Source organism: Roseivirga echinicomitans (assembly GCF_001592935.1).
Taxonomy (GTDB): domain Bacteria; phylum Bacteroidota; class Bacteroidia; order Cytophagales; family Cyclobacteriaceae; genus Roseivirga; species Roseivirga echinicomitans.
Window position 1 is genome coordinate 576,714 of record NZ_LRDB01000050.1, and the last position, 115,343, is coordinate 692,056.

114 protein-coding genes and 1 tRNA gene (2 of these 115 cut by a window edge) are annotated in these 115,343 nt (G+C 40.6%); 71 read left to right on the forward strand and 44 right to left on the reverse strand.

The genetic code is table 11. The features are described 5' to 3' along the window. Both AWN68_RS16635 and AWN68_RS16640 read right to left on the reverse strand, forming a co-directional pair. Positions 1-797: the 5' end (the start) of an ABC transporter permease gene (locus AWN68_RS16635; RefSeq protein WP_068418204.1), read on the reverse strand. It extends 1,825 nt beyond the left edge of the window; only the first 797 of its 2,622 coding nucleotides appear in the window; it begins with the start codon at positions 795-797; its stop codon lies beyond the left edge, outside the window. Further along, positions 797-1,138, reverse strand: a complete 342-nt coding sequence (locus tag AWN68_RS16640) for a PadR family transcriptional regulator (RefSeq protein WP_068418207.1) — start codon at positions 1,136-1,138, stop codon at positions 797-799. The genes AWN68_RS16635 and AWN68_RS16640 overlap by 1 nt, the downstream gene beginning before the upstream one ends. A 347-nt stretch (positions 1,139-1,485) precedes the next feature. Here AWN68_RS16640 and AWN68_RS16645 point away from each other — a divergent pair, with 347 nt between their 5' ends. The 8 genes from AWN68_RS16645 (at position 1,486) to AWN68_RS16685 (ending at position 11,729) form a co-directional block, all read left to right on the forward strand. After that, complete coding sequence (locus tag AWN68_RS16645) at positions 1,486-1,830, forward strand: PadR family transcriptional regulator (RefSeq protein ID WP_068418210.1); 345 nt, start codon at positions 1,486-1,488, stop codon at positions 1,828-1,830. 158 nt (positions 1,831-1,988) lie between these two features. Continuing rightward, the gene (locus AWN68_RS16650; RefSeq protein ID WP_068418214.1) at positions 1,989-4,601 is read left to right on the forward strand and encodes an FtsX-like permease family protein; all 2,613 of its coding nucleotides are present in this window, start codon (positions 1,989-1,991) and stop codon (positions 4,599-4,601) included. Beyond that, entirely contained in the window at positions 4,598-7,231 is a 2,634-nt protein-coding gene (locus AWN68_RS16655; protein WP_068418218.1) for an ABC transporter permease, read from the forward strand. The genes AWN68_RS16650 and AWN68_RS16655 overlap by 4 nt, the downstream gene beginning before the upstream one ends. A 170-nt stretch (positions 7,232-7,401) precedes the next feature. Next, entirely contained in the window at positions 7,402-7,848 is a 447-nt protein-coding gene (locus tag AWN68_RS16660; RefSeq protein WP_068418220.1) for a hypothetical protein, read from the forward strand. A 168-nt stretch (positions 7,849-8,016) separates the two neighbouring features. After that, positions 8,017-9,384 (forward strand): TlpA family protein disulfide reductase, encoded by a 1,368-nt coding sequence (locus tag AWN68_RS16670; RefSeq protein ID WP_084362907.1) that lies wholly within the window; start codon positions 8,017-8,019, stop codon positions 9,382-9,384. 101 nt (positions 9,385-9,485) lie between these two features. Beyond that, positions 9,486-10,085: a short chain dehydrogenase gene (locus AWN68_RS16675; RefSeq protein ID WP_068418227.1), complete on the forward strand. Its 600-nt coding sequence runs from the start codon at positions 9,486-9,488 to the stop codon at positions 10,083-10,085. 110 nt (positions 10,086-10,195) lie between these two features. Then, on the forward strand, positions 10,196-11,362 hold the full coding sequence (locus AWN68_RS16680; protein WP_068418229.1) for a TlpA disulfide reductase family protein: 1,167 nt from the start codon (positions 10,196-10,198) through the stop codon (positions 11,360-11,362). Between the two features lie 10 nt (positions 11,363-11,372). After that, positions 11,373-11,729, forward strand: coding sequence for a bleomycin resistance protein (locus AWN68_RS16685; protein WP_068418232.1), 357 nt, complete (start codon positions 11,373-11,375; stop codon positions 11,727-11,729). Between the two features lie 104 nt (positions 11,730-11,833). Here AWN68_RS16685 and AWN68_RS16690 read toward each other — a convergent pair whose 3' ends face one another. The 3 genes from AWN68_RS16690 to AWN68_RS16700 form a co-directional block, all read right to left on the reverse strand. Further along, the gene (locus AWN68_RS16690; protein WP_068418235.1) at positions 11,834-12,328 is read right to left on the reverse strand and encodes a hypothetical protein; all 495 of its coding nucleotides are present in this window, start codon (positions 12,326-12,328) and stop codon (positions 11,834-11,836) included. Positions 12,329-12,579: 251 nt separating this feature from the next. Further along, positions 12,580-13,632: an acyltransferase family protein gene (locus AWN68_RS16695; protein WP_068418238.1), complete on the reverse strand. Its 1,053-nt coding sequence runs from the start codon at positions 13,630-13,632 to the stop codon at positions 12,580-12,582. A gap of 27 nt (positions 13,633-13,659) precedes the next feature. Then, entirely contained in the window at positions 13,660-14,250 is a 591-nt protein-coding gene (locus AWN68_RS16700; protein WP_068418241.1) for an ankyrin repeat domain-containing protein, read from the reverse strand. 663 nt (positions 14,251-14,913) lie between these two features. On the opposite strand from AWN68_RS16700, the gene AWN68_RS16705 reads away from it, so the two are divergent. From AWN68_RS16705 to AWN68_RS16730, 5 genes are all read left to right on the forward strand, one after another. After that, complete coding sequence (locus AWN68_RS16705) at positions 14,914-15,255, forward strand: type II toxin-antitoxin system RelE/ParE family toxin (protein WP_068418242.1); 342 nt, start codon at positions 14,914-14,916, stop codon at positions 15,253-15,255. Then, complete coding sequence (locus AWN68_RS16710; protein ID WP_068418243.1) at positions 15,236-15,541, forward strand: helix-turn-helix domain-containing protein; 306 nt, start codon at positions 15,236-15,238, stop codon at positions 15,539-15,541. The genes AWN68_RS16705 and AWN68_RS16710 overlap by 20 nt, the downstream gene beginning before the upstream one ends. A gap of 975 nt (positions 15,542-16,516) precedes the next feature. Further along, positions 16,517-16,846 carry a PadR family transcriptional regulator gene (locus AWN68_RS16720; RefSeq protein ID WP_068418245.1) on the forward strand — a complete coding sequence of 110 codons (330 nt, stop codon included), beginning with the start codon at positions 16,517-16,519 and terminating at the stop codon, positions 16,844-16,846. A gap of 5 nt (positions 16,847-16,851) precedes the next feature. Continuing rightward, positions 16,852-19,458, forward strand: coding sequence for an ABC transporter permease (locus AWN68_RS16725; RefSeq protein ID WP_221405737.1), 2,607 nt, complete (start codon positions 16,852-16,854; stop codon positions 19,456-19,458). A 261-nt stretch (positions 19,459-19,719) separates the two neighbouring features. Continuing rightward, positions 19,720-21,267: an SDR family NAD(P)-dependent oxidoreductase gene (locus AWN68_RS16730; protein WP_068418246.1), complete on the forward strand. Its 1,548-nt coding sequence runs from the start codon at positions 19,720-19,722 to the stop codon at positions 21,265-21,267. Positions 21,268-21,272: 5 nt separating this feature from the next. On the opposite strand, the gene AWN68_RS16735 is transcribed toward AWN68_RS16730, so the two are convergent. Continuing rightward, on the reverse strand, positions 21,273-21,707 hold the full coding sequence (locus AWN68_RS16735; RefSeq protein WP_084362908.1) for a DUF2147 domain-containing protein: 435 nt from the start codon (positions 21,705-21,707) through the stop codon (positions 21,273-21,275). A 287-nt stretch (positions 21,708-21,994) separates the two neighbouring features. Here AWN68_RS16735 and AWN68_RS16740 point away from each other — a divergent pair, with 287 nt between their 5' ends. The 15 genes from AWN68_RS16740 to AWN68_RS16810 all read left to right on the forward strand — a co-directional run bounded on the left by AWN68_RS16740 (position 21,995) and on the right by AWN68_RS16810 (position 32,074). Further along, a complete protein-coding gene (locus AWN68_RS16740; protein WP_068418249.1) occupies positions 21,995-22,894 on the forward strand; it encodes a cell division protein FtsX in 900 nt (299 codons plus the stop codon). Position 22,895: 1 nt separating this feature from the next. After that, positions 22,896-23,111, forward strand: a complete 216-nt coding sequence (locus tag AWN68_RS16745) for a DUF3098 domain-containing protein (protein WP_068418251.1) — start codon at positions 22,896-22,898, stop codon at positions 23,109-23,111. Further along, positions 23,111-23,902, forward strand: a complete 792-nt coding sequence (locus AWN68_RS16750) for an undecaprenyl-diphosphate phosphatase (RefSeq protein ID WP_068418253.1) — start codon at positions 23,111-23,113, stop codon at positions 23,900-23,902. The genes AWN68_RS16745 and AWN68_RS16750 overlap by 1 nt, the downstream gene beginning before the upstream one ends. Beyond that, positions 23,902-24,612, forward strand: a complete 711-nt coding sequence (gene truB, locus AWN68_RS16755; RefSeq protein ID WP_068418256.1) for a tRNA pseudouridine(55) synthase TruB — start codon at positions 23,902-23,904, stop codon at positions 24,610-24,612. The genes AWN68_RS16750 and truB overlap by 1 nt, the downstream gene beginning before the upstream one ends. Next, positions 24,609-25,562 carry a bifunctional riboflavin kinase/FAD synthetase gene (locus tag AWN68_RS16760; protein ID WP_068418259.1) on the forward strand — a complete coding sequence of 318 codons (954 nt, stop codon included), beginning with the start codon at positions 24,609-24,611 and terminating at the stop codon, positions 25,560-25,562. Before truB ends, AWN68_RS16760 begins: the two co-directional genes overlap by 4 nt. Then, positions 25,552-26,250 carry a CoA transferase subunit A gene (locus AWN68_RS16765; RefSeq protein ID WP_068418261.1) on the forward strand — a complete coding sequence of 233 codons (699 nt, stop codon included), beginning with the start codon at positions 25,552-25,554 and terminating at the stop codon, positions 26,248-26,250. The genes AWN68_RS16760 and AWN68_RS16765 overlap by 11 nt, the downstream gene beginning before the upstream one ends. A 47-nt stretch (positions 26,251-26,297) precedes the next feature. Next, positions 26,298-26,648, forward strand: a complete 351-nt coding sequence (locus AWN68_RS16770; protein WP_068418262.1) for a four helix bundle protein — start codon at positions 26,298-26,300, stop codon at positions 26,646-26,648. Positions 26,649-26,828: 180 nt separating this feature from the next. After that, the gene (locus AWN68_RS16775) at positions 26,829-27,488 is read left to right on the forward strand and encodes a 3-oxoacid CoA-transferase subunit B (protein ID WP_068418264.1); all 660 of its coding nucleotides are present in this window, start codon (positions 26,829-26,831) and stop codon (positions 27,486-27,488) included. A gap of 315 nt (positions 27,489-27,803) precedes the next feature. After that, positions 27,804-28,142, forward strand: a complete 339-nt coding sequence (locus tag AWN68_RS16780) for a PadR family transcriptional regulator (protein ID WP_068418265.1) — start codon at positions 27,804-27,806, stop codon at positions 28,140-28,142. Next, positions 28,139-28,825, forward strand: coding sequence for a hypothetical protein (locus tag AWN68_RS16785; protein ID WP_068418266.1), 687 nt, complete (start codon positions 28,139-28,141; stop codon positions 28,823-28,825). The genes AWN68_RS16780 and AWN68_RS16785 overlap by 4 nt, the downstream gene beginning before the upstream one ends. Next, entirely contained in the window at positions 28,822-29,535 is a 714-nt protein-coding gene (locus tag AWN68_RS16790) for a hypothetical protein (RefSeq protein ID WP_068418269.1), read from the forward strand. The genes AWN68_RS16785 and AWN68_RS16790 overlap by 4 nt, the downstream gene beginning before the upstream one ends. A gap of 12 nt (positions 29,536-29,547) precedes the next feature. Then, on the forward strand, positions 29,548-30,192 hold the full coding sequence (locus tag AWN68_RS16795) for a hypothetical protein (RefSeq protein ID WP_068418272.1): 645 nt from the start codon (positions 29,548-29,550) through the stop codon (positions 30,190-30,192). Further along, positions 30,176-30,871: a hypothetical protein gene (locus tag AWN68_RS16800; protein ID WP_068418281.1), complete on the forward strand. Its 696-nt coding sequence runs from the start codon at positions 30,176-30,178 to the stop codon at positions 30,869-30,871. The genes AWN68_RS16795 and AWN68_RS16800 overlap by 17 nt, the downstream gene beginning before the upstream one ends. Positions 30,872-30,990: 119 nt before the next feature. Continuing rightward, positions 30,991-31,572, forward strand: coding sequence for a hypothetical protein (locus AWN68_RS16805; protein WP_068418283.1), 582 nt, complete (start codon positions 30,991-30,993; stop codon positions 31,570-31,572). Between the two features lie 154 nt (positions 31,573-31,726). After that, on the forward strand, positions 31,727-32,074 hold the full coding sequence (locus AWN68_RS16810; RefSeq protein ID WP_068418286.1) for a hypothetical protein: 348 nt from the start codon (positions 31,727-31,729) through the stop codon (positions 32,072-32,074). Between the two features lie 148 nt (positions 32,075-32,222). Here AWN68_RS16810 and AWN68_RS16815 read toward each other — a convergent pair whose 3' ends face one another. After that, positions 32,223-33,686: a DEAD/DEAH box helicase gene (locus tag AWN68_RS16815; RefSeq protein ID WP_084362909.1), complete on the reverse strand. Its 1,464-nt coding sequence runs from the start codon at positions 33,684-33,686 to the stop codon at positions 32,223-32,225. A 476-nt stretch (positions 33,687-34,162) separates the two neighbouring features. On the opposite strand from AWN68_RS16815, the gene AWN68_RS16820 reads away from it, so the two are divergent. Beyond that, positions 34,163-34,588, forward strand: a complete 426-nt coding sequence (locus tag AWN68_RS16820) for a response regulator (protein ID WP_068418289.1) — start codon at positions 34,163-34,165, stop codon at positions 34,586-34,588. Positions 34,589-34,675: 87 nt separating this feature from the next. On the opposite strand, the gene aroF is transcribed toward AWN68_RS16820, so the two are convergent. The 9 genes from aroF to AWN68_RS16865 form a co-directional block, all read right to left on the reverse strand. Then, the gene (aroF, locus tag AWN68_RS16825) at positions 34,676-35,686 is read right to left on the reverse strand and encodes a 3-deoxy-7-phosphoheptulonate synthase (RefSeq protein ID WP_062302305.1); all 1,011 of its coding nucleotides are present in this window, start codon (positions 35,684-35,686) and stop codon (positions 34,676-34,678) included. A gap of 109 nt (positions 35,687-35,795) precedes the next feature. Next, positions 35,796-36,569, reverse strand: a complete 774-nt coding sequence (gene trpA, locus AWN68_RS16830; RefSeq protein WP_068418292.1) for a tryptophan synthase subunit alpha — start codon at positions 36,567-36,569, stop codon at positions 35,796-35,798. 80 nt (positions 36,570-36,649) lie between these two features. Beyond that, complete coding sequence (trpB, locus tag AWN68_RS16835; RefSeq protein ID WP_068418294.1) at positions 36,650-37,831, reverse strand: tryptophan synthase subunit beta; 1,182 nt, start codon at positions 37,829-37,831, stop codon at positions 36,650-36,652. Positions 37,832-37,906: 75 nt separating this feature from the next. Beyond that, positions 37,907-38,536, reverse strand: coding sequence for a phosphoribosylanthranilate isomerase (locus tag AWN68_RS16840; protein ID WP_068418296.1), 630 nt, complete (start codon positions 38,534-38,536; stop codon positions 37,907-37,909). 106 nt (positions 38,537-38,642) lie between these two features. Then, complete coding sequence (gene trpC, locus AWN68_RS16845) at positions 38,643-39,443, reverse strand: indole-3-glycerol phosphate synthase TrpC (protein WP_068418299.1); 801 nt, start codon at positions 39,441-39,443, stop codon at positions 38,643-38,645. A 129-nt stretch (positions 39,444-39,572) separates the two neighbouring features. Then, positions 39,573-40,559 (reverse strand): anthranilate phosphoribosyltransferase, encoded by a 987-nt coding sequence (gene trpD, locus AWN68_RS16850; protein ID WP_068418302.1) that lies wholly within the window; start codon positions 40,557-40,559, stop codon positions 39,573-39,575. Between the two features lie 39 nt (positions 40,560-40,598). Then, positions 40,599-41,228, reverse strand: coding sequence for an anthranilate synthase component II (locus AWN68_RS16855; protein ID WP_068418304.1), 630 nt, complete (start codon positions 41,226-41,228; stop codon positions 40,599-40,601). Between the two features lie 34 nt (positions 41,229-41,262). Further along, positions 41,263-41,640 (reverse strand): four helix bundle protein, encoded by a 378-nt coding sequence (locus tag AWN68_RS16860; RefSeq protein WP_068418307.1) that lies wholly within the window; start codon positions 41,638-41,640, stop codon positions 41,263-41,265. Between the two features lie 64 nt (positions 41,641-41,704). Then, entirely contained in the window at positions 41,705-43,114 is a 1,410-nt protein-coding gene (locus AWN68_RS16865) for an anthranilate synthase component I family protein (RefSeq protein WP_068418310.1), read from the reverse strand. Between the two features lie 315 nt (positions 43,115-43,429). Between AWN68_RS16865 and AWN68_RS16870 the strand changes: the two genes are divergently transcribed. Next, positions 43,430-44,287: a M28 family metallopeptidase gene (locus AWN68_RS16870; RefSeq protein ID WP_068418313.1), complete on the forward strand. Its 858-nt coding sequence runs from the start codon at positions 43,430-43,432 to the stop codon at positions 44,285-44,287. 100 nt (positions 44,288-44,387) lie between these two features. Next, positions 44,388-44,969 carry a tRNA-(ms[2]io[6]A)-hydroxylase gene (miaE, locus tag AWN68_RS16875; protein WP_068418316.1) on the forward strand — a complete coding sequence of 194 codons (582 nt, stop codon included), beginning with the start codon at positions 44,388-44,390 and terminating at the stop codon, positions 44,967-44,969. A 100-nt stretch (positions 44,970-45,069) separates the two neighbouring features. Here the strand turns inward: miaE and AWN68_RS16880 are convergent, their stop codons facing one another. The 3 genes from AWN68_RS16880 to AWN68_RS16890 form a co-directional block, all read right to left on the reverse strand. Then, positions 45,070-46,002, reverse strand: a complete 933-nt coding sequence (locus AWN68_RS16880; RefSeq protein WP_068418320.1) for an endonuclease/exonuclease/phosphatase family protein — start codon at positions 46,000-46,002, stop codon at positions 45,070-45,072. Between the two features lie 71 nt (positions 46,003-46,073). After that, on the reverse strand, positions 46,074-46,580 hold the full coding sequence (locus tag AWN68_RS16885) for a hypothetical protein (RefSeq protein ID WP_068418324.1): 507 nt from the start codon (positions 46,578-46,580) through the stop codon (positions 46,074-46,076). A gap of 30 nt (positions 46,581-46,610) precedes the next feature. After that, a complete protein-coding gene (locus AWN68_RS16890) occupies positions 46,611-47,894 on the reverse strand; it encodes an NRAMP family divalent metal transporter (RefSeq protein ID WP_068418327.1) in 1,284 nt (427 codons plus the stop codon). Positions 47,895-47,987: 93 nt separating this feature from the next. Here AWN68_RS16890 and AWN68_RS16895 point away from each other — a divergent pair, with 93 nt between their 5' ends. The 8 genes from AWN68_RS16895 to AWN68_RS16930 all read left to right on the forward strand — a co-directional run bounded on the left by AWN68_RS16895 (position 47,988) and on the right by AWN68_RS16930 (position 54,160). Further along, positions 47,988-48,656, forward strand: coding sequence for an SRPBCC family protein (locus AWN68_RS16895; RefSeq protein ID WP_068418330.1), 669 nt, complete (start codon positions 47,988-47,990; stop codon positions 48,654-48,656). An 86-nt stretch (positions 48,657-48,742) separates the two neighbouring features. Then, entirely contained in the window at positions 48,743-49,810 is a 1,068-nt protein-coding gene (locus AWN68_RS16900) for a D-alanine--D-alanine ligase family protein (RefSeq protein ID WP_068418334.1), read from the forward strand. A 109-nt stretch (positions 49,811-49,919) separates the two neighbouring features. Continuing rightward, the gene (locus tag AWN68_RS16905; RefSeq protein WP_068418337.1) at positions 49,920-50,291 is read left to right on the forward strand and encodes a hypothetical protein; all 372 of its coding nucleotides are present in this window, start codon (positions 49,920-49,922) and stop codon (positions 50,289-50,291) included. A 53-nt stretch (positions 50,292-50,344) separates the two neighbouring features. After that, the gene (locus tag AWN68_RS16910; protein ID WP_068418340.1) at positions 50,345-51,334 is read left to right on the forward strand and encodes an NAD-dependent epimerase/dehydratase family protein; all 990 of its coding nucleotides are present in this window, start codon (positions 50,345-50,347) and stop codon (positions 51,332-51,334) included. Between the two features lie 19 nt (positions 51,335-51,353). Next, positions 51,354-51,827, forward strand: coding sequence for a nuclear transport factor 2 family protein (locus AWN68_RS16915; protein WP_068418342.1), 474 nt, complete (start codon positions 51,354-51,356; stop codon positions 51,825-51,827). Beyond that, positions 51,824-52,588, forward strand: coding sequence for a 5-oxoprolinase subunit PxpA (locus tag AWN68_RS16920; RefSeq protein WP_068418344.1), 765 nt, complete (start codon positions 51,824-51,826; stop codon positions 52,586-52,588). Before AWN68_RS16915 ends, AWN68_RS16920 begins: the two co-directional genes overlap by 4 nt. After that, positions 52,585-53,292: a 5-oxoprolinase subunit PxpB gene (gene pxpB / locus AWN68_RS16925; RefSeq protein ID WP_068418346.1), complete on the forward strand. Its 708-nt coding sequence runs from the start codon at positions 52,585-52,587 to the stop codon at positions 53,290-53,292. The genes AWN68_RS16920 and pxpB overlap by 4 nt, the downstream gene beginning before the upstream one ends. Next, positions 53,285-54,160 (forward strand): 5-oxoprolinase subunit C family protein, encoded by an 876-nt coding sequence (locus AWN68_RS16930; RefSeq protein ID WP_068418349.1) that lies wholly within the window; start codon positions 53,285-53,287, stop codon positions 54,158-54,160. Before pxpB ends, AWN68_RS16930 begins: the two co-directional genes overlap by 8 nt. Positions 54,161-54,237: 77 nt before the next feature. On the opposite strand, the gene AWN68_RS16935 is transcribed toward AWN68_RS16930, so the two are convergent. After that, a complete protein-coding gene (locus tag AWN68_RS16935; RefSeq protein ID WP_068418352.1) occupies positions 54,238-54,675 on the reverse strand; it encodes a hypothetical protein in 438 nt (145 codons plus the stop codon). 174 nt (positions 54,676-54,849) lie between these two features. Further along, the gene (locus AWN68_RS18880; RefSeq protein WP_084362910.1) at positions 54,850-54,966 is read right to left on the reverse strand and encodes a 30S ribosomal protein THX; all 117 of its coding nucleotides are present in this window, start codon (positions 54,964-54,966) and stop codon (positions 54,850-54,852) included. Positions 54,967-55,073: 107 nt separating this feature from the next. Between AWN68_RS18880 and AWN68_RS16940 the strand changes: the two genes are divergently transcribed. The 4 genes from AWN68_RS16940 (at position 55,074) to AWN68_RS16955 (ending at position 60,363) form a co-directional block, all read left to right on the forward strand. Beyond that, positions 55,074-56,282 carry an S-adenosylmethionine:tRNA ribosyltransferase-isomerase gene (locus tag AWN68_RS16940; RefSeq protein WP_394330280.1) on the forward strand — a complete coding sequence of 403 codons (1,209 nt, stop codon included), beginning with the start codon at positions 55,074-55,076 and terminating at the stop codon, positions 56,280-56,282. Between the two features lie 27 nt (positions 56,283-56,309). Next, positions 56,310-57,464 carry a mechanosensitive ion channel family protein gene (locus tag AWN68_RS16945; RefSeq protein WP_317038927.1) on the forward strand — a complete coding sequence of 385 codons (1,155 nt, stop codon included), beginning with the start codon at positions 56,310-56,312 and terminating at the stop codon, positions 57,462-57,464. Between the two features lie 85 nt (positions 57,465-57,549). Then, positions 57,550-58,890: a Trk system potassium transporter TrkA gene (gene trkA / locus AWN68_RS16950; protein ID WP_068418358.1), complete on the forward strand. Its 1,341-nt coding sequence runs from the start codon at positions 57,550-57,552 to the stop codon at positions 58,888-58,890. 15 nt (positions 58,891-58,905) lie between these two features. Then, positions 58,906-60,363 (forward strand): TrkH family potassium uptake protein, encoded by a 1,458-nt coding sequence (locus AWN68_RS16955; protein ID WP_068418361.1) that lies wholly within the window; start codon positions 58,906-58,908, stop codon positions 60,361-60,363. Here AWN68_RS16955 and AWN68_RS16960 read toward each other — a convergent pair. Further along, positions 60,360-60,593 carry a heavy-metal-associated domain-containing protein gene (locus AWN68_RS16960; protein WP_068418364.1) on the reverse strand — a complete coding sequence of 78 codons (234 nt, stop codon included), beginning with the start codon at positions 60,591-60,593 and terminating at the stop codon, positions 60,360-60,362. The genes AWN68_RS16955 and AWN68_RS16960 overlap by 4 nt on opposite strands. A gap of 66 nt (positions 60,594-60,659) precedes the next feature. Here AWN68_RS16960 and AWN68_RS16965 point away from each other — a divergent pair, with 66 nt between their 5' ends. Next, positions 60,660-61,874, forward strand: coding sequence for a DEAD/DEAH box helicase (locus tag AWN68_RS16965; protein WP_172796078.1), 1,215 nt, complete (start codon positions 60,660-60,662; stop codon positions 61,872-61,874). A gap of 23 nt (positions 61,875-61,897) precedes the next feature. Here the strand turns inward: AWN68_RS16965 and AWN68_RS16970 are convergent, their stop codons facing one another. Then, positions 61,898-64,324, reverse strand: coding sequence for an ABC transporter permease (locus AWN68_RS16970; protein ID WP_172796079.1), 2,427 nt, complete (start codon positions 64,322-64,324; stop codon positions 61,898-61,900). 275 nt (positions 64,325-64,599) lie between these two features. Here AWN68_RS16970 and AWN68_RS16975 point away from each other — a divergent pair, with 275 nt between their 5' ends. Further along, positions 64,600-67,062 carry an ABC transporter permease gene (locus AWN68_RS16975; protein ID WP_068418370.1) on the forward strand — a complete coding sequence of 821 codons (2,463 nt, stop codon included), beginning with the start codon at positions 64,600-64,602 and terminating at the stop codon, positions 67,060-67,062. Between the two features lie 137 nt (positions 67,063-67,199). On the opposite strand, the gene AWN68_RS16980 is transcribed toward AWN68_RS16975, so the two are convergent. The 3 genes from AWN68_RS16980 to AWN68_RS16985 all read right to left on the reverse strand — a co-directional run bounded on the left by AWN68_RS16980 (position 67,200) and on the right by AWN68_RS16985 (position 71,478). Continuing rightward, entirely contained in the window at positions 67,200-67,556 is a 357-nt protein-coding gene (locus tag AWN68_RS16980; protein ID WP_157716302.1) for a S41 family peptidase, read from the reverse strand. A 125-nt stretch (positions 67,557-67,681) separates the two neighbouring features. Further along, entirely contained in the window at positions 67,682-67,864 is a 183-nt protein-coding gene (locus AWN68_RS19045) for a hypothetical protein (RefSeq protein WP_262501387.1), read from the reverse strand. A gap of 335 nt (positions 67,865-68,199) precedes the next feature. After that, positions 68,200-71,478: a WD40/YVTN/BNR-like repeat-containing protein gene (locus AWN68_RS16985; protein ID WP_084362920.1), complete on the reverse strand. Its 3,279-nt coding sequence runs from the start codon at positions 71,476-71,478 to the stop codon at positions 68,200-68,202. Positions 71,479-71,691: 213 nt separating this feature from the next. On the opposite strand from AWN68_RS16985, the gene AWN68_RS16990 reads away from it, so the two are divergent. Both AWN68_RS16990 and AWN68_RS16995 read left to right on the forward strand, forming a co-directional pair. Continuing rightward, positions 71,692-71,778: transfer RNA gene (locus AWN68_RS16990), tRNA-Ser, on the forward strand. 244 nt (positions 71,779-72,022) lie between these two features. After that, positions 72,023-72,568 carry an inorganic diphosphatase gene (locus AWN68_RS16995; RefSeq protein WP_068418377.1) on the forward strand — a complete coding sequence of 182 codons (546 nt, stop codon included), beginning with the start codon at positions 72,023-72,025 and terminating at the stop codon, positions 72,566-72,568. 43 nt (positions 72,569-72,611) lie between these two features. On the opposite strand, the gene AWN68_RS17000 is transcribed toward AWN68_RS16995, so the two are convergent. The 5 genes from AWN68_RS17000 to AWN68_RS17020 all read right to left on the reverse strand — a co-directional run bounded on the left by AWN68_RS17000 (position 72,612) and on the right by AWN68_RS17020 (position 80,633). Beyond that, positions 72,612-73,859 (reverse strand): metallophosphoesterase, encoded by a 1,248-nt coding sequence (locus AWN68_RS17000; RefSeq protein ID WP_068418380.1) that lies wholly within the window; start codon positions 73,857-73,859, stop codon positions 72,612-72,614. A 175-nt stretch (positions 73,860-74,034) separates the two neighbouring features. Beyond that, on the reverse strand, positions 74,035-77,478 hold the full coding sequence (locus AWN68_RS17005) for an efflux RND transporter permease subunit (RefSeq protein WP_068418383.1): 3,444 nt from the start codon (positions 77,476-77,478) through the stop codon (positions 74,035-74,037). Between the two features lie 24 nt (positions 77,479-77,502). After that, positions 77,503-78,645 carry an efflux RND transporter periplasmic adaptor subunit gene (locus tag AWN68_RS17010; protein ID WP_068418586.1) on the reverse strand — a complete coding sequence of 381 codons (1,143 nt, stop codon included), beginning with the start codon at positions 78,643-78,645 and terminating at the stop codon, positions 77,503-77,505. A gap of 22 nt (positions 78,646-78,667) precedes the next feature. Further along, positions 78,668-80,023 (reverse strand): TolC family protein, encoded by a 1,356-nt coding sequence (locus tag AWN68_RS17015; RefSeq protein WP_068418385.1) that lies wholly within the window; start codon positions 80,021-80,023, stop codon positions 78,668-78,670. Further along, positions 80,007-80,633: a TetR/AcrR family transcriptional regulator gene (locus AWN68_RS17020; protein ID WP_068418388.1), complete on the reverse strand. Its 627-nt coding sequence runs from the start codon at positions 80,631-80,633 to the stop codon at positions 80,007-80,009. Before AWN68_RS17020 ends, AWN68_RS17015 begins: the two co-directional genes overlap by 17 nt. A gap of 208 nt (positions 80,634-80,841) precedes the next feature. Here AWN68_RS17020 and AWN68_RS17025 point away from each other — a divergent pair, with 208 nt between their 5' ends. The 7 genes from AWN68_RS17025 to AWN68_RS17055 all read left to right on the forward strand — a co-directional run bounded on the left by AWN68_RS17025 (position 80,842) and on the right by AWN68_RS17055 (position 87,544). After that, entirely contained in the window at positions 80,842-81,660 is an 819-nt protein-coding gene (locus tag AWN68_RS17025; protein WP_068418391.1) for an alpha/beta fold hydrolase, read from the forward strand. A 13-nt stretch (positions 81,661-81,673) separates the two neighbouring features. Continuing rightward, the gene (locus tag AWN68_RS17030) at positions 81,674-82,129 is read left to right on the forward strand and encodes a RidA family protein (protein ID WP_084362912.1); all 456 of its coding nucleotides are present in this window, start codon (positions 81,674-81,676) and stop codon (positions 82,127-82,129) included. 184 nt (positions 82,130-82,313) lie between these two features. After that, positions 82,314-84,176: a DUF4139 domain-containing protein gene (locus AWN68_RS17035; RefSeq protein WP_157716306.1), complete on the forward strand. Its 1,863-nt coding sequence runs from the start codon at positions 82,314-82,316 to the stop codon at positions 84,174-84,176. A gap of 82 nt (positions 84,177-84,258) precedes the next feature. Then, the gene (locus AWN68_RS17040) at positions 84,259-85,860 is read left to right on the forward strand and encodes an amidohydrolase (protein ID WP_068418395.1); all 1,602 of its coding nucleotides are present in this window, start codon (positions 84,259-84,261) and stop codon (positions 85,858-85,860) included. Positions 85,861-85,925: 65 nt separating this feature from the next. Further along, a complete protein-coding gene (locus AWN68_RS17045; RefSeq protein ID WP_172796080.1) occupies positions 85,926-86,489 on the forward strand; it encodes a hypothetical protein in 564 nt (187 codons plus the stop codon). Next, the gene (locus AWN68_RS17050; RefSeq protein ID WP_068418400.1) at positions 86,486-86,971 is read left to right on the forward strand and encodes a DinB family protein; all 486 of its coding nucleotides are present in this window, start codon (positions 86,486-86,488) and stop codon (positions 86,969-86,971) included. Before AWN68_RS17045 ends, AWN68_RS17050 begins: the two co-directional genes overlap by 4 nt. Positions 86,972-87,037: 66 nt before the next feature. Then, entirely contained in the window at positions 87,038-87,544 is a 507-nt protein-coding gene (locus AWN68_RS17055; RefSeq protein WP_068418403.1) for a hypothetical protein, read from the forward strand. Here AWN68_RS17055 and AWN68_RS17060 read toward each other — a convergent pair. Continuing rightward, positions 87,541-88,062 (reverse strand): DUF6155 family protein, encoded by a 522-nt coding sequence (locus AWN68_RS17060; RefSeq protein ID WP_068418405.1) that lies wholly within the window; start codon positions 88,060-88,062, stop codon positions 87,541-87,543. The genes AWN68_RS17055 and AWN68_RS17060 overlap by 4 nt on opposite strands. A 195-nt stretch (positions 88,063-88,257) precedes the next feature. Here AWN68_RS17060 and AWN68_RS17065 point away from each other — a divergent pair, with 195 nt between their 5' ends. The 11 genes from AWN68_RS17065 to AWN68_RS17115 all read left to right on the forward strand — a co-directional run bounded on the left by AWN68_RS17065 (position 88,258) and on the right by AWN68_RS17115 (position 98,250). Continuing rightward, positions 88,258-88,659: a hypothetical protein gene (locus tag AWN68_RS17065; protein WP_068418408.1), complete on the forward strand. Its 402-nt coding sequence runs from the start codon at positions 88,258-88,260 to the stop codon at positions 88,657-88,659. Between the two features lie 60 nt (positions 88,660-88,719). After that, entirely contained in the window at positions 88,720-89,739 is a 1,020-nt protein-coding gene (locus AWN68_RS17070) for a sensor histidine kinase (RefSeq protein WP_068418409.1), read from the forward strand. Next, complete coding sequence (locus AWN68_RS17075; protein WP_068418412.1) at positions 89,736-90,503, forward strand: LytR/AlgR family response regulator transcription factor; 768 nt, start codon at positions 89,736-89,738, stop codon at positions 90,501-90,503. Before AWN68_RS17070 ends, AWN68_RS17075 begins: the two co-directional genes overlap by 4 nt. A 69-nt stretch (positions 90,504-90,572) precedes the next feature. Continuing rightward, on the forward strand, positions 90,573-91,214 hold the full coding sequence (locus tag AWN68_RS17080; protein WP_068418415.1) for a carbonic anhydrase: 642 nt from the start codon (positions 90,573-90,575) through the stop codon (positions 91,212-91,214). Between the two features lie 849 nt (positions 91,215-92,063). After that, positions 92,064-93,731: a glutamine--tRNA ligase/YqeY domain fusion protein gene (locus AWN68_RS17085; RefSeq protein ID WP_068418417.1), complete on the forward strand. Its 1,668-nt coding sequence runs from the start codon at positions 92,064-92,066 to the stop codon at positions 93,729-93,731. A gap of 211 nt (positions 93,732-93,942) precedes the next feature. Next, a complete protein-coding gene (gene speB / locus AWN68_RS17090; protein ID WP_068418420.1) occupies positions 93,943-94,770 on the forward strand; it encodes an agmatinase in 828 nt (275 codons plus the stop codon). A gap of 40 nt (positions 94,771-94,810) precedes the next feature. Further along, positions 94,811-95,188 (forward strand): DUF3703 domain-containing protein, encoded by a 378-nt coding sequence (locus AWN68_RS17095; RefSeq protein ID WP_068418422.1) that lies wholly within the window; start codon positions 94,811-94,813, stop codon positions 95,186-95,188. A gap of 6 nt (positions 95,189-95,194) precedes the next feature. Beyond that, on the forward strand, positions 95,195-96,016 hold the full coding sequence (locus AWN68_RS17100) for an AraC family transcriptional regulator (protein ID WP_068418427.1): 822 nt from the start codon (positions 95,195-95,197) through the stop codon (positions 96,014-96,016). Positions 96,017-96,236: 220 nt separating this feature from the next. Beyond that, entirely contained in the window at positions 96,237-97,346 is a 1,110-nt protein-coding gene (gene chrA, locus AWN68_RS17105) for a chromate efflux transporter (protein WP_068418430.1), read from the forward strand. A 129-nt stretch (positions 97,347-97,475) separates the two neighbouring features. Further along, positions 97,476-97,709 (forward strand): hypothetical protein, encoded by a 234-nt coding sequence (locus tag AWN68_RS17110; protein ID WP_068418433.1) that lies wholly within the window; start codon positions 97,476-97,478, stop codon positions 97,707-97,709. Between the two features lie 28 nt (positions 97,710-97,737). Continuing rightward, complete coding sequence (locus AWN68_RS17115) at positions 97,738-98,250, forward strand: flavodoxin family protein (protein WP_068418435.1); 513 nt, start codon at positions 97,738-97,740, stop codon at positions 98,248-98,250. Between the two features lie 14 nt (positions 98,251-98,264). Here the strand turns inward: AWN68_RS17115 and AWN68_RS17120 are convergent, their stop codons facing one another. From AWN68_RS17120 to AWN68_RS17150, 7 genes are all read right to left on the reverse strand, one after another. Continuing rightward, positions 98,265-99,449: an aminotransferase class V-fold PLP-dependent enzyme gene (locus tag AWN68_RS17120; RefSeq protein ID WP_068418438.1), complete on the reverse strand. Its 1,185-nt coding sequence runs from the start codon at positions 99,447-99,449 to the stop codon at positions 98,265-98,267. Positions 99,450-99,573: 124 nt separating this feature from the next. Continuing rightward, positions 99,574-99,852 carry a hypothetical protein gene (locus AWN68_RS17125; protein WP_068418441.1) on the reverse strand — a complete coding sequence of 93 codons (279 nt, stop codon included), beginning with the start codon at positions 99,850-99,852 and terminating at the stop codon, positions 99,574-99,576. Between the two features lie 189 nt (positions 99,853-100,041). After that, positions 100,042-100,740 (reverse strand): DUF4097 family beta strand repeat-containing protein, encoded by a 699-nt coding sequence (locus AWN68_RS17130; RefSeq protein WP_068418444.1) that lies wholly within the window; start codon positions 100,738-100,740, stop codon positions 100,042-100,044. Positions 100,741-100,751: 11 nt separating this feature from the next. Next, complete coding sequence (locus AWN68_RS17135) at positions 100,752-101,492, reverse strand: hypothetical protein (RefSeq protein WP_157716308.1); 741 nt, start codon at positions 101,490-101,492, stop codon at positions 100,752-100,754. Positions 101,493-101,745: 253 nt separating this feature from the next. Then, positions 101,746-102,519, reverse strand: a complete 774-nt coding sequence (locus AWN68_RS17140; RefSeq protein ID WP_068418450.1) for a DUF4097 family beta strand repeat-containing protein — start codon at positions 102,517-102,519, stop codon at positions 101,746-101,748. An 81-nt stretch (positions 102,520-102,600) separates the two neighbouring features. Then, positions 102,601-103,377, reverse strand: coding sequence for a HEAT repeat domain-containing protein (locus AWN68_RS17145; RefSeq protein WP_068418453.1), 777 nt, complete (start codon positions 103,375-103,377; stop codon positions 102,601-102,603). Next, positions 103,364-103,876 (reverse strand): RNA polymerase sigma factor, encoded by a 513-nt coding sequence (locus tag AWN68_RS17150; RefSeq protein ID WP_068418456.1) that lies wholly within the window; start codon positions 103,874-103,876, stop codon positions 103,364-103,366. The genes AWN68_RS17145 and AWN68_RS17150 overlap by 14 nt, the downstream gene beginning before the upstream one ends. Before the next feature lie 144 nt (positions 103,877-104,020). Between AWN68_RS17150 and AWN68_RS17155 the strand changes: the two genes are divergently transcribed. From AWN68_RS17155 to AWN68_RS17165, 3 genes are all read left to right on the forward strand, one after another. Then, positions 104,021-104,785 (forward strand): YdcF family protein, encoded by a 765-nt coding sequence (locus tag AWN68_RS17155; protein WP_157716310.1) that lies wholly within the window; start codon positions 104,021-104,023, stop codon positions 104,783-104,785. 176 nt (positions 104,786-104,961) lie between these two features. Continuing rightward, complete coding sequence (locus AWN68_RS17160) at positions 104,962-106,029, forward strand: endonuclease/exonuclease/phosphatase family protein (protein WP_068418462.1); 1,068 nt, start codon at positions 104,962-104,964, stop codon at positions 106,027-106,029. 220 nt (positions 106,030-106,249) lie between these two features. Beyond that, positions 106,250-106,666 carry a VOC family protein gene (locus tag AWN68_RS17165; RefSeq protein WP_068418592.1) on the forward strand — a complete coding sequence of 139 codons (417 nt, stop codon included), beginning with the start codon at positions 106,250-106,252 and terminating at the stop codon, positions 106,664-106,666. A gap of 47 nt (positions 106,667-106,713) precedes the next feature. Here the strand turns inward: AWN68_RS17165 and AWN68_RS17170 are convergent, their stop codons facing one another. The 3 genes from AWN68_RS17170 to AWN68_RS17180 all read right to left on the reverse strand — a co-directional run bounded on the left by AWN68_RS17170 (position 106,714) and on the right by AWN68_RS17180 (position 110,053). Beyond that, positions 106,714-108,078, reverse strand: a complete 1,365-nt coding sequence (locus AWN68_RS17170; protein ID WP_068418465.1) for an NAD-dependent succinate-semialdehyde dehydrogenase — start codon at positions 108,076-108,078, stop codon at positions 106,714-106,716. A 51-nt stretch (positions 108,079-108,129) separates the two neighbouring features. Next, positions 108,130-108,432: an ArsR/SmtB family transcription factor gene (locus AWN68_RS17175; RefSeq protein ID WP_068418467.1), complete on the reverse strand. Its 303-nt coding sequence runs from the start codon at positions 108,430-108,432 to the stop codon at positions 108,130-108,132. A 211-nt stretch (positions 108,433-108,643) separates the two neighbouring features. Next, positions 108,644-110,053: an OmpA family protein gene (locus tag AWN68_RS17180; RefSeq protein ID WP_068418470.1), complete on the reverse strand. Its 1,410-nt coding sequence runs from the start codon at positions 110,051-110,053 to the stop codon at positions 108,644-108,646. Positions 110,054-110,252: 199 nt separating this feature from the next. On the opposite strand from AWN68_RS17180, the gene AWN68_RS17185 reads away from it, so the two are divergent. Next, positions 110,253-110,753 carry a metallophosphoesterase family protein gene (locus AWN68_RS17185; RefSeq protein WP_068418474.1) on the forward strand — a complete coding sequence of 167 codons (501 nt, stop codon included), beginning with the start codon at positions 110,253-110,255 and terminating at the stop codon, positions 110,751-110,753. 64 nt (positions 110,754-110,817) lie between these two features. Here the strand turns inward: AWN68_RS17185 and AWN68_RS17190 are convergent, their stop codons facing one another. Both AWN68_RS17190 and AWN68_RS17195 read right to left on the reverse strand, forming a co-directional pair. Beyond that, complete coding sequence (locus AWN68_RS17190) at positions 110,818-111,507, reverse strand: tetratricopeptide repeat protein (RefSeq protein ID WP_068418477.1); 690 nt, start codon at positions 111,505-111,507, stop codon at positions 110,818-110,820. 21 nt (positions 111,508-111,528) lie between these two features. Then, complete coding sequence (locus tag AWN68_RS17195) at positions 111,529-112,947, reverse strand: CCA tRNA nucleotidyltransferase (RefSeq protein WP_068418480.1); 1,419 nt, start codon at positions 112,945-112,947, stop codon at positions 111,529-111,531. Between the two features lie 278 nt (positions 112,948-113,225). Between AWN68_RS17195 and AWN68_RS17200 the strand changes: the two genes are divergently transcribed. Together AWN68_RS17200 and yidC are read left to right on the forward strand one after the other, a co-directional pair. After that, positions 113,226-114,839, forward strand: a complete 1,614-nt coding sequence (locus tag AWN68_RS17200) for a CTP synthase (protein ID WP_068418483.1) — start codon at positions 113,226-113,228, stop codon at positions 114,837-114,839. A gap of 19 nt (positions 114,840-114,858) precedes the next feature. Continuing rightward, positions 114,859-115,343, forward strand: partial view of a membrane protein insertase YidC gene (yidC, locus tag AWN68_RS17205; protein ID WP_068418486.1) — the start only. The gene runs 1,345 nt beyond the window's last position; 485 of the gene's 1,830 nt are visible here — the first part of the coding sequence; the start codon lies at positions 114,859-114,861; its stop codon lies beyond the right edge, outside the window.

The following is a 115,343-nucleotide window of genomic DNA, read 5'->3' on the forward strand; positions in this document are numbered from 1 at the left end:
AAGTCGAGCATGGAGTTATTCGGTAAATCGGCCAGAATACCTGTAATACTACACGTACGGCCTGCAAGAATTACAGATTCACCCATAACATCTTCCTTACCAAAGTACTTCAGTGCTGCTTTTCGAGTTACCACTATGCTGTTTTTAGCAGCCAATGCGGTTTCAGCATTCCCTTCCAAAAAAGGCAAAGTGAAAATCTGAAAAAAGCCCTGATCGGCAAAAAACACATTGGCCGTAAATGGCTCGGCATTGTAGTTGAAAATCTGGCTTCCCATTATAATGGTACGGCTAGTTTCGTCAATTTCATCAGGGAATGAGCGTTCCATCAAAGGAGCTACAATGTTGGGTGTTATGGCATTTTCGCCATCCGTAACACGGTAAATTCGGCTAATATTTTCATGAAAATTATCGAAGCTCAATTGATGCTGCACATAAGCAATGATAAGGATGAAGCTAGTAAGCCCAACCACTAGACCAGAAAGGTTAATGGCGGTATACGCCTTGTGTTTCAAGGCATTTCTGAATGCGATTTTGAAGTAATTTTTAAACATAGCGATGTTGTTCTGAACCCCGTTATAGCGAGGTGATGACCTTTTTCTTTTTAATGTATGCCAGTTGAAAAACTTGAATACATTAATCCAATATTTCCGCTTGGCAACTGACAGTCCATAGACTTCTTCATGTTCGTAAAACCTTTCTAGCAGATCTCCCTCAATTTCTTCATGCAAATCCTCATTGCAGTAGAATTTGAAGAATCTCTCGGCCAGTTTTGGTGGTTTAGGTAAAAACGGCTCCATCAAGCACCTCCGATTTCAAATAAGTGACCGGGGATTTGGCCCCACAGGTACTGACGGGTTTGTTTGGCTTCTAAAAGCGCTGCTTTGCCCGTAGCGGTAATAAGGAAAATACGCTTGCGCCTCCCTCCCCTTTTTCCAGTAGCTCCACCCATTTCAGACTTTACATAGCCCTTTTCCTCCAAGCGATATAAAGCAGTATGTACAGAACTCATGCTGACACTTCGTTTCAGCTCATCTTCAATCACATTGGTAATTGATAATCCATAAGCTTCCCCATGTTGCACCACGACCACCAGTAGCACCATTTCCTCAAACTCTCCTAAATAGTATCTTCTTTCCATTGATTTTATTTCTTACCCATTAGTAAAACTAATAAGTAAATCCATATTTAAAAATATAGTTCCTCTACAAAAACACTTTTGACTACTGAATCGGGATATTAGGAAGACGAATTGGAAAGAATTTCATTACAATGCTGGTGGTTCCAGCTGACTGCTAATGATTTGCCTACACTCCTTGCAGCCCTAACACTACAATTTATGCTTAATAAATAACATCAGAAATGCTCTCAATTTAAGCCTTTAGGCCTCATTTAATTTTCATAAATTCAGAAATTAAGTATTACCTACTAGAAAGTAGAACATATTAAAAAAATCTTCTATATATTTGTTCTACAATCTAGTAGGTTATGAAAGAAACAAAAATTGGAGACTTTGAAGAGACACTTCTGCTCTTGGTTGGCATTTTAGATAAAGAAGCCTATGCTTTTAAAATTGCCGAAGAGTTTGAATCGCAAACCAGCAGGGCCGTTTCAATTGGTGCAGTCCATTCTACCCTCAACCGTTTGACGGAGAAAGGTTTTTTGGAATCGGAAATGGGTGAGTCGACTGCTGAACGCGGTGGACGGAGAAAAAGAATTTACACCATAACGGCTTCTGGTCAGAGAACGCTGCAAGATTCAAGAGACTTTAAAATCGCTTTATGGAATCAATTCCCGGCATTTGCTGGCGGTAAACTAAATTTTAATTTTTGAGCTCCATACACTCCAGACCGTCATTGCGAGGAATAAGCGTTGTGCAAACAAAAGCTTATGACGAAGCAATCTCTAGTACTACAAGTCAACATTGAGATTGCTTCACGTAAACCTCATCACTTTGAAGATCTGTAGCAGGTTCGCAATGACGAAACAAAATGAACAATACTAAAAACCATATCACCCCTCCCCGATTGGCTGAAAAGCTACTGACCTGGTTCATTAAAGATGAACTGGCCGAAGAAGTATTGGGTGATTTGGATGAGAAATTCTACGCTACATTAAATCAACACTCTATACGCAAAGCAAAGCGCAACTATTGGTTTCAGGTCATTAACTATATGCGCCCTTTTGCTTTTAAAAAACACAGGTCTACTCACTTTAACAACACTACTATGTTCAAACACAATATTCTTATTTCATTCCGAAGTTTTAGGAGATACAAAAGCACTTTCCTTATCAACCTTTTTGGACTAGCCACTGGTTTGGCCAGTGCACTACTCATCTACCTTTGGGTGAATGATGAAATAAACATGAATAAATTCTATGAAAAGGATAGTGATCGACACGTTCAGGTAATACACACCTACCCTACCTCAGGAACATATTTTACTGAAATAGATGGGGGAACTCCAAATCCTCTGTTTGAACGGTTGCCAAAAGACTTACCTGAAATTGAATATGCCTTTCCTGTGTATGCACATAAAAGTTTTAAAGGGGTGCTTTCGTTTGGCGACAACAACGCTAGAGCTAAGTATCAGTTCATCGGAAAGGGCTATTTCAACGCATTCCCAGGAGACTTAATTCATGGTAACAAGTATGAGATCTTATCGGACAGGGGTGAGGTTGCCATTTCAGAAAATCTAGCCATCAGTTTGTTTCAATCTACAGAGAAAGCAGTGGGCGAACTGGTGGACTTCAAGGATGAAGGTTATGGTGGCACCTATCTCGTTACTGGTGTTTTTAAGCCCACTAAAAACAATTCCAATGACTTCGATATGCTTTTTAGCTATGAGCTGTGCCAAACTGAGGATCATATGCAATGGTACAATAGTGGGACCCAGGCCCATTTGATTCTAAAAGAGGGAGCTGACCTAGACCAATTAAACACCAAACTGGAAGGATATCTATCTACTATTGCAGAAAACTGGAAAGACATTTTATACGCCCAACCTTATTCCGAACAATACTTATATGGAAAATACGAAATAGGTGTACCGGTATCTGGAAGAATCATTTATGTAAGGCTCTTCTCACTAATTGCTATCACCCTATTAGTTATTGCCTGTATCAATTACATGAATTTTTCTACCGCGCAGGCATCGAGAAGGATCAAGGAAATTGGCGTGAAAAAGACGATTGGTTCTAGTAGAAAAGCACTTGTTTATCAGTACTTCGGAGAGTCAATTTTTATGGCATTTTTATCCTTACTTGTGGCCATAGGCATCGCGTTCATGCTACTCCCACAATTCAACGAAATAACAGGCAAAGCATTAACATTCTCGTTCTCTAGCGAGATCATCCTTGCTGTTTTGGCAATTACACTCTTTACTGGGCTTATTTCAGGAATGTATCCTGCTCTCCTACTTTCAAAATTCAATCCTGTTGTCGCCTTGAAAGGGAAGGTTCAGCCTGGCGGAAGTAGCATCTGGCTGCGCAAAGGCTTGGTGATTTTTCAGTTTGCCGTATCCGTCATTCTGATTGCCTCGGTAATGGTGATCTACAAACAGGTGGAATTCATCCAAACCACAAACCTTGGCTATGATAAGGAGCATGTTCTCACTTTTGCAAATGAAGGAAAACTCAAAAAGGATTCTGAACCATTTCTTTCAGAATTAAGAAAGATTCCGAGTGTGGTAATGGCATCACAAATGAATGGTGAACTCCCAGGAGACATAGGTTACTCACAAGGGTATAAATGGGAGGGCATGAATGAGGAGGATAAGAGTTTGAGGTTCTACAATATTTCTGGTGGTTATGACCTCATTAACCTACTTGGTGTAAAGTTCAAGGAAGGTCGTACTTTCTCCAAAGACTTCCCTACAGACAAGGATGCCTATATCTTGAATGAAATTGCAGTTGAGATGATGCAGTTAAAAAATCCAATTGGTCAAAAGATTGGTAACTATAACCCTAGAGTAAGCACAAAAGAGGTTATTGGCGTTGTAGAAAATTTCCATTTTCAGTCTATGCAAGAAGAAGTGAAACCCTTCTTTTTTCGTCTGACTGATCAAGGAAATAAATTCATTGTTAAAATACAGGCAGGGACTGAAAGAGAAACAATAACCCGAATTGGAGACCTATATGAAAGTTTAAACGAAGGCTATCCCTTTGAATACAGGTTTCTGGATGATGATTACCAGACTTTATATGCTGCGGAAGAGCGCATTACAGTGCTTTCCAAATATTTTGCGGGAATAGCCATTGGTATTTCTTGCTTAGGTCTTTTGGCCTTAACTACCTTCAGCACGCAAAGAAGATTTAAGGAAATCGCTATCAGAAAAGTCCTGGGCTCAACTAGCACAGGTATAGCCAGACTGCTTTCAAAGGAGTTTATCATTCTAGTTCTGCTTGCCACCGTTATTGCTCTGCCTATCAGTTATTTTCTTATGAGAAATTGGCTTGATCGTTTTGCCTACAGGATAGAACTAGAACCTCTATACTTCATTGTGGCTGGAATCCTGATGATGATGGTGGCCTGGCTTACTATTATGTCGCAGACGACAAAGTCTGCAACAGTAAATATAACTGAAAGCCTACGTAGCGAGTGAGTCCAAACAAAAACCATATCGCCCCTCCCCGCTTGGCTGAAAAGCTACTGACCTGGTTCATCAAAGATGAACTGGCAGAGGAAGTATTGGGTGATCTGGATGAGAAATTCTATTCAACATTAAATCAACACTCTATACGCAAAGCCAAACGCAACTATTGGTATCAGGTCATTAACTATTTGCGCCCTTTTGCTTTTAAATTTTTCAAAAGTAAAAACTTAAACAACAACGCCATGATTAAGCATAATTTCAAAGTCAGTATCAGACATTTACTAAAAGACAAAGGTTATTCCATTATCAATATTGGAGGGCTCGCTATGGGAATGGTGGTCGCCATGCTTATTGCCTTATGGGTGAATGACGAACTCAGTTTCAATAAAAATCACAGTAATTATGAGTGTATCGTGCAGTTAATGCGTCATGATACTAGGGCCGGAGAAACCAATACCAATTCTTTTCTACCCACAGGTGCGGTCACTTTGGTTCAAGAAAAATTTGGGGATCAAATTGAACAGATCACTATGATGCGGGCCAGAACCCAAAGCAGAGTACTTTCCAATCAAGATAAAAAATTCACAGAGAATGGATTTTTCACACAAGCAGCAGCCCCTAAATTACTCGGCTTAGAAATGCTTTATGGAAATCAAGACGCCCTTTCAGAACTAAAGTCTATCATTCTATCTGAAAGGCTTGCTAAGAAACTGTTTGGAGATGAAAACCCCATAGATCAGTTCGTAAAGCTTGATGGTGGAGTAGATTTATTGGTCAAAGGAGTTTACAAGGATTTGCCCAGTAACTCTACATTTGCCGAAGCCACTTACATGACTCGCCTTTTACTCCTTTTCGGTGGAGATGAAGCCTCGCTTAATGTTTGGAACAATTACAATGTGTATGCTTTTGCTAAAGTAAATCCCAAAAGCGATTTAAAGGCACTATCAGCTTTAGTCAATGAATCGATTCAGCCCAGCCTTCCAAAAAATGCCAACGACAGAAGTATGACCTTCTTCCTTCACCCCATGAAAGATTGGCACCTTAGGTCTGAATTCAAAAATGAGCAACCCATCATTAGCCAACAATTGAAATTTGTTTGGCTCTATGGAATCATTGGTGCCTTTGTGCTTTTATTGGCCTGTATCAATTTTATGAACTTAAGTACAGCACGCTCTGAAAAAAGGTCGAAAGAGGTTGGAATCAGAAAGGTATTGGGCTCGGTTCGAAAACAATTGATCTTTCAGTTTTACACTGAATCACTCCTCTACAGCCTAAGTGCTTTTGTTCTTTCGTTAGTTTTGCTTTGGGCACTTTTACCATGGTTTAACAGCACTGCGGGAAAAAACATGCTGGCACCCTGGCAAAACGAAACCTTCTGGCTACTTTCTATAGGCTTCGTCTGCCTTACCACGCTTCTTGCTGGCTCTTACCCTGCCGCCTACCTATCTTCTTTCAAACCTATAAAAGCATTAAAGGGTGTGTTTGCAGGCAATCAAAATGCAGCCATCCCACGAAAAATACTTGTCGTACTTCAGTTCACTATTTCCATTGCACTTATTGTCGGTACGATTACCGTCAATAAGCAAATACAAACCGCTAAGGATCGCCCGATCGGATACACCCCTAAAGGTATGATCTCCTTAAGGCCAGCCTCCCCTAACTTCTACAGTAAAAAGGAACTTTTGAAAGCTGAATTAAGAAAATTGAATGCTGTAGAAGCTGTTGGAACCTCCAATTACCCTGTAATTAACAACTTAGGCTGGAATGGCGGTTTTAGCTGGGAAGGCATGGCCAATGGTTTCGATGAAGCCTTCAATACCATTAGTATTTCTACGGGCTATGGTGATGCAGTAGGCCTAGAGTTTATTTCTGGAAGAGACTTTTCTGATGACTTGGCTACCGATAAAAACGCCATCATTATTAATGAGTCAGCCTTAGAAGCAATGGATTTGAGTGACCCGATTGGGAAAATCATCACTTATGACCCCGGCTGGGCAGAGGCCAAAAACTACACTATTATTGGTGTAGTCAAAGACATGATCAAAAGTTCACCCTTTCAGAAAACAGATCAATCCGTTATGTTTCAAGAGCAAGGATGGACCGAATGGCTATATATTCGGCTAAACCCAAATGAAAGTGCAAACACGGCTTTAGCAAGCATAGAGAAGGTGTTTAGCGAAATATTACCCGAAGCTCCTTTCGATTTCAAATTTGCAGACGATGATTACAATGAAAAGTTCAATGCTGAAATTCGAGTGGCAAGCTTGGCAAGCTTCTTTAGCCTACTGGCCATTTTCATCAGTTGCTTAGGTTTGTTTGGTTTGGCTTCATACGTAGCCGAAAAAAGAACCAAAGAAATAGGAATTAGGAAAGTAATGGGTGCCAGTATTCTAAGTATCTGGGGCATGATTTCTAAGGAATTTATGCTTCTCGTACTAATCGCCTGTGTTTTGGCCATTCCATTGGCCTATTATGTTTTAGACGGCTGGTTAGCAGGTTACGAAGTAAAAACCACCCTGCATTGGTGGTTCTTTTTGGTGGCCAGCGTAATGGCAGGTACAGTAACCTTAGTCACAGTGAGCTTTCAGGCCATTAAAGCTGGCATAGCAAATCCCGTAAAGAGTTTAAGGTCAGAGTAGTCTTTATTCCTATTGGTCAGACCACTCAGAGTGGCCTGACCAGTAATTTCTCTTCTGATGGCTGGCTTTATATTTTGCAACCTTTTGCCCTTAGCGCTGTTTAACCATAAGACTAAATATGACCTAAGCATTAATCCACTCATGGCCTAATAATTGCCCCGAAAACATATATGTTCAGATTTAAGAAGCGTACATTCCTATTTTTACTGACAGTGGTGTCTTGCTTCTTTCTTACCTCTTGTCGATACGAAGAGCCCCCAATAACACATATTACAAACCCAGATTTTTTCACTACTTGGGTCTTTTCAGAAGAAAATGCAGTATGCAATCAGGGCAGTGCATACATAGGCAATAGTCAAGGGCAGAGTATTGAGTTAAAGACATTGAGTAACTTCACCTATGAATACACTATAAATGGTGAACTCGTGCAAAGCGGTAGTTTCATTGCGCTAAGCGAAAAGATCACATTCACCCCTCCCATTTTTTCTAATAGTATTGATATCAACTCAACTTATGTCCTAACAGGCCCTAACTTGGTCATTACAACTACTGAACTACTCAACTCAGGAAGTGCAGAAACCTGTACAGTAAAGCGAGCTTATAACAGAAAACGCTGAGGGTGGTTTGCCTCTGAAATTCACTTACTGGCCTCAACAGTGGACTCTGAAACATAAACAGAGTCAAGTCGCAAACCCTCCACCTGCAATAAATTGAACTTGATAAACAGAAGCAAACAATTAACTTGAGGTTCATTCTGAGGTATCAATTGCTTATAATAACCTTCTATGCGAAATATTAAATCTCTCTTACTGTCCCTATTAGCCTTTATCATCTTCACTGGTTGTTCTCCTGAAAAAGAAGAAACTCCAAAAACGGTGGTCATCCAAGGTGAGCTTATCAATTTCAATAACGCCACCAAAACCCTAAGCGCCAGAAGCAGTCTAGCAAGTTTAACAGGCGATCAAAACGTTGAGCTTTCCGTAGATGCCAACAATCATTTCTCTACTTCATTTTGGTTAGAAGAAGAAGGATATTATAGCGTTGGAAGAAACCAACTGTACTTAAGCCCCGGTGACAGCCTAGTGGTGAGCCTTGATTATATGGATCCGAACAAGGCCACTTTCGAAGGCATAGGCGCAGAAGTGAACCGCTATTTAATGGATGTTCCTTTCCCCAAAAGTGGCTCCTACCTTTCTGGCGGAAGAGAAGTTAAATCTCCTGATGTGCAAGACATCGTTAAACTGGCCGAAACAGAAAACGCAGCCAGATTAACTAAATTGGAAGGCGTAAAAAATGCTTCTGCACAGTTCAAAGAATTTGAGAAACTAAGACTCGATTTAGACTTCATCAATACCCTTGAAAGCTTCCCGATTTACGCCAGCTTTAAAGATTACTTCGAGTTTAGTGATGAAAATTGGATAAAGGCCATGACGCCAGTTCAGGAGCTCCTGAATGAGAAAACGACCAATTTAGACCAAAATAAATACATGGAACATCCCAATTTCAGAGATATGCTCGGGGTATTCGGTAACGAGAAATTCAGAAGCAGTGGTTTTTTCACAGGCTTCACCTTAACTCCTGAAATGAAGGAATTTCAGAAGACAGAGTCGTTTTTGTATACGCTCAAAAATGCTGGTCTAGTGGATAGCATTGTTGTTCAATCGAAAACCGTAATGGCTGACTTGAGCAACCCAGATTATCAGGACGCCATTGAATACACCCTTTCTTCCTACAATACACTTGATCCGGGACATGCCGCTTACGATTTTGTAATGAACACCCAAAGCGGTGAAAAGCATCCCCTTTCTCAATACAAAGGTAAAGTCATTTATGTCGATTTTTGGGCAACATGGTGCGGCCCTTGTATTGCCGAAGAACCAGCTTATGAACAGCTAAAAGAAGACTACAAAGGAAAAGACATCGAGTTCCTTTCTGTTTCTATCGACACGAATGTCAGGGCCTGGGAAAACTACATTCAGAAGAAAGGCTGGACAGAAAAGACCTATTTGATCAGCCAGGCAGAATTGGCCGATTATAAAATCAATGGCATTCCACGCTATCTTTTAATTGACGAGAACTTCAACATTGTTACTGCCTTTGCTCCTCGCCCTTCAGAAGAGAAAGTACGCAGCATGATAGACGAACTGCTCTAAAAGATATTCATCATCACAACCAAAAGGGAACTGCTTAGGCGGCTCCCTTTTTTTGATTTGGCCAAAAACTTATAAACCTTGCTAAACTAAAATACAGAGAGATGAAAATTTTAATTATCGGGGGCAATGGTACCATCGGAAAGAAAGTATCGGCCCATTTTAGAGAAAAGAACGAAGTATTAATTGGAGCAAGAACAAATGGAGATGTTCAAATTGACATCGCAGATGCAGCATCCATTACATCTGCTTTGGAAGATATCGGAAAGCTAGACGCCATTATTTGTATTGCGGGGGAAGCCAAATGGGCCAACTTCAATGAGCTTTCAGAAGATGATTATTACATCGGACTCAGAAGCAAATTGATGGGACAAGTGAACCTGGTTAGAATTGGTCAGAAATACCTAAACGCGGGAGGTTCGATTACACTTTCAACTGGTATTTTGGCCGATGACCCTGTGATCAAAACTACGAGTGCGGCCATGGTCAATGGTGGAATCCACAGCTTTGTACAGGCTGTTGATTTAGAAATAGAAAACGGCATTAGGGTAAATGTAGTGTCTCTCGGCATGGTAGAAGATGCTTATGACAAGTACAAAGACTATTTCCCTGGGCATAATCCCATTACAATGGACAAAGCCATCAACGCCTATGTAAGAAGTGTGGATGGTAGAGGCTGTGGCGAAGTAATCAGAGTATACTAATTTGGATTTTATTGCCATCTAAAAAACTCCATTAGCAATTCTCTGTATTCTTCTCTTCATTTAAGATAGCTTAGCACTTACATATTCGACCGTATATATCGAAAATCACTATGAAAAACCTTTTACAAAAGACCACCTTCTTGCTTTTACTCACCACAGTACTTTTTGCCTGTCAGCCAGAAGTAAAAGTAGCACCCGATAGCTTTACAGTAACCGGAACTATCAAAGGACTGGACACTAAATACATGTCGAGAAGCTACAAGGATGCGGAAGGAAATAGAGTTTCCGACTCTATTTTCGTGAAGAATGGAAAGTTTACTTACACCGCAAAAATCAGTGAACCTGAGTTTATGGTGTTTTGGCCGAATGTGGAAAGCACAATCAAGAGAACAGAAAATGGTTACTACCCAGCCAAGTCTTCACAGTTTGCCTTTTTAGCCAGCCCTGGAGATTACATTGAGTTTAAAGGAGTAGTTACCGATTTCATAGACGCCTACCCTACTGGAACCCAAGCCAATGACGATTTGGCGAGCATCAACAGTAAAATTTTTCCATTGCTAAATCAAGCCGTGAACATGCAATTGGAGCAAAATAAGCTAGAAGATACCGACCCACGTTTTGATGTGCTTACCGATTCGATGAACCTTTTGAACGGGAAAGTCGATGAAATGAAAAAAGAGTTTGTGGCGTCAAACCCAAAGTCAAAAGCTGCTGCTTGGTATTTGTCCGATATGATGGTACGAAGTCAAGTATCACAAGACGAGGCCATTAAAACATTTAAGTCTTTTGACAAAAGCTTAGCTGGCTATACTTACTATGAGGCCGTGGCCCAAAGAGTAGAAGGAATTGAGTCTACTATGGAAGGAAAGATTATCCCGAATTTCACTAGCAATGCTACCCCTAATGGTGAAACTTTCGAGCTTTACAGCTTAAAAGGAAAATACGTTTTGGTTGATTTCTGGGGCGTTTGGTGTGGCCCTTGTGTTGCCGAAATGCCAACGGTGAAAGAATACCAAGAGAAATACAAAGATCAATTGACTATTCTGGGCATCAACAGCGGAGACAGCATGGAGAAAATGATGGCCTTTCTTGATGAAAATGGCTACGATTGGCAGCAGGTATTGGCCCAAAACGAAACCGAAGACCTTGTGCTAAAACTCAACGTGGCAGGCTTTCCTACCAAGTTCATTTTAGACCCAGAAGGTAAAATCATTAATCGCTTTGTAGGTAGTACCGAAGCAGCTTTTGGTGTGTTAGACGAGTTATTGAAACAGTAAAAATCCGAGCATGATTAAGTCCATAGTACCCAAACTCCCATTTATTGACAAGCAAAAAACGCTTGACTTTTATGTGAACCATCTGGAATTCACCCTGAGGTCAGATTATGGTGACTATTTGATCATGGATTTAGGAGATGTAGAACTTCAATTCTTTTCCTTTCCAACGCTTATCCCGACCAAATCTGACTTTATGATTTACTTGAGGATGGATGAAGGCATTGAGGCATTATATAATAAATTGTCAAAAAGTAGCCCTTCCATCAAGGTGAGTGTAAAACTGGAATCTAAACCTTGGGGGCAGAAGGAATTCTCGATTATCGACCCCAACGGAACTTGCCTGACTATTGGGCAATCATACCCTTAATTCTTCTCACATTTGAACATAAGAAAAGGCCATTCTAACAATTAGAATGGCCTTTTCAGCTTCATGAGCCCCTACGGCTTCATTTGTCAATTAAAAGCATAAGCTTACTTTAAGGGCACTAAGTGCGCTTTCCAATTAGCAGGGATATCATCAATTCCATAAACATTCAACCCAGCTTGAGAAGCACTCGCAGATGACCGAAGAAGTGTTTCGTTAATGAATTCATTTTCGAGTTTATACATGGCCCCAGTGGCAGGATCTACTATCAGCATACCTACTACTCCACCTAATAGTAAATTTCCCCAATACCAACCATCTACCTTAAAGGTTATAGGTACAATTTTTTCATCGTAGCCTGCTTTTGTAAACTTCACTTGGTAAGCCGCTCGTTTGAAGAATCCATCACCCGACTTCAGTACTACAGTCGCGGGTGTATTACCTTTGTAAATTTCCGTGCCCTTTGTATCCATTACTGATATAGTAGAGGCTGGGTTACTGTTAATGCTGACTGGATAAGTACTCCTACTTAAAATACTGGCACAGCTCGATAAAACCACGGTCATTACCATGATTGAGAGTAGAGATAATTGTTTTTTCATTGTTTTGTGTTGTTGTGTTAAAAAATTATTGAGTTTTCAGTTTCGAACCAGAAGAATCCTTTAGAAGGAATCATCCAGTCGACCGATACAAATATAAAAAATAACCAATTGGCTAATTTCATATATGGTTTTTAAAACAAATAATATACCAAAAGCAACTCGCGCCATAATAAAAAACACAACCCATTTATTATAAGCACTTTACATAGAGAGTCATCCCCAGAAGTATTACCCACACTATACGGTCGATCTTATTTTACTTTGAGCCCAAACAATGGCCGCATGATTTTCATCCTTCTGATGATGAATTCATAGACAGCGAAAGCACCCAAAACAGTAAATAATAGCACCAAAACAAACTTTAAAGGCACAGCGATCTCTAGCGGAAATACGATTAATGAACCTAGATAAATGAAGACCATGTGCAGAATGTAAACGGGATAAGCCGCCTGACTCAAATAGTTTAAGACCTTGCTTGGTCTGTTTAAATATTTGTAGCTAAACGCGAAAACTGAAAAGATCCATAGGTTAGATTCAATGGCCATCAAATAACCAGGAGCAACCGATTCAAATTCGATAAAGCGAACCACATAAAGCAGAATGGCTACAAAAACAAACAGCCACCTCCATTTCAAAAGCATCTTCCAGAAGGAAGCCCCGCTCAGTACAAAGCAAAAACCGAAGAAGAATGCCAGCAGACCCAAAACGAAACCATGCCATGTCATAGCATACAGTTCGAATGGAATCGGATCAATAATGAGTGCTTCGGCAACAAAGGCAAGAATCACAGGCACCAGGCCCAATGGGCTACTCAATACTTTCTTGATGCCCTTTACTATTCTTCCTTCTTGGTGCTTCTTGAGGTAAAAGAAAACAGGCGCTAGAAGCACTACATAGGCAGAAATATTACCCAAAAACCAGAGGTGGCTGGGGTTTGCATTATAACTCAAATCCCAGTGATAATAGCTTTGCCAGAGGTACACATGAATGGGGACAATAACGAAAACGCCAAAGATGAAGGGCACAAGGATTCTACCTGCTCGCTCTTTCAAAAGCTGCTTCCAGTTTCTCTTTTGAATGGCGAAATAAACGCCCATTCCGGATACAAAAAACAGCAGCGGTATTCTCCAAATATTGAGCATGGTCATGGGTGTCCATAATGCTCCCCAAGGCTCGCTATTGGTAATAAACCCAATCATCCCACCCCAGATTTGGAAACCTATGGCAACATGATAGATCAAAAGCAAACCAATGGCAATGACCCTCACCCAATCAATATCGTATCTTCTGCTTATTGCTGACATCTTTCTTGACTTAAGAACTGACTGAGGTTATTTCAACATTTCAGCAATCACAGGCCTCGTCTTTTCGAGATAGTCATAGTCTACTTTGAGCCCCATAGGCGTAAGCATTTGCTCCATCATTTGGTAAGTACTCTTGATGTCCTTGAAAGGCACAATCACAGACTCGTAGGCGGTGCTTTTGTAATTGTTTCTCACCGTTTTGTCGGCTCCTTTGTCTAATAGCATTTGTACAATCTCTGTTCGGCAAAAGAATGCTGCGGTATGGAGTGCTGTAGAACCTTCATTATTGGTGAAGTTAATGTCAGCACCAGCATCGATCAGTGCTTTAGCCATTTCCGTTTTGCCAAATAAAGCAGCACTGATCAATGGACTTGAACCTCCCATTGGGTCTTTTTTGTTGATGTCCGAACCTGCAGCAATGTGTTGTTTGAGTGCCTCCTTGTCGCCAGTCACCACCGCAGCATGAATATCTATTTTAGGCGCTGAAACCTTATTCTCAGCAGTAGATGCTTCTTGCGTAGCCGACTTTTTGTCACCACAGCTTACCGTGGTGAAGAAGACTGCAAAAAATACAATTGTGGTAATTGTTTTAAGTGATTGATTGATTTGAGTTTTCATGATTTTCAGTATTTGAATGGTTTTTATTATTCTGGCTTTCAGACTTTAGTGCAAAGCGATATTGCCTCGCAGCTCGCTTTATTATTCGCGAGAGCAGGTAAAACATCACAGTTATTAATAATAATATTTTCCTAGGGAGGGAAAAGGATTCACCACAAAGGACACAGAGAGCCGCAAAGAGGAATACATAATCCGTAGAAATCAGGCTGACTCATGGCAAGCAAAGAGGCTGTTATTTGCACCCCACTAATCCTCGTTTGCAACGAGGATTTTCTCCACTGTCAGTATTCTTCACCAGCATATCTACTTCACTCGTCCGTTATTCTCACTCTCCTTTTCACCCTGACCCCGATCGCTTCGTGGGAAGGAATTAAAGCTATCTCGCCCTTACAGGGCTTATTTAATTTTGTGCTAAACTAGGGACGGGCTGCACCCGTCCCTACAATATCTAGCCCTTACAGGGCTTTCAGTTCAAAATATCTAGCTTCTTAAAAGACATAAAGAGCAAAGGAATACTACCTTTCCCAGCCCTGAAAGGGCGTTACATCTAAACGAAGGGTGCAACCCTTCGTAAAAAGCACCTCTCCTACTTAAGCCCTGAAGGTGCGTAATAAATCAGTCAAAAGTTTCACTTTAGTGAAACTTTCTTTCTATCTTTGATAGGTGACCAAGATACGTACAGTAGTTTTCTACAAGAATTACTTCGAAACCTTCTTTATCAAACAAACTGATAAAGTCAAAAAGAAGATAGTTTGGACTTTAAACCTAATTGAGGAAGTACAAACCGTTCCAGAAACCTATTTAAAGCACTTAAAGGGAACGCAAGGTTTGTATGAAGTGAGGGTACAAACTGGAAGTAACATTTACCGTATTTTTTGCTTTTTTGATGAAGGCAAAATCGTAGTGATTATGAATGGCTTTCAGAAGAAAAACCAAAAGACCCCAAAGGGCGAAATTGAAAAGGCCTTAAAAATCAAGAAGGAATATGAGCAAGAGCAAAAATAATATTACTAGTCTAGACCAATTCAAAGACAAGCATTTTGGAGAGGTAGACACACCCAGCCGCACCGAGTTAGATGATGGTTATGAGAACTTTAAGATTGGTGCTTTAATTCATGAAGCCCGCCTAGAAAAAGGGCTTACCCAGGCGCAGTTGGCAGAAAAAGTAGGCACTACTAAATCTTACATTTCTAAAATCGAAAATAACATTAAAGAGGTGCGCCTTTCTACTCTCAAAAAGATTGTGGAACTGGGTTTAGGTGGAAAAATTGAGTTGTCGATAAAGCTTTAATTTTAACCGTATAGGACATTGGTTGCAAAGGTATTGTTTAGAAAAACCATTTAAAGCAAGTAATCTGGAAAATACTTTCATGATTTAAGAAATTGAGAGTCAGAATAATTTAGATATTATACCTACAAGAGAAACTCTTGTTTTAGTCGATAATGACCCTAGAAGTATTTTGTCGGTTATCATTATTGCGTGGAAAAAACTTTCTGAAAAGTAAAATGAATAAAATTTTAATATTTTTCGACCTTAGTAAACCGATTGAATTAATACCTGATTCGGTTAAGCATGAACAAGATAAAATTTTCAGAACCCTTCTTAAGATTCTAGAATTAAGCGTTACTTATTTTGTAGTCTATTTGATAATCAAGTTTGGTCATTTCATTCTATCATTATTATCTGATGTAGATATGGCTGATATCAATCTCATATATTTTGTTTTACCATTGCTTTTTTTTATTGAATATGGATTAAGTAAAGCTGAGCCAAAGAACGTAAAATACATTCTTTTATTCCTGATTCGTGCTAGTGTTAAATATCTGTTATTCTATAGTATTGAGCTTCTATTCAAGCAGTAATGACACCTCTCTGTTACTCCCTTCTCCATAGCGGGGATTGGTGCTTACCTATCTCCTCTCACAGGCTCTCCTATTTACCCGCCTTTTAGCCGGAGCAGTGACAGTTATAAATAAGGACACCCTGCCACAAGCTCTCCGAACCTGTGACGATTATAATTCAGGACTCTGCCCGATGCCCACTCCATAAAACAGACAGACTGTCGCGTCACAAACTTGAGCTATCGCTCGGTTTATTCCTCACAGTGACGGTTCTGGGCGATCGGTTTCTAAGCTAATTCATCCATATCTCTAATATTCCCGATAAACCCAAAGAACATATAAACTACAATACAGGTAAAAATAATTCACAGCTTCTCTTGCTTGCGTTTTTATATTAACTACATTTAAGGTAAATAATAAAGCAATGGGTAAACATAACCTTGGTGAATTCGAAGAAATCGTGCTCTTAACCGTAGCCATTTTACATGGTGAGGCCTACGGAGTGGCGATTATCGATGAAATGGAATCGCGCTTGGAGCGCTCGGTAAGCATTGGTGCTTTGCAAACGGTATTAAGAAGATTGGAGGACAAAGGCTTTCTCACTTCTGAATTTGGCGAAGCCACAAAAATGCGAGGCGGAAAAAGAAAACGTTTTTTCACGGTCACCAGTTTGGGTAAAACCACCCTTCGCGAAGCAAAAGAACAGCGCGTAGGCTTGTGGAATGCCATTCCAGAAATAGCACTTAACAATTAATCGTCATGCGGTCACATGACAATATTCAGCCTTCAAAGTTTTGGCTCAGGTTCTTCAGGTGGTTCTGTAGAGCGGAGTACAAAGAAGACATTGAAGGTGATTTATTAGAACGGTTTGAGGCGAATGCCGAAAATCACGGAGTACAAAAGGCAAAAAAGGTATTCAAAAAAGACGTGCTGAAGCTGTTCAGGCCCAGCATGATCCGAAAATTAGAAGGAAATCAAAAACTCAATTATTACGGTATGTTCAAACACAACTTATTAGTCAGCTACAGAAATTTTCTGCGCTACAAAAGCGCATTTCTGATCAATTTAATCGGTCTTTCCAGCGGATTGGCCTGCACCCTACTCATCTATCTTTGGGTAACCGATGAACACAGCGTAGACAAATTCCACAAGCTCGATGACCAGCTTTATCAAGTCATGCTTCACCATGAAGAGTCAGGCACGCTCAATACGCAAGAAGACACACAATCCCTACTGGCCGAAGCCTTGGAGCAAGAAGTGCCAGAAATAGAAATTGGCTTACAGGCCACCCCCTCCTTTTGGTTCGGGAAAATGCCACTTACGACTTCTGAGAAAACGATTAAAGCTTCGGGCAGATTTGCCGGGAAACGTTATTTCGAGCTTTTTACTTTTCCGCTGATTTATGGCTCAGCCAGCAGCGCACTAGAAAATAAAGAGTCCATTGCTATTTCTGAAAGTCTGGCCACAAGCCTATTTGGTGACCCAGAAAAAGCCATGGGGCAAAACGTAAAATGGCAAGTGCTCGAATTCAGTAGAGAGCTTCAAGTTTCGGGAGTTTTCGAAGATGTACCCGCCAATTCAACAGAAGAATTCGACTTTGTTTTACCCTTCGATATCTTTGCTGATATACTGGGGGATGGTAAACAATGGGGCAATTATAATGCGCTTACCTATGTAAAGTTAACCGAGGGTACAGATATTAGACAACTTAATGAAAAAATAGCGCCTTTTGTAAAGGAAAAATCTTCTAACTCGAATGTCACCCCTTTCGTGCGTAAATATTCAGACAAGTACCTCTACTCAAAATACGAAAACTGGGTTCAGGCGGGCGGCAGAATAGAATACATCAGGCTTTTCTCAATCGTGTCAGTCTTTATACTGCTCATTGCCTGCATCAACTTTATGAACTTGTCAACTGCAAAAGCCTCACGAAGAACCAAAGAAATTGGCGTTAAAAAGGCCATCGGTGCCAGACGTGAAGCCCTAATTTGGCAGTACTTGGAAGAGGCATTTCTAATGACCTTTATTTCTATTCTAGTGGCCTTGATTTTGGTCGTGCTTATCCTTCCTCAATTCAATGTAATTACGGGCAAGCAGATCGTTTTTCAACTCAGTTCTAATTTGCTCATTTTGCTTTTCGCCATTCTAGTAATCACTGGATTAATAGCAGGAAGTTATCCTGCGCTTTACTTGTCGGGATTCAAAGTAACTACCATTCTAAAAGGGAAAATCAAGAATTCATTGGGTGAACTTTGGGTCAGAAAAGGCTTGGTTGTGTTTCAATTTACTTTATCCGTAGTACTTATTGCTGCCGTACTGGTGGTTTCAAAACAGATTGAATTCGTTCAGAATAAGAACATAGGATACAATAAGGAAAATCTGATTCTCTTTGCCAACGAAGGTAAAGTGACAGAAAACTTAGACACATTTATCGATCAAATTAAAAACACGCCTGGAGTAATCAATGCGGGCGGCACGCAACACACCATTATTAGTGGAGGAAGTTACACTACGGATGTCCACTGGCCAGAAAAAAACGAGGAGGTGCAAACCCGATTCGGTAATATGACGGTTACCAATGATTTTATAGAAACCCTTGGGGTAGACATAGTAGAAGGGAGAAGTTTTTCTAGAGACTTCACCACAGACATTTCTAAACTCATCATAAACCAAGAAGCAGTTAAGGTAATGGGGTTGACCAATCCAATAGGCCAGACCGTAAGACTTTGGGGCAAAGACATGCAGATTATTGGGGTGGTGAAAGACTTTAATTTCAGTTCTTTACATGAGCCAATTACCCCGATGTTCTTCAAGTTAGAAGATAAGATGATGATCAATCTCTTGGTTCGAATTGAGCCCGGACAAGAACGAAGCACCATTGATAGAATCTCCGAGCTATACAAACAATACAACACTGACTTCGATTTCAATTACACCTTTTTGGACCAAGATTACGCGATTCAATACGCTTCGGAAGGACGTGTTGCTACGCTCTCAAAATACTTCGGTAGCATTGCCATTATTATTTCCTGCTTAGGCATTTTTGGATTGGCTGCCTTTACGGCAGAAAGACGCTCTAAAGAAATTGGCGTAAGAAAAGCGATGGGCGCCAGTAGTTCTAGCATCGTTAGATTACTCTCTGTCGACTTCAACCAAATGATTGGGTTGGCCATTCTGATTGCGCTTCCTTTAAGCTATTTCTTACTGAAATCATGGTTGGATGAATTCGCCTATCATATCGATCTTGAAATCTGGTATTTCTTATTGGCTGGCCTTGCTGCGCTAATCATTGCATGGCTTACCGTAGGCTTACAAACCTTTAAGGCCGCCAGAGCAAACCCTGTCAAGAGCTTAAGAAGCGAATAAAAATAGAAAGCCTCTATAAAAGCCCTCCAGAGTTGATCTTTCAAATTCGGAGGGCTTTTTATTTTTCTCACAAAAATTCATTACCTCTCTTAGAGATATCTCCTAACAGATAACGCACCTCAAGGTTATGCAGCATAAATGATACTACGAACACTCCTCCTTGGAGAAGGAGGTTGGGAGGATTGGTATATGGCAAAACTCTCTATCCTATGGATGGAAATCAACGCTTATAACCTTACTTTTGCGGGCTAAGTAATAAACATGTCGAAAGAAGAGTCCTCCAAATTAAGTCCAGAACAGATTCGCCAGTGTATTGCGGTATTGGAGACTTTGAATAATAATACCAACCAAATCTTCGATATTCCAAAAGAAGAACGACTGGCGTTGATTATAGCGGCAGGCACTTTTTCTCGTCCGAGCAAAGAAGAACTTTTGAAGCGCAAAAGAGGGGCTAAAAAAGTAATCAAGAAGAAAATAGCAGCTAAAGACAAGGACGCGAGAAACGCCACAGGCATTAGAAGTGCACGGGAAGCCTCCATCTTCATTGCTCCCACCATGATTGACCTTACGGGCAAGGAACATGAAAAGGAAGTCGAGCTGGAATCTCCACGAGAGTGCTACGTGTGTAAAACCACTTTCAATAAACTTCACCATTTCTACGACACCATGTGCAAGGAATGTGGTGACTTCAATTATGCCAAACGTTTTCAAACCGCAGACCTCACCGGCCAAGTAGCCTTGGTCACAGGTTCTAGGTTGAAGATCGGTTATCACATTACTTTAATGATGCTGAGGGCTGGCGCTACCGTAATTGCCACTACCCGCTTCCCTATCGATTCGGCTTTGCGCTTTTCTAAAGAAGCCGATTTCAAAGAATGGGGACATCGCTTGAACATTCACGGCTTAGATTTAAGGCATATTCCGAGCGTAGAAATCTTCTGCAATTTCATAGAACAGCAATACGACAGGCTCGATATATTGATCAACAATGCGGCACAAACCGTAAGGCGACCTTCTGGTTTTTACTCGCATTTAATGCCCAATGAAAGACTCAAGTTTGAAGAATTAACACCCTTCGCCCAAGACCTTTTGGCAGATCACAATGACTGCATTCAGGAATTAAGAACTTTAAGTGCTGGCTTTGCCGAAGGCGAAAACAAGAATTTACCTGTAAGCTGGCATGGAAAGCAATTGGGTATCGGACTAAGCGCTTCGGCTCAGCTCTCTCAAATCCCATACAGCATCGACAATTCACTTACCGCCAAAGAGGTCTTCCCTGAAGGGAAACTAGATGCAGATTTACAGCAGGTGGATTTAAGAAAAACGAACAGTTGGCGATTGAAACTAGGTGAAGTACACACCAACGAAATGTTGGAAGTGCAATTGGTCAATTCTGTTGCCCCTTTTGTATTGTGCAACCGTCTGGTGAATCTGATGAAAAAGGAGAACACTGGCATTAAGCACATTATTAATGTGTCGGCCATGGAAGGTAAATTCCACCAATTCCATAAAGAACCGCGCCATCCGCACACGAACATGGCCAAAGCCGCCTTGAACATGATGACGCTTACTTCGGCATCGGACTTGGCTAAATTTGGGATTTACACCAATGCGGTAGATACGGGTTGGGTGACAGACGAAGACCCTGCGGAATTGGCCAGAAGAAAAGAAGAACTGCATGATTTTCAGCCGCCTTTAGACATTGTAGATGGCGCTGCTAGAGTGATGGATCCTTTGTTTGACGGGATTAATACGGGGAAACATTGGTGTGGAAAATTCTTGAAAGACTATAAACCAACTTCTTGGTAAGTTGATTATTCGGCCTCGTTTACCCTTTTCCAAAATACCGATTTACCAAACATGGGCATATTTATATAACCCCTCACCTCCAGTTGGTCACCATCGAGTTTGAGAATACAATCGTATGATTTTCCCTTTTCAGGGTCATACACTTTTCCTTCCACCCACTTTGAATCTTTGAAGGTAAAACCTTCGATCAAATCAATACCAATGAGGGGCCTTTCCTTCAACCTTTCTATCTCATTCTTTGAATCTCGGATAATGCGATCATCGTCCGCACTTGCTTTCAGCCAAATAATTTCACCAGCATAGCGGCCTGCTTCCTTGTAAATTTTCACTTTCGCCTTCTTCCCTTCCGTCCACCAAACACCCAAAATGGTATCTGCAGTATCGGATGGTGCTTTAAAAACAGACATCGTTAAAAAAAATACGGTGACAATTAATTTCATAGGTAATAACTCTGTTTCAACCTCATCAAGTGATCTATTGTTCTAAAAGACGAAGGCTTTGATCAAAGATTGTGTGTATTCAAAAAATCTGCCAAGGCTTTCAATCATTCGCGAAATAATCGCTTATCTATAGAGCGCAAAATTATCGGATACATTTTTCATATGACCGCATTATAAATTCAACTGTACCTCCGCTCGTCAATTCTATCTCACATTAAATAATATTAACTGGAATAGACAGTTCTCTGAATGAATAAATTACTATTTTTGAACGAGTTTAAGCGATCGTGAATAAACAAGAAAAGAAAGTCAGAAGGAAGAAAAAGGTTGGTTCATACCAATACGGGAGTGTCATTTTCAGTGTGGCCCTGGCCTTATTTGTGGTGGGCCTTTTCGGAATGCTCCTATTGCATACCAACCGTCTCACTTCGGTGATTCAGGAGAACATCGAGATTCAGGTGTACCTCAACAAAAACACTTCAGAAAACCAGCGTAATCGCATTCAGCGTGAGATTTCCACAAGTCCTTACGTACTCAAAAAAGAAGAAAAGCCTCAAATCGTTTTCATTTCGAAAGAGGAAGCTGCCAAGCAATTCGTGAAAGATACAGGCGAAGATTTTTCAGAATTCTTAGGTGATAACCCACTGCGCGATGCCTTGGTGGTGAACATTGCTCCTGAGTTTCAAACCAATGCTAAACTAGACAGCATCGGCAATAAAATTGAAGCCATTAGTGGCGTGTTTGAAGTCACTTTTGTAGAAAGCCTCGTAGATTCCATCAATAAAAACCTTAGAAACATCGGATTGATTCTGATGGGCTTTGCCACTATTCTTCTGATTGTAGTGGTCATGCTGATCAACAATACCATTAAGCTGGCACTTTTCTCTCAGCGATTTTTAATTCGCAGTATGCAGTTGGTGGGTGCCACCAGTGGTTTTATTAAAAAACCATTTCTGAAAAGGGCCCTTTTCCACGGAGCCATAGCGGGAGTCATTTCTGCTCTATTGCTTTATGGGCTTCTTCAATTTGCCAACACCAAAATTGAAAGGTTAGTAGAACTTCAGCAAGAGGTTTTCATTATGGCGCTTTACGGCTTGCTCATTATTCTGGGAAGCTTTATTGCCTTTATCAGCACTTATAGGGCCATGAACAAATATTTAAAAATGTCACTAGACGAACTATACTGATATGTCTGAAAACAAAAATAATTTCGCCTTCGGGAAAGAAAACTATAAGTGGATGCTCATTGGATTAGGCGTTTTGCTCTTAGGCTTTATCGTCATGTCTTTGGAAAGCAACCCTCAAGGCCAAGGTTTTCTTGGGCTTACTTTAGGACCGATCATCATCCTTGCTGGCTTTATCATTGAGTTTTTTGCTATTTTTAAGAAAGCTAAGAACGATTAATGACCATTTTTGAAGCCATTATTCTTGGCATCGTTCAAGGATTAACAGAGTTTTTACCAGTAAGCAGCAGTGGTCATTTAGAAATCGTTAAAGCTATTCTAGGTGACACTAGTGTTCCCGAGGAAAGTTTATTGATGACAGTAGTGCTCCACGCAGCCACTGCCCTAAGTACCATCGTTATTTTTAGAAAAGAAATCACCGAATTGGTTACTGGCCTTTTCCTGTTCAAGAATAACGACCAGTTCAAGTACTCCCTAAAAATAGTAGTCTCCATGATTCCCGCAGCCGTTATTGGCGTGCTGTTCGATGAAGAAATCGAATCGCTATTTGGCGGACAACTACTACTAGTCGGCTGTATGTTAATATTAACCGCTGGTCTTCTATTCTTGGCCGACAAAGCCAAAAGAACCGACAAAGCGGTTTCTATGCCCAACGCAATCACCATTGGTATTGCTCAAGCCATTGCTATTCTACCAGGCATTTCACGCTCTGGCGCTACCATTTCTACTGCAGTGCTTTTGGGTATTGACAGAGAAAAAGCCGCTCGTTTCTCCTTCTTAATGGTTGTACCGTTAATCTTAGGGAAAGTAGCTAAAGACATCCTTAGTGGCGACATCGCCTCAAGTCAAATTGAAAGTTCTTCGCTTATCGTTGGCTTTTTAGCCGCTTTTGTTGCCGGCCTTTTTGCCTGTAAATGGATGATCGCCTTGGTGAAGAAAAGTCAATTGAAATATTTCTCATACTATTGTTTTGCCGTAGGTTTAGGTGCAATAATCTACACCTTTATATAATGTCGAAATCCTTAGAAATAGATCCATCCCTCAGCAAAGAAGAAAATTTCAAAAACGGTCAGGTCATTCTAATCGACAAGCCTTTAGAATGGACATCTTTTGGGGTTGTTAAGAAAATCAGATACAACATCGGAATTAAGAAAATAGGCCATGCAGGCACTTTAGACCCTTTAGCTACTGGACTTTTGATTCTTTGCACGGGGAAAAAGACAAAGACGATTGAAAGCTATATGGCCGATGTGAAAGAATACACAGGCAGCTTTACTTTGGGAAGTACCACCGCAAGTTATGACTTGGAATCCGAACCGACACCCGCTGTTGATATTTCACATTTAACAGCAGAAGAAATTCACCAAAACACCAAAAATTTCATTGGTGAAATTGCCCAAACCCCTCCCATTTTCTCGGCCATTAAAGTAGATGGAAAACGTGCTTATGATTTAGCACGAGCTGGTAAAGACGTTGAATTGAAGTCAAGACTAATAACAATTTCGGAATTTGAAATAGTAAGTTTAGATTTACCTAAAGTCAACTTTAGGGTAGTTTGCTCAAAAGGCACTTATATTCGTACGCTGGCCAATGACTTTGGAGAAAAATTGGGGGTTGGTGCACATTTAAGTGCTTTAAGGCGAACTAAAATTGGTGAACATTCGGTTGATGAAGCCTGGCAACTTGAAGACTTTATAAACTACGTGAAAACGATAGAATGAAAATTCATCTCGGAACAAACGACATTACAGAACTACGCAATGCAGTAGTCACCAGCGGTACTTTTGATGGCGTACACGTAGGCCACCAGAAAATACTCGCCCGCTTGCGCGAAGAAGCCGATAAAATTGGTGGAGAAACAGTGTTAATCACCTACTGGCCACATCCCCGCCAAGTACTTAAACCTTGGGATAATTCCTTGAGACTGCTGACCACTTTTCCAGAAAAGGCCACAGTTTTAGAAAAGTACGGCATCGACCATTTGGTCAAAATCCCTTTCACCCAAGAGTTTGCCCAAATGAACAGCGAAGAATACATTCGCATCATTTTGAGTGAGCGTGTCCACACCAAAAAGCTAATCATAGGCTACGATCACCGCTTTGGAAAAAACAGGGATGGTGGATTGAAAGAACTTCAAGAATTCGCACCAAAATACGGTTACGAAGTGGAAGAGATTCCTAGACAAGACATTGAAGAAATTGGGGTATCTTCTACCAAGATCAGAAGATCTTTAGAGACTGGAGATGTAAAAACTGCCAACGAATACCTTGGCCGTCCGTACTCAGTAGCAGGAATGGTGGTGCACGGACAGAAAATTGGAAGAACCATTGGTTATCCTACTGCCAATATTCACGTGAAGGAAAGTTATAAGCTTATTCCAGCGGATGGCATTTATGCCGTTCAAGTATGCAATAAGTACGAGAAAAGAGACGGGATGCTCAACATAGGCAACCGCCCGACCATTGGTGGCGATGATAAAACCATCGAAGTACATATTTTTGATTTCGATGAAGACATCTACGATTCTGAAATTAGCGTAGAGTTTATAGATTTGATTCGGAGAGAAGAAAAATTCAGTTCCGTGGAAGCGCTTAAAGAACAACTGAAGAAAGATGAAATCGCTGTAAAGGCTTGTTTGTCAAATTATAAAGCAAAAAATCATGATCAATAAGGTAGTTGCTAATGCTGATGAAGCTGTAAAAGACATTCCTAATAATGCAGTATTGATGTTAGGTGGTTTTGGGCTTTGTGGTATTCCTGAAAACTGTATTTCTGCCCTGCTCAAAACGGGTGTAAATGGTTTGACCTGCATTTCAAACAACGCAGGTGTGGATGATTTCGGGATTGGCTTAATGCTTCAAACCCGTCAGGTAAAGAAAATGATTTCCTCTTATGTAGGAGAGAATGCTGAATTCGAAAGGCAATTACTTTCTGGTGAACTGGAAGTAGACCTTATTCCACAAGGTACTTTAGCAGAACGTATTAGGGCCGGTGGAGCTGGAATTCCTGCTTTTTACACACCAGCAGGTTACGGTACCGAAGTGGCCGAAGGCAAAGAAACCAGAGAATACGATGGCAAAATGTATTTGCTCGAAAATTGGCTTAAGGCTGATTTCGCTTTAGTAAAAGCTTGGAAAGGCGATACTTCAGGCAACTTGATCTTTAAAGGAACCGCCAGAAACTTTAACCCAATGATGGCTATGGCAGGTAAAATTACCATAGTCGAGGTAGAAGAACTGGTAGAGCCGGGCGAGTTAGATCCTAATCACATTCATACTCCCGGAATTTATGTGCAGCGCATTTTTCAAGGGAAGGGTTATGAAAAACGGATCGAACAAAGAACCACTAGGTTAAAATGATTTGAAAATTAGCCGATTTGATGATTTGAAAATTAAAGGTAACGAAAATGAGGAGTGATAAACCAAACTTGATTGTGGATTTGACCTTAGCATTTTCAGTTAAAATCATCGAATTCACTGAGCTTCTAGAAAGCAAAGGGAAAAGAGTAATCGCCAATCAGCTACTAAAGTCAGGCACCAGTATTGGAGCAAATACTTACGAAGCACAGAACAGCGAAAGCAAAAGAGACTTTATTCATAAATTCAAAATTGCCGCAAAAGAAGCGGACGAAACAATGTACTGGTTAAAACTTTGTGAAATGGCTCCTAGTTACCCTTTTGATGAAACAATCAAAACAGACCTAGTTTCTATCTCGAAGATCATCTCAAAAATAATATCCAGCAGTAAAGATCCGTGATTTGATGATTGGGTAATTTGATGATTTCAAAATAATGCATAAAACTGATTCAGTGAATAATTATCAAATTAACACATCATCAAATTTTCAAATTATCTTATCTTCAAATCAACACATCCTCAAATTTTCAAATTATCTTATCTTCAAATCAACACATCCTCAAATTTTCAAATTAACACCATGGCACTCGATAAAATAGGCATTGCGAAAAGAATAGCACAGGAAGTTCAAGATGGTACTTATATCAATTTGGGAATTGGCATTCCTACCCTTGTGGCCAATTTTATTCCTGAAAACATTAGTGTGGTGCTTCAGTCTGAGAATGGATTATTGGGCATTGGCCCTTTTCCAGAAGAAGATGAGGTAGATGCAGATTTAATCAATGCAGGGAAGCAGACGGTAACCACTACCAAAGGCTCTGCACTTTTCAGCTCTTCTCAGAGCTTCGAGATGATTAGAGGCGGCCATGTTGACCTTACCATTTTGGGAGCCATGGAAGTGTCTGAAAATGGAGACATCGCCAACTGGAAAATCCCAGGCAAAATGGTGAAAGGCATGGGTGGTGCCATGGACCTTGTAGCTTCTGCTGACAATATTATCGTGGCTATGCAGCATTGTAGCCGCAGTGGAGACTCCAAACTTTTGAGCAAATGTAGTTTACCCATCACGGGTTTGCGTTGCGTTAAGAAAGTCGTAACCGATTTAGCTGTTTTGGATGTCCTTCCCGAAGGTGGTTTTAGACTTTTAGAAAGGGCACCTGGCGTAACTGTAGAAGAAATCAAAGCCGCCACTGCAGGCAAGCTAATCATCGAAGGTGATATTCCTGAGATGAAGATTTGATTTTTAGTTCTTTGGGTTAAAATATTGAATTGTAAGTCATTCCGTAGGTTCCGAGACTTCGGAATTTCACGTACCACAAGTCAACCACCTGTCGCAGGTTCTCCGAACCTGTGACGTCATATTAATCAGGAACTCCAGTCCCTTTCTCTCTTACCCTTTTTGTGACTTATTTGCACACACCTTTTCATCCTGAGTGGTACCGCGTTCGCAGAAGCTTTAGCGGATGAGAAGCGAAGGAACTATATAAACGAAGCCATCGACAAAAAATAACATACCCAAGTTTCTTATGCATAAGAAAATTATGTATACTTGTGTATGTCATCGAGTAAACTATTAAAAGGAAGTCTAGCCACCATTATTCTCAAGCTGCTGAAAGAGAACGAAAAAATGTACGGTTACGAAATCACACAACGTGTAAAGGAAATTACCGCAGGTGAATTCAAAATCACGGAAGGTGCCTTATACCCTACCCTTCATAAATTAGAGGCCGAGGGAATGCTCTCTACCGAAACACAAAAGGTAGATAATCGCATCCGAAAATACTACTCCCTTACCAAAGAAGGTAATGCAGAAGCCCAAACCAAAGTGGCCGAACTCGAAGAGTTTCTGTTGAATTTACAAAAGTTATTGAACCCTAAATTAGGCATGGGATGAGTCTAACCACCACACAGCACAACATATTGGTGAAGTACCTCAAGGATGTGGGCATTGGACATCAAGAGCCTTTCGAGGAGTTTTACGATCATATTGCTACGGCAATTGAAAAGGACAAACCAGAAGATGTAAAAAAATACTTCAGAGAAGTTATTCAACCCTCTTTTGGTGGAGTTCAAGGCATGCTAGATGTTGTGAATGAACAGAGTAAAATCAGGAGAATTGCAATTTTGAAACGGGCAAAAGAGATTTTCCTTAGCCTGTTTGGCTGGCCAGCCATAGGCTTTGTTATGGTATCTTTTATCTTACTACAAACCTTATCAAATCGATTTGACGAAAAATATGTGCTCATATACGCAGCAATTTTAGGTCTTTTTATTCCAGCCTCAGTCATGATGTATGGTGTATTTTCATTTTATAAGGATTGTAAAAAGCAGCAACTACCTTATAGAGCTAATGACCTGAATTATTCAATTCTTTTACTTATGGTGATCCCATTTAATGCCTTGAGCATTGTAGGAAACCTCCTGATTCCAATATTTATAGGCAGAGATAACTTCGGTCAGTTTCTAACAGCTTACCCAGCAATAACCGTATGTTTTTCTACACTAGTCTTGTTGTTTGGCTTTACCTGTCTTAAGCTTTTTAAAGAGAATTTCACCTTTAAACTAGAGATGATATGACAGCACTAGAAGCAAAAGCCATACAGCTGTACCTTGCAGACTTGGATGTTGATGAGGTAGAGTTCTACAACGAACTGTATGACCACATTACAACAGCCTATATTGAAAGAACAGATCGATCATTATGCATTAAGGAGTTCTTAAAAGATGTTATAATCCCAAGTTTCGGAGGGGAGAAAGCATTACGTGCTGAAATAGATAAACAAAAGAAAATTGTCAGAAAAGGGATCTACAAAGAGGCGCTCCTACTTTACCTTTCCTTTTTTTCAACTCCAAAAGGTTTATTCAAGAGTACTCTAGTGTTGTGTATGATTCTAGTATTCAACGAGGTGTCGACAACAAGAACATTATTCTCTGCACTTGTAATTCTAGCCATTTGCTTGCCCTTTTGGCTAATCAACATCATTCAATGGCGCTTTAAGTCGAAATGCAGAAAACGAAAGCTCCCGTTTTACACGAGTCACACCAATCGAATTGTGCTATTGATCGCAACACTCCTTGTTGCAGTTCTACAGGGTTTACCTGATATCACAAGTCGAATTTTATATGGCGAGCGTTTTAGTTTATTAAGAGTTTTAGAGGCTAATGCGACAATCCATTCCATAAGTGCTTTTTTGTTTATTATTTATGGTTGGGTTTGCCTTGAAATGATTTGGCGAAAAACCACCATTAATAAAAAGATCACTTCTAAATTTCTTGCCCAACCTTAAACTAGAACTGATATGAAACTAGCGCACTATCAAATTGAGCATATTACAGCCTATGTAAAGGACCAAAATATTTGGTATTATGATGTTCAACATGAACTGGTAGATCACATTGCATCGTCTGTAGAAGACGGTATGAGCAAAGAAAACTTGACCTTCACGAAAGCATTTACCCAAAGCATCGAAGCTATTAATTGCAAAACTATACAGCGCAAGAGAATGCGAGCTTCTACTTCTGCCGTACACCGTGAACTGCTAAAAGAATTGGTGGCCACAGCAACAAGCATTCGAATACTGGCGCTAGGCGCTATCTTTCTAGCTTGCTATCTCATGTTCTACAGTGCATTACCAACAGAAAGCTTGGTGAAATCCTTAAAGACCTTAAGCATTAGTGCTGTTATAATTCCATTGTTACTTTCACTCTTCGATCGGAAAAATAGGCCTTACAACTACACAACGTTTATCAGCATCTTCAACGGTTTATTCTTTTATGTCATCATACTCAATGGCATAGAAATGCATGGCGCCATTGACAGCATCAAACCTCAATCCCTATTCTACCCAGTTTTCTTTACTATTCTTTTCACCTGTATTTACCTGAGCTATTCGATTGCTTTTAAACAGTACCAAAAAATAAAGAAACATGTCGCTTACCGTTGAGCAAATAACAGCAATCAAGGCGTTTATCAATAAGCGAGGCTTCAATACTATTGAAGTGGAAATGGAAGCGCTTGACCACATGGCGAGTAAAGTAGAGGAATTGCTCGAAGAAAAACCCAACATGAACTTTGACTTGGCCATAACGAAAGCACATTCCTCCTTCGGGATTTACGGCTTATCTACTTTGGCAGAATCAATTGAAGATGGTTTGCTTCAGCGATTTAAAACACAATTCTTCAAGGAGCTCCTATCCTATTTCAACAGTTCCAAAATACTTATACCCATTGGATTGGCTATAATAGGCTACTTTCTTCTAAGCCAATACCCACAAAACGATAAAGGAATGTTTCTCCACTCGGGCTTCCTGATCTACGGATTCCTTTTAGCAGTAATTCCTTATTCCATATTTAGAAAGCAAATGAAGCGATGGGAAAAACGATCGAGCATTGTTAAAATGAGTACCCTCGGCATTTACCTTACTCAAGGTGTATTTGGCCAAGGCTTTGGCTTAACTACGAAGATGCTCTATGAACAAGGGGCTGATGCTTTTCCTTATGTATTTATAGCTGGCTTTGTGCTAACCTCGCTTACCGTTTTCATTAATTATGATTTAATGAAATGGGGCATTGCCACGGTCAACGAAAAATGGGCGAAGTATATGCCTGAGGTGGCAGTGTAGTTTTTAGACCCTTCGTAACCTCAGGGAAAGAAAAGAAGCGGTTCTACTTCCTTAAACTTCAGCAGGTAAGTTATTTTCTACTATCATTAAGCTTCTCGTTAAAAATCATCAACAGTTAAATGCTTTACATCAAATTCAATATTCAGGACAGTTCAAAGTATCAAGATTTTGAAACACTGTATGAACACATGGTTAAGGTAAGACAACCAGGTTTTAAGTTTGAAGATGAGGAAGGCCCTGAGTTTGATTGGGATGGCATGACGCAAGCCGAAGTAGATAAGGCGGTAGCAAAACTATCTGATTTTTTAGATCAAGCGCCAGAAGAGCGCAGGTACATAGCGCTTATACCAGCCTACGTAAATGAGTTTCTACAAAGCTATCTACAAAAGGATAATGAGAAATTGGGTGCGCTTGGCATTCAAGAAGTGCTGTCCATCTTCAATTATCTAGAATTCGACTTTGAGGTGGATATGGATAAGCTTGAAAGAATCAATGAACATTCCGGCATCGTTGAATGCTCTACAGGCAACTACCCTTTTGGTGGACTAGAGCGCTTTCTAATTACATTAAGAGCTTATAGTCTCACTCCCACCGAATGCTTCGATGGCTTTAACATCTGTGAAATTGAATGGACCTCAAATTTTGAATACAACACCACTGAATTGCCTGAAAGAACAAAAACATATTTAAATAGAGGTTGAAATAGGGCCTTTGTACTGTATGCCATAGAGTACTTCTAGATATGAACGTCATGTACCGGAACATATTCACTCTTGGACGCAAGCCTTTAGCATAAAAAAACTCCAACCAAATTAAATGTTAAAGTGTCTAATCTAGTTGTATAACCATTGACCGATGAGAAAACTTGCCTTACTAATATTGACAGCTTTATGCATTTCGTGCGACAAGAATGAAGAAGATATTGCTTCTGACACTTATGAAGTCACCACCGCTGGAACTAGTGTTGACTGTAAACTTATACTCATTGATTTTAAAGAAAGCGACTTACACAGAATTGAGAAAATAACTAATTCAAATGGATTAAGGTATAAGGCATACAATTTGAATAATCAGAATTTCAGTGCAGAGGGACAAGTTTTAACTGTTAGGCTGAGAAAAACACTTGACTCTGAGGTTTTTGCCTGCACAACATTAGGGGTCGGTTACCCATGGGTGACGGTATTAGAAGCAAAGTTAAAATAAAGGAAGTCTGATCAACAATAAAGATTTGACACTTGTCCCTATTCTTCATTAATAAACTTCAGATAACCCTCTCAGCTTATATCTCACAAAAAAAGTCTGCTGAAATAAATCAGCAGACCTTATATTTTACTTGATCAAGGGTTTAGCCTTAATCTCTATTTCCTTTATTCGGTCTTGAATTTCCGCTGCGTTGACCACCAGAATTACCTCTTGGAGCCCCACCGCCTGAACGCGGACTGCTAGAGTTTCCTCTTGATCCTTCGCCACCTGAGTTGCCTCTTGGGCTACCGCCTCCGCCAGAACGTTGTCCGCCAGTACCACCAGATTTACGCTGGCCTCCGTCTCGTCCATCAGTTCTTCTTTGGCCGCCTTGACCGCCACTACGTTGGCCCTGACCTCCACCTGAACCTCCTTTACGGAAGTCTGGCTTTCTGCCTCCACCCGATCTTCTTGGCTCATCTTTCGGTGCGGGAGGCGCAGCGCTTGGCTCGTAACCTTCCATAATTTCGATCTGAAGCTTTTGCCTCAAAAGCTTCTCAATGCCATGCACTAAATCATGCTCATCGTGGCTCACCAAAGAAATGGCTTCACCACTTGCTCCTGCCCTACCCGTACGGCCAATTCTATGCACGTAATCTTCGGACACGTTCGGCAACTCAAAGTTGATTACATGAGGAAGTAAAGGAATATCCAACCCCCTAGCTGCAATATCAGTTGCAACCAAAACGCGTGTAGTTCCATTCTTAAAACCTTCCAAAGCCTTGGTTCTAGCACCTTGACTTTTGTTACCATGAATCGCTAAAGAAGCAATTCCGTTTTTAGTCAGTTTTTCGCTTAGCTTGTTAGCCGCGTGTTTCGTTCTTGTGAAAATCAACACCTGACTCCAGTTGCCTTGAGAAATCAACTTGGTGACCAAAGAGGTTTTCTTGACCTTATCTACATGATATACCTTTTGAATTACCAATTCAGCTGCGGTGTTCTTTGGTGTAGCTTCCACCAAAATGGGGTCAGTCATAAAGCTGCCTGCCAAATGCTTAATTTCTGTAGAAAAAGTAGCAGAGAACAATAAGTTCTGTCGCTTTGCTGGCATTAAGGCCAATATTTTCTTGATGTCGCGTAAAAAGCCCATATCGAGCATTCTATCGGCTTCATCCAATACTAAAATTTCTACCTGACTTAAAGACAGCATCCTTTGGTTGTACAAATCGAGTAAACGACCTGGTGTGGCAACCAAAATATCCACTCCGTTACGCAAAGCACGTACCTGAGGGTTTTGGTTTACTCCACCAAAAATCACAGTAGACTCGATACTTAGGAATTCACTGTATTCTTTTACGTTTTCATATATCTGAGCAGCAAGTTCACGTGTTGGCGTTAAGATCAAAGCCCTCACTGGTCTTCTCTTTGCTTGTTTGGATTCAGATAGAATCTGAAGCATAGGCAGAACAAAGCCTGCCGTTTTTCCTGTTCCTGTTTGAGCTGACGCTAAAATGTCTTTTCGCTCTAAAATGGGTGGAATTGCTTTTGTTTGGATGGGAGATGGCTCAGTATAACCCTTTTTTGTGATCGCATGTAAAAGCGAATCAGAAAGCCCTAATGACTTAAATGACATATAAATTAATTACGAAACAAGTGAACGAGAGCGCCCACAAAACGGTGAGGCTTGTCACTTGGTGATTTGACTATGTTAAAATATTAAGCAGAAGAAATGTCTGGTCAATTTCACAAGCCATTTCGAAGTGCGAGGCAAAGGTACACCGAATTTTTACCATTGTTGGCTTTTCTCGACAGTTTCGGAAAAACATCTGGTTATCAAAGATTATATCTATTAAAATAAAAAGTAACTTTCGCCCTTCGAAAAAAGTGGATATTATGTATATTATAATTCAGAAGATCAAACTCCATTTTTTATAATCAGTTTAAAGAATTTGAAAGACTTCACAATAGACGTAAAAATGAATGGACAGACATAATAAACCTATTCAATTACAAAAAGATTGTAGAATTATACGTTGGGAACATTTGAGTTGATTCTGTGTTAGGTGAAGGAAGTACTTTTAATTTTACCATTGCCAAAACTTAAAATTTGTGAATAAGAAGTTAAACTGCATACTGCTGATCGATGATGATGATGCTACCAACTTCATTCACCAATTGATTATAAAAAAGGCCGAGTTGGCGGAGGAGGTAATCACTACATTAGATGGAAAACAAGCCCTTGAATATTTAACCAACAGTGGTCAATACGCCAATACAGAAAACGCGCTTCCCTCTTTAATCTTCCTTGATATCAATATGCCTGTAATGGGGGGATGGGGGTTTATAGAAGCCTATCAGGAACTAGACGAGAGCATAAAAAAGCAGATCGTCATTGTGATGCTCACGACATCGTACGACCCTGACGACAAAGACAAGGCACAGCAAATCCCTGAAATTGCAGAGTTTGACAAAAAACCGCTCACCTTTGAAATGCTAGATAAAATTGCTGAAAAGTATTTTTCTGAAAATATCTAGTCAACTAAGAGTTTCATAATTGACTTTTAAATAAAAACCTGTCAGTCTAGATGACCAACAGGTTTAAAATTATAGGCCTCTCTCAACTCAAAAACTCTCTCTCAGCTCAAAGGTCTTGCGCATTCGGTTGATCATTTTTGTCGATTCTTCGAAGTTTAGCGTTTGCTGGCCATCAGAATAAGCTTCTTCTGGTTTTTCATGCGTTTCGAAGATTACGCCATCGGCACCTGCCATAATACTGGCCAAAGCGATAGGTTCTACAAAATCACGAATACCTATTCCATGCGAAGGATCTGAAATCACTGGCAAATGCGTTTTCTCCTTTAGTACAGCAATCGCATTCAAGTCCATTGTGTTTCTTGTGGCGCTTTCATAAGTACGGATACCTCTTTCGCAAAGCAAAAGCCTTTCATTTCCTCCACTGAAAACATATTCCGCAGAAGAAAGCAGTTCGTCAATGGTGCCAGAGATACCACGCTTGATCATTACTGGCTTATCCACTTTACCCAATTCATCCAGAAGATTGAAATTTTGGGTGTTTCTTGCGCCTACCTGATAAATATCGGTGTATGGGTACATTTCGGCTATTTGAGAAACCTGCATTACCTCAGTAATGATTTTAATACCCGCTTCTTTGGCCAATTGATACCACAGTTGTAGGCCTTCAATACCCAAGCCACGGAAGGAATAAGGCGAGCTTCGAGGCTTGTATACGCCTCCACGCATAATAGAAATGCCGTTTTCTTTCAAATGCCCAATCACCTTTCTGATCTGGTCTTCACTTTCGATAGAGCACGGCCCAGCCATAATCTGGAAACCGCCTTCTTCAATGACAACGCCATCGCCAAGATCGATAATGGTAGGTTTTACTTTCCACTTTTTCGATACCAGTTTATAGTCGTCCGATACGATATGAATATCGCTGATGCCTTCCATATGGCCGATTTCACGGATATCGAAATCCTTCTTACCGGTACCAATCAGGTATTCTCCCTTTTGGGTAATCACGGTGGTCGGCTTATATTTCAAGCCCTTTACTCTATTGACAATGGCCTCTTTTTGGGCCGAATTAATGTCTTTTTCGAATTGTATAATCATGATTTAGTCATTGGTCAATAGTCATTGGTCGATGGTGAACAGTAACTACGAATTCTAATTTCTTTAAATATTTTTGGTGTCTCTAATCACTGTTTTCTGATTCACTGATCTACTGCTTCACAGATTTAACAAAACCAGAGATCTTCTCTTCCAAATTCCCTTCTTCCGAAATGGCTTTAATAAAAGCACTACCGATGATGGCTCCGTTGGCATTTTCGCAGGCTTTGTCAAAGGTTTCAGCATTGGAGATTCCAAATCCAATGAGGGTTGGGTTTTTCAAGTTCATATTTTTTACGCGAGCGAAATAGTCGGATTGATCTAGAGAAATGCTGGTCTTTGCCCCAGTGGTACTCGCTGACGATACCATGTAGATAAAGCCGTTTGAGTTCTCGTCAACCTGCTTGATTCTGGCGTCAGAAGTCTGCGGAGTGATTAAGAAGATATTGTACAGCCCATGTTTTTCGAACATTGGTTTATACATCTCTAAATACTCAAACATCGGTAAGTCAGGTAGAATTACTGCGTCCACCCCTACTTCCTCGCACTTGGCGCAAAAGTTCTCCATGCCAAATTGCACAATTGGGTTTACATAACCCATCAGCACAATCGGCACCGAAACCTTGTCTCTAATGTCTTTCAATTGGCTAAACAGCACTTTCAAACTCATACCGTTTTCCAAAGCCACCCCATTGCTTTCTTGAATGGTCGGGCCATCGGCAATGGGATCGGAATATGGAATTCCAATTTCAATTAAGTCGGCACCCGAAGTTTCAAGCGCTTCTAAAATTGTCGTGGTATCGTTCAGCTGAGGATAACCCGCAGTAAAGTACACGTTCAATACGCGCTCCTTTTTGTCCTGAAATAATTTATCTATTCTGTTCATTGTTTTTAGTGCTTAGTAACTCGTGCACGGTGCTCAGGGATTTTAAAACTGAGCACTGAGCACTGTAGACTATCAACCCATTAATATTTCCCCCATTTAATGTAGGTCTCTAAATCCTTATCGCCACGGCCAGAAAGGTTAATGACCACCACATCGGAAGGATTAAATGTCATTTGATTGAGCGCGGCAAAGGCATGCGCACTTTCCACCGCAGGGATAATTCCTTCTGTTCGGCTCAATAGAATTCCAGCTTTCATGGCTTCTTCATCCGTTACGCTGTAGAATTTAGCTCTACCGGTTTCAAACAAATGAGCATGCACTGGGCCAATACCAGGGTAATCCAAACCAGCCGAAATTGAATAGGGCTCTATGACTTGGCCGTCTTCCGTCTGCATTAAAAGTGTTTTGCTGCCATGAAGAACACCCGGTTTCCCTAAAACGGTGGTCGCTGCCGAATGTCCTGTTTGATTTCCTAAACCAGCGGCTTCAACAGCTATCAGTCTCACATCTTCTTCATTATAATAATGATAGAACGCACCAGCCGCATTACTTCCACCACCCACGCAGGCAATCACGTAGTCTGGATTTTGCTTACCTTTCTTTTCTAACAGTTGGGCTTTAATTTCTTTGCTTATGACCGACTGAAAACGAGCCACCATTTCAGGATATGGGTGAGGTCCTACTACCGAACCGATAATGTAGTGCGTGTCGGTTGGGTTATTGATCCAGTGACGCATGGCCTCGTTGGTGGCATCTTTTAGGGTTTTGCTACCACTTTTAGCCGGGCGGACTTCAGCGCCTAAAATACGCATCCGCTCTACGTTTGGTTTTTGCCGCGCCATGTCCACTTTGCCCATGTACACAATGCATTCAATACCCATTAGAGCGCAAACCGTAGCGGTTGCTACCCCATGTTGACCTGCGCCAGTTTCTGCGATGATCTTCTGTTTGCCTAGCTTTTGCGCCAGTAGAATCTGACCTACCGTATTGTTCACCTTATGCGCTCCTGTATGGCAAAGGTCTTCTCTTTTAAGGTAGATTTCCGCTCCATACTTCTCAGACAAACGCTCGGCTAAATATAGGGGAGTTGGGCGACCGACAAAATCACGAAGCAAGTGATTGAATTGCTTTTGAAAATCAGGCGCCTGAACAATCTGTTCGTAGTTCTCTCGTAGTTCTTCAATATTTGGGTAAAGCATTTCAGGAATGAATGCTCCACCAAAATTTCCATAATACCCTCTTTCGTCTACTTGTACTTTCATTTCTTTATTTTCTAAACTTTACTCTACTTCTTGTTTCCTCATCGAAACTCCCACGCACACTACCTACTTGAACCGTCATTGCGAGGCACGAAGCAATCTCACTTTCAACTCCTTCAACCTCTCCACATCCTTCAACCCAGGCTCAATCTCAAACTTTGAGTTGACATCAATTGCATAAGGTTGAACTTTCAAATCGCTTAACGATTCAATGTTTTCTAAGTCAATTCCTCCACTCAAGAAGTAAGGAATCCCCCCATCGTATTCATTCAGTAACTCCCAGTTAAACAGCTCTCCATTCCCCCCTCTTTCTTTTCCTTTGGTATCAAAAAGGAAGAAATCGACATTAGGCTTATACGCTTCCAACTCACCGAAATCAAAGCTTTCTCCTACTGAAAACACTTTCATTACCTTAACACCACTCGCATTTAGGTCAGCACAATATTCAGGAGCTTCGTCACCGTGTAGCTGGACTAAATCTAATCCAAACTGAATTACTTTCTCTTTCACAAAATCAAGTGCTGCGTTTACAAACACACCTACCTTTTCTGTACTGGAAGGAAAAGCATTTAACAACTGAGCATCCAAACCATCTGCTACATCACGCTTCGACTTTCCGTAGAAAATAAAGCCCATATAGTCAGGCTGTAGCTTTAACAGCTCGCTGATATTGGTGCTTTCTCGCATGCCGCAGACTTTTAGTTTCATCGTTAGTAGTTAGTAGTTAGTAGTTAGTAGTTAGAGAGAACTTTCAATGAGAATATAGGTTCCCCGATTTCCTGTTTTCTGATTAACTGATCAACTTTTTTCCTTTTTACACTGAAAGCTGTTTCTGAACTGCCTCGATAAATTCCGCAGCTGCACGCTCTGGCCGTCCCGTTTTCATAAAGGTTTCTCCAATTAAAAAGCCTTGGAAGCCTACCTTTTTCAACTCAACAATCGTAGCAGGGTCGCTAATACCGCTTTCTGAAATCTTCACAAATTCGTTCGGGATTTTGTCCACCAACATTTTTGAAGTTTCAATACTGGTTTCGAAAGTCTTGAGGTTGCGGTTGTTTACTCCTACCACGTCCAAATCTGGCGAGAGATAAGGATGCAACTCTTCCTCATTATGAATTTCCATCAGCACTTCTAAATGAAGCGTTTTGGCAAATGCAGCTAATTCCTTCAATCGTTCTGGAGTCAAAGCGGCTGCAATCAGCAAAATAGCATCAGCCCCTATTGACTTGGCTTCAATGATCTGATATTCATCAATGATAAAGTCCTTTCTAAGTACTGGGCAGAAGTTGAATTTTCTGGCTGTAGAAAGGTCTTCGTTCTTTCCTCCGAAAAACTCAGAATCCGTCAATACAGAAAGTGCCGAAGCGCCTGCCTGCATGTAACCAATAGTAGTGCGTTCTACCTTCGCATGCGCATTAATCATTCCTTTCGAAGGCGATTTACGCTTGAACTCAGCTATTATTCCAGATTTATCTTCACGCAGCAAATACTTTTTCAACGAAACGGTTTTGCTCTCGAAGTATATGCTCTGCTCTAATAACTTAGGAGGAAAAAGCCCTTTCCGTTCGGCTACTTCCTTCTCTTTGTGTGCGATTATTTTTTGTAGTATGTCCATTCTGTGTTAGTTATTGGTTATTAGTTATTGGTTATTAAGTCACTGAGGTAGTTCAATCTTTTCTGCTGAATTCGAAATCAAAAAGAAGGATTCCCTTTTCCTCATAACTCATTTCTCATACACTAATAACTACAAGTCAAGTATCTTTTTAAATGCCTTCAATGCCTTCCCCGATTCGAGTGATTCCCGTGCGTGGCCAACGGCTTCTTCAGTGCTATAGCCTTTACCGCACTGTAAAGCCATGGCCGAGTTCGCAATCACCACTTCGTTTTGAGCTTTTGTGCCTTCGCCTTTTAATATCTTCTCGAAAATCTTAGCCGATTCTTCTACCGTTTCACCACCAAAAATAGCTTCGGGCTGAATTCGAGTTAATCCTAAATCTTCAGGTTGAACAATTTCTTCTTGTAAATGCGTGATTTTCTTAAAGCCTCCTGTCAATGAAATTTCATCATAGCCATCCAGCGCATGTAAAATCACAAACTGCTTATCGGTTTTTTGGTAAAGGTAGCCGTATAATCTGGCCAACTCTAGACTAAACACACCCACCAATTGTTTTTTCGGGAACGAAGGATTCACCATTGGCCCCAACATATTGAAGAAGGTTTTTACGCCTAAGTCTCTTCGAATGGGTGCTACGTTTTTCATGGCTGGGTGAAAAAGTGGTGCATGCAAAAAGGCAATTCCGCTTTCATCCAAACTCCTTTTCAGCTTACCAATATCGTTGGTGAATTCGTAACCGAAATGCGCCATCAGGTTAGAAGAACCAGAAACAGAGGACACGCCATTATTTCCGTGCTTGGCTACATTCTGCCCTGCACCAGCCACAATAAAGGAGCTTAGTGTGGAAATGTTAAAGGTGTTCTTTCCGTCTCCGCCAGTACCGCAAAGATCGATGGCATCGTATTCTGGAATATCTACCGGCACGCAAAGTTCCAGCATCGCATCCCGAAAACCTTCGAGTTCTTCTACCGTGATGCTTCGCATTAAGTACACGGTAAGAAATGCCGCCACTTGACTTTGATTGTATTTCCCCAGTGTGAGGTTCATCAAAATCTCCTTTGCTGTGGTTTTATCCAGCGATTTATATTCTATAAGTTGGTTTAATATGTCTTTCATCTTGTCTTGTTAGTTATCAGGAATCAGAAAATCAGTGGATCAGGGTTTAGTCAGTGAAGTGAATTCCTGTTTTCTGATCACCGTTTCACTGTTTACTGAATCATTGAGCCAATTCTCAAGCAATTTATGCCCATACTCTGTCATGATGGATTCTGGGTGAAACTGTACGCCCTTTACATCATACTCCTTATGACTGATCGCCATGATTTCACCGAGTTCGTCATAGGCGGTGACTTCAAGTTCACTTCCTAAATCCTCCTTACTTACATTCCAGCTGTGGTAATGGCAAATTTCATATTCGCTTGGAATCCCATTGAATAGTCTGTCGTCAGGCTTCACCACTTTAATTTTGCTTGAAACGCCATGCAGCACTTCAGCCATATTATAAAGTGAGGCTCCATAGGCTTCGGCAATGGCTTGATGCCCCAAGCAAACTCCCAAAATGCTTTTGGTTGCACCGTAACGCTTGATCAATTCAGGCATAATTCCCGCTTCTTCTGGAATTCCTGGCCCAGGCGAAAGCAAAATCTTATCGTAAGCCTCCACTTCGTCTAGTGTAATTTGATCGTTTCGTGCCACGGTCATTTCGGCTCCCTCTGCCAACTCACGCAGGTAATGCACCAAGTTGTAGGTGAATGAATCGTAGTTATCTAGTATTAGTATCTTCATTTTGTTCAGTTATCAGTTATCAGTGAATCAGAAATCAGGAGTTCGGGTTTGTTCCCTTCGATTTTATTAAATAGTTAATGTAACCATTGATTATCCTAATGCATTCTTCCACTTGTTCATCGTACTTCTTTGCTAGTTCCTCATTAATGTATCCTTCATCATAAGCAACAGTTATGTGGTCTTGTATTTCAGTCAAAGAACCTCTTGAGACCCTACAAAACTGGATGTTCTCCTGATAATGAAACCTTCCGTAGCCTTCAGCTAAATTTGCAGTAACAGATCGTGAAGCCCTGATCAGTTGATCAACAAGTTTGAATTTCTCCTCGACAGGAAAAGTCTTTGTCAAAGCCGATATATCGACCCTTAGGACACGCCCCTTTTTCCAAGCTTCTAAATCCTTAAAACTCTTCATCTGATTATATTTTTCTTCGTTTCTAATTCCTGATCCACTGATTTCTGATCCACTGATTCACTGCCTACCTAATATCCTCAGCCATTTCAATCGCCTTCCTCAACGCTCCTAGTTTATTGTTTACTTCTTGCAACTCAGAAGCCTTATCTGATTTAGCGACTACACCAGCGCCTGCTTGAAAGTGTAGATTGCTGTTTTTGCTCAGGAAAGAACGGATCATAATGGCATGGTTGAAATTGCCATCGAAACCCATGAAGCCGATAGCGCCACCGTAATAGCCACGTCTGGTTTTTTCGTATTCGTTGATCAGCTGCATGGCACGTACTTTCGGTGCTCCAGAAAGTGTTCCAGCTGGAAAAGTACCAGTTACCATATCAGTTGAAAGCACATCAGGATTAAGTGTTCCCGTCACCTTCGATACCAAGTGAATGACATGCGAGTAGTATTGAATTTCTTTGTAGGTACCCACTTTCACATTCGATCCAGCGCGGCTTAGGTCATTACGGGCCAAGTCTACCAACATGACGTGTTCTGAATTTTCCTTTGGGTCGTTGTGTAGTGCTTTTGCTAATTCCGCATCGGCTTCATCATTTCCGGTACGTTTGAAAGTACCTGCAATGGGGTGGATAGTGGCTTCACCATCTTTAATCACCAATTGTGCTTCGGGCGAAGAACCGAATATCTTGAAGCTGCCATAGTCAAAGTAGAAAAGGTAAGGCGAAGGATTCACTGACCTTAAGGCACGATATACGTTGAATTCATCTCCCTTAAAGCCCTTCTGAAATCTTCTCGAAAGCACAATCTGGAATACATCTCCTCTGTGACAGTGGTCAATTCCCTTTTGAATGATGTTCAAAAATTCGTCATCCGTATAGTTAGAACTTTCTTCGGCTACCGTTTTGAATTCATAAGAAGGGTAGTTCTTATTGTTCACCAAATTGATAATAGGCTCCAAACCCTTGGGCGCAGTTCCTTCTGGTGAATGCTCAAAAACATAGAGTTCGTTTTTGAAATGATCGATGGCGATGACATAGCGATACACATGGTAAAGCACATCAGGAATCCCATATTGATCTTCCTTCTTTTCGTTCACAGGAATGTTCTCAAAATACTTGACAGCATCGTAACCAATGTAACCGAAAAGGCCATTATTGATGAATTTATAAGGGTTATCATCGGATTCGAAGCTTTTTGAAAAAGCACTCAGTTCATCGCCTACTTTACTATTCTCGACATGATATTGTGTTTCAGCTTGACCGGGCAACTGCTTTGTCAACAGACCATCCTTCAACCTAAAACTGGCCAGCGGTTCGCAACAGATATAAGAAAAGCTATTGTCATTTCCATGATAATCAGAGCTTTCCAATAAAATTGGGTTCTCGTATTTGTCGCGCAACTTCAAGTAAATACTCACCGGAGTGACCGTATCTGCCAATAGTTTTTGCGAGGTAGTATTTAATTTAATCTTGTTCATTTTTCGGTTCTTCAATGGCCTAAAACAAAAAAAGCCTGCGTGAAGCAGGCTTTTGAGTATCGTTAGATTACATATAGCATGAGTTCACATCAACTGAGTTCAGTTAAATGCCACCACCATGCGCTATGTAAATTTGTGTTTCTCATTATGCCCCAAATCTAGGAAAGGATTTTTCCAAAGCAAACAGAAAATTAGAATTTTCCATTTGAGGCTACTTTTCTATCCAGAAACTGAAGTGAAAAGCCATTCAACCGACATTCTTGTTTTTATCATTGAGGAATACCTTAAATTGTGAGCTCAAAAAAAGCTTAAGCCATGACCCGTAAATTGAATTTTATAGTTGCTGCAATTCTTCTCCTTTCTTTCAATTCAATGGCCTTTCAAGGGCAAAAACTTGCAGAGCAAGTAGACTTAACCTCTAAGCTTACTGGGCACATGGAAATCAAAGGCAATACAAAACTAAAAGACCGTCATGCACAAGAATCACGTGAAATGGTGGCAGAGTTTCTAAAAACAGAACTCTCAAAATTTATCGATCAAGTTGAAATTGAGAACTACAGCGCGACAGGAAATAATGTGGTAGGAACCATTATGGCCACCACAAAAACCGATGAATGGGTAGTTTTGGGTGCTCATTATGATTCTGTAAAAGATTGCCCTGGGGCGAATGATAATGCTTCGGGCACTGCTTTGGTCTATTCCGTAGCCAAGCATATTGCAGGTTTGAATTTACGTAAGTACAATGTGAAGATTGTTTTCTTCGATGAAGAAGAGCGTGGCTTAATTGGTAGTAAGGCTTACGCGAAAAAATTAAAGGATGAGAACTTCAATATTGTTTCGGTACACACCATTGACCAAATGGGTTGGGACAATGATGGCGATCGTGGTTTTGAGTTAGAAATGCCTACAGAAACACTAAAAGGTCATTACTTAAAAGTGGCGAAAGATTATGGTTATGAGTTCCCGATTCATATGTCTACTGTAACTTCTACCGATCACCGCTCTTTCAGAAACGCAGGTTTTAATGCCATTGGTTTAACCGAAGAATACGTAAACAAAGACACTACTCCGCATTACCACAAACCAACCGACACTTTTGAAACTATCAACTTTGAATACTTAGGGACAATCACTGTGTATGTTCAGAAGGTGTTTGAGGAATTGTTGAAGTAAACCTTCTCAATCCTCCGTATTAATGTGATAAAACCGCTTCATAATTATTAATCCATGAGGCTTAAGTCTATTTTTGCACTTCTTAAAAAATCAAATTGATATGCTCGGTTTAAAACTTGCCACCGATCCACGTTGGGCACATTTAGCAGAAACTAACATTGAAGAAATTCTAACTGATCATGCCTGGTGTGAACAAAAGGCAGCCACAAATGCGATTACCATTATTGCTGGCAACCCCGAACATACTGAACTAGTGACGGAATTACTCCTATTGGCCCAAGAAGAACTGGATCACTTTAGAATGGTGCACGATATTATTAAAAAACGCGGCTACACTTTAGGCCGAGAACGAAAAGACAGTTATGTCAATGAACTGTTCAAAGCGCGGATCAAAGGAGGGAATCGGCAGCAAAGTTTGGTCAATCGACTACTATTTTCTGCCATGATTGAGGCCCGCAGTTGCGAGCGCTTTAAAGTACTTTCTGAAAACATCAAGGACGAGGAGCTATCTAAATTCTATTACCAGTTAATGGTAAGTGAGGCTGGCCACTACACCACATTTCTCGGTTTTGCCAGAAAGTATGGTGAAGGTTTAGATGTTGACAAACAATGGAAAGAACTGATTGAAATCGAAGGCGAGATCATACAACGCTACGGTAAATCAGAATCTATTCACGGTTGAGTTGATCAAGCTGTAGCTTAAAGCATCTTACAAAGGCTATAAAACAAAATCGCCCTTCCAAGGAACTCTTGGAAGGGCGATTTCTCTAAAGGTATTGGTTCTAATTATTATTCAATCGAATCATTACAGGCCTGTGGTCGGAAACTTGAGAACCAAATGTAGTTTGGCAGTTATCTAATGTCAAAACCAAGGTTTCAGTTGCCTTACTAAATAACTCATTGGTTATTAGTATTTGATCGATTTGGCTTGGCCAAGAAGGGTAAGACCATCCACTTGAAGCACCTTGAGCAATCGGCATGGTAGTGAACTTGTAGTTCGCATTGTCATCGATAAAATTCTGATAAACATTATCTGCTTGATCTACAATTTCATCATTGAAATCTCCGAGTAAAATCACATTCTCATTCGGTAAATTAGTATCAATATAGTCTTTCAGTAACATCGCACCACTTCTTCTTCTGTCCTCGGAGCCACTGCAACACTTCATATGCACATTGATAATATTAACTACCAATCCATTGGTGTGCTGAAACTTCATGTACAAAGGTCTTCTTGCCGAAGTAAAAGCAAAATTGTAATCGTCATTGCTACTTTCTGGAAATAGGTTTTCAGGTTGTGTCAACACAGTGATTTCAGAAGTCTTATACATATACCCCACCCACTGTGAGCCTGCATAATCTTCAACATGACCAGACCAGCCATCTAAAGCATCAACAAGGGCATTAAATTCTGACTTTGAGGTAATCTCTTGAAGCGCGATTACGTCCACATCGGTATCTTCAATGATTGTTTTTACCGCGACCGCAGTATTGGTGTGCACCGGAAAATTTTCAACATTCCAAGTAACCACTTCTAAAGTACTCTCTCCAACTTCTGGCAGACAAGCATCGTAATTTGGGGTTTCTACCACCGGATCTGGCGTTGGGACATCCCCTCCTCCTCCACAAGCTGTTGCCAAAAAACAAACCACTACCACTAATCTCCACAACTTCATATCGCTTCCTTTTTTGTGCAAAATTAAGCGATATTTCATGTATTGCACGGTTAATTTCCACCAATTCGTGTTACGCTAACATTACTTTTCCCACTTGCAAAGTCAAAGTCCTACTCACAAATACGGCCAAATAGTTTCCAGTTGGAAATCACCTTTACATAATCTCCTTCTACTTCATACATTTCTTTGACCGATCTCCATTTGGCATTTGTTGTATTATAAGCACCTGAAGCATCATAAGCCGCCACCTTCCCATCTATTACAGGTACATGAATTTGGTCTACATCTTTCATCTTCACCCAAACCTCCACCTCAAAGGCTTCCGCTTTAGGATTGATCAAGTAGGTAAACGTTTCGGCTTCCCAAGTTTTCAAGTCTACCTCACCTTTGGATTTCTTTACTTTTACATCCTCTGTTTCGAAATCATCCAAAGCAAGTTTGAATCTTACTTTAACTCCTTCGTGCATGCAAAATGTAACGGCCTCTGTTCCAAAATCAAGCTCGGTAACTGTAAGTTTTGGTGCATGTTTTAATTGATGATCATTTGGAAGCTGGGCGCTGAGCAATACTATTGAAATCAGCACTGAGCACAGAACGAAAGAAATTCTAGAAACCATATTTACCAATACTTTTACTTGTTGAATAAGCTATTGCAACCTCTCTTTCATTACTTTCCAACCCGCCAGAAAAGTAACCAAAACGGACAAGGTAAGTATAGCCATTTGATTTAAGCCTTCAAATGCGAAGCCACTCCCCACAGTAGCATAACCCGCTTTAAAAACATTAATAAAGCCCAAAACGCTGGCAACGAAAACCGTAATCAGCATAGCCAAATTCATAATCAATCCATTCCTATGGACTTTGAGATACGTTACATTATTACAGATCAACCAAAGAAAAATAGCGATCACGGGAAGGATCAACCCGTTGGCCGCTTGCGCCAAAATTATTACAGGAATGGGCTTCACCCCCGTCATACCGAAAACCAAACCTGTGAGCATTACACTCCCCCAAGTCAGTCTATATTTTAAGCCATTGGCTTCCCAACCTTTTTCGCTTTTGGCCACACTCTTTAAAGTAATGGCTGCCGCCAGTGGTGCTGTAATGCTAGAAGTAAAACCTGCCGCAAAAAGGCCAATTGCAAAAGTATAGGACATCCAAACACCATTATTCTTTGTCAAAGTAGCTGCTAAATTCTCGAAGCTGAATTCCCCCACTAATGAAGCACCGGCCAACAAAATAGCCGTAGAGATAAGTCCACCAATTAAAATAGCCAGTACCAAACCAAAACGCATAAAAGACAAGCTTTGTCCTTTGGCCAAGCCCGACCCCATGAAGATATTATAAGGAACAATAGTGGTTCCTACCAAGCCTAAAGTGATCAAAATGGAGCCTTCGGGTAAGGAAGGCACCAGAGCGCCTTTCAATAAATCAGCTCCGTTAATGGGAGTGCTTAAGCCCGAAATCAGAAAAGCGACTCCCATAATGGCCACCACAAAGCCCATAATATTGGCTACTGTTTTCGTTTTACCGCTCCACAGTACAAGGGTACTTGCGCCTACAATAATCAAAGTGAAAATTGCGGGTTGCACACCCGTAAAAATGAGTGCAACGCCAGAAATAGCCCCTAGAATATTGCCTGCTTCATAGGCCGCACAACCCAAAAATATAGCTACACCAATACTCAGTGCTACACGCTGCGACTTAAACCTATCTTTAATTGCTTCGCCCAAGGTGAGTTCAGAAGCAATAGTTATTCTCGCAGCCGATTCTTGTAAGATGATACAGGCAAAAATAGAAAAGACCAATGCCCAAAGTAAGCTGTAGCCATAGCCTGCACCAGCGGCCACTGCTGTCGTTACGGTGCCGGGGCCAATAAAGGCCGCAGCAATGACCATCCAAAAAAGTAAACTCCACAGTTTTGATTTCATTCCAGCAAGTTAAAAAGTTAAACTAAAAAACCCGATTAGCGAATAAAAGGCCTAAATCCCTAAATTCCATTATCTTAGAACTTCGATAAGACTATGCAACGACTCCTAGCTGTTTATTTTTTCATTTTCATACCCTCAGCCTATGTCTTTTCCCAAAAAACATGGGTAGATAAAGGAATTTCAATTACCCAATTAGATACTTTAGGTGACGGTTACGAATCGCTTCGAGGTTCTTTCATGATTGAAAACTCAAGTATTTACGAGGTAATGAATCTCATTTTAGATGTGGATGGCTATGATTGGGTAGAAGGTGAAAGCAGATCAGAAATGCTGTTGATTGACCATCAGGACTCTACGTTCACCTTCGATTTCTTTGTCAATATCCCTTGGCTCTTCGTAAAAAGAACTGGACGTATAAAAGTGGATGTTCACTACAAGGATGAAACTTTTCATACTGGATCCACTCAATTACGAAATTACAATAGAAACGAAGATTACGATTTAGTCGATTTTTATTCCGCTGAATGGAAGGTGCAGAAACATGGCGAAAACAATGTAAAAGTGAGCTATTTAGGTGTTTATCAGGATCAAAAAATGGTCATTAACCTCAACAGCATGGTGATCAACAAAATCAGAAAACGGTTGAACAGCACACTTTACAACTTAAAAGTAAGGGCATCAGAAAAGGTCAACCCCGTGCAGTCGTTGGTATGGCCAATGGAAAAGACCAATACAAAATTTAAGTCTGAGGGAAATCGGTAAAATGAACTTGAATAAATTTCTTAATCCAATATGAATATTTAGTTCTCTTGGCGTTATTCACGTGTATAAATTCATTTACTTTTTAGATGTCAAAAATTAGAGTCGCTGTGGTTTTCGGTGGGCGATCTACCGAGCACGAAATTTCCCTTATTTCTTCAGAAGGTATTCTTAAGCATATCAATAGATCGTTGTATGAAGTCATTCCGTTGCGGATTGATATTGGAGGACATTGGTTTTTACAGGATACCGAAAATACACATGATAAAATGGGGACTTCGGTCACCTTAATTCAAGGTGAAAAAGGAGCCGCGGTATTAGAAAACGGATCTGGAAAAATATTAAGGGAAATCGACATTGTATTCCCTGTCCTTCATGGCGTTTTTGGAGAAGACGGAACCATTCAAGGCTTGCTGAAAATGCTCAATGTGGCCTTTGTAGGCTGCGGAGTTTTGGCTTCCGCTACTTGTATGGACAAAGATGTCACTAAACGATTATTACGCGATGCAAACATTGCCATCGCGCCATATGTTTGCGCTACATGGACGCATCAACCTAATTTCGAAAAGGTAGAGCAAGAACTGGGTCTTCCGCTTTTCATCAAGCCCGCCAATCTGGGTTCTTCTGTAGGTGTGCATAAAGTAAACATGAAAACGGAATATGAGTCGGCCCTGGAAGATGCGCTCAAATATGATAGCAAGGTACTCATAGAGCAGAATATCAACGGGCGCGAAATCGAAGTAGCGGTAATGGGCAATGAAAAGCCACAAGCTTCTTTACCTGGCGAAATTGTGAACACAGCAGGTTTTTATGATTTCGAATCGAAATATGTAAGCAAAGATGCTTCGAGTATTCATATTCCCGCCCAACTCACAGATGAGCAAACCAAAGATATTCGGGAAATGGCGAAAAGAGCATACTCTACATTAGGTTGTGAAGGCCTTGCCCGTGTCGATTTCTTTATCAGCACCGATGGCACCATTATGGTCAACGAAATCAATACGCTACCGGGCTTTACGCCTATTAGTATGTATCCAAAAATGTGGGAGGCGACAGGAGTGAGTTATTCTGAGTTAATAGAACTACTCATTCAGTTTGGTTTGGAAAGGTTTGAAAGAGAACTGCAACTGAAAATTATTGCTAGGCAAGTAAAATGAGGTGAATGAAAAATGAAGTCAGCACAGATATTCTCTTTTTATTTGTTCTACCCCTTGACTTTTTAACTTTTAAATAGAAATTGCCTTAAAATTGAATCAGTAATAAACTATGAACGCTCCCAGTTCCAAACCACGGGTAATTAAAGACTTTGACAAGCTGGATGTAGAAATCCAAGAGCAAATTAAGCTTACGTATCCTGAAGGCTTTGAAGACAATCTCATATACTTTACCAACAAAGAGGGTAAACGTGTTTCTGCCCTTCCTTTTGAAACTGAGGAGAAATATTACCTCGTTCGAATGACCGTTGAAGAAGCTCAGCAGATCATCGAAGATGATGACGATTACGATGCAGATGGTAACCTCAAAGATGATATCAAGGAGGAATACGAAGAAAAACACGCTGAAGATGAAGATATTGAAGACGAAGGCACTGGCTTCGATATTGCAGACGATGAGGGCGAAGACGAGGACGAAGATTAATCTTCACTCCCCTTTTCAAACTCTAATTTCAAACTCACTACTTCCTATACATTATGAAAATTGGCATTATTGGTGGCACAGGCATGTTGGGTCACCATTTGGCCATTGCGGCTCAATTGCGGCAGTACGAAGTAGTGATTATACATCGAAAAGACTCCAACCTATCCCATATTAAAGACCTTCAGTTCGAAAGTCGAATCGCTGACCTCAACGACAGAGGTAGTATGATTCGAGCCATGGAAGGGCTGGATTATGTAGCCAATTGCGCGGGCTACTACCCTACTGTACCCAAACCTTTGGCCCAAGAAATGAAAACTGCGCGTTTACAAATGCAGTTCTTTATCGATGGCGTTCGCGAAGCAAAAGTAAGCAGAGCACTCTATGTGGGTGGCTCCATTGTTCTGCCCAAAAACTCTAATGGATTGGGCAACGAAAGTCTCGATTACCCACAAGAACCAGAAAGCACAAACGCTTATTTAAGGGTGAAATGGTTGATGGATAATATGGCCAAAATGAATGCTGAGCATGGCCTTCCATTGGTTATTGGCATTCCTAGTATGACCTTTGGCGAATACGACCATGCGCCTACTACTGGCAGGTTGATTCAAGATGTCGCCAATGAAGAAGTCCCAGCTTATGTTCATGGGCTTCGAAATGCAGTTTATGCAGGCGATGCCGCCCGAGGCTTGCTATTGGCCCTAGAAAAAGGCCGCTTTGGAGAACGCTATCTAATCACTGGCCAGAATACTTCAATAGAAGAAATCATTAAAATGACTTGTGAGATTGCTCAAGTTTCAATGATCAAAAAGACGATTCCTTTGAACATGGCTAAGTTCATCTCCAAAACACAAGAAATAAAATACACACTCTTCAGGGGCACTCCTCCTGCGCTTTCTTCAACGGCAGTAGCCATTTTGGCCTACGGTCAACACTTGGACGGAAGTAAAGCCAAAGAAGAGCTGGGTTACGAACCTGACCTTACCGTAAAAGATGCCATCGGTCGAGCCTACAATTGGTTCAAGAAAGAAGGTTATATTGAGTAAAATTTAACTCCACAGCCTTATGTCGATACAAGAGAACCGCCTACTTATCGATCAGTTTTATACCGCTTTTGCCCAAAAGAATGCCGAAGCCATGAATGCCTGTTATGCCAAGCAAGCAGTATTCGAAGACCCCGCCTTTGGTAGATTAAACGATTCTGAAATAACTTCCATGTGGTCGATGTTGATAGAAAGAGGTGGAAAGGACTTAATAGTGACCCATAAAATACTCGATGTCACCAATGGCAAAGCCAAAGCACAATGGACGGCTGTTTATCCTTTCAGTAAAACCCAGCGAATGGTCCATAACAAGATTACCGCTGAGTTTATTATTGAAGAGGGAAAGATTGTTTACCATAAAGACCGTTTCAATATGTGGAAGTGGTGTTCTATGGCACTGGGCTTACCTGGAATGCTTTTGGGCTGGAGTGGTTTTATGAAAAATAAAGTTCGAAAAACAGCTTTATCATCTCTTCATAAGTACATGCAAAAATGAAGCAAATAGATATCAATTGCGATATGGGAGAAAGCTATGGCAACTTTATAGTTGGCAATGATGTAGCTATTTTCCCTCATATTACCTCCACCAATATTGCCTGTGGTATGCATGCTGGCGACCCTTACCATATTCAGAAAACTATAGAAATGGCTATTGCTCAAGGTGTTCAAATCGGTGCGCATCCTGGCTATCCAGATTTACAAGGCTTTGGTAGAAGGGTTATCCCAATGACTACCGAAGAACTTTCTGCGTGTATCAAATATCAGGTAGCCGCTTTAAAAGGAATGGTGGAAAGCGCTGGAGGACAACTGAAATATGTAAAACCGCACGGTGCACTTTACAACGAAATGGCGAAGAATGAAAAGGAAGCTTCTACCGTTGTAAAAGCCATTAAATCCATTGATCCAACCCTTATGATCATGGGCTTGGCAGGTAGTCACATGAAGGAAATAGTAGAAGCAGAAGGCATGACTTTTATTGCCGAATCATTTACCGACAGAAGGTATGAAGCTGACGGAAAGCTGATGAGCAGAGCAAAAGAAAACTCAGTAATTCATAATGCTGAAGAGGCCGTTAATCAAGTATTATCGGTGGTCAACAATGGTTTTACGGAAACGTTGAATGGCGAAAAAGTTGAATTAAAAGCCCATAGCTTTTGCATTCATGGCGACAATCCTCAAGCGGTGGAAATTCTACAAGCGATTAAATCAGGTTTGGAAGAAAACGGGATAACACAAAAAGCTTTTTCAACACCATGAAAATTGTGCCCTTTGGTGATTCAGCTTTGCTCGTCAACTTTGAGCAGAAAATTGATGAAGTCATCAACAATCAAGTACTCTCACTTTACAAACAACTTCAAGAGGTCAAAGAAGTCACCTTTCTTATTCCAGCATATTGCTCACTCACAGTGGGTTTTGGTGAACAAACTTCGATCAAAGCACTGTCTGAACAAATTGAAGAACTCACCTCAAAAAGCCAATCGACCGATCTTGATTTAAATACAAAACTGATTGAAATTCCTGTCTGCTATGAGGCACCATATGCGCTCGACATGAATGAAGTAACGGAAAAGACTGGCTTGACACAACAAGAAATTATTGATACGCACTGCCAAGAAACTTACAAAGTATACATGCTCGGCTTTGTCGCTGGCTTCGCCTATTTAGGAAGTCTGCCAGAGCAACTATTCTGCCCTAGGAAAGCAGAACCTAGAAAAGAAGTTTTGGCAGGTTCGGTAGGCTTGGCAGGTTTGCAAACTGGAATTTACCCCGCGAATGCACCGGGTGGGTGGCAAATTATAGGTCGAACTCCCATCCCTACTTTCAATCCGAAAGCAGAGAAGCCTACGCTTTTCAAAGCGGGTGATGCTGTGAAGTTCAAGTCCATTTCCTCTTCAGAATTTGAGGAGATAGAAAAGCAAGTATCCAGCAATACATTCAACTTAGAAGAATATTATGGCTAGGCTACATTTTCTAAAATCCGGTTTACAAACTACCATACAAGATTTGGGTAGGCAGGGTGTGCAAGATTTGGGTATTCCTATTAACGGAGCCATGGACAAAGCTTCGGCTCAACTTGCCAATCAATTGGTAGGCAACGATACCAATTCCCCAGTTTTAGAAATCACTTTACTAGGGCCGAAAATTCAGTTCGAAGGCCAATGTCAAATTGCAATTACTGGAGCCAACCTTTCTGCTGAAATTAACGGAAATATAATCCCGCAATTCAGAACCATCAACATCAACCATGGTGATATGCTAAGCTTTCGCAAACCAGTTACAGGTTGCAGGGCCTATTTGGCCATCAATGGAAGATGGGACATTCAAAGTTGGTTAGGAAGTTATAGTGCTTCGGCTACAAATACCGTTCAAACTACCCCTGACAGTGTAATTAAAAAAGATCAAATACTCGAAATCATCAGTGGTAAGCAACAGTCTGTCATTTCTATTCCACAAAGTGAAAGGCCAAGCCTATCAATTGAAGCGCCCTTAAAGGTGTATCCTGGGCCTGAGTTTGAGGCTTTTTCTGCTATTGAAAAACAATGCTTTTTTGGTAACCGCTTCACCATTGGTCAAGACTCAAATAGAATGGGTTACAGATTGAAAGAAGCGCTTAAGGGCTATACCCAAAAGGAAGAAGTGATTTCGTCAGGAGTGATTCCGGGTACCATACAAATCACAAATTCAGGTCAACCCATTGTTTTAATGGCCGATGCCCAAACCACAGGCGGCTACCCAAGAATTGCCAATGTAAGTTCACCAGATTTAGACCGATTGGCTCAATTTAAGCCAGGAGATACAGTAAGGTTTGAGTTGATAAGTTTCAAATAGCCCACTTAAAAATAGATAAGGCGATTTCCGTATGAAATCGCCTTAATCAACCTTAAACTAAACTACTAGCTATACTATTATTTCAATCGATAGTATTTCGTGTTATACAAAGACGACAAATAATCTGCCTGTCTGTAAATTCTCAAACCATCTTCGCTCAATTCGGAAACCACACCTTGCAAAACCAAGTTGCCTTCCGTATCAAATACTTTGACTGTTTGAGGAGCTTCTTCGAACACCATTGGACTTGGTTCCATGTATGCGTCAACATACGCTTGAACATCCTCTAAATAGGATAAGTCTTCATCGAAAATTGGGGTGTTGGAATCATTAGATTTAGCGTCAACCGATGTAACGATTGTAACTGCTAAAAAAAGTGCGATTAACGCAGAGATGTTTTTTTGACCTAGATTTTTCATGTTGTTGCTGTTGATATTTTGAGTTACCGCCTGACCAAAGGCGGCTAATTTTAACCTTATTGTTTTTAACCTTGCCAACTTCTTTCCAATCAGCATGCCAAAACAATTAAACACCTGAAAAACAACAGCTTAACAAAACAAACACTAGATTACTCACTAAAAAGTGTACGAAAATGACCGATCATGTGAACACTTTCGAATACCCAAAAACAGTGAGGCCAGCGTTTCTGCTGGCCTCGTTTTAAATTGTTCTATTCTTTTGCTTACAAATCAGTCCTTTTTCTTTGGTTTTGGACTCAACGTTTTACCTAATTTCCCAGGACGATTAACACCATAACTTCCGTTGGCGATTTTACCTTTCTTGGTTTTTATATCTCCTTTTCCCATAATATTGATTATTTAAGACTTCTTATTTGAGTCTACTCCCAAGGTGGAAAAAAGATTCGATAGTAACCCATTTTAACACTGTGCATTAATAAATTGCAGCACAAATGATGAATACAGAGAAAGAGATCAACCTGAGCGATTACACCTATTCGTTACCTGATGAACGAATTGCCAAATATCCGTTGGACAAAAGGGACCTATCCAAACTTTTGCACTATCATAAGGGTGTAATTGAACATAAGAAGTTTAAAGAAATTGAAGAGCTTATTCCTGATCATTCTACTCTCTTTTTCAATAACACGAAGGTAATTCCTGCCAGATTGATTTTCCACAAATCTACTGGCGCCCAAATCGAGATCTTTCTACTCAAGCCAATTTCTCCTTCTCCTATCTTGAGCGTGGTGATGGAAGAGCGCGAAACCGTGATATGGGAATGCATGATTGGCAATTTCAAAAAATGGAAGGATGATATTCCTTTAATGAGGGATCTAATTCTAGGCGACAAAAACATTATACTTCAGGCCAGTATTCATGATCGAGAAAAACGACAGATTAAATTCAGTTGGAATGATGACTCTATTTCATTTTCAGAAATAGTGGAAGCCTCTGGCAAGGTACCGCTTCCACCCTATTTAAACCGACAGCCAGAAGAAGATGACAAACCACGTTACCAAACCGTTTATTCAGCGCATGATGGCGCTGTAGCGGCTCCCACAGCGGGTCTGCATTTTACTCCAGAAATTCTGAAATCATTGGCCGACCGTGGCATCAAAGAAAGCTTCCTAACACTCCATGTAAGCGCTGGTACTTTTCAGCCTATTAAAACTGAGAATATTCTGGAGCACCCAATGCATTCAGAGCAAATGGTGGTGGATAGACAGAGTATTCAGAGCGTAGTAGAGGCTCAAAACAGTATCATTGCGATTGGCACCACTTCTATGCGCACATTGGAGAGCCTCTATTGGTTTGGTGTTCGATTGATGCATGGGGATGAGGGTTTCGCGATTGAGAAGTTAGAACCCTACCAAAGCCAACAAAAAGCGGCACGATCCGAGGCATTCTCTGCAATTCTGGAATGGATGGATAGGAATAACTTAAATCAAATTATTGGCACAACAGAAATTTTCATTTTTCCTGGCTATCAATTCAGGGTTTGCGATGGTTTGATCACCAATTTCCATCAACCCGGAAGCACATTGATTTTGCTAGTAGCGGCATTTATTGGAGAAGATTGGCGCAAAGTATACCATGAAGCAGACATCAATGGCTATCGCTTTTTAAGCTATGGTGACTCATCTTTCTTACTACCCAAGTAAAGAAATGTGTTATATTGGTAACCACTTATGCAAAATGACTTAGCAGAGGTATTTTCAGGCTATGATCGGCTGATTACTTCTATCAATGAGAATATCCCATTCATCAGTGAGCCAATTACATTCTTGGGTCTTGAATTCACTGTGAGTGAGGTGATATTACCAGTAGTTTTTTTAATACTGATCAACATAATAGGCAACCTCGTTAGGTCAATTTTGATCAATAAAATCTTAAACCGCTATATCGAAGACCGGAAAACAGTTCTTTCTATCGGCAACACAACCAAGTATATCATCCTCTTTTTCGGGTTCATCTTTGCACTAACCGCAATAGGAATAGATAAAGACTCAACCTTAAATTTTGCGCTAAGCAAAAATGGAGATGATCCCTTAATGTTCTTCGAATTACTGAGGGTTATATTTCTGCTTGTTCTACTGGTATTTTTAAGCGGAAAACTTAAGACGATTTTTGTAAACCAAATAATGAGTCGTTATTCTGATGACATTGGTGTGAGCCAATCTATTGGCACCATTATTCAATATGCTGCTGTTTTATTCGGTGGGCTTGTCATTATTCAGACCACCATTCAATTAGGCTCATTAAATGTTTTAGCGGGTGCACTTGGGGTTGGTATTGGTTTTGGACTTCAAAATATTGCCAATAATTTTATTTCAGGCTTAATTATACTTTTCGAAAGGCCCATTAAAGTGGGTGATAGAATTGAAGTAGGTCAAGTAACTGGCGATATTGTCAGAATATCTTCGAGGGCTACTACTGTGAGTACCAATGATAATATTTCAATCATTATCCCCAATGCCGAGTTTATTAGTAAATCAGTAATCAACTGGAGTCACAGTGGAAGAAATATTCGCTTTCATGTTCCCGTAGGAGTTGCTTATAAAGAAGACCCTGCCCATATAAAATCCATTTTGATTGAGGTAGCTAAAAAGCATCCCGATGTTCTAAAAGAGCCTGAACCAGATGTGCTCTTCAAAGAATATGGTGATAACTCATTGAACTTTGATCTATTAGTGTGGACGAGTACCTACATTAATAAACCTACGGTACTGAAAAGCCAATTGTATTACCTGATATTCGAGAAGTTCAAGGAACATAATGTCGAAATCCCTTTTCCTCAAAGAGACCTTCATATAAAGTCGGGCAATATGGTTCCTCAGAAATGATAGAAATCCTTTTTGGCATATTGTTAAAAGCATTTACTTGCACCCCTAGTATTTAAACTATCTTTGACGGTTTTCATATAAAACAATGAGAGTAATAATTGCAGGTGTTGGAAATGTGGGGTTTCATTTGGCTAAACTCCTATGTGCTGAAGGTCAGAAGATTGTCTTGATTGACCAAGTGGCAGACAAACTAAAGGCTGCATCAAATTCTGTCGATGCGTCTACTATTAAGGGAAACTCTACTTCATATAGTGTTTTGGAAGAAGCTGGAGTTTCGGAAGCAGACCTGCTTATTGCCGTAACCTCTTCAGAAGATGCCAACATTGCTACGGCCATCATTGCCAAGCACCTTGGCGCCAAAAGAACGATTGCAAGAATCTCGAATACAGAATTCATCTATCAAAAAGACAAACTAAACCTTAAGCATCTAGGGATTGACGACATTATTTCTCCTGAATCGCTTGCGGCCAAAGAAATTAAAAGGTTGCTAAAAGAAGTAGCCTTAACAGATAGCTTTGAATTTGAAAAAGGCCTCCTTTCTTTAATTGGTGTAAACATCGAAGAAAACAGTCCCCTAAATGGTAAAACCATGATGGAGGTAGCCAAATTAAATCCAGATCAGAAATTTATGACCGTGGCTATTTTACGCCACGATGAGACCTTAATTCCCTATGGGAACACTCAATTCCAGGTAAATGATCATGCCTATTTTGTGGCGCAGCCCGATGGTATAGAAAAGCTTCTGTTTTTAGCTGCCAAGAAAAAAGAACCCGTTAAAAGTGTAATGATTTTAGGAGGGTCGAGGGTTGGGTTTCATGCGGCTAAAATCTTGAGCAACCGTTACAATGTAAAAATCATTGAGCGCGATCCACAAAAATGCTTCGAGTTGGCAGATCAACTTCCGGATGCCATGGTCATTAATGGTGATGGAAGAAATGTAGACTTACTTCATGAAGAAGGAATTAGTGACATTGACGCCTTTATTGCCGTAACCGGAAACTCAGAAACCAACATTATATCCTGTTTAGTAGCCAAAAACAATGGTGTAAAGAAAACCATTGCTATGGTGGAAAACATGGACTACATCCACCTTTCTCAAAGCATTGGAGTGGATACCATGATCAATAAAAAGCTGATCGCGGCCAACTTTATTTTCCGTCATATCAGACAAGGTGATATTGTTTCTATTACCAGTATCCACGGTGTTGATGCTGAAATTCTTGAATTTGAAGTAAAAGAAGGTTCTAAAATCACGAAAAATCAACTTAGAAATCTTCAATTCCCTAAAACCGCTATCATTGGAGGCGTAATCCGAGATGGAAAAGGCTTTACCACGCCTGGTGATTTCATGTTCAGACCAAAGGACAGGGTAGTAGTCCTCTCAAAACCAGAAAGTATCAGTAAAGTGGAATCTTACTTTATTTGATATCTTTAAAGACAGATGAGGTTAAACGTTAAAGTCATTTCAAAAGTCCTCGGCACTCTTCTTCAGATGAATGCTGGTTTCATGGCCCTTTGTTTGCCCGTCTCTATCTATTATGGGGAACATGATTTAATTGCCATAGCCCTTTCTTCGGCAATTACAGCATTGGTTGGTTTTGCATTGAAATTTTTCACTAGAAAACTCCCTGATAAAGAGCTTAAAAAACGAGATGGATATATTGTGGTTACCGCAGGGTGGATCTTCATGTCCGTTTTTGGCGCCCTCCCCTTTGTATTAAGCAATAGCATTCCAGATTTCACCAATGCTTTTTTTGAGACCATGTCTGGGTACACCACCACAGGAGCCTCAATTCTTAACGATATAGAATCGGTACCGAAAGGCATTTTGTTTTGGAGAAGTCTTACCCAGTGGATTGGGGGAATGGGGATTATTGTATTGGCCGTTGCCATCCTTCCATTTTTGGGCATTGGAGGTATGCAGCTCTTTGTGGCCGAAGCACCTGGGATTACGCCAGACAAACTTCAACCTAGAATTCAAGACACAGCCAAACGACTTTGGCTCATTTATGTAGGTCTAACGATTGTAGAAGCCATCCTGCTCTATTTTGGTGGAATGACGATTTATGATGCTGTCAATCATTCGCTAACAACCATGGCCACGGGGGGATTCTCAACAAAGAACGCTAGCGCTGCTCATTACGACTCTCCTTTTATTCAATATGTGCTCATTGTCTTTATGTTTTTGGCTGGCACAAGTTTTACGCTCACCTATTATGCGTTAAAACGGAATTTCAAAAAGGTATTCAAGAACGAAGAATTTATCGTTTACAGCATCTTCACTATTATAATTGCAATTATTGTTACCATAACCGTGTTCATATCTACCGACAGCGGACTTGAGAAATCATTCAGAGATTCACTCTTCCAAGTCGTTTCAATCATTACTACTACGGGTTTTGTATCCGCTGACTATACCGCTTGGGCACCTTTTCTTACTACACTGTTCTTTATTCTACTATTGGTAGGTGGTTCGGCAGGTTCAACCGCAGGTGGTGTTAAAGTTATTCGTCATGTGGTGTTGTTCAAAAATTCTTTTCTAGAACTGAAAAGACAACTCCACCCCTCTGCCGTAATTCCTGTTAGGATAAGTGGAAAAGCTATTGATCAAGGAGTCGTTTCCAATGTACTCGCTTTTATAATGATTTATATCTTGGTCATGATTGTAGGAGTAATCTTGCTTTCTACCATGAACATAGATTTTGACACTGCCTTTGGAGCCGTGGCCACCACCCTAGGTAATGTTGGACCCGGAATTGGAAATGTTGGGCCTTTGGATAATTTCTATAACATACCTGCACCAGGCAAATGGCTGCTCTCTTTCTTAATGCTTCTGGGCAGATTAGAGTTATTTACAGTGCTTATGTTGCTTTCTCCTTATTTCTGGAAGAAAAATTAAAATAACTTACCTAATACTGATTTCTTTTTTTCCGCTTTAAAACCGGCCTGTTGTACCGCTTGAATAACTAGGTCAGAATCGATGTTTTCGGCCTTCACTGTCAATAGCCTGTCTTTACTACTCAAGTCCACCGACCATTCAGACACTTCTTTTAGCTCATTTAAAAAGGGAGTAACAGTAGAAAGACACATCCCACAATTAATATTGGTTTTATATACGGCTTTTTTCATTTAATTTTCACTCTAAATTGTAACAGGCTTAGGCAATTCCTTAAGCCTCATAAAGATAAATCACACTTGACATTTAAAGAACTTAATCTCCACGAAAGTGTATTGGAAGGTTTAGACGCCATGGGTTTTGAGACCCCAACCCCAATCCAAGAACAAGCTATCCCAGTAATTATTGAAAACAAAGATTTAATTGCTGTTGCCCAAACAGGTACTGGAAAAACCGCTGCTTTCTTGCTTCCAATCTTACATAAAATCTGTTCAAATGATATTCCTGATGGACAAATAAACACATTAATCATTTGTCCTACGCGAGAACTTGCTGTCCAAATTGACCAACAGTTAGAAGGCCTGGGGTACTTTACTCCTGCCACTTCATTGCCCATTTATGGTGGTGGTGATGGTGATGGATTTTCAAGAGAAAAGAAAGCATTGACTACTGGGGCTCACATTATCGTGGGGACACCGGGGAAACTTATTTCTCACCTCAACTTGGGTTATGCTAAAATTGACCATTTAGAACATCTTATTCTGGATGAAGCCGATCGTATGTTAGACATGGGTTTTTATGAAGACCTAATGCGCATCATTGGTTTCTTACCTAAAAATCGACAGAACCTTATGTTTTCGGCCACTATGCCTCCGAAAATCAGAAAGCTGGCCAAGGACATTCTGCAAGATCCGCATGAAATTAGTATCGCTATTTCTAAGCCAGCCGAAAAGGTGGTTCAGGTGGCTTTCAATACATATAACAACCAAAAGATTGGCCTCGTAAAGCATTTGCTTCGATTCAATGACATCCCAAGCTTGGTGATTTTTGCTTCGACAAAAATTAAGGTGAAGGAACTCACTAGAGAATTACAGCGTGAAAAGATGAACGCCAAACCCATCTCTTCAGACTTAGAGCAAAAAGACAGGGAAGATATTCTTCGTGAATTTAAAAGTAGAAAGCTTCAGATTTTGGTAGCCACCGATGTAATCTCTAGAGGTATTGACATCGACAATATCGACATGGTGATTAACTATGATGTACCCAACGATGCGGAAGATTACATCCACCGTATTGGCCGTACGGCTAGGGCTTCTTCTGAAGGCGAAGCAGTCACTTTCATTAACGAAGAAGACCAATTCAAATTCTCTAAAATTGAAGAGCTCTTAGGTAGCCCTGTTCGTAAAATAGCTTTGCCTGAATTTTTAGGGGAAGCACCTGTTTATGACCCTATCAAAAATAAAGGCAAAGGGAAACGTTCATTCGGTAATAAAAAAGGATTTAAAAGGAGGTAGTACAAAACCTCCTTTCAATTTAATCATTCATACCTCAACGAATCTACTGGATTAAGTCGCACTGATTTCATGGTTTGAAAGCTTACAGTAATCAGTGCGATTCCTATGATGAGCACCGTAGCGAACACAAAAACTAACAGGTTGATGCTGGTGTGATATTCAAACCCTTGGAGCCAACTGTCCATCGCTAAATAGATTAACGGCCAAGCGATTACACTTGAAATCAGAATAAGCACGACAAACTCCTTCGATAAAAGTAAGAACAAGCCTGGTACTGATGCTCCAAGTACTTTTCTCACGCCTATCTCCTTGGTTCTTTTCATAGTGGTAAAAGCAGAAAGCCCGAAAAGCCCCATGCAACCAATAAAAATGGCTAAAACTGCAAAAACGGAGAAGAGTGATTGAAACTGATCTTCTGATTTATATTGTTGGTTGAAGAATTCATCTAGGAAGAAATATTCAAATGGATTTCCGGGGAAAGTACTTCCCCATTGACTTTCAATAACGGCTAAAGCGGACGAAACATTTTGCTCTTGAACTTTAATTAAAAAATATTCGGCCCAAAAAGGGTTTAGAATAAATACGGAAGGAATTGCTTTCTCTCGCAACGATTCATGATTATAATCTTCCACCACTCCAATAACCAAAGCTGTTGCCCCAAAATTCTCTGCTACAATGGCCTGTCCAATAATATCCTCAGGGTTTTCATAACCGAGCTGCCTTAAAGCAGATCTCGAAACCAAAGCTGCCGTATCTAAATCATTAGGAAAATCTCTAGAAAAGTCCCTGCCAGCAATTACTTCCATCCCCATAGTTTGGATAAACTCATAATCCGCCCCTACATAATTAAGTGGGAAAGTTTGCCCAGCAGGTTGATTATAAGCCCGGACATCTGCCTTAAATCGAATTTTCTTTCCAGGAACAATACCGCTAGTGGTGATCTCTTTAATGTTTGAATTTGACCTTAACTCGTTGCTAAAGGCGGCAACTTGTTGATTTCTTAACTCTGGGTCAGCATTTGAAATTGCGGGTCGTTCCAAGACAACAATCTGATCCATTTCAAAACCCAATTCCGCATTTTTAACATATTGCATTTGCCTGTACACCGTAAAAGTGCCTATGATCAGAGCTGTTGAAGCGGCAAACTGAAAAACCACCAATGCCTTTCTAAGTACAACCCCAGTTCCAGAGTTCCTAAACTTCCCAGTTAAAGTACTTACTGGCTTGAAGGAAGACAGCACCAAGGCTGGATATACACCCGAAGCAAATGAACCGATAAGAAAAGCAGCCAATAACGACCAAAGAATCGTCCCGTTTTGCCAAATTTTTACGTCTTCTGGAATACCGCTTAAGCTATGGAAACTGGGTAAAGTCAAGGCGATAATGACGACAGCAAGGATTACAGCCAAGAGGTTAATTACAAAGGACTCGAACATAAACTGACGAATCAATTGACTTCGAAGAGAGCCCAGTACTTTTCTAATCCCTACTTCTTTGGCCCTGTCTAAAGATCTAGAAGTAGCCAAATTGATGTAGTTTACCCAAGCAATTAAAATAATAAAGGTGGCAATAATGGAAAGATAAACAATGGGCTCTCCGCTTCCGTTCAGCTCTGCTTCATCACCCAAATGAGAGTCCAAATGAATTCTTTGGAGCGGCTGCAAAGCAAAAACGTTGCCTCCTCCATTCTCCTTTAATTCGGGTTTATACTTATCTATCATTTGAGGGAATTTAGCTTCCAAAGCACTTATATTGGTTCCCCGTGCTACTTTGATGTAAGTATAAAAATCCTTCCTTCCCCAACCCGTTTTATATCTTGTCATGGCTCCTTCAAAACGTCCGTAAAGGGTAGCGGTAGAAATTAGGACATCGTATTTCAAGTGCGTATTGGAAGGTAAATCCTTATAAACACCAGTGACAATGCAGTTTTCATCATTGTAATCATCGTCTTTTAATCTCAAATGCTTTCCCATTGGATCCTTATCCCCAAAGTACTTCTTTGCTGTGCTTTCAGAGATCACAATTGAAAAAGGTTCTTCCAAAGCTGTTTTGGCATCACCTAGCACCATTTGATTTGAAAACATAGACAGGAAACTTGGGCTGGCATAAAGGAATTTCCTCTGCTTGAATTTAATAGGCTGACCTTGCCCTTCTTCATAGGTTATTACCACATTATTCTTGTAGCCCATATTGTATAAATGTGCCCATTCAACCACTTCAGGGAATTCTTGCACCATAGCTGGACCTACTCCTGGGTAATTTTCGGCACTATTAAATACTTCTTCATTGTTCTGAAAAATATCTAAACTCACCCTATATATATTCTCAGAATCCTTTTGAAAGTTATCGTAGCTAAGTTCAAAAGTGACGTAGTGAAGAATCAGTAATGCACCTGCCAAACCAATGGCGAGACCAGAGATGTTAATAAAGGCATAGGTCTTATTTTTCATAAGTGACCTAATTGTAATTTTGATGTAGTTTTTGAGCATAATAACGACCGTTAGTAAGTAAGACTTATAGAAAAGTAAATCGTTACATCTCGTTTAGAAATCAATCAAAATTGTACGGATACGTTCACAATCAAGTTCGTTAGCGAACAACAAATAGCTCCCCCTCCTTTAACCAACTCTATAAACCATTGATTAACAAAATCTTACAGATACATTAAGGATTTGGCACCTTTAGTGGTAGAAATCCTTTTGTTAATCAGCTCTAAACCACCCCTATGCAGAACTTTTCCTATGCCATAAGAGTATTACTCCGAAATAAATTTTATTCATTTCTAAACATCTTTGGCTTGGCGGTTGGCTTGGCTGTGGCTATTATCATTCTTCTCTATGTTCAAAACGACATGAGTTTTGATAAGCATCACGAAAAGTACGATCAGATTTATAGGGTTGAATCTAAGTTCAGAATCCCTCCTAAGGATGATGAGTTTGCATTAAGCTCATTTGTGATCGCTGAAATGATGAAGGAGGAATATCCTGAAATTCAAAACTTCGCAAGGTTTATGGGCGCTGGACGACAGTTGTTCAGAATTGGGGATAAAAACATTTACCAAGACAACCTGTACTTCGCTGACTCTTCCACATTCAGCATGTTTACTCATGAATTCATTGAAGGAAACCCTAAAACTGCTTTAGTTGAACCTAGAAGTATTGTTTTAACAGAGACCGCGGCTAAGCGTATTTTCGGCAATGCTGATGCAATGGGACAGCTTATAGAAACAGATGCCAACAACATTAAGGTAACGGGTATTATTAAGGATTTACCTGATAACGTGCACCTTACCTTTGAGGGTCTAATTTCTATGACTACCATTACTTCAGGCCAGCCAGTACCTACCAGTGATCAAAAGGCAGGTCAGCTTTGGAATGTGTCATTGTATTCCTATGTAATGCTTCCCAAGAACTATGATGTAAAGGATATCTATAACAAGTTTCCAGACTTTTTCGAAAAATACATGAAGCCTTTGGTGCTACAAGCAGGACTAGGTGACGCTGGTTTTAGCCCACGATTGATGCCTTTGGCGGATATTCACTTTAATTCTAAAGTACAATATGATTTACCCACTGGTAACCTAACCTACACCAGGGCCTTTACTGCCATTGGTATTTTCATCCTTCTTTTGGCCAGTATTAACTATATGAATTTGGCTACCGCGAGAGCCACCAACAGATCTAAAGAAGTAGGGGTCCGAAAAGTACTTGGTTCAAGTAGAGGAAAGTTACGAGGGCAATTCCTAAGTGAATCAGTGATCATTACATTCTTCTCGTTGATGCTCGCCATACTCATTGTTAATATTTTAATTCATGGCACAAACTTAAACACCCTTTTAGGAAAGGACCTTCAACTCAATTTCTTTGACAATCCATTGCTCCTATTTGGTTCGCTAAGTGTTGCTGTAATTATTGGGCTTTTTTCAGGCATTTACCCCGCATTTTATTTATCCGCCATTTCAGTATTGGTGGCCATGAAAGGCAGCGTCAAGTCGGGTCCAAAAAGTGTTTTCCTCAGAAAAGTATTGGTCGCGTTTCAGTTCTTTATCTCCATTGCCGTAGTGATTACTACCCTATTGATGAACAATCAAATTGACTTTTTAAGAAACAAAGATTTGGGTTTTAATAAAGACAATGTGGTGCTAATTCCATTGCAAGACACCTCTATCGTTAATAGAATGGAATTCATTAAAGCAGAATTAACGCAGAACCCTAATATTGTTGGTGTTACAGATGCCTTTGGAGTTGGCCGTGGTGGTGGAAATGTAGGGAACAGTCTTCTTGGCGCTGGCAGACGTTTATTGAGTATTAGCGACAATGAGTCTAACATTACTCAGGACACCTACAATGTGCTTACCGTTGGGAAAGACTATTTTAAAACAATGGACATTGAAATTGTTGAGGGCAGAGATTTTGACGAAAACATGCCTACAGATATCACGCAAGGGGTAATCGTCAATCAGGCGGTTGTAGACTTGATGGGCTGGACTGATCCTATTGGCCAAACAGTATCACCTATTGGATTACCAGAACCAACGAAGGTTATTGGTGTAGTTAAAGATTTTAATGCGTTTTCGCTGCATGTAAAAGTAGAACCTACTGCTATTTATAGATATCAATTGCAAAATGCCGGTGCCCAAGGATTGCCTACATTAATGGTGCATGTAAGTGAAGGGGCCGTTGGTCCAACGGTGAAATTCTTAGAAAGTAAGTTTTCTGAATTGGACCCCAACCACCCTTTTGAATATGAATTCTTAGACCAACAAGCCGAAGCGCTTTACCGTGGAGATCAAAGACAAAACAAGCTTACAGGCATACTTTCATACATCTGTATTTTAATCTCTTGCTTGGGTTTATTGGGTTTATCTTCTTTTACCACTGCCACCAGAATAAAAGAAATTGGTGTGAGAAAAGTGTTGGGAGCCACCGTTCCGCAATTGGTATTCATGATTTTCAAAGATATTATGATTCTAGTGCTGATTGGCTTCGTTTTGGCGGCCCCTGCTGCCTACTGGCTCATTAATGATTGGTTAGATGTATTTGCCTACAGAATGAATTTGCAGGAAGTCATATTGCTTGCAGCGGGTATGTCGGGAGTGTTGGCTCTAGTTATTTCCTTCTTAACGGTCAGTTTCCATTCGCTAAAAGCTGCAAATCAAAACCCAGTAAAGGCACTTCGGTACGAATAAAAATTTCAAACTCAATTCAAATGAAAAGCAACCTCGAATGGGGTTGCTTTTTTGCTTTTTAGAATGGAAGTTATTTTAGCCTAATCTTTTGAAAACGGATTCTTTATAAAACTCTCCGATTGGGATTTCATCTAACCCTATTTCAATGTCCTTTTTGGTGAAAGCATAAAGTTAACGGGGTGTACCCCTCTACCAGTGACTTCACCAATAACGGTAACACGTTTTTGGGCTTGTAAATCATACGTAAACCCCTCGGCAGCAGAAAAAGTACGACTGTTGGTTAGAATATATAAAGGAACATCGAGCCTTTGTTTTCCTTTTACTGGAATCGTAGCATAGAAATCTGTATGGTCTTTCCTTCTTTCATACACTAAAGTGAGTGGAATGTTAGTAGGTGAAAAATAGCTACTCAACCAAGTCCCTACTGGGCCATTTCCTCCTCCGTTCCACCTTAAATCCACGATAATAGCATCGGCAGTAGAAATAAACTCCATGAGTGGGGCTACTTTAACCGTGTCTTCCACCCTAAAGCCTTACAACTGAAAATAGGCCACGTTTCCTTCATAGAAATTCACTTCACCGAAGCCTCCATTCTAAACCTAACCAAGTTTTGTAAGTGTCAGTCAAATGATGTACGCTCTGGCCGAGGCCCTGCATTTCTAGGACGTGGTGGGGCTACGTTCAGATGTCTGTCTTTTGTGATTCTCTGCATTTCCTGTCCCAAGGCCTTGGCAAGCTCCCCTTCTGTTATAAATGTATCGAAGAACTTTTCAGCCATGAGCTTATCTAAATGTGAATTCACTTCGTGGGCCTTGATAAAAATACATAGTTCTCGACCATGAGTTTTTGCATCTGTTTTATGACCTCATCATTGGTTTGAGCGAAAATTACAGCAGGAGCAAAAAAGAGTATGAAAATTAATTTATGTCGTTTGTTCATCTAGATTTGAGTTCTTGTTTATGACTCAACTTACTACCAAAAGAAAAGCGAAATTCAGAACAGCGACATACAAGAGGTTTAGGCCTACAGACAGGCAGTAATAACTATAAAAAGAAATAGCACCGAAGAACCCTCGGTGCTATTTGACTAATATTACGCTATAAATAAGACATGCCTATTTATAAAATTGAATTATTACTATCCTCCAATTGGAGAGAAATCTACCTTTTTAACAGCCGCTAAGTAAGCATCCCAGTTGGCAGCATACCAAGCATCCACTTTAGATTGTAGTGACTTGAATTCATTATTAAAATCACCTAAATCCTTACGATCTGCCGCACCTGGAGCATCAAATGAGCCTGAGATTGTACGAGACAAGCCAGTCACCTTTGAGTTTAAAGGAACAACATCAGAATCGCTACCTCCTCCGAAACGGAAACCACCTCCACTACCAATGGCATCAGAAAGTTCTTTCATTTCTTTCTTCACTGCTTCACTCTTGGTTTTAAGTGCATTCGCTTCTGGTCCACGCTTAGTTTTTAAAGCTTCCAACACTTTGTCTACTGACTCCATGTCTTTTGTGATTTTAGACGACAAGGTTGATATATCAGTAGTAAGCACGCCAACTTCTCTGAGTAAATCTCTTCTTGCAATTAAGCTGTTCATGTTATAAGTATCACGAGGATCCATTTGGATTTCGATTTTACCTTCATCAGACTGATCTCCAATAGTTACTTTGAAAGTATAGGCGCCCGGCAATGCAGGGGCTCCACCCCTTCTGAAGAAACTAGCAAATTCAGCAGGAACACCTGGAGGAAGATCCGGCTGTATTGTGCCTTCAGGAGGATTCTCATCGTATCTCCACGAAACACTATTCAAGCCTTCGTTAATTGAAGCGCTTAATGTTCTCACTAAGGTTCCGCTTAGATCAAAAATTTCGATTTTAGCTTGAGGACCTCTTGGAATATTAGTACCTCCGCCAACTCCGCCTCGGCCACCACGGCCTCCGCCACCTTGACCACCACCTTGTCTGGCTTGTGGTTGAGGTGCAGCAGCACCAGCGCCTCGACCTCCACCTGCTGGAGTTTCGGGTTTCTTAGCAAAGAATTTTATTACTGCAGCACCAGACTGTCTGTTTTCTCCTTCGAACGTTGCATTACCAGGGTTAGCGGGTCCGCTTGCAGCCCTTGTACTCACCATGTAAGAAGTACTCGCGTCAATAGCGGTAACAGCAGACTCAGTCACCGACTTTTGCCCTCTAGCTGCCAAAACACGCAATGGCTTAATATCATCAAGTACATAAATAGCTCTACCAAATGTTCCGATGACCAAGTCACTTTCGCGCTCTTGAATCACTAAGTCCATTGTAGACACACTTGGATAACCGTTTTCAAACTTGGTCCAAGTTTTTGCCTCATCAATACTCACATATAAACCATGTTCTGTTCCGAAGAACATTAACTTAGGTTCTACTGGGTCTTGGATAAAAGACAAAGCATAACCGAAAACATCATTTTCAGAAGCTATTGCCGTCCAAGTTTTTCCATAATCTTTAGTCCTCATCAGGTAAGGCTTGAAATCGAATCTTCTGTAATTATTGATTACCGCTACGGCTTCTCCTTTATTATATCTAGAAGCTTTGATTTGGTTTACCCATGATCCAGCAGGAACACCTTTAAGATTTTTGGATACGTTTGTCCAAGTGGCACCACCATCTCTAGTAACATGAATGTAGCCATCATCAGACCCAGCCCATAGTACTCCCTTTTCTACAGCACTCGGCTCAATCACCAAAAGGGTTGTATGGTTTTCTGCTCCAGTAGCATCAATCGTTAAACCACCACTTTTATCTTGATTTTGTTTAGTAGTATCATTGGTGGTTAAGTCTGGAGAAATAATTGTCCAGCTATCACCTTTGTTTGTACTCTTGTGCACAAACTGACTTCCAAAATAGATAGTGCTGTTGTCAAACGGATCTTGCGCCATGGCTGAGTTCCAGTTGAAACGCAATTTCACTTTAGGGTCATCGCTGGTAGGCTTAATTCTCTTGCTGCTTCCAGTAAGTTTATCATATCTACCTACATTTCCTTGTTGTGACTGAGAGTAGCCATAACGTGAATCGTCAGGATCAGCCATTACATCAAATCCATCACCACCACCAATTGTGAAGAAGTAATCGTTTCTGATTCCATCGCTTTTCCAAGTATAAGCAGGACCTGTATAGGTTCCGTTATCTTGTAAACCTCCATACACATTGTAAGGCATTTCGTTATCTACATTGATGTGATAGAATTGACCCAAAGGCAAATTCTCAACAAACTGCCATTTCTTACCCATGTCACGCGTAATGGCCATACCGCCATCATTACCCAAGATCATATATTTAGGATCGTCTGGGTTAATGTATAATGCATGATTATCTACGTGAATAAGGTTTCTTGGAATAATGTTCTCGAAAGACTTTCCACCATCTTCACTTCGGTGCACATTGGTGAAAATGCTGTATACCCTATTTTCGTTCTTCGGATCTACATAGATTTCGAAGTAGTAGAAAGGCCTGTTTCCAATGTCATTACCATTGTTAATCATTTCCCATTTAAATCCACCATCGTCTGAACGGTAAAGCGCATTCTCTTTGGCTTCGATAAGTGCGTAAACTCTATTTGGGTTGTTTGTAGCAAAAGCCAAACCCATACGACCTAAGTCGCCTTCAGGAATTCCATTATCCTTTGCTGATTGCTTTGTCCAGTTTTTACCACCATCTACGGTCATGTATAAACCTGAACTTGGCCCTCCAGAAGTAAAGAACCAAGGTTCTCTTCTGTGTTGCCACATGTTTACTAAAATCTTATTTGGGTTAGAAGGGTCCATTACCATGTCGCCAACACCTGTTTTTTCATCTACATAAAGTATATGATCCCAGGTTTCGCCACCATTTGTAGTTTTATAGACACCTCTTTCTTTGTGATCGCCCCAAGGAGAACCAATAGCACCGATGTACACGGTATTAGGGTCATTTGGATCGATGATGATACGATGGACGTTTCGGGTTTTTTCAAGCCCCATTAACTTCCAGGTTTTTCCCGCATCTAAACTGCGGTAAACACCATAACCACCGGTTAAGCTGTTTCGAGGGTTCCCCTCTCCTGTTCCTGCCCAAACAATATTTGGGTTCTTCTGAGAAACGGCTACTGCTCCAATAGACAAGGCCAGGTTACCATCAAAAATAGGCTCCCAAGCAATACCTCCACTTTCAGACTTCCAAAGACCGCCCGAGGCAGAACCGGCATAAATAATTTCTGGGCTGCTATTTACCACAGCGATAGCGGTAACCCTCCCACTCATATTTGCAGGACCAATACTTCTTGGCTTCATCGCTTCTAGCTTACTGAAGTCAATTTTCTGTCCAAAAGACATAAAACTGATCAGCAAAGCGCAAAGCACGAGCATTCCGGTACGGAAACTCGTGACATTCATACATTTTGGTTGATACATAGTTTTAGTTGTGTTGATTTTCGATTTAGACGGCCTTTGGAGGCCAACGTTTAATGAATAGACTCAATTTTAATGAGTTATAAAAATGGATTTACATTGATGGTAATTTTTCTAAAATACGCTTGGTGAAGTCTGATCTATTCACCTATATTTGCACTCCTCTTAAACGAGGGCAATATATCAGCTTAATTACACGGAGAGATGGGTGAGTGGCTGAAACCACATGTTTGCTAAACATGCGTACGGGAAACCGTACCGGGGGTTCGAATCCCCCTCCCTCCGCAAAAGGCCTTAGAATTACTTCTAAGGCCTTTTTTATGTTTTTGTCACACTGTTTGTCATAGACTGACTGGTACATTACTTACTGATAGGCCAGAAACATGAACCCCTTCCGTTTCAAAGTGGCTTTCTTAAGTTATTTGCACACTTCCATTAACTATCTTTGTCATTCAAGGCTGAATAGTGCATCGCTTTGACAGTATATGTGAAATGATGAGTAAGCTTAGCCAACAGAAAAATCAACTTTATGAAAAATAAATTCAACCCTTGGCATGATGTTTCTCCTGGTGATAATCTGCCAGACATCGTAAATGGCATCATTGAAATTCCAAAAGGAACAAGGGCAAAATACGAACTTGATAAAGACAGCGGGCTTTTAATGCTCGACAGAGTGTTATACTCTTCCGTCTATTACCCAGCGAACTACGGTTTTATTCCGCAGAGTTATTGTGAGGATAGAGATCCCTTGGATATTCTCATTCTATCGCAAATCGATATCGTTCCTATGTGCATTGTTCCAGCCAAAGTGATTGGCGTCATGCGAATGCTTGATAATGGAGAAGCGGATGATAAAATCATTGCCGTTGCCGAAGGAGACCCGAGTGTGAGCCATATCAACGACATCTCTGAACTTCCAGCACACTTCATTTCAGAAATGAGGAATTTCTTTGAAGACTATAAAAAGCTAGAGAAGAAAACTGTAGTTGTAGAGGAGTTCCTTGACAAGCAAACTGCCATCAAAATTCTTAAAGAGAGTTTTGAAATGTATAAAGAGAAGTTCGAAAAACGTTAACGCTTTACAACCAATGCAACGTGGGGTTTCAGCAGCCCCACCCTTAAACAGGTCTATTCGTCAATTCAAAAATGGTAATCTCGGGAAGAATACCGATTCGGCCAGGGAAGCCTAAGAAGCCAAAGCCTCGGTTGACATAGAGGTGGTGGTCTCCTTCGGTATATAAATCGGCCCATTGCGGATACATCCATTGCGAAGGGCTCCACCTGAAATTACCGATCTCCACTCCTAACTGCATGCCGTGGGTGTGCCCTGCAAACATTAGATCAATGTCCTTATAGTTTGGTCTTACTTGCGCATCCCAGTGACTTGGATCGTGTGAAAGCAGAATCTTTACATCTCCTTCTGAGTTCTTATGTGCAAGGTCTAAGTCACCATATTTGGCAAAACGGCCTGCACCCCAGTTCTCCACTCCTATTAATGAAATTTGATCCCCTCCTACTTTCAGTGAAGCGTTCTCATTCATCATCAAGTTCCAGCCCAGTTTCTCATGCGCCAACACCATGTCTTGGAGGTTTTTCTGTTTGGCTTGAAGTGAAGACCACTGCAAATAGTCTCCGTAATCATGATTCCCTAAAGTAGAGTAAACTCCGAGGTCCGCTTTTACTTTAGAGAAAATATCGAAATACTCGTTTACTTCTTTGGTTTGGTTGTTTACTAAATCGCCCGTAAAAAACACCACATCCGGTTTTTCGGCCATTAATAAATTAATCCCTCCTTCTACTGCCTTTTTATCAAAGAAGCTTCCGCTATGGATATCGGAGAGCTGCGCCATTTTAATCCCATTAAAACCACTGGGAAGATTAGGAAGATATAATTTTTTTCTCCTTATACGATAATCGTATGCACCTGACACTATGCCAAAACTCATGGTCACTATTGGCAAAGTAGCTGCCGCAACGGCAGTTTTGGCAAGGAATTCAGACCTAGATATTTTTTTACCTGCTGCTATTTTCTTTTCCTTTCTACGTTTTTTCCCTGCAAAGAAAAGTGCCACAGCCCTTCTGATGTCATCAATAAAGACGAATACCAAACCAACCAGCTTGGCTGTATAGGACATGAAAATTATGGAGATGGTAAAACTAAAGGCAACGGTTCCTGCCTGAGAAAGGTAAAGATAAAAGACCAAAGCCATCATTACTATGGCCTGTAAGAGGTAAATCCTCCTGAGCCACTTGGCGCGATTGGCCTTTATGTTCTTTAAAAGTGTTTTTGTGGCTTGGTAGGCATAGAGCTCTATCCAACCCAGGAATAGAACTATTAAAACGAAACTGAAAACATTAAACTTCATATACGTTTTGCTAACCAATTGAACCTCATTTCAGTTCAAAAAAAGAGCTCTCGGGAACCACCCCGAGAGCAACCAAATCAACCTTAACTATGATGGCGTCTGAGAAACAGACACCTAAATCACCACATAGTACTTTATACAAACATCAAGCCAAAGCTCCGTTCGCTTTGTTCTTTTAACTTAAGGCACTCGCCTTTCTAGCTTCCTTCCTACCTGCTATTCTATACATGAATTTATCTGCTAATAAATACATAGTAGGAACAATAATCAGTGTCAAGAAAGTGGCGAAAGTAAGTCCAAAAATAATTGTCCAAGACATTGGCCCCCAGAACACTACGTTATCACCTCCAACATAAAAGTCCGCATTGTAACTAGTGAACCAACCTATAAAGTCAATGTTCAAACCAACTGCCAAAGGCACCAAACCAAGAATGGTAGTAATGGCCGTTAAGATTACAGGACGAAGTCTCGTTTTACCTGCAATAATAATTGAGTTCACCACTTCTTCCATTGGTAAACGGGCATCATCATCTAAACCTAATTCTCTTCTTCTCCTCTTCCTGGTCAGTTCAATGTAATCAATAAGTACAATCGCGTTGTTTACCACAATACCAGCCAGGGCAATAATCCCTACCATGGTCATGATTACCACGAATTCCATATTGAAAATCACCAAGCCCAAGAACACACCAATCGTGCTTAAGAATACAGATACCATAATGATGAATGGCGCAGTAATTTTATTGAACTGAGACACGATGATCAAGAAGATGGTGAACACTGCGATAAGCAATGCTTTGGCCAAGAAAGCCATGTTTTCTGCCTGCTCTTCTTGCTCTCCTGTAAAAGCGAAGTTATAGCCCGTTGGCATGTCGTAATCAGCCATTAGTACCTTGAGTTGATCTACAATTTCGGTCGCGTTTGCACCCGCCAAAACGTTAGAACTTAACGTCACTACCCTGTCCAAATCCTTTCTTTTGATTGAACCATAAGTGGAGCCATAGCGCACATGAGCAACAGAAGAAATAGGCACTTGCACCAATTTACCTGAGTTCTGATTTCTGAAGGTGATGTTCTTGTTCAGCAAGGCATCAATATCATAACGATAGTCTTGATTCAAACGAACATTGATTTCGTAATCGTCTTCACCTTCCTTGTATTTAGAAACTTCCTTACCAAAAAGAGCCGTTCTAATTTCATTGGCAATAGCATAAGTAGACAAGCCGAAACGTCTGGCATTATCGCGATCGACATCCACGATCAACTCAGGCTTACCCAGTTCTAAAGAACTTTTCAATTCTTCGATTCCACGGATACCAGACTCATCAATCTTTTGTTGAATATCTTCACTCACATGGATCAAAGTTTCTAAGTCTTCACCAATAATCTCTAAGTTGATCGCCTTACCTGTTGGCGGACCAGCAGCATCTTTATCAATGGTTAAAGTAACACCAGGCTCTGGCTTAATTTCCGCACGCAAAGCGTTCATTACATCTTGCGTATTGATATCTCCACGAAGTTTACTTTCAATAAAGTTAACGGTGATACGTGCCTTGTGTGGCTCTTCCGATTGACCTACAGCAGTTGGATCATTTGGATCAGCAGCGCCCTGACTTACGTTGGTAGAAACTGATTCTACAACCGCTTCATAAGGCTTGATGATTTCAAGCACTTGCGCTTCAATCGTCTTGGCAAAATCATTGGTTACTTCAATGTCAGTTCCTACAGGAAATTCAACAAATACGTTCACATACTTAGGTTCGTTTTCAGGGAAGAATAACACCTTAGGTTGGAAAGCTGCAAAGATCCCCAATGAAATGAATAGCGCTACAAATGCTCCACCCAAGTAAAGACCTGGATGTTTTACCGCACTCTTCAACACTCTTTCATAACGACCTTCTAGTGCAGGCAAAAAGCCAGCTTGGAATCTTTTAGACAATGGCCCTAATACATAAATATTCATTAGAGTAAGCGCCCCAATGAGGATCAATAAGTTACCCAATGCCGGAATCCCTGCTCCAAATGCGACTATTAGTCCTAAAACTATAGCGATAGATGATCTAATAATGATCCTTTTATGGTTGTATACTTTCTTCCCATCCAAACTCATGAAGGAAGAAATAAATACAGGGTTGATCACCAAGGCAACAAACAAAGATGAGCCAAGTGTAATGATCAATGTCACTGGTAAATAGAGCATAAACTCACCTATGATACCTGGCCAAAAAGCCAATGGCATAAAGGCAGCCAAAGTAGTCGCAGTAGATGATATAATTGGTAAAGCCACTTCGCCTACCCCTTTACGGGTGGCAGCCATTGGACTCAAACCTTCTTCCATCAAACGATATACGTTTTCAACCACCACAATCCCATTATCCACCAACATACCCAAGGCCATAATAAGACCGAAAAGCGTCATGGTATTGATAGAAATGCCCAATAAACCTAGAATCATTAAGGCCATAAACATTGACAACGGAATGGCCATACCCACGAAAAGTGAGTTACGGGTTCCTAAAAAGAACATCAACACAGTAACTACCAGAATTACCCCGAAGATGATGTTGTTACCCAAACTACTTACTTGCTCTCTTGTGTCCTTCGACTGATCGTTGGTGGTGGTTACTTTTGTAGATGCAGGAATTTGACCACTTGCGTAGCTTTCATCAATCAGCTTGGTGATTTTGTCCGTAGCGATCAAAAGGTTTTCACCACTTCGTTTCATTACGTCCAACTTCACCACTGGATCCAAGTCTAAACGCGCATAGTTCATCTTGTCTTTATAGCCAAATGTAACAGTGGCTACATCCCTTAAGTAAACAATGTTTCCATCTTCAGAACTAATGATAATTCCTTCGATTTGCGCAGGATCATCAAATTCACCAATTACCCTTACGTTTCTCCTTAAACCATCAGCCACCACGTTACCACCTGATAGGGTAAGGTTTTCAGCCGAAATGGCGTTTTCAATATCCGTAAAAGTCACTTTTCTTGCTTCAAGTTTGAAAGGATCTACTTTCACTTCTACTTCTTTCTCATCAACCCCAACAATATTCACCTTAGAAATCTCCTTGAACTTCTCAATCTCATCTTCAAGATATTCTGCAATATCATTCAGCTCATCTAAAGATTTTGAAGGGTCGGTAAGGTTAAGGTTCAGAATTGGAAAGTTCTCTGAAAAGCTAAACTTGATTACACTCGGGTCGGACTTTAAATCTGATGGCAGTTCAGATTTAGCCTTATCCACAGCATCTTTTACATCGGTCAAAGCTTTGTCTACATCAACCCCTACTTGAAACTCCACTACAATGGCGGAGAAATCTTGTACAGAGGTAGATTGGATATTATCAACACCTTCGATAGTGTTAATTTCCTTTTCCAGTTCACGAGTAATCAAACTTTCAATATCCTCAGGGGAGTTACCTGGGTGTGCTGTACTCACATATACCGTTGGCTGCTCCACTTCTGGGAAACTTTCTTTTGGCAAGGTGATGTAAGAATATACACCTGCCGCTACAATAATGAGCGTAAGTACATATACTGTAATTTTATTTCGAATCGACAGGGAGGTTAATCCAAACTCCTTATCAATCACATTTTGTTGATTATTTTCAGCCATAATGCTTTAATTCAGAGGTTAAGATTAATTCTGCACTTTTACAGTAGTACCATCTGCAATCGTACGATTGCCTTTATCAACAATCACTTCTCCACCCTTAAGGCCCGAAAGCACTTCTGTTTCGTGATCGTGCGAAAGACCTAATTTCACATGCACCTTATTCGCTTTCTTCGATGCATCCAACACATACACAAAGTTACCTTCGAGGTCTTCTTGAATAATTCTTGAAGGAATTGTGATGGCTTCATTATTCGTATAATCCGTCAAACCTAAAATACTCACAATGTTCACCTTTGCATTGGAAGCTTCGCTTGGTAATTTCACTTCAATAGTGAAAGTTCGGCTAGCGGGGTTGATCACATTTCCTATGCTTACGATTTTCGAAGTAAAATCCTTATTCATAGAAGGTACTTGGATATCTACAGAATCACCCACCTTCACTTTGCCTAAATAGGCTTCTGAAACTTCGGCATTAATGTACATATCGCTATTGCTCACCAAGAATACAATTGGCGAACCTGGCTGAACCACCTCTCCTGCTTTTACAGGTACCTCTTCAATACTTCCAGAAAAAGGAGCCACGATATTCGTTTTGCTCAACTGGGTACTTAAAGTTGAAAGTTGCTTCTCAAGCGATTCTTTATTGTTTTTGGCAGTAAGGTAATCTACCTCAGTACCAATATTCTTCTTCCAAAGTCTTTCTCTTTTTTCGAAGATGGTAGTAGCATACTGCAATTGATTTTTCACTTCATCAATTGATTTCTCTAGTTGCTCTGAGTCGATAGTTCCCAATAGCTGACCTTTCTTCACCGATTGGCCTTCAATCACTTTCAACGATGTCAAAAGCCCCATGCTCTCAGCACTCACATACACGTTGGTGCGGGACATTACTGTTCCCCTTACCTCGATTTTATGATCGAATTTTTTCTTTTCAGTGGTTACCGTGGTCACCAAAGTCGCTGCTCCTGAACCATTGAAAAAAGTAGGATCTGCTTCGGCTATTTCAGCCTCGATGGTTTCGATTTTATTTCTGATTTCCTGAAGTTGAACTCTCGCTTCTGTGAGTTCTGCCTTCTTTGCGTCAAGACCTTCACCTTCAGATTTAGGCCCACATGCTGCTACCGTAAGCACAGCAAGAAAAATTGTGGCGATTGATTTAGCTTTCATGTGATTGATATATTTTGAGTTGTTAGTTGTCATTGTTTCGTAGTTTTCCGAGTGCTTTATCTAAGTCCACTTTTGAAATAATGGCATTGTATAAGGCATTCAAATAGTTGGTTTCTGCTTCTTTATAATCCTTTTCGGCATTGGTAACTTCTAAGTTAGAGCCAACCCCTTCTTTGTACTTCTCTTTTGTAATACTGCTTACTTCTTGAGCCAATTCCATATTGGATTCTTGTACTTCCAATTGTTCCAGACTCACCTCCAGGTTTCTTTTAGCATTCTCAAATTCTTGAGACAAACTATTGGTCAATAAACTGTATTGATTGTTGAGTGTTTCCAACTCAATTTTATTACGCTGAATGGTATACTTCTTTCTTAAACCATCAAATATTGGAATGCTAACATTCAAGCCAATTTGAGAGTTAGAAAACCACTTTTTACCATTTGTTAAATCACTAAAATCGTTGGAACCTGTATTTCTACCCCAACCTGCATTAAAAGTAACTTTAGGTATATATTGAGAAGTAGTGTTCTTAATTTGAAGACCAGCCAGTTCTTTCAAAAAGTTGAGTTGCTGTACTTCTAACCTATTACTTAGCGCAAAACCATCCAGTTCTGAAAGATCATATTTGAAATCAAGGGCTTCCAATTCACCAGTAAGGGTTATTTCCTCTGTTACTGGCATCCCCATGCTTAGCTTAAGTAAATCCTTGCTGGCCTTTACCGATTGTTCAACACCGCTTCTTTCGGCCAATAGGTTATTGGTTTGTACCTGAAGTCTGCTCACATCAATTCTTTCGGCAAAACCATTCTCGTATAGAGTTCTGGTTTCATCTAAAGTCGTGTTCAGAGTCAATAGGTTGGCATTGATCAAATCAACCCGTGTTTGGTTCACCAAAACCAAATAATAAGCTTTAGTCACCTGTTCGATAACATCTACTTCAGCCTTGGCTTTGTCTACTATTACTTTTTCCCTGAGCACCTTAGCAGCCTGTAAGCCAATAAAGAATGATCCGTCCCAAAGCATTTGTTCCAAACCAACATTAAGGTTACCCACGTGCTGAGCGCCAAACCCCACCAAGGTTACGCCTTCAGCGTTTGGATCGCCCGTGATGAACGAATTCGGAATCGGACTTTTAGCAATAAACAGGTTGTTCGTGTAGTTAAAGCCCGCGGTAATCTGTGGTAAACCATCCGCACGCGTTTCAAACACCTGTGCTTCTGCATCCAGTGTAGAAAGTTGCGCATTCTTCACATTCTCATTATTGATCAAAGCATATTCCAATGCCTTATTCAGAGAATATTCCGTTTGAGCTTTTACCGCAATAGCTGGCAGCAAAAGCGCGAGCATAAGCGTGTATTTGTTAATTCTGCTCTTCATTGTTTTTTGAGTTTGTTGTGTATTGATTAAAAAGTTGGTGACCTTCTATGGTGAAAAGACCATGCATAAAATGATCGAATAATTGCATTTGTATTTCTTCTATTGTGTATTTATCCCGAGGAACAAGGTTTCCAAGAAGGAATGTTTGAACCTGTTCTATCCTCATAATAGCAATGAGTTCAGCATCTATACTGGGCCTAAAGAGACCTTCTCTTTTTCCACGTTCAATAACATTAACAATCGACTCCTTCATCACATTGCCTTTGAACTCTTCATACATCTTCCACGCCTTTGGGTAGAATTTTTGAAGTTCATGAAGGAGGTTCATTTTCGTTTCCCTTATGGAATCTCGCAAGCAAGTAGAAAGCAACACAAGTTCGTGCACCCCATTCTTACTCTCTTCTGTTAAACCACAGAACCGCTGACTCTCTATATCAAAGTGATACTTGGTGATTGTGCTCACCAGCTCACTTTTATCCTTGTAGTATTGGTAAATCGTTTTCTTAGAAATACCCAACTCCTTAGCGATGTCGTCCATTGTCACAGCCCTGATCCCAAAACGGGTATACAGTTCCGTTGCCTTCTCTAAAATATTCTCTCTAACATCCATTTCGATCGCAAAACTACGGAAACTTAAATGTTTTCCAAAGTTTCCTTCGGCATTCAGACGTTTATTTTTAACCTTTTGTTCTGTGAATTTTAAAATTCTGCAAAAAATGCAAGCACTTACATAATTGCATACCAAAGATTATTCTACCGAAGTTCTTGTGTTACGATTATGATTCTACATTTTTACAAAAGACATTCAACAGCAATTGATGTTAAACGAAACACATAGAAATATTACAATTAATCACTGCTCTTTAAATTATACCATTTGGAATGGTGGAGAGAATGTAATGCTCTGTTTCCATGGCTTCGGCCTTGACCATTCATCATTTAAGATCGTTTGGGAAAGCCTAAAAGAGACACATACCATTTACAGTTTTGATTTACCCTACCATGGTACTAGTGAGTTTCCTAGAAATGAACAGACACTTCTACGGAAAGACTGGTTGGAGTTCATGGAAAAGTTTTTAGCCGATGAGCATATCAATCGGTTTGAAGTAATGGGCTACTCAATGGGTGGGAAATATGCGATGATTACAGCTGAGCTTTTCCCAGACAAAATCAAGCACCTCCACTTGATTGCTCCTGATGGAATTACTACCCATTTTTCCTATCGTTTTTCCACCTATCCTTTCCTTTTCAGAAAACTGTTCAAAACTCAAATTGAAAGCCCTTGGTTCTTCAAAGCTTTGGTGAAAACATTGCGCACCTTGAAAACCATGAACAATTACAGCTTGAGGTTTGCAGAAAGCCAAATGGATACCGAGTTCAAACGTTCTCAGGTGTATCATTCATGGGTCAACTTAAGGCACTTTTTACCCAACCTAAATTCATTGGCAGCCCAAATCAACGAACATCATACCCCTACTACTTTCTACATCGGCAAGCACGACAAGGTCATTGGCACGAAAACCATTGAACCCTTGCATAAACTTTTACCCAACAGTGAATTGGTGATGCTAGAGAGTGGACATAGCAATCTGTTGACTTCAATTGCCAAGCACCTTGAATTGAAAAACAAACCTTAACAAACCAACCATTATGAAAAACCCCTTTTTATTAGTTCTCAGCTTATTTTTAGTTAGTTGCAGCACCACTACAGAAAAAAGCCTTGAGCATTATCAGTCTGAGGCCATGAAAACGCTAGGACTACCCTTTTCTGATGCAGTAATTGTGGATGACATTATCTATCTATCGGGGCAAATCGGAAACCTTCCCGGCACATTAGACTTAGCGCCAGGTGGTTTAAAAGCAGAAGCAAAACAAGCCATAGAGAACATGAAAGCTATTTTAGAAGCCAATGGCTCATCACTGGATGACGTAATCAAGGTAACGGTAATGATGGCCGATATTGATGAATGGGGAGAGTTCAATCAAGAATACATCAAGTATTTTACTGCAGAAAACAAACCAGCCAGAAGCGCTTTCGGAACAAGTGGCCTAGCCGTTGGTGCTAGACTTGAAATTGAGTGCATTGCCTTGAGAAGAAAGAAATAGGCAAACAAACACCTTTCATTGGGTTGACCAACTACCTCACTAGGGGTTTATCGGTAGTTATATTGTTTAAGAGGTACGGGCGGCCGTCCACCTTATTTTTTTGAGTATCCCTTTATGGAATCCCTCAAAGCTGAGCATCATTGAGTCAATGAAGTTCAAATACCTTAAACTAAACGCTATAATTATGAAACTCTCGGCATTACTTTTAGTAATGTTCATGGCCGTTCAATTCAGTCATGGACAATCCACCATCGAATCAAAAATCAAGTCGGTAGAAGTTTACACCAAGGGAGCCGAGGTGAGAAGAACCGCAAAACTGCCGCTCAAAAATGGCAAGAACGAATTCAAGATTTCTCACCTTTCTTTCAACTTAGACCCTAAAACAATTCAAATTTCTGGTGAAGGGTTTACGATTCTTTCTGTGCGACATGAACTTGATTATTTAGAAAAGGAGAATAAGCCAGATCTCATCAATCAGCTCTTAAATCAATCGGATGCCATTTCAGACTCCATAAAATACATTGAGCTTGAAATCAGCATTCTACAAAAGGAAATGACCTTATTGAACCAGAACCAAAAAATTGTTGGTGATCAAGGCATCCAAAATCAGGAATTCAAAAATGCAGTAGGTTATTTCACTGAAAGATTCAAAAGCCTTTCAAAAGATGAGTTCAATCTTAACCTAAGAAAAGGAAAGCTCAACGAGAAGTTAATGCAAATAGGCTTACAACTTGATTCGTATTCTGGTCAGCAAAAAAAGCCTTCCTCCAATATTTTCCTTACCATCAGTTCAGATAAGAGCCAAACCATACCCATCGAAATTAGCTATGCGGTGAGCGAAGCGGGTTGGTTTCCTGCCTATGATGTTAGGGCCAAAGACAGTTCTCAACCTTTATCCATTACTTATAAAGCACGCGTTTACCAGAACACAGGAATAGACTGGAAGGATGTGAAATTAAGAATTGCCTCTGGAGATTTAGAGTCGAGCGGCACAGCACCAGAGCTTTCTCCCTACTATTTGGGAGGAACAAACTTTTACCCCAATAGAAACTCGGGGATTAGACAAGTGCATGGTTATGTTATTAGCTCGGATGATGGATTACCCCTACCCAGCGCTTCCGTTTTAGTAAAAGGAACAACTCTCGGTGTTTCCACGGATAACAATGGGTTTTATAGTCTTCAGGTACCTAATGATAACTCCATATTGGTTTTCAGGTTTCTAGGCTTCGTTACCCAAGAAAAACCCATTACGGGTGAAAATATAAATGTCGAAATGAGGTCTGATGTAACGGAGTTGGGTGAAGTGGTAGTTACGGCTTATGGATCAAGAAGCTCTGATGCACTTGCTGGTAGGGTACCTGGAATACAAATCAGAGGAAGCAACTCAATTAAAAGAGAGAAAGTATCCAACCCCATTCCTATCAATTACATTAACTACCAAACCAATTTTGTATATGATATTGAATTGCCTTATAGTATTCCATCTACAGGGAAACCAGAAGTGGTAGATATGCTCACCAAAGAAGTAGAAGCTGAGTATATCTATTCTACAAGCCCAAAAGTAAAAGAGACGGCTTATTTGGTGGCCATGATCAAGGACTGGACAGATTTGAAATTATTGGATGGGGAATCGAACCTTTACTTTGAGAACCGCTTTGTTGGCAAATCAATCATCGATACCAATGTGGGTTCTGATACCTTGAATATCTCAATGGGCAAGGATGAAGGCATTGTCATCAACAGAGAACGACTTAAAGACTTTGAAGAAAGGAAATTCTTTAGCAACAAAAAAAGAGAAGAAAGGCATTTCAGAATTACGGTAATGAATACCAAGTCAAGCGAAGTGAGCATTTCGATTTATGATCAAATTCCAATCACTGCCAGAGACAATGTCAAGGTCAATGTGATTGAGATTTCAGGTGCTGAAATGAATAAGGAAACAGGCTTGTTGACTTGGAAAACAAAACTCAAACCAGGAGAAAAAAGGGAGTTGATTCTAAAGTACTCTGTTGAATATCCGAAGGAAATGGATTTAGAAATTAACTGATCATATAAAACCGACTTTAACTCTTCATGAAATTGATTATTTTGGAAGGACTGAAAACCAACAGCTTCCAAAATAATCAACCATGAAAAGACCATTGAATAGTAAATTACTTCTCTGCATTGCGCTACTTTTTACGAGCAGTTTCACCTTTGCACAAAAGAAATATTCAGAGAAACAGATCACCAAACTCAAAACCGAAGTTGCTCAAATTGTGGAAGACAACCACAAGCAAACTCAGGTGATGATCGATAAGATCTTCAGCTTTGCCGAGCTTGGATTTCAAGAATATGAATCTTCTAAATACCTCACAGGCATTTTAAGAGCCAATGGCTTCGATATAGTTGATGGCGTTTCTGGAATTCCAACCGCATGGTTTGCCACTTGGAAACAAGGCGATGGCCCCACAATTGCCTTGGGTAGCGATGTCGATAATATCCCGAAAGCATCTCAATATCCAGGAGTTGCCTATCACAAACCCATGGTCGAAGGCGCACCGGGTCATGGCGAAGGCCATAATGCTGGGATTCCATTGAATATTACGGCCGCTCTTGCCGTAAAGCAAATCATGGAGCGCGAAGGAATTCAAGGCACGCTTATTTTGTGGCCGGGTATTGCCGAAGAACTGGTAGCCGCCAAAGCTTGGTACACCCGCGATGGCCTTTTTGATGATGTAGACATTTCAATCTTCACCCATGTAAGCAGCAACCTTTCCGTTTCTTATGGCCAAGCTTCAGGCACTGGCCTCATCTCTGTTGAATATACTTTTGACGGTGAAGCTGCGCACTCTGCGGGTTCGCCTTGGCGAGGAAGAAGTGCTTTGGATGCAGTAGAACTAATGAGCGTAGGCTGGAATTACAAACGCGAGCACCTCACTACCCTAAAACGTTCCCATTCCATCATCACCGATGGTGGCGATCAGCCGAATGTGGTGCCTTCAAAAGCTTCGATTTGGTATTATTTCCGTGATGTAACTTATGAAGGCATTATGGAAATGTATGCGGATGCCAACAATATAGCCAAGGGTGCTGCTTTGATGACAGACACTCAAATGAGTTCCAGAATTTTGGGTACCGCATGGCCACGTCACTTCAATAAAACCATTGCAGAAACCATGCATGAGAACATCAAAATTGTAGGTCTACCGACTTGGAGTGAAGAAGACCAGGAATTGGCCAAAGCGACACAAGCCGAAGTAGGCTCCAACCCAAGAGGATTAAGCACTAACCTCTCTAATCTGGGAATGCCCGTTACCAGACCAGTAAGTGGTGGCTCTGATGATATTGGTGATGTATCATGGAAAGTACCCACGGTAACCATGCGTTTTCCTTCCAACATCCCCGGTTTGCAAGGCCACCACTGGAGCAATGCCATTGCCATGGCCACTCCTATTGCACACAAAGGCGCTACTGCTGGTGCCAAAGCCGAAGCCATGACCATTATGGACTTCCTTTTAAAACCAGAATTGGTGACCCAGGCATGGGATTACTTTAACAATGTGCAGAGCAAGGAAACACAGTACAAACCAATGATCTCGGCCAGCGATGCCCCTCCTATTTACCTGAACAAGAAAATCATGGATGAATTCCGCCCGCAGTTGGAGAAATTCTACTATGACGAAACAAAATACGGTAGTTATTTAGAGCAATTGGGTGTTACTTATCCAACGATTAAGAAGGGGAATTAATGAAGCTATTGGTTTGCATGCTATTACTGTTCGTGGTAACAAAAAGTATTATTTCCCAAGACAGCTTGACAATTTCAAGCTGTCTTTTAAAAACCAAACCTACTACTTTAGGTTGGGAAAAATCCTTAAATCAGCTTGAAAAAGAGTTAACAAATAGTAAGGTACTGAATAAAAGAAAGAAAAAAGACTACAGGAAATTACTCAGCTTAGCTAAATTTAAGAAGTTAAAACTCAAACCAGAATACTACACGATCACCGAATATATTAACCCAGATAATTACTCCCACTGTAGTCCAAACTCAATTATCGAGAACACAAATGAAGAAGCAAGAACTGTATTCCTTTATACAGTCTATGCAGCCCTTTCACAAAAAATAGCGACAATAAATCTTACTGTTTTTGAAGATGGTAATATTCAAATTGAAGGATTAGAATCTTCAATAGATGACTTCAAAGAGAGGATTTTAAATGAGATTAGTAAAAGAGACGTTCCAAAAGAGAAAATCGTTTTCAATCTATCTGTAAACCCTGAAATGAGAATGGGTATGCTTATAGACATTCAAACTATCATTACGGAAATTGGTGTTGGAAGGATTTACTATAGGGACTTAAAGATTGATAAACGATGAATAAGGAAGCAATTAATAAACTTCTAAGCACTCTGGAAGACTCCTTTCAAGGCCTCCCTTGGTTTGGAGAGTCCTTAATGGATAAACTAAGCCGTATTGATTACAGAATTGTAAATATCGCTCACATCCCAACTACAAATTCTATAGCTCGACTGGTTCATCACATCATCAATTGGCGGATTTTTGTCATTGAAAAAATCAAAGGGAATGATGCATTCGACATTGAAATGAATTCGCAAAATGACTGGACTGATCTTCATATTTCAACGGAAAAAGACTGGGCTGACTTGATTCAAAAATTAGTCAATACGCAGAAAGAGATTTTCGATCTGCTGAATGCTAAAACCGATGAATTCCTACAAACACCGGTATACGGCAGAGAATACACCATTCAGCGACTTATTGAAGGAATTGTGCAGCATGACATTTATCATCAGGGCCAAATTGCGGTGGTAGCCAAACAAGCAGCACTAAAGGGTTGAGTACGGTTACAACCAAGAATTGTAAGATTGTGTCTAAGAAGCTAGGCAAACCAGAAGTTCTCCCTTATGAAATATACAATAATCAATCTATTGGGTTTGATTCTCATATGCGCTCTCAGCTCTTGTGACTTAGAAGATACAAAGACTGACACTACCATTGAAAACTTACTGTTAGCCAGATGGGCAAATACTGACGGCAATAGTGCTTTCGTTTATACATTTCTATCCGATGGAACATTCTGGTCTGCCCGGGTTATTACCAGCCCATCTACCAACGAGGTAGTTGACTACCGATACTATGCGACAGGTGTATTCACTTTGGAGGACAATGAGCTAAGTCTTTTCTTTCAGAAAATCTATGAACATGACGATAGTCAAGTGCAATACCCTAACCCAACTGACTTAACCTTGACTGGACAAACCAGTGAAGGGTTCGCTACTATTTCTTTCAAGAATGACAATCAGAAACTCACTTTCACTTTTCAGCCATGTGCTCCAAATGAAAACTGCGCTACGGAAATTTCTTTTGAAAGAGTGCCCGTTGGATGGTGCGGAACCCCGAGTCCGAATTAAGACAGGTCAGAAAATTCGCCCAACTTGAGCTCAAAAGCCGAAGCATTGAACCATCTCTGCCTTTCGGCTTCATCTAGTATTCTGTTTAATCGCTCCCAATAAATTCCTTTCAATCCATTACGTAATACAAATTCAGAAGCCTCCACAAACGAGTTGTAAACACTCTTGAAAAAAGCTTCCTGTCGTACTTCCTTTCGGGCATTAAAACGCATGGCAGTTTCAATATTAAAGAGCATAAAATCCGCCAACAGCGAAGGATCTAATTCCAGTGTTGAAAAATGCTTGATCGCTTTTTGGGCTACCGATCTACGGGCTTTGGCTTTTCGTTTGGTTTGGGGGAAATACTCCTTCAGTACTTTTTTCTTGGCCTCCTCTATCAGCTTGTCTTCTTTGGGGTTGAACACAAAGCTATAGTAGGTACGAATGGGCAGAAACTTATCGTAAAGCTCCAACACCTGCGTTTCAAGTTCATCCTTCTTTAAAGTCTGCAAATACTTAACAAGTGCGCGTTTACTCATTTATGCTCCAATCGGTTTTTTTTAGATTTCGCTAAGGTATCAATTATTCAAAAAGCAATTTCACTAAACTCCTTGGGCGATCCGACAGCTTAACTATTTCCTTCAACAACTCAGCCTAATACTTCGACAACCCAACAAAGGTGGTGTTTCATTATTTCCCTGAATGAGTAAATATGTAAAAAAACAACCTCCATTATGAAAAGAATTATTCCATTATTCGTCATACTCCTTTTTGTAGGTTTAGGAAACCTAAGCGCTCAGAATCTTGAAAAACCAAGGTCTGGAAACGAAATCAGATTAAAGGATTACACAGTTACTGTAGCCCAAGGTGAAGAAATCGATCTTCAAATGTGGGTAGTAAAAGCAAAGAAATACAATCTCGTTGTTGAAGAACCAAAAGCTTCAGGTAAGGAAGGCATCAATTTCACCTTCACAAAAAAGGACGATGTGGAAGACCCTTTGACATACGACATGAAAGTAAAAGTAGACGCATCGACTCCAGTGGGTGATTATCTGTGCATTTTGAAAGTTCCGGGCAAAGGAAGAAGTGCCATAACAGGCTCTACCATTAAAATTAAAGTCGTTCAAAACGATTAAAAATACTGAATTCATTAGAGCCCTTTAGTTTACACTTGAGGGCTTTTCTTATATTGAGCCATGTCTAAAGGAAAGGTATATGGATTAAGAATAGCAATTGGGCTTTTGGTCTTCATGTTCTTCAAAATTACCTCCTATAATCTTTTTGAATGGGGTACATCCACCTTTGTATCCATGGCCAGTACCGTGCTTACGGTGCTCGTCATTTTTGAAATTCTTGATTATTCTGGAAAATATCTAATAAGTCATTACAAGTGCAGCCTGACTTCGTACCGCACGCTTGGTATTTTTTATTGGGGAAACTGCCTTATCACCGCCCCCTTTGTTATTGGTTCAGCAGCCCTCCACACCGAAGTCCTTATCCCCGCTTTCCCTTGTACTACATGTACGGTTGAAGCTTCGCTAACCACCACGATTGCGCAAGGCTTGGTGCTTTCTTGGTTAATCATTTCAGCTAAATCATTTATGATTTATATTGAATACACCAGGCGCTCAGAACATGAAAAAGACATCATCCAAAAAGAACTTGCGCTTTCTAAATACGAAAGCCTAAAAGACCAAATAGAGCCACATTTTCTCTTTAACAGCTTTAGTGTGTTGACCGCGGTAATTGAGGAAGATCCAAAATTGGCGGTGGATTTTGTTTCTCGGCTTTCTAAGATTTACAGGTACCTCATGGAAAACACCTCGCAATTGGTGTTGCTCAGTACCGAACTGGAATACTTAGAACACTACGTATTCGTTTTGAAAACGAGACACGGCCAAAGCATTAATGTGAACTATGATTTAGACGCTGGAGCTGCTCAAATTCCAATTTTATCGCTTCAAATGTTGGTGGAGAATGCATTAAAGCACAATTACTTTTCGAAGGAAACCCCACTTACCATCAACATCTATACGGAAGACAGTGATTTTCTAGTGGTGAGTAACAACTTGAATAAACGACCTAACTTAGAAAAGACCACGCATTTGGGGTTAGAAAACATCAATAAGCGTTATGAATTGTTGCTCAACAAAAGCATTGTTATTCAAGAAAGCGCAGATAGCTTTACGGTTAAATTACCATTGGTACCTCAATGAAAAGCCTCGGCATGAAACTGGTCATTATTGAAGACGAAGCACTTTCGGCCAAGCGTTTGGCTAAAATGATTACTGAAATCGTTCCGAACGCTCAGATTTTAGCCAAGCTGGAATCTGTTAGCGAATCATTGGTTTGGTTCAAAGAAAACCCCAAACCCGACCTTATTTTCCTGGACATTCAACTGAATGACGGCAGTGGTTTCGATATTCTCAAAGCATTGAGTGACTACCCGAAAATCATCTTCACTACAGCCTATGAGCAATATGCGCTGGACGCTTTCAAACACAACAGCATTGATTATTTATTGAAACCGATTGATGCCAGTGAACTGAAAAGCACATTCGAAAAACTGGCAAACATCAAGGCAACGGAAACCACGCAATACCAAGAGAACATTGACAACCTAAAGTCTCAATTCCCTTCCGGTGTTCGCGAAAGGTTTTTAGTCAAAATTGGCCCACAGTTCAAAAGCATTGCCACAAACGACATCAAATACTTCTTCTACTCTGATGGCCTCACCTACCTTCAAACCGAAGAAAGCGCCTTGCCCATTGATTACACTTTAGATCAGTTGAAGGACGAGTTAGACCCGAAGCTCTTCTTCAGAATCAACCGCCAATTCATCATCAAAATCTCTAGCATCAAGGAAATTCATAGCTATTTCAATAGTCGACTGCTGCTTACACTTTCTCCTACTTTTAAAGAAGAAGTGATTGTAAGCCGTGAAAGGGTGCTGAATTTTAAGATTTGGGCGGGAATGTAAGGAGCCGAAAATTATCTCTGGCGGTAAAATTTTCATCCATTCAATTTCAAAAAACTATATCTTTAGGCTATGGCTGATCAACACAAAGCATTACTCGAAGGGAACAAGCAGTTCATCCAGAACATCACTAAAGTCGATCCCGATTTCTTTTCAAAGCTATCTCATCAGCAAAAGCCAGAATTCCTCTGGATTGGCTGTTCAGACAGTAGAGTGCCTGCCACAGAAATTACCAACACTTCTCCGGGTTCAATTTTCGTAGGAAGAAATATTGCTAACGTAGTCGTTAATACCGACCTCAATCTATTGAGTGTGGTCTATTATGCGGTGAAAGTACTGAAGGTAAAACACATCATCGTTTGCGGCCATTATGGTTGCGGAGGTGTAAAAGCCGCCATGTCGAATGAAAGCTTTGGCTTTTTAGACAACTGGTTACTGAACTTGAAGGACGTTTATAAAAACCACAGCAAAGAACTGAATGGCCTTGTAGATGAAGAGGATCGACTAGATCGTTTTGTAGAGCTGAATGTGATTGAGCAGGCAAAAAATTTGGCCAAAATATCCTTTGTTCAAGAAGAGTGGCAGCAAGGTGAATTCCCGTTTATCCACAGCTGGGTCTACAGCCTAAAAGATGGCAATATCAAAGACCTCGAATGCTCCTTCAATTCGGCAGATGCGGTCAACTCCATTTACGGATATAAGGCAGAAGAATAATTCCAATTGATTTCTGGCCGCTACTAACGAAAAAGACCGCCTGGCAGCGGTCTTCATCTGTATTTTTACAAATACCCCCAAAAAACAAAAGCGGGGGACGAAGATTCGCCCCCACTTGCCATGAAAAAGCCGTGGCCTTTTCACAACATCAAGTTACTGTTCAAGTCTTTGCTCTTCATTTATTGGCCCAAGCTATAAACAAAAAACGCTGTCTTCCTCAGCTTCGTCCGTTGTCCGCACATAGTGCTAAAACAGTTTAACGTAGACTTTGCAGTCTTTTTTTCGGTCTTTCAAAAGAAAGAACCAAGCTGAAAAGATAAGGGTGAACCCTTTACCTTTTCCAATTTCTGCTCACACACCCAAATGCGCTCGCTTCTGAATCGGACTTTGGTTTGTGCTCACGCACTTGCCATCAGTAAGCTTTGACTGTTTCAGGTCATCTTTCTCAAGAGTAACCCTTTCGCATACATTTTTCCGGGCTTCCCCCGAAGAGAGACTGAAAACTAGTTTCTGACTTTTATCCCTCACTTGATATAACTAAGATACTCTCCTTAACTTTACACTCAAACTTTGTAACCCATTAGTTTCCAACAACTTTCCCACTACGATATCCACAGGGTTATGCACCGACTTATCCACGATTTTCGACCCAATCTCCTGTAAGTCAAAGACTCACGTGCTCATTCGTCTTTTTGAAGACTAAATTTCATTTCCAACCCCACATATGAACCCAAATCTGAATGAAGTCCCCCAATCCTTGAGCATTTCATCAAAGGATAAGCGGATTTTTTAATCCCTTCTGAATGCTTTTTACTAAACTTGCACTTTAAACTTTTGAATACAGGAAAAATGAGTGAAAAGGACCCAAAAGAGTCGCTCAACTTTATTGAGCAAATGATTGAGAATGATTTGAAATCAGGAAAAAACTCATTCGTCCAGACGCGTTTTCCTCCTGAGCCCAACGGTTACCTCCACATTGGTCACGCCAAGTCGATTGTATTGAATTTTGGCCTTGCCGAAAAATACAATGGCAGCTGTAACCTTCGTTTTGACGACACCAACCCTGAAAAGGAGAGCGAAGAATACGTCAACTCGATTAAAGAAGACATCAAATGGCTAGGTTATACTTGGTCGGATGAGGCACGCTATACTTCTAATTACTTCGATACGCTGTATGAGTATGCCGTCAAGTTGATTAAGAAAGGTAAAGCCTATATAGACGATCAGTCGGCTGAAGAAATTTCGGCTGGTAAAACCAACCCGACTATTCCAGGCATAAAAAGCCCATTCCGCGATCGTTCGGTAGAAGAAAACCTTGATTTGTTCGAACGCATGAAAAATGGCGAGTTCGATGCCGGAAGCCATGTGCTTCGTGCTAAAATCGATATGGATTCGCCCAACATGCACATGCGCGACCCTATCATTTATAGAATCAAAAAAGTGACCCACCACAACACGGGTGACACTTGGTGCATTTATCCGAATTATGATTTCGCCCACGGCCAATCCGATTCGATTGAGCATGTTACTTACAGCCTTTGCACCTTGGAGTTCAGAGATCACAAAGCTTTGTACGATTGGTTCATCAATGAACTAGAAATTTTCCCTTCCAACCAAACTGAGTTTGCACGACTGAACCTCAGCTACACAATTGTGAGCAAGCGTAAGCTTTTACAATTGGTGGAAGAAGGCCATGTTACTTCATGGGACGACCCGAGAATGCCGACCATTTCTGGTTTTAGAAGAAGAGGTTATACGCCTGATTCGATCAAAAATTTCGTTAAAAAAGTGGGCGTAGCCCGAAGAGATGGCATTACCGATGTCGCACTTTTGGAACACAGCATCCGCGAAGATTTGAACAAGAAAGCCAACCGTGTTTTCGGAATTCAGAAGCCGTTAAAGATGGTGATTACCAACTGGCCGGCAGACAAAACGGAAATGATGCAAGCCATTAATAACCCTGAGGATGAAACTGCCGGAACCCGCGAAATGCCATTTACGCGCGAGGTTTATATTGAAAGCAAAGACTTTATGGAGGAACCGCCTTCGCCTAAGAAATTCTTTGGCTTAGGTCCCGACAGAGAGGTACGTTTGAAATACGGCTACATCGTGAAATGCACAGGCTTTGAAAAAGATGCCGATGGCAACATTACCGAAATTCATTGTACTTACGATCCTGAAACCCGCAGCGGCAACGATACCAGCGGGAAAAAGGTGAAAGGAACTTTAGGTTGGGTGTCAATTGCACATGCAGTACCAGCGACCTTACGTTTGTATGACAGACTTTTCAGTACCGAAAACCTGAACAGCATTGACGATGATTTCTTAAATCATATCAACCCTGATTCGCTGACCGTAGTTGAGAATGCCATGCTAGAGCCTTCTATTAAAGAGGCACAAGCGGGCGATATTTTCCAGTTCGAAAGACAAGGTTACTTTGTGGTAGACAGAGATTCTACTCCAGAGAAGAAGGTCTTTAACCGAACGATTACGCTGAGGGATAATTGGGCGAAGTAGATGTTAGATTTTAGACTTTAGACGATAGGCGTTTTAGATTAAATCTAGGATTTGAAATTCAATTTCGGAGAGTGATTCAGAAATTTGAACGCAGAAAAGTATTCGTAACGTTTCTTTTCCTGAGGCACGAAGGATCTAAGGTTTGACAAGAGTTCTTCCGAAAAACTCATAACAAAAGCACGATATTCAGATTATCGTGCTTTTTTTGTGTATGTCAATTCTACGAACTCCTGTAAATCAATTAAAGCCAGGTCAAATTGCTTTGATCGGTTTACCTTTTGATGATCACTCTTCCTTTCTGCAAGGTCCGGCCAAAGCACCTGAGCTAATCATTCAGGCCTTAGAATCGGATTCGGCCAATTACTTTACCGAAAACCTGACCGACCTTAACAAGCATGCGAAACTGGCTTGGTGTGGTAATGCTGAGCTGAGCCAATACACAGACATTGAGCTGCGCATTGATGAAGTACTCGCGCAAGGCGCCCTCCCCTTTTCTTTGGGTGGCGATCATTCTGTCACTTTCCCTGTGGTGAAGGCAATGGCCAAGAAGCACCCCAAACTCAGCATTCTCCATTTCGATGCCCATGCCGATTTATATGACGAACTGGACGGCAACCGATATTCTCATGCTTGTCCTTTTGCTAGAATTATGGAAGGTGGTTTTGCCCGACACCTGACCCAAGTGGGCATTCGTACTTTAAACACACATCAAAAGGCCCAAGCCGAAAGGTTCAATGTGCATATGATCCAAATGAAGGATTGGAAAGCTGATATGAAATTTGAGATCGAAGGCCCTGTTTACCTTTCCTTTGATATGGATGTGCTCGACCCTGCTTTTGCGCCCGGGGTATCGCATCACGAACCGGGAGGCTTTTCTACCCGCGAAGTACTGACCATGATTCAAAACCTCAACCTTAATATTGTGGGCTGCGATGTAGTAGAATACAACCCCAACCGAGACCTCAATGGCACTACCGCCATGGTGGCTGCTAAAGTGGTGAAGGAGCTGTTGGCGAAACAGCTAGATAAGAAATCATAATTGGGAAAGTATTAATTTAGCCACAGTTCTGACATAAAAAATGAAACTCAACACCACACTCCCAAAATCCCTTACCCCTTATTTTCAAGCGGAGTTACAGGCTTATGCCATAGAGTATAAGGCTGATGATTTAACCAAGGCTTGGGCGCACTTGGAACGGGCGCATATTATTGGGCAGCGCTATCCGTTTGCGCATACTTTCGTGCATTGGAAAATGCTTCAGTTTGGTTTTCGGATCAAAAGCGCAAAAGAAGTGATTGGCCAAATCCCTCGTTTGTTGGTGGGAGGCGTAAAGTCGTTTGTGGGTAAAGTGCCTGTGGGTAATCCAGGTGGCGCTAATGTACCACCCATGAAACCCTTCCCCATAGAAAAGGACATTCTAGCCATTTTTGTGAAGGCTGGCATTGAAACGGCATAAACAGCAATGACTACACAACTCGAAATAAAGGACAAGACTGCGCCCATCGACAGCATTAAGATTTCTCCTTTTAGGAAGAACATTCGCAAAACTACCCCACACAAACACAACAGCTATTTCGAGATTATCTTCCTTACGGAAGGTTCAGGTACGCACACCACAGACACACAGAAATTTGAGATCGTTCCGCCCATTGTTTTTACGGTGCGTAAAGAGCAAATTCACTTTTGGAATATCGAAACGGAACCATCGGGCTATGTGCTGATCATCAAGAAGCAGTACATCGATGACTGCTTGGACAAGGAAATCAAACAACTACTGGCCACGTTGAGCGCTTACCCTTGCCTCTACCCCAATGCTCAATCGCTAGAGCCGCTCTTCGAAATACTCAATCAGGAATACCAAGAAAACGGCTACAGTCAAAAGCCAGTAGTGGACGGATTGCTAAAAGCCATTTTGGGTAAACTGCTTCTTTCTGCCAAAGCAGAAAAAGCCAGTGAAAGTAATAAAGTCAGCGATTTTCAGCATTTCAAAGAGTTGCTCAACCAAGAAAACCAATTAACGAATAAGGTAGCGCACTATGCAAAACTCTTGCATACGACGCCTCAGAACCTGAATGCCATTTGCAGGAAAGAAGCCAATCAATCGGCAACGGAGATTATTTCGGAACACATTATTAGCGAAGCCAAACGCCTATTGCTCTACACGGACCTTACCGTAAATGAAATTTCGCATAAACTCGATTTCAAAGACAATTCACACTTCACCAAATACTTTAAAAGGCATACTGAATTAACCCCCAATGCTTTTCGTAAGGAATTGCTTTAAGTCTGGTTAAGATTAACCTATCTGCCAGAACTCTCCAAAAGTTCTTGTTTATAATTCAGAAGAGCTCATTAACCCTTGATCATTATCGGTCAGCAACTTTTGGAGAGTTGGTTGACCTCAGGTTGAAAAGACCACATCCTTTTCAAATAGACCATTTTATTAATCATACCTTGTATATTTTTACAGCAGAGATAATTTTTAGTTTAGATTAAATAGAGCAATGAGTAAGGAATTAAAAGAAGTCGCCAAGCTGTTTTTCAAACTGGGCAGTATCGCCTTTGGAGGCCCCGCAGCCCACATCGCTATGATGGAAGATGAAGTGGTGAAGAAGCGAAAATGGATGACATCACAGCATTTTCTGGATTTAGTAGGTGCCACTAACTTGATTCCTGGCCCCAACTCTACAGAAATGACCATGCACTGCGGACATGAAAGAGCAGGCTGGAAAGGTTTGATAGTGGCTGGTGCTTGTTTCGTTTTTCCTGCCGTTGCCATCACCATGCTCTTTGCATGGCTTTACCAGCAATATGGCCAACTCCCTTCTGTAGAACCATTTATTTATGGCATCAAACCAGCGGTAATTGCCATTATTATTTCGGCCGTTTATCGTCTTGGGAAAAAAGCACTCAAAAATGTAGAAATCGGAATTCTGGGGGTGCTTACCTTGGCCGCTAGTTTACTAGGCATGAACGAAATCATCGCACTGTTTGCTTGTGGTGCATTAGGCTTAATCATTCACCTGATCCGAAATTCAAAAAGTACGCTCAACAGTATCTCTCCTATCGCTTTGGTGCAAATCACCGCCACTTTAGGCTCAATGAAAATCTTCTGGACTTTCTTTAAAGTGGGCGCATTGCTTTATGGAGGCGGTTATGTATTGTTCGCTTTCTTAGATGCCGAACTCGTCACCACTGGCTTACTCACCAGACAACAGTTGATTGATGCGGTAGCGGTAGGTCAATTCACTCCTGGGCCAGTACTTTCTACCGCCACCTTCATTGGTTGGCAATTGGGAGGTTTTTGGGGTGCCATAGCAGCCACAATAGGTATATTTATGCCCTCGTTCATCTTTGTTTCTATATTGAATCCTCTGGTGCCGAAAATGCGCAAATCGAAAGTAATTGCTGCTTTCTTGGATGCTGTGAACATTGCTGCAGTAGCCGTGATTGTCGCGGTTTGTATCGAAATGGGCAAAGACACCATTGTGAACTGGGAAACCATAGTGATTGCCGTGGCGAGTTTAATCACCGTATTCGTTTTCAAAAAACTGAACAGTGCATTTATCGTGGTTGGTGGATCGCTGCTCGGTTATTTGTTGACTTTGGTTTAGAAGCCTTCTTTCTAAAAAGGATAAGATTAGCTTTAGCTTCTCGTTGTGTGCAATTTAAATGAAACACCGCTTGAATGGAATTTGGTAATTGGAGAATTCACCAATTAGATATCAGCCTAGGGAAAAAATATGAGTAACGAAAAAGACGAGTTAATATCAAAAAAGGTAGGTTACGAGGCCATGCTTTATTGCTTGAAAGCGTATTGGGAAAATAGTGGCTCAAATGACTTAACTGATGTTCTAAGTGGTGGTGAATATTGGAAAGGAACAGATGAACCAGCGGACTCCGCATTTTGGGAGTATTGGACAGAAGCAATTGATAAAGTCAGAAAAGATGGACCGATGTTCAAAGAGTTAAAATAAAAAACTACACACGACACAGCATATAGCTATGAGAAGCATTATCATTCTTGGCAGTTCTAGAAATGACGGTGACACCTCCAAAGTGGTGAACCTGCTCAAAGAAAAGTCTGATTGGGACTTACTCGACCTGAATGATTATGACTTTAGCTATTATGACTATGAACATAAAAATGCGGGGGATGATTTCCTTCCTATGATGCGAAACATCATCGACAACTATGACACTTTGATTTTTGCCACTCCAGTGTATTGGTACAGTATGAGCGGCATCATGAAAGTGTTCTTCGATCGCATTACCGACTTATTGGAAATTGAAAAGGATTTGGGCAGAAAGCTGAGGGGAAAAAATATGGCCGCATTAAGCTGCTCCATCGGCAATCATTTGGGTGACCATTTCTGGCTGCCCTTTTCTGAAACCGCCAAATACTTAGGCATGAATTACCTTTGGGGCGTTCATGCGGTAATCAATGACAGCACAAGTTTTGAGGCCGAAACGGACAAACTAGAAAAGTTTATTGCGTTGATTAACCAAGAGCGATAAGGACAAACCTATTTCTAGCCTACCATTTCCTTTAGTGTGGCAGTAAATACCTCAATTTCTTCTTCGGTATTATAGTAATGCACGGAGGCACGCACGATTTCTTTCAACTGTCGAGCCGTCATATCGAGATAGGTATTGGGTACGCCTGTCCAAGAAACATTAATACCTTGGCTGTGTAAGTAGGTCTTCACCTCAGCTGCCGATTTTCCTTCAACGGTAAACGACACAATCCCGCTTTTCACTTCGCCAATATCGTGGACAGTCACACCCTTTACTTGGCTGATTTGCTCTCTTAATACAGAAGACAAATGCTGCACACGTTCCCAAATATTATTGATTCCAATCTCTAAAATATAATCCGCAGCGGCTTTGAGCCCTAGGGTATTGGCTCGGTTTCCTTCCCAATTCTCAAACTTTTTAGCATCTTTTCGAATGGAGTAAGTCGCTTTGCCTGTCCATTCTGCGGAATGAAGATCAATGACAGCAGGCGTCAATTTAGGCAAGACCGACTTTCTAACATAGAGAAAGCCAGTACCTCGTGGCCCACGCATGTACTTCCTGCCTGTGGCCGAAAGCATATCGCAACCAATTTTATCGACATCGAGCGGGTATTGTCCTACGGATTGACAGGCATCTAATAAGTACAAGATCCCATGCTTTCGAGTGATCTCCCCTACTCCTTCTGCATCAACAGTGAGGCCGCCATTGGTAGGCATATGCGTAATAGAAACCAGCTTTACCGAAGCATCCATCATGTTTTCTAGCGCTGCTAAATCCAGTTCTCCCGATTCCTTATTAGGAATGACTTTGATTTCTACCGCCACTTTTCTTTGAAGGTGCAAATACGAAAGGTAATTCGTTGCGTAATCGGCTTGGGTAGCAATGATTACATCACCATTTTGCCAATCAATGGCTTGAAAGGCAGCATGCCAAGCGGCTGTAGCATTCTCTACCAAAGCAATTTCTTCTGCGGAAGCATTAATCAACTTGGCGATAGAAGCATAGGTTCCTGTGATCTGCTCTGCATACTTCTCATGGGTTTCATAGCCTCCGTAAGTCATCTCTTCCTCCAAATAATTGATCACGGCATGACGCACAGCCTGAGGTGGTAACGAGCTCCCTGCATTATTGAAGTGAATCACCTTATCTGTTCCTGGAGTTTCCTTTCTAAATCGCTGAATATACTTTTCTGTAAGCATGCTTGAAAGTATGAAATTTGAGTGGATTGTTTAATGTGGAATCCATAAAAAAACCCCGACAGATGCCGGGGCTTGGATAGAAAACACCTGTTTAATAATCACCTCAAACCATAACTAAATCAGGTTATCTTGAATTTCTTGTGCGGTTAATTACAGCTTCCAGTTCTTTGCAGGTCACCACGTCTTTTCCTCCTTTAAGTTCTTCCAGTAAAATTTCGGCTACTCGTTCTTCGCCCGATTCAAATTGATTTTCTGATTGGAGCGTGTTATTTCTATGCATGAATTTGAGATGGTTAAGAAGTAGATTCTTACATTCATTTTCTACATAAAAAACCACTCCGCTGATGCTGATTTTGTGGTGACCATCCATGGTGCCGAAGTATAATGTGGATTGAGAGAACATCTGGTTTTTATTTTTCTACACTTCTCATTTTCAGAAAAGTTACTGACTGCTGCTTTTTTCCTTTGTTATATAGATGCGCCTCGGAGCAAAAATGTTGCATGCCCTTTGTCTTTTTAACTGAAATTAACCGCAAAAGGTGAATTCATTAACAGTCGATAACATAACGACCGCTTTCCAAGTCCTTCTTTTTTACAAACCAGACTCCTTGAGGTAAATATCACTGGTCACCGTTTTCAGCTTTAATGCTTTGCCACCGCTTTTGTAAGTTGCCTTTACTTTATGGCTACTAATCTTTGGAAGCCCTTTCTCCTTTTCCATGTCCAAATCCATATTGGTATAGATACCGCCATTCACCGTTTCAATATTCACTTCGGCACCAACGCCCTTTGCCCAAAGCAAATTAATTTCGCCCGTAACCGTTTCTAAATCGAGGTTCCCCGAAAAGCCTTCTACAGCGACATTGGCCACAATGGTTTTGATCTTCACATCCGACTTGCCGGGCATCATCACCTCCACCTTAATATTGGCACAAATTCTATTGCCTTTAGAGCCACGCCCAGACCAATAGTTACCATTCTTTCCATTGCAGCAGCAGTCGCCAAGCTTTTCTAGCTTTTTGCTGTCCAATTCAATTTCAACGATCAATTTCCCGTTGCGATCATCTACTTTCCAGTCCATGACCTCGTTGTCCTTGCCTTCATTGATTTCATAGGTAATTTTCACCGAGATCTCATCCTTATCCCAAGATTTCAGGATTACTTCAGTTCCGAAGTTCAAATCAAGATCCAGCTTTTGACCAGTGTAGACATAGCTTTTTTCAATCGTTTCGGCTTGGGCGAAAACTAGCTGCGCGAAAAGACAAGCGATGAATGTAAAGAGTGTTTTCATGATTCCTTGATTTAATTTTTACGCAAATACACGTGACCATACTGAGACTCTACCTTTAGGCGCTGGCCTCCACTTTTGATAGAAGCATGTGCTTTCATCCATTTACCAAGGCCTTCATCTTCATCAATTTTCACTTTGGTTTCTAGGTTAGAGAAGATTTGCCCCCACTGGGTACGGGCCTCTAAATCCAGAGACTCAGTCTCATCCACTTGCACATCCACTCCGCCATATCGGGCTTCTACATCAAGCTGTTTTGGGCTTTGCAATACTTCCACCAAACCATAGCGGGCATCGAGCACAACGGCCATGCTACGCGGAACAGTCACTTCTAACACAATGGAAATATTGATTCCGTTGGTATAACGACCGCTTTTCCCTGTAGAAATGGTGGTTCCATTTTTCGAAATGGTGACGGACCTGCTTTCTCCGTCCTCATCTTTATCGGTATACACCTGATAACTTTTATAGTTGTCAATGTTTTTAATGTTCGACTCTATCATGAGTTTCCCTCCACTGACCTTGCTAGAGAGTTCGAAATCGTCATCAAATTCTCCATTGTGAATTTCTACCTGACCTTTAATATTGACTTCGTTCTTATCCCATACTTTAATTTTTACCAATTCGGGATATTTGAAAAAGAGGTCGATGTTTTTGACTGAGCTGGCATCAAAGGTCTGATCGATTTGTTTTTGCGCGAAGGCACAAACCGAAAAGAGCATGAGCATTATTAGGATTAAAATTGGCTTTTTCATGTTGTGATATTTTGAGTTGTTGACCGTTTTTAGAATTCTATTCGAACCAAAATTCAAGTTTGATTCTTCATTTCTCTAAGACATAAGCTTCCTGTTTCAACCAAAATTGAATACTGATTAATAAGCGAAAAGGATGAGATATTGTCTTAGACTTGAGTTCCCTTTTGAGGGAAATGTGTAGCTATTTAGTCTAGCTGGGTAGTAGCAAAAACGTCCGTAACGCTTATTATTTAAGCTTTACGGATGTTTTAGATTACTTCTTTCGAAGGTAGACATTGTTGAAAGAAGCTTGAATATCTAGTTTCACGCCTCCTCCATTTAAGGTGCCTTCCACAGTTGAGCTTACTTTTCTCATACCATCTGTTTTAGGGAATTCAATACTCAAATCTGAATAGGCTTCACCATAAGGAGTTTTTGCTGAGATATTGGCTTTAGCATTGGCAGGAAGTGTTACATCTACATCTCCATATACCGACACCAGAGAGGTTGGGCCTGCTTGGCTCAATGAAGAGAATTTAGCTTCTACTCCACCATACACTGTGTTGACCAAAGCCGGACCAGTAATACCTTCCAAGTATACATTGTTATAATTACCTGAAATCTCAAGCTCTCCACTAATTCCATACACTTCCATTTTTCCACCTTCCCAGTTGCCAGTATGTTCAATTTTAACATTCATCGACTTGGGTACTTTGATGGTGTACTTGCCGTCTGCTCGTCTGGCTACTTGAACAATAGTGATTTGCCCCCCATCTGTTTTCACACTCAAGCCAATTCCTGTATTGTCTTCTCCCCTTGCGCTGAGCGACTTAAGGCCTACGGCTCTTTCTGATCGTTCTTCGTCTTTATTGCTTGAAGTAATTTGGATTTCGGTGCCATCATAAGCTTCTACACTTACACGATTCACCTCCTTAATCACCACTTTCTTTTGACCCGATATGGCCACTTTAAAATCCTGTCCTTGTACCGTAAAGGCTACTAAAAAGAGCGCTATCGCTAATAAATTCTTTGTTAACTTTTTCATCATTGATTTTTTTATGTTTCAGATATTTTGAGTTTTACCTTTTAAGGAAGGCTAATCCTGACCAATTCAATCGATTAAATATTTTTACATTTCTTTGAGTTTGAACATGCCCATATAAGCCTGGTCCTTCACTCCTTTTATACTATTACCGTCTTCGGCTATGCGTTCTAAATCATCCAGTGCCGCCTTTTCATTATTTTCCACTAGCACATCAATCAAAGCAATTTGCATCATCGGCTCTTTCTCTTCTTTTAAAGCCTTAAGCAAAGCTTTCTTGGCTATGGGCTCATCATAAAACTTGGCCAAACCCTCCACCGCTTTCAACCTTACATTCATGTTATCATCGGTTTCTAGCACATTAATCAAAGCGTTGAGCATTTCCTGATCTACTTCTTTAAGTTCAACCGAGTAGTTCACTGCTTGCAGCCTTCCACTGGCCGATGAGCTTGTCATTTGTTCCAGCATCATGGCTTTTACCTGCGCTAACTCTTCTTTCACTCCTGCTACATCATCATTTCTGATTTCATTGCCCATATAGAAGCCCACCAGCACTAAAGCCACGGCAGCAGCCACTCGGTAAAACCAAACCTGTTTTGTTTTAGGTTGAAGTATAGGAACCACTTTGGCTTCTTCTTGCTTCACTTGGGCTTCCAACTTCCCAAAAAGCTTATCTTCAGAAAAACCTTCCCATTCCGTTTTCGCTCTAAGGTCGAGTTGTGCAAACCAAGCCTGCTCCTTCTTCAAATGGTCGGGGACGCCTTCTCCCCGAAAGAAGTTTTGGAGTTGCTCTTCTTCCTGAAGAGAAGTTTCCCCGTTGTTATATTTCTCGATTAATGCTTCTATGTCTTTATTGCTGTTCATAATTCGCAATTTTTAAGTAATCTTCTTTCGCCTTCTTTCTTGCCCTTGAAATGCCCACTCTAATGTTGTTCACTTCCAATCCTGTTTGCTCGGCTATCTCTTCATAGCTGTAGCCCTCCACGTCCCGAAGGGTAATCAAAAGCCGCTGTTGATCTGGCAGTTGTTCAAACACCCTCACCATCGTTTTTACACTGTCGTCCAGTTCAATGCGTTGGTAAGGAGAAACTGCTCCAGAATCCAGCTCCATTTCTTGAATATCGAAATGGCCTTTCATTCTTTTAGATTTGAGTCGATCCAGGCAAAGGTTTTTGGTAATTGTTACTGCAAAAGCCTCTAAATTTCTGTATTCGCCCCATTGCGCCCGTTTGTCCCAAAGCTTTACCATTACATCCTGTAGAATGTCTTCGGCTTCCTCTACAGACCGCATCATATTGAGGGCGATCCGAAAGAGCTTATCCTTTACTGGTAGAACTTGTGATTTAAACGTTTGCAACTCCATTCAATAGTAGAGACGAGGGTGAGGGCATGTCATTACACCCGTTATGAAATAAATATTAGAAACCAGACATAATAGCGTTAACTAATTAACAATCAATCGATAATGATTACAGCTTTTGTTTTGTAATTTCGTGAAAAAACCATCGTGTTCTTTATTCTTTCAAAAATACTCGCCCTTTTCGTAATGCCCCTCACTTGGGTCATTGGATTTTTTGTTTATTCCAGGTTTACTAAAAACCCAAAAAGGAAAAAATTCTTCTCTATCCTCCCTCTGGTTTTATTGGTTTTTCTTTCAAACCAATACATCAGTAACAGGGTAATGCTTTTATGGGAGCCAGCCCCTACTCCCATGAATGAAGTGGGGGTGTATGATGTGGGGATTGTTTTTTCTGGCGTAACCAAAGGCAGCAAGAGCCCAAAAGACAGGGTTTATTTTGAACGTGGTGCAGATAGAATTACCCATACCCTTCAACTTTATAAGGAAGGAAAACTAAAACACATTATAGTAAGCGGTGGCTTAGGTTTCCAACAGATAGAAATGAGTATTGCAGCAGAAAGGCTCAAGAGCTTTTTGGTGATGGCAGGCGTTCCTGATTCAGTAATCACGGTGGAACCTAATGCAGTAAACACCTATGAAAACGCAGTAGAGTCTGCTAAAATATTGAAGCGTGATTTTCCCAATCAAAAGTACCTATTGATTACTTCTGCCTTCCATATGAAGCGTTCATCACTCTGCCTAGCCAAACAAGGCGTTGAATTTGATGAATTTCCTGCCGACTACTATACTGGCAGACCAAGTTTCAATTTCGATGATGTTTTTATACCCAAAGCAGAGTCCCTTAAAAAGTGGGAAACGCTTTTTAAAGAATGGGTGGGCTTGGCAACTTATAAGGTGATGGGGTATATTTAGGAAAATACATACTAGAGAAACTATTGAAAACAATAAAACTAATTATCTCACTACTTAACACTGAATTTATTTTAAGCTGACAAACTTTAGTTGAGTAGCTTGACTAAAAACCGCCCGCCTATTTCAGTATCATTATATAATATTTTACTTTGGTATCTTGATGTAAAAATTGTGAAGTGAGTGTTTTTTTCCTAATTCTATCTTTACTGCTTATTTCCCTAAGCCTATTGCCCTTTTTCAACAATCAGCATTGGGTTTTTCGCGTTCCTGAGTTTATTAAAATACAGCTTCTCCTTTTTCAGGTTATAGCAAGCGTTGGCATTTTTATTTTTACTCAAAAAAGCATTTGGGTTTGGCTGATAGCCCTAGTTCAAATCGGCCTAATCACTTACCACGCTTACCTTTTATCTCGTTTCACGAAATTTTACAAAAGCCATAATCAGGGAGCAACGGGACTAACAGCCCTCAAAGTCATCTCCACCAATATTTATCAGTTCAATCAAGAATTCGGGAGGTTTAAAGACTTCATCAGAAAAGAAAATCCAGATATTTTCGTCACTATCGAGAGCAATAAGGATTGGGAAGTAGCCCTGCGTGAAATAGAAGCTGACTATCCTTACACCGAAAAAATAACGCTGGAAAACACCTATGGCATGCACCTGTATGCTAAAATTCCTTTCCAGAAGGTTACCACGCATTACTTCGTTTCAGAAGATTTACCGAGTATTGAAGCCCATTTTAAAACCAAGGACGGGGAGGGTTTTGTTCTTTTCTGTGTACACCCACCTCCCCCAAGCCCAACGGAAGAAGACACTTCGAAAGAACGTGATGGCGACTTGTTGTGTATTGCAAAGCGTGTGAAAGAAATCAACAAACCTACACTTGTGGTTGGCGATTTCAATACAGTCGCTTGGTCAAAAATTGCTGATTTATTTCGCAAAAACAGCGGGCTAATTGATGGGAGAATCGGGCGAGGTATTCTCGCTTCCTATCATGCTAAATATTGGTTTTTTCGCGCGCCTTTGGATCTAGTTTTTCACAGTCCAACTATTTTCCTGAAAGAGCTAAGTGTTTTAGAACACATTGGCTCTGATCATTTTCCGATTTGCTGTGTTTTCTCTATCGACTCATCTAATCACTCCCAAAAAGGAGAAGTAGAAACGCTCGAAAAAGAAGAAGGGAAAGAAACCAAAGAGTTGATTGACGAAGGAAAAAAAGAAGAGAGTGACAACAGAACTGAGTAAAAATGGCATCTTTGCGGGCTTTAAGCCTCTTTTTTTATCAGGGCAGCACACAGATAAGTACGAGGTGAAAGGCTATAATAAATTATTCAAAACGCTAAATTGAGTCACCTTATTTCAAGTTAATCAAATGGGGAATAACAAAATGAACAGACTTATCATAACCATATCGATTGTAACAGTACTTGCAAGTTCCAACTCGACAACTAACGAAACCACAAAAATGAAAGACTCAAAAGATCAAACAGACAATGTTGATACCACACCAAAAGTGACTGGGATTGGGGGCATATTCTTTTATTCAGACAATCCAGAAGAAACGAAAGACTGGTATGCTAAAAACTTAGGAATTGAAGTCAATGAATGGGGCTCAGCTAGTTTTGAATCAAGAAATCTTAACAAACCTGACGAAGTAAACTCTCTTCAATGGAAACCCTTCAAAAAAGGAGATGAATATTTCGCTCCCTCCAAAAAGGATTTTATGATCAATTATCAAGTTCAGAATATAGAAGCGCTCATCATCAAACTTAAAGAAAACGGAGTAACCATTCTTGACAGCATGGCTACTTATGACTTCGGAAAGTTCATACATATCCTAGATGCAGAAGGCAATAAAATTGAGCTTTGGGAATCCAATTAACATTACTCGTCAGACTACTCGGAGTGGTCTGACAAATTCACCGTCCTTTAATTAATAGCAATGGTTTTGGTATTCATAAACTCGCGAATACCCAAGTGTGAAAGTTCACGTCCGTAACCAGAGGTTTTAATGCCCCCAAAAGGCAAACGCGGATCTGAAGAAACCATATGATTTACAAACACCGCTCCCGATTCAATTTTTCTGGCGATCATTTCTCCACGCACTAAGTCTTTTGTCCATATAGAAGCGCCTAAACCAAACTTGCTGGCATTGGCCAATGCAATAGCTTCTTCTTCATTCTTTACTTTAAACAGCGATGCGACTGGACCAAAAAGCTCATCTTCATAGGCCGGCATCCCAGGTTTTAAATTGGCCAAAATGGTAGGCTCAAAATAAGCCCCCTCCCTTTCAGATCGTTTTCCTCCCAAAAGTACTTTTGCGCCCTTCGCTACACTTTCCTCTACTTGTTTGAGTAATTCATTCGCCAAAGCTTCTGAAGCCATCGGACCACAAGAAGTCAATATATCGCTTGGGTCACCTAACCTCATGGCTTGCAAAAAGGACTTGAATTTATCAGCAAATTCATCATATACCCTTTCCACTACAATAAAGCGTTTGGCAGCAATACAGCTCTGTCCGCAATTTCGCATTCTGGCTTTTACAGCAGCACGAACCGTAAAGTCCATATCAGCATTATCCAGTACTATAAACGGATCGCTTCCACCTAATTCCAAAACTGATTTCTTGATTTTTGAACCTGCTACACTTGCTACTGTGCTTCCTGCACCTTCACTTCCTGTCAGGGTTACCGCCTTAATACTATCGTCATGAATAATGGCTTCTACCTTAGACGAACCAATTCTTAGGTTCTGAAAGGCCCCATTTGGAAAACCTGCTTCAATAAAAGCATCTTCAATGGCTTGAGCACACATTTGTACATTTGAAGCATGTTTTAACAGGCCTACATTACCAGCCATTAAAGTAGGTGCCGCAAACCTAAACACTTGCCATAATGGAAAGTTCCATGGCATTACGGCCAAAATAGTTCCCAAAGGATGATAACTTATAAATGCCTTAGAGTGATCTGACTTGAGAAGCTCATCTTTCAAGAATTTCTCAGCATTATCGGCATAATATCTACAGACGAGTGCACATTTTTCAACTTCAGCAATACCTTCAACTCTGAGTTTCCCCATTTCTAAGGTCATGATATCAGCCAAAGATTCTTTACGTTCTTCTAAGACAGTAGCAAGTTTATTAAAAAGGTCAGCTTTATGTTCGAAAGATTCCTCTTTCCATGAAGAGAATTGGAGGTTTGCCCGCTCGATTGCTGCTTGCACATAATCATCTGAATGAGGCTCAAAAACCTCAATTAGTTGGTTATTCGAAGGGTTTACTGATTGTATCGGCATAATTGAGAAAACTAAGTTCTCAAATGTAACCAGTATTTTGAGGAGTAAGTTCTAAAAAACATTAACCTTAACATCTTCTAATATTTTGATGATTTGTGGAACTTCCTTCATCTTCAAAAAATAGAATATATTCTTACCGTTACGCTTGCTACCCAGCACGCCTTTCATTTTAAGGTTGGCCAAATGATGTGAAGTAAGTGATTGTTCCAACCCAAGGTATACAGTAATATCATTCACCGACATCTTTTCATTCCTGTTAAGGAGATCAATGATACCGACTCGCATTGGGTGTGCAACAGTCTTCAGTACGAAGGCAATTTTCTCGACCCTTTCATTGTCAAGCTGCTCTTCCATATTTGGTTATGTTTTTATCAAAGTTATGAACATATGTTCATGTAAAAAAGAGAAAACGAAAAGTATTTAGGAACTGATGATAGCTCCATTTATGGGGACCATTCATACAAATACAAACAATCGTTTTTAGAGCTAAAATAGGTTAACGGACTTAAAAAAGAGGTCGCTTTTTTAAAACGACCTCTTCATAATTCTTGTTTAACTTACAATACTATCTGAATATAATTTTCAACTCCACTCTTCTGTTGCTTGCTCTTCCAACTGCCGTATTATTATCAGCAATTGGATTTACTATTCCGTATCCATCAGCAAATAATCTACTCGCTGCAATCCCCTTATTCATAAGGTATTGCTTTACAGCATTTGCTCTTCTTTTAGATAAGTCTAGATTTTTAGCAGCATCACCAGTGCTATCGGTATAACCGCTCAATTCTAAGCTAAAATCTTCAGCTTTCATCAACTCAACCACTTGGTCTAATGATCCATTTGCAGATGATTTTAACACATCGCTACCAGAGTTAAACTGGATGTCTTTCACCGCAAGTTCAAGTACTTTCTTTACTTCTTCTTTTACTTCTGGGCAACCATTGTTTGAAGCCAAACCAGCAGTTTCAGGACAATTATCCTCGCTATCTTTCACACCATCACCATCGCTATCTGGACAACCGTTCAAAGTACCGGCCACTGTTGGACAAGCATCTTCACTGTCTTTCACACCATCGCCATCACTATCAGGACAACCGTTTAAAGTACCAGCAACTGTTGGACAAGCATCTTCGCTATCTTGGATTCCGTCACCATCAGTATCAGGACATCCATTGAATTTGGCAATACCCGCTACAGTTGGACACTTATCTTCTGAATCTTTTATTCCGTCACCATCGGTATCAGGGCAACCGTTTAATGTTCCGGCTGTTGTTGGACATGGGTCGTCTTTATCTAATACGCCATCACCATCGGTATCAGGCCAAGGGCATCCTTTATTCTCTAGTGGACCCGCTTCTGTAGGACACATATCTTCTTTGTCATAAATACCGTCACCATCAGAATCTTTCTTTCCGCTCAATGAGAAAGAAACTCCAATCGCGTACTGAAGGTAATTTGGGGCATTATCGATACTCTTCTTGTAAGCAGCACGCATATTAATTTCAGCATTTTCAACCACTTTAAATTTTAAACCAGCGCCTAGAGGAATCATTTTGTAAGTTCCTTCATTAAACTCCTCATAGATAGGTTCTATTTTAGAGAAACTGGTTACTCCAAAACCTGCGAATAGATAAGGTGCTACTTTAGAATCTCTTTTAAAGATGTATCCATTGTCCAGTTTGTAGGCAAACCTCAAATCAAGATCAGCTACTTTTCCATCAATAATTGATTTGTAAACTAGGCTGCCATAAGATGCACCTAACTCTAAATCGAAACTTGGGTTTAAATAACGTTCTATACCAACTCTAAAACCAGAATTGTCTAGTTCTCCAAAGTTGAACATTCCATCATACCATTTATAATCTAACTTATTGTTAGTGAGTTCAAGAGTCAGCCACCAAGGTGAATCCTCTGTTTGGGCTGAAAGGCCAAAAGTGCTGACAGCCATTGCAAGAATTAGTAGTAGTTTTTTCATCGTCTTCGGTTATGTTTTCACTGTGCTCCTTTCAAAGCTGAATCCAGAAATTATTTTTAGACTTTATTTTTGCACAAAAGCACGTTCACTCTAAAAATCAGCACTATACGAGGTATAATTTATCTTACTCCTTATTATCAACTATTCCATTTCGGGAAAAAACATCCCATTTCGGGAAAAATTATACACTTTTGTTGCTATGAAAATTGGTCTGATTTCAGATACCCATGGTTTCCTTCATGAGCGTGTTTTTCATCACTTTAAAGACTGTGATGAGATATGGCATGCGGGTGATGTAGGGGATATAAGTGTCATTGAACAACTAGAACAGTTCAAACCCACAAGGGGCGTTTACGGAAATATTGACGACAAAACGATTCAATCCATCTTTCCAGAGGAGCTTATTTTAGAAATTGAAGAGGTAAAAGTTTATATGATTCATATTGGCGGAAAACCTCCCAAATATGCAACAGGTATTCGAAAAAGGCTTGAAGAAATAAAGCCTCAATTATTTATCTGCGGCCATTCTCATGTTCTCAAAGTAATGGCAGATGACAGTTTGGGAAAGATGCTTTATATGAACCCTGGGGCAGCCGGAAACCATGGCTTCCATCAGGTAAGAACTTTATTGCGCTTCGATCTAGAAGCCGGAAGAATAAAAAACCTTGAAGTAATAGAGCTTGGCAAAAGGGGGATTTAAAAAGGCATCACCTGAATGGCAATGCCTTTTAAATGTTTTTTTTTATAAAAGAACTAAAAAGTTCTTACTTATTCGCTTCTTCTAAACCCATTTTTGCAGCTTCAAAATCAGGAGAAAGAGCTAATGCTTCATTAAAACGAGCTTTTGCATCTTCTTTCTTCCCTTGGTCCAATGCCATTAAACCACTTAGGTTTTTCAAAGCTGCTTTGAACTTAACCTCTTGAGTCGCCCCATCCTGTTTGGTCAAAGTGATCATTGCATCATCTTTCAGTTTACTCTCAAGTATTCCGATATTGGTATTCGCTTCTTCGTACCTCTTAATAGAATATTGTAAGTAAGCAATTTGGTAAAGGATATTATTGTCATCCAGTTTGAGCCACATTTCTTGATAATACTCAATGGCCTTATCATAAATTCTTAGTTGCTCATAGCTTAGGGCTGCTATTTCAGTGGCTACCATATTGCCTGGGTATTTTTTGAGAAGATCCATGGCTACCAAAGCACTTGAAGTGTATCTTCTATTATTATAGTAATATTCAGAAAGGGTTCTCATCACTGAACTATCCCCTGGGTCTAAAACCAACATATCATACAATGCCGCCTTTTGGACTTCTATATCATTATATAATTGTGCTTGATTATAAACTGCCATCGCTTTGGCATATTCATTCGATAGGTACGTACTATCTTGCCCGAATGACGCTACAGAAACCATCATTACGGCTGCGATCATCCAATACTTCATTTTTCTCATTGTATACTAATTCAGATTATTTCAACTTTTAACAACTTCAAGACCTCTTTCCCTACCTAGTTCTAGCATAAGGTCATAAGCCTGATCATATTCATTTTGAATTTTACCTTCCAACACCGCCTCTTTCAACGCCTCCTTAATCTCTCCTACCAAACGGCCCGGAGCAACTTTAAATGTGTTCATAACTACTTCTCCAGTAATTACGGGCTGGAAGTTACGAATTTTATCTTTTTCTTCTACTTCCTTCATCCGTTGTTCTACGGTGTCGAAATTCTGAAGGAATCGCTTTACTTTATTTTGGTTTTTCGAGGTAATATCTGCCCTGCAGAGCATCATTAAATCATCTGTATGCTCCCCTGCTTCAAATAAAAGTCTTCTAATGGCCGCATCGGTAATCTCATCCCTCACCAATGGGATTGGACGCAAATGAAGTCTCACCAATTTCTGTACCTTTTTCATTTCGGTACCAAGAGGCAACTTCATTCTTCTAAAAATATTAGGCACCATTCGAGCACCTTTGTCTTCATGGCCATGGAATGTCCAACCTACTTTTTTATTAAAGCGTTTTGTGGCTGGCTTGGCAATATCATGAAGAATAGCCGCCCAGCGTAACCATAGGTCATCGGTATTCTCACTGATATTATCCAGTACTTGTAAAGTATGATAGAAATTATCTTTATGTGACTTATCTTCAATGGTTTGCACCCCTTGCAGGGCGACCATTTCAGGGAATATCTTATCTAAGAGTTGTGCATAGAAAAGTAGTTTAAATCCGTAAGAAGGCTTCTTCGCCAAAATGATTTTGTTCAACTCATCGGTAACCCTTTCCATTGAAACAATCTCAATCCGTTCGGCCATTTTGGTAATGGCTTCAAAGGTATCTGGTTCAATATCAAAGTTCAATTGGGTAGCAAACCTAACGGCCCGCATCATCCTAAGCGGATCATCAGAAAAGGTAATTTCAGGCGCTAATGGAGTTCTGATTGTTCTTGAAGCCAAATCAGCTTGCCCATTAAAAGGGTCCATCAACTCTCCAAAACTATCTTTGTTAAGTGAAATGGCCATGGCATTGATTGTGAAATCGCGCCTGTTCTGGTCATCTTCTAAAGTGCCGTCTTCTACGATTGGTTTTCTAGAGTCACGCTGGTACGATTCTTTTCTAGCGCCAACAAACTCTAATTCCAAATCACCATTTTTGATCATAGCCGTTCCGAATGACTTAAAAACAGTGAAAGGCAAGTTCCCCCCTAGCTCATCATGAACTGCCTGGGCCAGTTCTACTCCTGAGCCCACACAGACAAAGTCGATGTCTTTTGAAGGTCGCTCCAATAAGATATCGCGTACATAACCCCCTACTACATAGGTCTCAACGCCCATTTTATCGGCAACACTGCCCACCAGCTTGAAAATATTGTTTTGTAAATGTTTTGAGAGGTTCATTCTTTAACCTTTTTTTTAAAAGGTGCGCAAAGTTAGCAGTAATTCAAAAGGGGACAAAAAGTAGATTAAAGGTTTATAAATTCACACTGACCTGCTCATAAAATTAGTTAAATCGGAGTTTCAAGTTTCATTTCAACTTTACAAAAGAATAAAAACGCTTCTAATCAATTTAGCCTCATTGTTTTAAAAGACTGTGGCAATCTTTCGTCAAGTTACCTTCATATCAAAGTAAATCTACTACCTTTGTACCCCATAAGTTATTCCATTTACTCTTACTTATGGCTTCTACAAAATACATATTTGTTACTGGTGGTGTTACCTCTTCTTTAGGAAAAGGAATTATTGCCTCCTCACTCGGTAACCTCCTGATGGCAAGAGGCTACCGTGTCACCATCCAGAAATTTGATCCCTATATTAATATCGACCCGGGAACGCTCAATCCTTATGAACATGGTGAATGCTTTGTAACGGACGATGGTGCAGAAACCGATTTGGATTTAGGTCACTACGAACGCTTTTTGAATGTTCGTACTTCTCAAGCCAACAACATTACTACTGGTAAGATTTACCACAATGTAATTACCAAAGAACGAAAAGGTGATTACTTGGGGAAGACGGTTCAGGTAATCCCTCATATCACCGATGAAATCAAAAGAAATTTCTACCGACTTGGCGAAACTGGTGATTACGATATTGTAATTACAGAAATAGGTGGTTGTGTTGGTGATATTGAATCACTGCCTTTTATTGAAGCCGTTAGACAAGCGAAATGGGATTTGGGTGAAGGCAACTTTTTGGTTATTCACCTCACACTAATTCCTTACTTAGCCGCTGCCAAAGAATTAAAAACAAAGCCTACTCAGCATTCAGTAAAACAATTACTAGAAGCGGGTATTCAGCCAGACATATTGGTTTGTCGTTCAGAAAAACCATTGCCTGCCGAAATCAGAAAGAAAATATCTCAATTCTGTAATGTACAGCTGAACTCAGTTATCGAGGCATTAGATGCTGATACCATCTATGATGTGCCCTTGATGATGCGCAAAGAGAAACTTGACGAACGTGTTTTAACGAAACTTAAGCTTGCACACAAAGAGCCTCCACACATTGACGAATGGAGGTCATTCTTAAGCAAGCTTAAAAACCCTACCAATGAAGTAAATATTGGCTTAGTCGGTAAATATGTCGAATTGCCTGATGCTTATAAGTCTATAGCTGAATCGTTTATCCACGCAGGTGCCCACTTAGAGTGCAAAGTGAACATTCACTGGATTTCTTCGGAGACAATTACTGAAAAGTCCGTTAAAAGAGCATTAAGCGATTTACACGGAGTATTAGTTGCGCCAGGCTTTGGAGAAAGAGGCATTGAAGGCAAAATTGAAGCTATTCGTTATGTAAGAGAGAATAATATACCTTTCTTTGGCATTTGTTTGGGAATGCAGTGCGCTGTTGTGGAGTTTGCACGAAACGTTTTAGGTTTCGAAGATGCGGCTTCATCTGAAATGGACAAGGACACCAAACACCCTGTAATTGATTTGATGGAAGATCAGAAAAAGATTACAGATTATGGTGGAACCATGCGTTTGGGTTCATATGAATGTAAATTAAAGAAGTCATCTAAGGCATATCAGGCTTATAAAACGTCTACCATACATGAAAGACACAGACACAGATACGAATTCAATAATAAGTATCTAGAGCAAATGGAAGCTGCTGGACTAAAGGCGACAGGGATCAATCCAAAATCGGGTTTGGTAGAAATTGTTGAGTTAGATAACCATCCTTACTTTCTTGGTTCTCAGTTCCATCCAGAATTAAAAAGTACAGTAATGAATCCTCACCCACTTTTTGTGAGCTTCATTGATGCCATAATACAGAATAAGAAAAACTAAGCATAAGAATAAAGAGAAGATGGATAGAAATCAGATGATCGGTCTCGGCCTGATTGCAGCGTTATTAATAACCTATGCAATCGTCTTCAAGCCGCCAGTAACCGAGGAAGATTTAGCAACGCCAACCACTACCGAACAAGCAGCGGTAACTACCCCACAGGAAGAGGCGAGCCAAGAAGAGACGAACACCCCTTTACCAGAGGCCATTGCAACTGACTATACTGACAAGTATGGCGTTTTTGCAGCTGGCGCCCAGGGTGAAGCAACGGACTTAACCATAGAAAACGAAGTAGCAAAGTTTACTTTCAGTTCCAAGGGTGGTATTATAAAATCGGTTGAATTAAAAGACTTTAAAACCTGGGACGGAAGGCCATTGATGCTTATTGACGAAGCCTCAACAAGTCAATCCTTGACGCTACAAACCGTTAAAGGAAATATTAACATAGCCGACCTATACTTTAAAGCAAGCCAAAACGGCACTAACCTTGTGAAAGGTGATTCGCT

Excerpts from the sequence above, each read along its gene's own strand:
- AWN68_RS16640 (WP_068418207.1), bottom strand. The coding sequence starts at position 1,138 with ATGGAAAGAAGATACTATTTAGGAGAGTTTGAGGAAATGGTGCTACTG.
- AWN68_RS16645 (WP_068418210.1), top strand. The coding sequence starts at position 1,486 with ATGAAAGAAACAAAAATTGGAGACTTTGAAGAGACACTTCTGCTCTTG.
- AWN68_RS16650 (WP_068418214.1), top strand. The coding sequence starts at position 1,989 with ATGAACAATACTAAAAACCATATCACCCCTCCCCGATTGGCTGAAAAG.
- AWN68_RS16660 (WP_068418220.1), top strand. The coding sequence starts at position 7,402 with ATGTTCAGATTTAAGAAGCGTACATTCCTATTTTTACTGACAGTGGTG.
- AWN68_RS16670 (WP_084362907.1), top strand. The coding sequence starts at position 8,017 with ATGCGAAATATTAAATCTCTCTTACTGTCCCTATTAGCCTTTATCATC.
- AWN68_RS16675 (WP_068418227.1), top strand. The coding sequence starts at position 9,486 with ATGAAAATTTTAATTATCGGGGGCAATGGTACCATCGGAAAGAAAGTA.
- AWN68_RS16680 (WP_068418229.1), top strand. The coding sequence starts at position 10,196 with ATGAAAAACCTTTTACAAAAGACCACCTTCTTGCTTTTACTCACCACA.
- AWN68_RS16685 (WP_068418232.1), top strand. The coding sequence starts at position 11,373 with ATGATTAAGTCCATAGTACCCAAACTCCCATTTATTGACAAGCAAAAA.
- AWN68_RS16690 (WP_068418235.1), bottom strand. The coding sequence starts at position 12,328 with ATGAAAAAACAATTATCTCTACTCTCAATCATGGTAATGACCGTGGTT.
- AWN68_RS16695 (WP_068418238.1), bottom strand. The coding sequence starts at position 13,632 with ATGTCAGCAATAAGCAGAAGATACGATATTGATTGGGTGAGGGTCATT.
- AWN68_RS16700 (WP_068418241.1), bottom strand. The coding sequence starts at position 14,250 with ATGAAAACTCAAATCAATCAATCACTTAAAACAATTACCACAATTGTA.
- AWN68_RS16710 (WP_068418243.1), top strand. The coding sequence starts at position 15,236 with ATGAGCAAGAGCAAAAATAATATTACTAGTCTAGACCAATTCAAAGAC.
- AWN68_RS16720 (WP_068418245.1), top strand. The coding sequence starts at position 16,517 with ATGGGTAAACATAACCTTGGTGAATTCGAAGAAATCGTGCTCTTAACC.
- AWN68_RS16725 (WP_221405737.1), top strand. The coding sequence starts at position 16,852 with ATGCGGTCACATGACAATATTCAGCCTTCAAAGTTTTGGCTCAGGTTC.
- AWN68_RS16730 (WP_068418246.1), top strand. The coding sequence starts at position 19,720 with ATGTCGAAAGAAGAGTCCTCCAAATTAAGTCCAGAACAGATTCGCCAG.
- AWN68_RS16735 (WP_084362908.1), bottom strand. The coding sequence starts at position 21,707 with ATGAAATTAATTGTCACCGTATTTTTTTTAACGATGTCTGTTTTTAAA.
- AWN68_RS16745 (WP_068418251.1), top strand. The coding sequence starts at position 22,896 with ATGTCTGAAAACAAAAATAATTTCGCCTTCGGGAAAGAAAACTATAAG.
- AWN68_RS16750 (WP_068418253.1), top strand. The coding sequence starts at position 23,111 with ATGACCATTTTTGAAGCCATTATTCTTGGCATCGTTCAAGGATTAACA.
- truB (WP_068418256.1), top strand. The coding sequence starts at position 23,902 with ATGTCGAAATCCTTAGAAATAGATCCATCCCTCAGCAAAGAAGAAAAT.
- AWN68_RS16760 (WP_068418259.1), top strand. The coding sequence starts at position 24,609 with ATGAAAATTCATCTCGGAACAAACGACATTACAGAACTACGCAATGCA.
- AWN68_RS16765 (WP_068418261.1), top strand. The coding sequence starts at position 25,552 with ATGATCAATAAGGTAGTTGCTAATGCTGATGAAGCTGTAAAAGACATT.
- AWN68_RS16770 (WP_068418262.1), top strand. The coding sequence starts at position 26,298 with ATGAGGAGTGATAAACCAAACTTGATTGTGGATTTGACCTTAGCATTT.
- AWN68_RS16775 (WP_068418264.1), top strand. The coding sequence starts at position 26,829 with ATGGCACTCGATAAAATAGGCATTGCGAAAAGAATAGCACAGGAAGTT.
- AWN68_RS16780 (WP_068418265.1), top strand. The coding sequence starts at position 27,804 with ATGTCATCGAGTAAACTATTAAAAGGAAGTCTAGCCACCATTATTCTC.
- AWN68_RS16785 (WP_068418266.1), top strand. The coding sequence starts at position 28,139 with ATGAGTCTAACCACCACACAGCACAACATATTGGTGAAGTACCTCAAG.
- AWN68_RS16790 (WP_068418269.1), top strand. The coding sequence starts at position 28,822 with ATGACAGCACTAGAAGCAAAAGCCATACAGCTGTACCTTGCAGACTTG.
- AWN68_RS16795 (WP_068418272.1), top strand. The coding sequence starts at position 29,548 with ATGAAACTAGCGCACTATCAAATTGAGCATATTACAGCCTATGTAAAG.
- AWN68_RS16800 (WP_068418281.1), top strand. The coding sequence starts at position 30,176 with ATGTCGCTTACCGTTGAGCAAATAACAGCAATCAAGGCGTTTATCAAT.
- AWN68_RS16805 (WP_068418283.1), top strand. The coding sequence starts at position 30,991 with ATGCTTTACATCAAATTCAATATTCAGGACAGTTCAAAGTATCAAGAT.
- AWN68_RS16810 (WP_068418286.1), top strand. The coding sequence starts at position 31,727 with ATGAGAAAACTTGCCTTACTAATATTGACAGCTTTATGCATTTCGTGC.
- AWN68_RS16815 (WP_084362909.1), bottom strand. The coding sequence starts at position 33,686 with ATGTCATTTAAGTCATTAGGGCTTTCTGATTCGCTTTTACATGCGATC.
- aroF (WP_062302305.1), bottom strand. The coding sequence starts at position 35,686 with ATGATTATACAATTCGAAAAAGACATTAATTCGGCCCAAAAAGAGGCC.
- trpA (WP_068418292.1), bottom strand. The coding sequence starts at position 36,569 with ATGAACAGAATAGATAAATTATTTCAGGACAAAAAGGAGCGCGTATTG.
- trpB (WP_068418294.1), bottom strand. The coding sequence starts at position 37,831 with ATGAAAGTACAAGTAGACGAAAGAGGGTATTATGGAAATTTTGGTGGA.
- AWN68_RS16840 (WP_068418296.1), bottom strand. The coding sequence starts at position 38,536 with ATGAAACTAAAAGTCTGCGGCATGCGAGAAAGCACCAATATCAGCGAG.
- trpC (WP_068418299.1), bottom strand. The coding sequence starts at position 39,443 with ATGGACATACTACAAAAAATAATCGCACACAAAGAGAAGGAAGTAGCC.
- trpD (WP_068418302.1), bottom strand. The coding sequence starts at position 40,559 with ATGAAAGACATATTAAACCAACTTATAGAATATAAATCGCTGGATAAA.
- AWN68_RS16855 (WP_068418304.1), bottom strand. The coding sequence starts at position 41,228 with ATGAAGATACTAATACTAGATAACTACGATTCATTCACCTACAACTTG.
- AWN68_RS16860 (WP_068418307.1), bottom strand. The coding sequence starts at position 41,640 with ATGAAGAGTTTTAAGGATTTAGAAGCTTGGAAAAAGGGGCGTGTCCTA.
- AWN68_RS16865 (WP_068418310.1), bottom strand. The coding sequence starts at position 43,114 with ATGAACAAGATTAAATTAAATACTACCTCGCAAAAACTATTGGCAGAT.
- AWN68_RS16870 (WP_068418313.1), top strand. The coding sequence starts at position 43,430 with ATGACCCGTAAATTGAATTTTATAGTTGCTGCAATTCTTCTCCTTTCT.
- miaE (WP_068418316.1), top strand. The coding sequence starts at position 44,388 with ATGCTCGGTTTAAAACTTGCCACCGATCCACGTTGGGCACATTTAGCA.
- AWN68_RS16880 (WP_068418320.1), bottom strand. The coding sequence starts at position 46,002 with ATGAAATATCGCTTAATTTTGCACAAAAAAGGAAGCGATATGAAGTTG.
- AWN68_RS16885 (WP_068418324.1), bottom strand. The coding sequence starts at position 46,580 with ATGGTTTCTAGAATTTCTTTCGTTCTGTGCTCAGTGCTGATTTCAATA.
- AWN68_RS16890 (WP_068418327.1), bottom strand. The coding sequence starts at position 47,894 with ATGAAATCAAAACTGTGGAGTTTACTTTTTTGGATGGTCATTGCTGCG.
- AWN68_RS16895 (WP_068418330.1), top strand. The coding sequence starts at position 47,988 with ATGCAACGACTCCTAGCTGTTTATTTTTTCATTTTCATACCCTCAGCC.
- AWN68_RS16900 (WP_068418334.1), top strand. The coding sequence starts at position 48,743 with ATGTCAAAAATTAGAGTCGCTGTGGTTTTCGGTGGGCGATCTACCGAG.
- AWN68_RS16905 (WP_068418337.1), top strand. The coding sequence starts at position 49,920 with ATGAACGCTCCCAGTTCCAAACCACGGGTAATTAAAGACTTTGACAAG.
- AWN68_RS16910 (WP_068418340.1), top strand. The coding sequence starts at position 50,345 with ATGAAAATTGGCATTATTGGTGGCACAGGCATGTTGGGTCACCATTTG.
- AWN68_RS16915 (WP_068418342.1), top strand. The coding sequence starts at position 51,354 with ATGTCGATACAAGAGAACCGCCTACTTATCGATCAGTTTTATACCGCT.
- AWN68_RS16920 (WP_068418344.1), top strand. The coding sequence starts at position 51,824 with ATGAAGCAAATAGATATCAATTGCGATATGGGAGAAAGCTATGGCAAC.
- pxpB (WP_068418346.1), top strand. The coding sequence starts at position 52,585 with ATGAAAATTGTGCCCTTTGGTGATTCAGCTTTGCTCGTCAACTTTGAG.
- AWN68_RS16930 (WP_068418349.1), top strand. The coding sequence starts at position 53,285 with ATGGCTAGGCTACATTTTCTAAAATCCGGTTTACAAACTACCATACAA.
- AWN68_RS16935 (WP_068418352.1), bottom strand. The coding sequence starts at position 54,675 with ATGCTGATTGGAAAGAAGTTGGCAAGGTTAAAAACAATAAGGTTAAAA.
- AWN68_RS18880 (WP_084362910.1), bottom strand. The coding sequence starts at position 54,966 with ATGGGAAAAGGAGATATAAAAACCAAGAAAGGTAAAATCGCCAACGGA.
- AWN68_RS16940 (WP_394330280.1), top strand. The coding sequence starts at position 55,074 with ATGAATACAGAGAAAGAGATCAACCTGAGCGATTACACCTATTCGTTA.
- AWN68_RS16945 (WP_317038927.1), top strand. The coding sequence starts at position 56,310 with ATGCAAAATGACTTAGCAGAGGTATTTTCAGGCTATGATCGGCTGATT.
- trkA (WP_068418358.1), top strand. The coding sequence starts at position 57,550 with ATGAGAGTAATAATTGCAGGTGTTGGAAATGTGGGGTTTCATTTGGCT.
- AWN68_RS16955 (WP_068418361.1), top strand. The coding sequence starts at position 58,906 with ATGAGGTTAAACGTTAAAGTCATTTCAAAAGTCCTCGGCACTCTTCTT.
- AWN68_RS16960 (WP_068418364.1), bottom strand. The coding sequence starts at position 60,593 with ATGAAAAAAGCCGTATATAAAACCAATATTAATTGTGGGATGTGTCTT.
- AWN68_RS16970 (WP_172796079.1), bottom strand. The coding sequence starts at position 64,324 with ATGAAAAATAAGACCTATGCCTTTATTAACATCTCTGGTCTCGCCATT.
- AWN68_RS16975 (WP_068418370.1), top strand. The coding sequence starts at position 64,600 with ATGCAGAACTTTTCCTATGCCATAAGAGTATTACTCCGAAATAAATTT.
- AWN68_RS16980 (WP_157716302.1), bottom strand. The coding sequence starts at position 67,556 with ATGGAGTTTATTTCTACTGCCGATGCTATTATCGTGGATTTAAGGTGG.
- AWN68_RS16985 (WP_084362920.1), bottom strand. The coding sequence starts at position 71,478 with ATGAATGTCACGAGTTTCCGTACCGGAATGCTCGTGCTTTGCGCTTTG.
- AWN68_RS16995 (WP_068418377.1), top strand. The coding sequence starts at position 72,023 with ATGAAAAATAAATTCAACCCTTGGCATGATGTTTCTCCTGGTGATAAT.
- AWN68_RS17000 (WP_068418380.1), bottom strand. The coding sequence starts at position 73,859 with ATGAAGTTTAATGTTTTCAGTTTCGTTTTAATAGTTCTATTCCTGGGT.
- AWN68_RS17005 (WP_068418383.1), bottom strand. The coding sequence starts at position 77,478 with ATGGCTGAAAATAATCAACAAAATGTGATTGATAAGGAGTTTGGATTA.
- AWN68_RS17010 (WP_068418586.1), bottom strand. The coding sequence starts at position 78,645 with ATGAAAGCTAAATCAATCGCCACAATTTTTCTTGCTGTGCTTACGGTA.
- AWN68_RS17015 (WP_068418385.1), bottom strand. The coding sequence starts at position 80,023 with ATGAAGAGCAGAATTAACAAATACACGCTTATGCTCGCGCTTTTGCTG.
- AWN68_RS17020 (WP_068418388.1), bottom strand. The coding sequence starts at position 80,633 with ATGGATGTTAGAGAGAATATTTTAGAGAAGGCAACGGAACTGTATACC.
- AWN68_RS17025 (WP_068418391.1), top strand. The coding sequence starts at position 80,842 with ATGTTAAACGAAACACATAGAAATATTACAATTAATCACTGCTCTTTA.
- AWN68_RS17030 (WP_084362912.1), top strand. The coding sequence starts at position 81,674 with ATGAAAAACCCCTTTTTATTAGTTCTCAGCTTATTTTTAGTTAGTTGC.
- AWN68_RS17035 (WP_157716306.1), top strand. The coding sequence starts at position 82,314 with ATGAAACTCTCGGCATTACTTTTAGTAATGTTCATGGCCGTTCAATTC.
- AWN68_RS17040 (WP_068418395.1), top strand. The coding sequence starts at position 84,259 with ATGAAAAGACCATTGAATAGTAAATTACTTCTCTGCATTGCGCTACTT.
- AWN68_RS17050 (WP_068418400.1), top strand. The coding sequence starts at position 86,486 with ATGAATAAGGAAGCAATTAATAAACTTCTAAGCACTCTGGAAGACTCC.
- AWN68_RS17055 (WP_068418403.1), top strand. The coding sequence starts at position 87,038 with ATGAAATATACAATAATCAATCTATTGGGTTTGATTCTCATATGCGCT.
- AWN68_RS17060 (WP_068418405.1), bottom strand. The coding sequence starts at position 88,062 with ATGAGTAAACGCGCACTTGTTAAGTATTTGCAGACTTTAAAGAAGGAT.
- AWN68_RS17065 (WP_068418408.1), top strand. The coding sequence starts at position 88,258 with ATGAAAAGAATTATTCCATTATTCGTCATACTCCTTTTTGTAGGTTTA.
- AWN68_RS17070 (WP_068418409.1), top strand. The coding sequence starts at position 88,720 with ATGTCTAAAGGAAAGGTATATGGATTAAGAATAGCAATTGGGCTTTTG.
- AWN68_RS17075 (WP_068418412.1), top strand. The coding sequence starts at position 89,736 with ATGAAAAGCCTCGGCATGAAACTGGTCATTATTGAAGACGAAGCACTT.
- AWN68_RS17080 (WP_068418415.1), top strand. The coding sequence starts at position 90,573 with ATGGCTGATCAACACAAAGCATTACTCGAAGGGAACAAGCAGTTCATC.
- AWN68_RS17085 (WP_068418417.1), top strand. The coding sequence starts at position 92,064 with ATGAGTGAAAAGGACCCAAAAGAGTCGCTCAACTTTATTGAGCAAATG.
- speB (WP_068418420.1), top strand. The coding sequence starts at position 93,943 with ATGTCAATTCTACGAACTCCTGTAAATCAATTAAAGCCAGGTCAAATT.
- AWN68_RS17095 (WP_068418422.1), top strand. The coding sequence starts at position 94,811 with ATGAAACTCAACACCACACTCCCAAAATCCCTTACCCCTTATTTTCAA.
- AWN68_RS17100 (WP_068418427.1), top strand. The coding sequence starts at position 95,195 with ATGACTACACAACTCGAAATAAAGGACAAGACTGCGCCCATCGACAGC.
- chrA (WP_068418430.1), top strand. The coding sequence starts at position 96,237 with ATGAGTAAGGAATTAAAAGAAGTCGCCAAGCTGTTTTTCAAACTGGGC.
- AWN68_RS17110 (WP_068418433.1), top strand. The coding sequence starts at position 97,476 with ATGAGTAACGAAAAAGACGAGTTAATATCAAAAAAGGTAGGTTACGAG.
- AWN68_RS17115 (WP_068418435.1), top strand. The coding sequence starts at position 97,738 with ATGAGAAGCATTATCATTCTTGGCAGTTCTAGAAATGACGGTGACACC.
- AWN68_RS17120 (WP_068418438.1), bottom strand. The coding sequence starts at position 99,449 with ATGCTTACAGAAAAGTATATTCAGCGATTTAGAAAGGAAACTCCAGGA.
- AWN68_RS17125 (WP_068418441.1), bottom strand. The coding sequence starts at position 99,852 with ATGTTCTCTCAATCCACATTATACTTCGGCACCATGGATGGTCACCAC.
- AWN68_RS17130 (WP_068418444.1), bottom strand. The coding sequence starts at position 100,740 with ATGAAAACACTCTTTACATTCATCGCTTGTCTTTTCGCGCAGCTAGTT.
- AWN68_RS17135 (WP_157716308.1), bottom strand. The coding sequence starts at position 101,492 with ATGAAAAAGCCAATTTTAATCCTAATAATGCTCATGCTCTTTTCGGTT.
- AWN68_RS17140 (WP_068418450.1), bottom strand. The coding sequence starts at position 102,519 with ATGATGAAAAAGTTAACAAAGAATTTATTAGCGATAGCGCTCTTTTTA.
- AWN68_RS17145 (WP_068418453.1), bottom strand. The coding sequence starts at position 103,377 with ATGAACAGCAATAAAGACATAGAAGCATTAATCGAGAAATATAACAAC.
- AWN68_RS17150 (WP_068418456.1), bottom strand. The coding sequence starts at position 103,876 with ATGGAGTTGCAAACGTTTAAATCACAAGTTCTACCAGTAAAGGATAAG.
- AWN68_RS17165 (WP_068418592.1), top strand. The coding sequence starts at position 106,250 with ATGAAAGACTCAAAAGATCAAACAGACAATGTTGATACCACACCAAAA.
- AWN68_RS17170 (WP_068418465.1), bottom strand. The coding sequence starts at position 108,078 with ATGCCGATACAATCAGTAAACCCTTCGAATAACCAACTAATTGAGGTT.
- AWN68_RS17175 (WP_068418467.1), bottom strand. The coding sequence starts at position 108,432 with ATGGAAGAGCAGCTTGACAATGAAAGGGTCGAGAAAATTGCCTTCGTA.
- AWN68_RS17180 (WP_068418470.1), bottom strand. The coding sequence starts at position 110,053 with ATGAAAAAACTACTACTAATTCTTGCAATGGCTGTCAGCACTTTTGGC.
- AWN68_RS17185 (WP_068418474.1), top strand. The coding sequence starts at position 110,253 with ATGAAAATTGGTCTGATTTCAGATACCCATGGTTTCCTTCATGAGCGT.
- AWN68_RS17190 (WP_068418477.1), bottom strand. The coding sequence starts at position 111,507 with ATGAGAAAAATGAAGTATTGGATGATCGCAGCCGTAATGATGGTTTCT.
- AWN68_RS17195 (WP_068418480.1), bottom strand. The coding sequence starts at position 112,947 with ATGAACCTCTCAAAACATTTACAAAACAATATTTTCAAGCTGGTGGGC.
- AWN68_RS17200 (WP_068418483.1), top strand. The coding sequence starts at position 113,226 with ATGGCTTCTACAAAATACATATTTGTTACTGGTGGTGTTACCTCTTCT.